Below are 115343 nucleotides of genomic sequence, written 5' to 3' on the forward strand. Positions count from 1 at the left end.
GCGGAGGTGGTCGTGAGCGGTGATGGCGACGAGTCGGGGCTGGATGCCGGGTCGGTGGCGGGGAGTGACGGTGCAGTGGGGGAGACTGAGCCCGTGTCAGTCCAGAACGAAGTTGACGATGTTTCACGTGAAACACAGCCGAGTGAGTCGGAGAAGGCAGCCGATGCGCTGGCCCGGGTCTCGCGTGAGTCGAACGGCGACGTGGCTGACATTCCCGAGGCTGGCGCGGACACCCCGTTGGCACAGGCGGTGGCTGCGGACACTCGCAAGCGGATCACCTTGGTGGGTCGCGACCTACCTCGTCCGGCACAGACCCGCGTACTCACCGTGGCAAACCAGAAGGGTGGCGTCGGTAAGACGACGACGACCGTGAACGTGGCGGCTGCGTTGGCCCAGGCGGGCGCGAAGGTCCTCGTCATCGACCTCGACCCGCAGGGGAACGCCAGCACGGCGCTCGGGATCGACCACCACGCCGAGGTGCCGAGCATCTACGACGTCCTCGTGGATGGGGACCCACTGAGCAAGGTCGTGCAGGTCTGCCCCGACGTGCCCGGCTTGTTCTGCGCGCCGGCCACGATCGACCTTGCCGGCGCAGAGATCGAGCTCGTCTCGCTGGTGGCGCGCGAGACACGCCTTCAGAAGGCCGTCTCGAAGTATGTCGCCGAACTCACCGAGCAGGGCGAGACGCTGGACTACGTGTTCATCGACTGCCCGCCGAGCCTAGGGCTGCTGACCGTGAACGCCTTCGTTGCGGGGAGTGAGGTGTTCATCCCGATCCAGTGCGAGTACTACGCCCTTGAGGGTCTGTCGCAGCTGCTCAAGAACATCGAGCTCATCCGTGATCACCTCAACCCGAACCTTCACGTGTCGACCATCCTGCTCACCATGTTCGACGGCCGGACCCGCCTCTCGGCCCAGGTCGCCGACGAGGTCCGCAGCCACTTCCCGGACCAGACACTCAAGGCCTCCGTACCGCGCTCGGTCCGCATCTCCGAGGCCCCCAGCCACGGCCAGACCGTCATGACGTATGACCCCAACAGCAGCGGCGCCCTCTCCTATCTCGAGGCCGCCTCCGAGATGGCAGCGCAGAACGCCGCCGAGAACAGTGAGGATCGCCCATGAGCGACAAGCGACGTGCCCTGGGCCGCGGACTCGGTGCCCTCATTCCGCCGGGAGCGGGTGGCACCGGTGCCACCCGCCCAACCGACGTGTTCTTCAAGGAGCGACCGGCGGAGCAGGCGAACTCCGGCTCGGTAGACACCGCGGAGCGACCCACCTCGGAAGGCGCTGGATCGACCACGCAGGCTCCTGCCAATGGAGCCCAGAACGGGGCATCGCCGCAGGTCAGCGACCAGAACGGCTCGGAGGACCAGCCGACGAACGGCGCATCGAAAGCGGCGTCCGACGGACCCGAGCTCGTCGCCGTTCCGGGTGCGCAGTTCGCTGACCTTCCGCTCGACTCGATCCGTCCCAACCCCCGGCAGCCGCGCACCGTCTTCGATGAGGACGACCTTGCTGAGCTCGTGCACAGCATCCGCGAGATCGGCGTCCTCCAGCCGATCGTCGTGCGCCCCATCCCCGCCGACGCCACGGACGTCCCCGAGGGCGTCCAGTACGAACTCATCATGGGCGAGCGCCGCTGGCGCGCCAGCCGCGAGGCCGGCAACGACAGCGTCCCGGCCATCATCAAGGCCACCGAGGACGACGACCTCCTGCGCGACGCCCTCCTCGAGAACCTTCACCGCAGCAACCTCAACGCCCTTGAGGAAGCCGCGGCCTACCAGCAGCTCCTCGACGACTTCGCCTGCACCCAGGAGGAGCTCGCCACCCGCATCGGTCGCTCGCGCCCTCAGATCAGCAACACCCTGCGCCTGCTGAAGCTCCCGCCCATCGTGGCCCGCCGCGTCGCCGCCGGAGTCCTCTCCGCCGGACATGCCCGTGCCCTCCTGGGCGTTTCCGACAACGCCGCCATGGAACGCCTCGCCCAGCGCATCGTCGCCGAGGGCCTCTCGGTCCGCTCGGTCGAGGAGATCGTCTCCCTCGGCGTCGAGGACGAGAAGCCCGCCAAGCGTCGCCCGCGCGCCGGCGGCCGCCACCCCCAGCTCGACGACCTCGCGGCGTCCCTCTCGGATCGCCTCGAGACGCGCGTCGGCATCGCGCTCGGCAAGTCCAAGGGCAAGGTCACCATCGACTTCGCCTCGGTCGAGGACCTCAACCGCATCTTGGATGCGATGCACCTGAGGGGTCAGGCCTGACTGAGTGAATTCCGTTGGGACACAGCGGAACTCACGACAACGACGAAGCCCCCGGTCACTGACCGGGGGCTTCGTCGATGGGCTGCTGGACGTCAGGCGAGGAACGGCTCGAGCTCGCGAAGGAGCTTGGGCTTGGGCAGCGCGCCGACGATGGTCTTGACGATCTCGCCGTCCTTGTAGACGTGCAGCGTCGGGATCGAGGTGATGCCGAGCTTGCCGGTGACGGCGGGGTTCTCGTCGGTGTTGAGCTTCACGACGTCGAGGACGTCGGCGTGGTCACGCGCGATCTCCTCGAGGACGGGGGCGATGGCCTTGCACGGGCCGCACCAGGGCGCCCAGAAGTCGACGAGGGTGATCTTGCTGTTCTTGAGGACGTCAGCGTCGAACGAAACGTCGTCGGTGGTGCGGGTGAACGTGGTGGTGTCCATGGTGGGTCCTTCCGGGGTGGGGCTGGGGGCGGTCAGTGGGCGATGAGAGCGGCGTCGGGGGCCGGGGCTCCTGCGTGCTCGGAGGCAGCGAGGAACTTCTCGGCGTCGAGGGCAGCAGCGCACCCGGAGCCGGCAGCCGTGATGGCCTGACGGTAGGTGTGGTCAACGAGGTCGCCACAGGCGAAGACGCCGGGCAGGTTGGTCAGCGTGGAACGGCCCTCGACGAGGACATAGCCCTCAGCGTCCAGGTCGATGACGCCCTTGATGAGCTCGTTGCGGGGGTCGTGTCCGATGGCGATGAACAGGCCCGTGACGGCGAGGTCGCTCGTCTGGCCGGTGACGGTGTCGCGCAGGGTCACACCGGACAGCTTGTCGCCACCGTTGACCGCAGCGACCTCGCTGTTCCAGGCGAACCTGATCTTGTCGTTGGTGAGGGCGCGCTCGGCCATGATCTTGGAGGCGCGCAGCTCTTCGCGTCGGTGGATGAGGGTCACCGACCTGGCGAACTTCGTGAGGAACGTGGCCTCCTCGATCGCGGAGTCGCCGCCACCGACGACGGCGATGTCCTGGTCGCGGAAGAAGAACCCGTCGCAGGTCGCACACCACGAGACACCGTGGCCCGAGAGACGCTTCTCGTCGGGCAGACCGAGCTCGCGGTAGGCCGAACCCATGGCCAGGATGATCGAGCGAGCACGCCAGGTGCGGCCCTCACCGTCGACGACGGACTTGATCTCGCCGTCGAGGGAGACGGACTCGATGTCATCGGTGACGAGCTCAGCACCAAAACGCTCGGCCTGGGCGCGCATCTCGTCCATGAGGTCTGGACCCATGATGCCGTCGCGGAAGCCGGGGAAGTTCTCGACCTCGGTCGTGTTCATCAGGGCACCGCCGGCGGTGACGGCCCCTTCGAACAGGACGGGCTGGAGGTTGGCGCGGGCGGCATACACGGCAGCGGTGTAGCCGGCTGGGCCGGACCCGATGATGATGACGTTTCGCAGGGCACTGGCGTCCTGGCCATTGATTGCGTTGGCGGAGGAGCTCACGAACACCGTCCCTTGTGGCAGTGATGGGGAACCACCGCTACATACGGTGGTCACGATGCAACTGATCCTAGGCGCTCAGTGTTCCCGACACGCGCCCCGACCCGCGGTCAGGGGAGGGGCACCGGTCCGCTGAGCACCGAGGGGTTGCCGGTGGTGCAGTCACGACCGACGGCGTATGCCGTCCGCTCGCCTGCCACGGTCACGATCAGGACCGCTGCGGGTGTGGTGTCGAGGGTGGAGAGGTCCACATCCGCTGCACTGGCGCGGGGCAGTCCCAGCGCCTCGAGGCACGAACGGACGCCGTTCTCGGTGCCGATCGGCCCGATCCCGGGCGCCTCGGCGGCCAAGGGACTCACAGTCGGCAGGCTGTGGGCGCCCGCCAGCTGAGTCGCGAGACTCGCGGCGGAGTAGTCACGACCGGACTGACGAAGGACGATCTCCCCGAGCGTGACCTCGGCGCCGCTGCTGCCTTCCGCCGAGAACTCCTTGGACGTGTCGGAGTCGGGAGTTGTCCTCGCCAGAGTGTCCGACTGGTCGCCCCCAGCGGAGCCTGCGGAGGAGGCGTTGCTGGAATCGTCGCCGGACCCGAGCGAGCCGAGCTGACCCGTGGCCATGGCGCCGCCACCGACGAGCACCACGGCGGCGATGGCGGCCTTGCCCGCGTGTCGGATCCACCAGGCCGGGCGGGTCGCGCTGGTGGTTCCACGTGAAACATCGGCAGTGGCGGCATCACCGCGATCCGTCGTGGCCTCGAACGGTGGTAGGTCGGCGAGCGAGGCGTGGATCCGGTGGACGAGGTCGTCGGGCATGGGCCCCGGCTCCGGGAGCCCGCGCAGCAGCGCCCGCATCCCGGTCGGGTCCGTGTCGTCGTCGTGCGTGTTCACCACCAGCTCCTCAGACCATGTGTCGTGTTCCTGCCCGCGCGTTCGCAGTGCGCGCGCGGGGAGGTGTGGCCCTGTGGGTAGGACGTCATGAGGTCGCCCCAGGTTCCCGTTCGACCCCATCGCGCGCCTGACTGAGCATCTGCGCCTGTCCGAGAATCTCCGCGAGGGCGGCGCGGCCCCGCGCGCAGCGCGATTTCACAGTGCCGACAGCGACACCGAGCGTTGCCGCTGCCTCGGCGACCGGCATACCGTGCATGTCCACGAGAACGAGGACAACGCGCTGGTGCTCGGGAAGTCGAGCGAGGGCCGCGCGCACGTCGAGCCCGGTCTCGGACTCACCGTGCCGGTCGTGGCTGTCGATGATGTCGATGTCGGCCGCGTCGCCAGCGCGACGCAGGACGTCGCGCTCGCGTCGCATCCGGTCCAGGCAGGCGTTGACGACGATGCGGTGCAGCCACGTGGAGACCGCGGCGTCACCGCGATAGGAGCTGGCGCCCCGGAAGGCCTTGATGAAGCCCTCCTGGACGCAGTCGGCCGCGAGCTCGCGATCGCCGATGGTGCGCACCGCGACCGCCCACAGCCGGTCACGGTGGCGTCGGAAGATCTCTCCGAACGCGTCCGGGTCGCCTGCGACGTGTCGGGCCATGAGGGCGCGATCGTCGGCGCCCTCAAGGTCGGCCATGTCAGTTCTTGACCTCGACCTCGCCGAGGATGGCGCGGTAGCGGCCGTTGTCGTCGGTGGTGAGGCGCGTGAACCAGACGATGACGTACTGGCCCATCGTTCCGGCCTTGACCGGGAAGGTCACGGTGCCGTTGGCGTCCGCCTTCTCACCCACCTTGGTGGCTCCCGAGAGGGTGCGGTCGCCGTTGATGTAGACCGAGACGTCGGCGGCGTTGCCCAGCGTGAGGCTGATCTGGCGGGCGGCGACGTTGGGACCGAGGTCGACACTGACGCCGACGCCCTTCTTGAGTCCGCCGAAGGCCGCGGACGAGTAGCCCTCGGACTGCCACGCCGTGGACGTCTTGCCGTCGAAGACTCGAGGTGCACGGGTGCCGTTCTCGCGACCATCACCCTGGGGGTCGAACCCGTCGGCGCCCAGGATCTGCAGGGCTTCACCGGTCGTCGCACTGGCGCTGGGCTCAACTCCGGTCGCCGAACTGCTGGGGGCTGCACTGGCCGAGCGGGTCGGGAGACCACCGAAGTCGATGTTGGTGTTGGAGCCGATCTGCATCACTCCGCGGATGCCGAGGGCGAGAGCGAGCACGAGGAAGGCGGCAACGATTCCGAGGGCGAGTTTGGACTCGCGCCTGTTGAGTGGCTGGGCCGGGACGAGTGGGGCCGGAGCCTCGAGGAACGCGTCGGTCCCCGTGCCCGGGCGCAGGTATTCACCGTCGGGCGTGAGGCCGGGCGCGTTGGGCGCTGTGATCCGCTCGTGGAAGCCGCGACGCTCTGCGGCCTTCTCGGACGCGCGGTCACCCACCTGCCGACCGAACGTGCCGACGCGCGAACCCACTCGGCCCATGGCACCGGCGACAGCCGATCCGGCACCGGCCATGGCAGCACCGGCGGCCGATGCTGCTGCTGCGGCGCTCGCCGCCGCGTTGGCTGCTGCAGTGGCTGTCGCGGTGGCCGCGGCGCCGGAACCGGCTTCGGGAGCTGTGGCCGCGTGAGCGGGGGTGCGGGCGGCCCGGCCGTGGCCATCGCCGTCTTCGTGATCGCTGTCGTCGTGGTCGAAGTCGTCGTGGTCGCTCTCGACGCCGCCGCTGTCGGTGACGTCATCGTTGATGACACCGAACTCCGCGGTGCTCTCGAGCTGGCGACGCGGGGTCGTGCTCTCCGGGGCGTCGAGGACAGGGATGGCCTCGGTGACGGGGCTGCCCGCGGACGCCACTGGCGCGTCGGACACCTCGGGCTCGGGGCGTTCGATGACGTGCGTCGGAACGTCGTCCTCATCGCGACGGGCGAGGGCAGCCGGCGTGAGCGCAACGGGCGGCGTGGCGCTCGGCGCGGGCTGTGCCGAAGGGGACGGGACAGGAGGCGTGACGGGAGCCGGTGCAGCAGCCGGCGCCGGCACCGGCATGACCCGTGTCGTCGGCTCGGTGGAGGTGGACAAGGCGGCCGGGACGCGGGGGTCGACAGCACCAGTCGTCGCGATCGTCGATCGTCCGGCCACCTGACGCGAGGGCCACGGCGCGATCTGGCGCGCGAAGTCGCCCGGGGACGTCGGCCCCTGGTCCTCACCCAGGGTCAGACGGCACAGGGCGTCGAGGTCGCGCGGCACACCGGCAGCGATCTCGGACGGAGCGGCCACGCCCCCGAGCACGCGCGGAGCGGACCCGAGCGACGTCTGGCCGGGACCGGGCCACAGACCGGTGAGACCGGCATACGCCAAGGAAACGACGCCGATGGCGTCGCGACGAGAGGCATCGTCGGACTCGAGATCATCGAGTTCGACGAGCGCCGCGCCGGTGGCAACGCCACGCAGGCGAACCTCGCCGTCGAGGGTGCGCAGGACGTCCTCGGGTCGCAGGTCGAGGTGGTGCAGGCCGCGCTGGCGGGCGGACTCGAGGGCGGTCGCGACCTCACCGACGATGCGACGGACCTCGTCGGCGGGGAGCCCGCCCTCGTGGACCAGTTGGGCCAACGATCGGGCACCGGCGTTGTCGGGCTCGACAACCCAGGCGACGCCGTTCTCGCGGCCGACGTCGAGGACCCGGTGGAGCGTGGATGCCTCGAGACCTGCGGCGCGGCGGGCGGCGTCGAGCAGGGCGCTGGAGCGCTGGTCGCTCTCGGGAAAGCAGAGCACGACGACGGAGCGCCCGAGGGTCGTGTCGTCAGCGGTCCAGCGTTCGCCCCCGTGGCGCCGCTCGATCCTGCGCTGCGTGGTGTACCGCCCATCGAGGGTGGTTCCCGGTCCGACGCCCTCCAACGGGTGCCCCTTCCGCTCAGTGTCGCGCCCATCCTAAGTGGTGCAGGGGCGGAGGACGTGGGGTCAGTCTCCGGCGAGCCGCTGCCAGGCGATGCGGGCGATACGGCGTTCGTTGGGGAAGGTCAGGTGGCGGTGGGCGTCGCGCAGGGCGAACCAGGCCACGTCGATCGCCTCGTGGTCGGGGTCGTTCTCGATGGTGAGCACGCCACCGACGGCCTCGAGGAGGTAGTGGTGGACGTACTTGTGGATCCGCCGGTCACCGACCGCGAACCAGTAGTCGATCGTGCCCAGCTCGATGAGGACCTTGCCCTGTATGCCGGTCTCTTCCGCGACCTCGCGGGCGGCGGTCTGCGGGAGGGTCTCGGCACCTTCGATGTGCCCCTTGGGCAGGCACCACTCGACCCGACCGGCGCGGTTGCGTCGTGCGATGACGGCGATCCGGGCCTCACCCTCGTGCACGTCGACGACCACGCCACCCGCGGATCGTTCCTCGACCGCAGGGAGCCGCCGGGTGACCCGGGGTGGTTCCGCTGCGGCATGGCTCATCCAGTCACTCTAACCACGCCGGCTGATGCACCTAGTCTTGTCACTCGTGTCGCCCACCCCGCCCCCCGCTGCGCTCATGAAGCAGGCCGTCGCCCGTCTCGCACCGGTGCTGCCGCTGCTCACCGAGCTGGGTGCCCTGTTCACGCAGGCGGGCCATGAGCTCGCTCTGGTGGGTGGTCCCGTGCGCGATGCGTTCCTCGACCGCACGCCACCGGACCTCGATTTCGCGACCAGCGCGTCGCCGGACGAGACCGAGGCGATCCTGCGCGCGTGGGGTACGGCGACGTGGGACATGGGCCGCGAGTTCGGGACGATCGGTGCCCGTCGGCGTGTCGGCGGGGTCGAGACCATCGTCGAGATCACGACCTATCGCGCGGACGCCTATGACGGTGTGACCCGAAAGCCGGTCGTGGCGTTCGGCGAGTCGCTCGAGGAGGACCTCGTCCGGCGCGACTTCACCGTCAACGCGATGGCGCTGCGGTTGCCGTCACTCGAGTTCGTCGACCCGCATGGCGGGCTCGCCGACCTCGAGGCCGGATGGCTGCGCACACCCGCCGCCCCTGAGGTCAGCTTCGGGGACGACCCCTTGCGGATGCTGCGGGCCGTGCGCTTCGTCGCGCAGCTCGGTCTCGACCCGGCTCCCGAGGTGTATGCCGCGATGCAGGCCATGGCGGCCAGTCTCGAGATCGTCTCGGCCGAGCGCATTCGCGACGAACTCGTGAAGCTGTTGCTCGCCCCCCGGCCCCGTGCGGGACTGGAGCTGCTCACGATCAGTGGGCTCGCGGCATACGTGCTGCCCGAACTTCCGGCGCTGCAGCTCGAGGTGGACGAACACCACCGGCACAAGGACGTCTACGACCACTCGCTCATCGTCCTCGAGCAGGCGATCAACCTCGAGGGTCCGGCAGACGGACCCGCCGAGTCGGTGCCGGGCCCAGACCTCGTCCTGCGGCTTGCGGCCCTGCTCCACGACATCGGCAAGCCGGCGACGCGTCGCTTCGAGCCGGCCGGTGGCGTGAGCTTCCACCACCACGAGGTGGTCGGCGCGAAGCTGACGGCGAAGCGACTCAAGGCATTGCGCTTCGACAAGGAGACGATCAAGGCGGTCTCGCGGCTCGTCGAGCTCCATCTGCGCTTCCACGGCTACGGCGACGGGGCGTGGACCGACTCGGCGGTGCGGCGCTACATCACCGACGCCGGACCGCTGCTCCCGCGACTGCACCGACTCACCCGCGCGGACTGCACGACGCGCAACGTCCGCAAGGCGCAACGGTTGTCGCGCACCTATGACGAGCTCGAACGCCGCATCGGCCTGCTCCTCGAACAGGAGGAGCTGGCGGCGGTGCGTCCCGAGCTCGACGGCAACGAGATCGCCGACGTGCTGGGCATCAAGCCCGGGCCGGTGCTCGGTCGCGCCTACAAGTACCTGCTGTCGGTACGCCTCGACGAGGGCCCCATCGGTCCCGAGGCCGCGGCTGACCGACTCCGCACCTGGTGGGCAGACCAACCCGAATCCGCTCAGCTCTGACTGCTCAGGCACGGTGTGCGCAGCACTCAGGGGCTGGGCGACACCAGCGTGAGGCTGAACTGCTGATCGGCACCCAACGTCGATCGCCAGATCTGCATCGGGCTCCCCTGGGTGCCGGCGACCGCCGCGTCCAGCACGTAGCCGTCTTCGGGACCACCGGTGTCGGCCACGACTGGGGTTCCCAGCGCGGAAGCGATCGTGTAGGTGCGGCCGTCCAGGGTGCTCACTCGCCACTTCTGCGCGTTCGAGCCGTTGGGTGCGTACTGCCAGACGCTGGTGCCGTCGGCCGCCGCGCCGCCCTTGACGTCAAGAGCCAGCCCCGAGTTGACGTTCGTGATCGTGTAGTAGGAGTCCGCCCTGCGCTGCAGCCGGAAACGTTGTGCAGCGGTTCCGTTCGGTGTCCACAACTGGAGCGTGGCGCCGGGAGCGAGCGAGGCAGACCTGATGTCCAGGGCGACGCCCCCATTGCCGATCGTGTAGACGCCATCGGCGGGCAAGGTCCCTGACGCGTAGGTGCCCTGGAACACGCCGGTCATCCAGGCGTGGCGGCGGGTCACGTAGGAGCGGAGGCGGGAAATGTCCCTGCTCGGAGTGCTGAAGGTCACGCTCTGAAGGCTCGGCTGCCAACGCAGCTTGTTGAGCGCGGCGGACCGGGCCACCTCTGCGGCATCGCGCATGACGAGACCGCTCGGACCCACGAGTGCCCCGGCCGCGGGACCGACCACGGCCTTGTACTGCGCCTGCGCTGCCTCGCGGAAAGTGGGCTGGGCCAGTAGCTGGGGGATCCACCGCGGCTTCAGACGCGCCGGATCACCGACGTGTGCGCGGCCCACGTCCGGTGCCGTGCGGAGCGCTCCCAAGGTTCTGTCGGCGTCCCACACGGGGCCGGGGCGCAGCAGCCCTCCGTTGTCCAGGTAGAGGTAGGTGCTCGACTTGAAGGCGTCGTCGTTGGCGGTCATCTCCTGGACCAGGTAGTAGCGGGCCCACGCTGCCACGTCCATCAGTTGGGAGAAGTGCACCCCGCTTGAGTTGCGGCCGCTCGGTGAATAGATCGCGTCCTCGAGCTGTTGCAGCCGGTTGCCGATGAAGGCGACCTCCTGGGCGTTCGCGTCCTCCGGCCCCTTGAGGGCGAAGGGCGTTCCATACCGGGTGATCACATAGGAACGCTCACCTCGGGCTCCGGAGGCGAAGTCCATCTCGAGCAGGTACCCGCTGGTCTCGAAGCCAGCCGGAGTCTGCGCGAAGGGCACGTAGCGGGCCTCCCTGATTCCGGGCGCTCCGGTGAGGGACGTCGTCGTGACCGGGGTTGCGGACACCCCCGAGGGGTTGGCCGCCTCGTTGGCCTTCTGGAGGTCGGGGATCGCGATCCGCGTCGGTCCCACCTGAACCTTCTCGGTCAGGTAGTACGAACCACGAAAACCCCCGTCGATGAACAGGTCGATCATCCGGCCCTTGATCGAGTGGTCGGTGGCGCCCGCACGGGCCAGCACCGATCCGTCGAGGTCGAAGGCGAGCTTGTTGCGGATCAAGGACTGGTCGAGGTAGTTGGCCAGGAGGATCCAGGTCTTGTGGGTACCCGCCCCGGGCACCAGCTCCGTGCTGCTCGCGAGCTTGATCTGGTAGGGCTTCTTGGGATAGGCCCAGGTGGAGTTTCCGCGGCCCTTCATCTCCGAGAGCGCACCGTTGTAGGCAGCCGCCGTCCCTGCGTCGACCAGGGCCATCGACGCGCCGGTGTCCTCGAACTCCTTGTCCGCCTCGATCGCGGCCAGCCCCGAACCGGTGGTGATGTACATCGAGGGCACCGTGGCGGACTGGTGGACCGGAATGGGAGTGCCGGCGTTGGGCCCTGTGAAGGTGAGCATCCACTCACCGTTCGTGCTGCCGGGCGTCAGGTCGTAGTCCGCCGAGTCGAACGGCGTCCGGGTCCCGTCGTCCAGGACGACCCAGCCGCCCAGACTGGACGCGGTGGCGGAGGATGGCAGGTAGAGGTCTCCGCCGCTCCCGACGCTGACGTCGTCGGACTCGTCCGACGACGTCGGGTCCGTGTTGAGCGCCGGTGAGCCACTGATGTTGTTGAACACCACGCTGCTGATGGCAGCCGCTTGGGCGGGGGGAAGGGGCAGGCCGACCCATGCGGTGGCGAAGACCAGCAGGGGCAGGAGGGGGCGAGACAAGATCGAGGCGGCTCTGGACATGGTCATTCCCTTGGCTGAGAGTCGAGACGCCCCTGCTCGCGCTCATCGATGCGTCGCAGGTTCGGCGCCCCGGCCGTGGTGGTGACGCGTGCCTCACTGTATTTCTCCGCGATGCCCGCCAGTGGCCGTTTGGGGATTCTCGGGACCCGCGCTGACGATGGGGAGTTCTCCCCATCGTGCGCATCCCGCGTGCACGGCTAGGCTGGTTCGGATCATGCACGGCGCCCGATCAGGGCGCTGCCCTCGACCGCCCCTGGAGGTGGCCCCGATGCCCACGGTGGGCCACCCGAGCGCGCTCAGTCCGCAGCTCCCGACGATCGAGCTGACCCTGCCCGAGGGCTGGGTCGCCGAACCCGGGGGCGACGCACTCTTCCGCGTCAGCCACGGCAGGGGAGGGGACCTCGCACCCCAGCTGGCGGCATACATCCACACGTCGCACGAGGCGAGCACCGCGGATCTGGTCGACGACCTCGTCGTCGAGGCGGAGTCCCACGACGAGGGTGAGTCGGACCCGACGTTCGCCGTCGACCTCGACGGCCGCGAGTGGACCGGTCTCAACGTCTCCTGGATCGAGGACGGCGAACCCGTCTACCTCGTCCACCTCCTCACGGCCGTTGCCGTCGGTGAGGTCACCCAACTCGTCCGCCTCACGGGTCGCATCGCCGGCCCCGACTCCGAGCGCGACTACGACGAGGTCCAGGACGTCCTGGAGACCGCGCGGGTGACCCCTGCGCGTGGAGACGGCGCGTGAGTGCCGGCCACTACGCCGCGCTCACCGGGCCTGACGTGCGCATCCGCTCCGGCGCAGCAACCCACGTGGGCCGGGTTCGCGACCACAACGAGGACAACCTCATCGCCGAGGGACGCGTCTACGCGATCGCCGACGGCATGGGCGGCCACGCGGCCGGTGAGGTCGCGAGCAAGATCGCGGTCCAGTGCCTCGGTGAGTTGAACACCCGCGAGCACGTGCGCTCCGAGGACGTCGTCGCCCTGCTCCGTCGCACCAACCGCGAGATCCTCGAGTCGGCCGCGCGTCATCCCGAACAGACCGGCATGGGCACCACCGTCGCCGGTCTCACCGTCGTCGACGCTGGCGGCGCCGACCACTGGATCGTCTTCAACGTCGGTGACTCGCGCGTCTACCGCTTCCTCGGCAACCGGATGAGCATGGTCACGCAGGACCACTCCGAGGTCCGCGAGATGGTCGACGCCGGACTCATCACCGCCGCAGAGGCGCAGCGGCACCCGCTCCGCAACATCATCACCCGCTCGCTCGGCACCGAACCGGGGCCCAACGCCGACGTCTGGGTCTTCCCGCCCCACCCCGGCGAACGCTTCGTCCTGTGCAGCGACGGACTCTCCAACGAGATCGACGACCGCACGATCATGGTGACCCTCCAGAAGTACGACGACCCCCAGGCTGCTGCCGATGCCCTGTGCATCGCCGCCGTCGAGGCAGGTGGTCGTGACAACATCAGTGTTGTCGTCGTCGCCTTCGACGCTGACGAAGATGACAATGACGAGGCCGACACGGCTCCCCGTCACACCCTGATGCCGACCTGAGGACCACCACCGTGAGCAGCACCGAGGTCTCGACCCAGCCCTCCGCGGGGTGGGTTGCGCTGTCCGCCGCCGACCGACACCTGATCGTCCAGGGGCCCGCGAGCCTCGCCGACGAGTTGCAGGGTGCGCTCGCTGCGGGCGTCGTTGACGTGCTTGCCGCCCTGGCCCGCGAGGGACTGGGTGCGCTGCCGGACTTCGCGTTGGTCGACACTTCCGGTGAGGTCGCGCGGGTTGTCGTGCGTGGCGAGGCTGTCGTGCGCGCCGACGGTTCCCCGGTCAGCTCACACGGGCGTATGCCGTGGAGCGACGTTGATCTCGACGCTGCGGTCATCGAGCTGGGTGACGGTTCCAAGGGCGGCTGGCGCCGCCCAGCCCGACTTGGCCGTCCCGCTGTCGTGGTGGTGCCGGTGCCAGTTGCTGGGCCGGAGGCAGAGCCGGAGCGGGAAGCCGAAGCAGAGCTGGAGGCAGTGGCCGAGGTCGAGCCCGAAGAAGACATCGAGCCCGAGGTCGCACCCGAACCGGAGGTTCAGCCGGAACCTGTCCCCGAGCCGGAACCCGTGCCCGAGCTGGAACCCGTGCCCGTGCCCGAGCTGGAACCCGAGCCAGAGCCAGAGCCAGAGGTTGAGCAGGAAGCGGAAGCCGAGCCCGTCGTGGACGACGTGCCCGAGATCTCCCCGGCCGCGCTTGCGCCCCCGGTTCCCCCGGCCGACATGACGCTGCCGCCCTCGGAGGAGTACGCCGGGGCGGCGCCTTCCGAGCGCATCCCCCCGGTCAAGGCACCCGTGGAGGACAAGAAGGTCCTCATCGACAGCGTTCCCTGGCGCACCCTCCCCGACGCCGGGGGTGCCGCCGCACAGCAGGCAGAACCCCGAAGTGCCCCCGAACCCGTCGCCCCTCCCGTGCTCGCGCCTCCCGTGCCGATGCCGGACGCAGCGGCCGCGCCGAGCCCGGAGCCCGTCGCCGCCGACGGCCCCACCGGCCCGGACAACTGGGGCATGACCGGTCCCTCGCCCATGCAGCAGTCGCCGAGCGAGGAACCCGCACCGGCGGCGGTGGCCGACCCCGCCGCGCCCGGCCCACCGCCCGTGCCGGACGTGACCATGGATCGCAGCGCCCTGACCCCGGGCACCGAAGGCCCCGCTGACAGCCCCGTCGTGCTCGCCGTCATCTGCCCGGCCGGCCACCACTCGTCGCCCCACGCGAGCAACTGCCGCGTCTGTGGTCGCGACATCCCCACCCAGCAGCCGTTCCAGACCCCGCGCCCTCAGCTCGGGACCCTCGTCGTCTCCACCGGTGGCCTCGTTCCACTCGACCGCGGGATCCTCCTGGGCCGGGCGCCCAAGGTCAACGCCGACCTGCCGCCGAGCAGCCGGCCCCACCTCGTGCGGCTCGCCTCTCGCGACAACGACATCTCGCGCAACCACGCCGAGGTCATCCTCGAGGGGTGGCACGTCCTCGTGCGCGACCTCGGCTCGACCAACGGCACGACGGTGACCCTGCCCGGCCAGGAACCCGTCCGGCTTCGCCCGACCGAGGACTTCGGCATCGAACCCGGCGCCATCCTCACGCTCGCGGACGAGGTCTCGCTCACCTACGAGGTCTCCGAGTGACCAAAGCAGCACCCGGTTCCGCCCCGGAGATCCCCGGACTCGTCTACCGCCAACCGCTGGGTTCCGGCGGCTATGCCGACGTCTTCCTCTACGAGCAGCAGCAGCCGCGCATGCCCGTGGCCGTCAAGGTCCTCAAGCGCGAAGGCCTGACCCCGACGATCCTGCGGCAGTTCGTCGACGAGGCCAACACCATGGCCCAGCTCGCCGACCACCCCTACATCGTCCAGGTCTTCCGCAGCGAGACGCTTCCCGACGGCGGGGCCTACCTCGTCATGAAGTACTACCCGCCGCCCAACCTCGCGACCCGGGCCAAGCGCGAGAGGCTCACTGTCGAAGAGGTGCTGCGGACCGGCATACAGCTGGCCTCTGCGGTCGAGACCGCGCACCGCGCGGGCATCATCCACCGCGACATCAAGCCGGCCAACGTCCTCATCAGCCAGTACGGCGCACCCGGCCTCACCGACTTCGGCATCGCCGGGCGTGGTGGCCAGGAGGAACACGACGAGGACGTGGGCGTCTCCGTGCCGTGGTCCCCGCCCGAGGTGCTCTACGGCCAGAGCAACGGTGACGCCCGCAGTGACGTCTACTCGCTGGCCGCGACGCTGTGGCATCTCCTCGTGGGGCGCTCGCCGTTCGAGCAGCCCGGCGGCGACAACTCGGCCTACTCGCTCATGCCGCGCATCCGCGCGACGCCCGTCCCCCAGACCGGCCGTGCCGACGTCCCCGTCAGCCTCGAACGACTCCTCGGCCACGCCATGGCCAAGAAGCCGGACGCCCGCCCGCAGAGCGCCATCGACCTCGCTCGCGCCCTCCAGGCCATCGAGCAGGAGCAGCGGTTCGCCCGCACCCCCATCGTCGTCCTCGACGAGTCGGGTCACACGACCGTCGCCGACAGCCGGGGCCAGGCCGCGCCCGAGCACACCGACCCCGACCGCACGAGCGTGCGCGCCCCCCTGGTCTCGTCGCCGCAGGCCTACACGCCGACGCCCTCGGCCCGGCCGGCCACGACCGACGCCACGACCGACGACGGCCCGCAGGCCACGACGATCAGCGGCGGTGCACTGCTCGCCGGAGTCGGGGTCCTGCTGCTCGTGCTCGTCGGCGCCCTCGTCTGGGCCGTCGGTTTCCGCGGCGACAAGCCGACCGACGCCACCGATGCCCCCACGGCGTCCGTGACCACCGGGCCCGGCGGGCCGGTCGTCGACATCCCCGACCAGCCGGGCCTGGACGGCCGCGGCGTCACGGGGGGAGTGGCCTTCACCTGGGAGTACGCCGGCGTCCGCAAGGGCGACTTCTATCCGATGAAGATCGCGGCCAGCGAGGCCGAGGTCCCCAAGGCCCAGGTGCAGACCGTGCGCAAGATGCCCTACACGGTTCCTGCCAAGCCGGGCCAGACCGTCTGTGCCCAGGTGGCTGTGTCTCGTGCCACCGGCAACTCCTCGCCCTTCTCGCCCGTCAAATGCGTGACCGGAGGCTGACCCGATGGCAGTGATCGTGGAGTTCTGCGGCGAGGAGTTCCGGGCTCCGGACGACGCCCCCCTGACGATCGGGCGCGTCGCCGACGTCGAGATCGACGACAACCCCTACCTGCACCGCGTCTTCCTGCAGGTCCACCGCGAACACGACCTGTGGTGGCTCTCCAACGTCGGCTCGACCCTCACCGCGACCGTCGGCGATCGCCAGGGCCTCTTCCAGGCGTGGCTCTCACCCGGCGCCCGCATCCCCCTCGCCCTCGAGGCGTTCACCGTCTGGTTCACCGCTGGCCCGACGACCTATGACTTCGACATCACAGTCGACGATGCGACGTTCACCTCGATCGTCACCGAGCCCGAGCTCGAACCCGAGGACTCCCCGGGCGAGACGACCGTCGGCCGCGTGTCGATGACCCCCGACCAGAAGCTCCTCATCGTCGCGCTCTGCGAGAGCTTCGTGCGCACCACGTATGCCGGCCAGGGCCAGATCCCGTCCTCCGCCAAGGCCGCTGCCCGCCTGGGCTGGACCACGACGAAGTTCAACCGCAAGCTCGACAACGTGTGTCAGAAGCTCGCCGACGCCGGGACGCGTGGACTCCACGGAGGACCCGGCAAGCTCGCCAGCAACCGCAAGTCGCGCCTCGTCGAGCACGCGTTGTCGACGCGCATGGTCACGGAAGCGGATCTCGCCCTGCTCGACTGAGGTCTGCGCAGCGCGTTCAATCGCGTATGCCGTTGGGTTCCCGTGCGCGTATGCCGGTTCGCCGCCATCCCATCCGCGCTGCGCGCGTAGACCGCACTTCGCGCTCCCGCCAGACCCAGCCAGCGGCGAACCGGCATACGCGCTGGTCGCTGGGCACCCACGTGCCCCGCAGGACAAAGCCGAGCACATCGGGATGCCGGCTGGGCGCGAAGGCTTAGGTGCCTCAAGTCCGGGGTGGGCACGCGGCATACGGGCGGGGTGTTGACGGGGCCACGATGGCACTCGAGGTGATGGGTTTGGGTCGGCGGGCGGCATACGGGATCGGTGGTGAAATTTGCGCGATGGGGGACCGTTCACCGCGAAAGGCTTCCGCGAGCGGCGCGGGAACGGCAGGATGCACAGAAGTCCGTGCAATGGAGTGCGGGCACCCGGGCTGAGGTCCGGTTCTTGGAGGAGAGACATGACAGCTCGCAGATCCACGCGCGCGCGGTGGCGTTACCTCGCAATCGCGCCCGCAGTTGCACTGGCCGCGACTGGACTGACCCTGGGGTCGGGCTCGGTGGCGGCAGCACCCAATACAGGTCCGGTCGGTTCCGGCGTCGATGCAGCCGTGGGAGAGGGCTACATCAACTACGTCGCACCCCGGATGGAAAGTGCGTTCTCGACCGACAAGGCCGTGAAGCTCAGGGGCAAGACGGTCAGCAAGCAGGCCGGTCAGGCCCAGCAGGATGCGCTCGCCAAGGCCAAGGTCGTGGACCGCAAGCACAGCCAGGGGAACCCGGTCGCGGCACGACAGCTCGCCAAGCTCGAGGCCAAGGCGATCAAGACGGGGCAGAGCCCCAAGGCGCTCAAGGCGCAGACGGCCGCGAAGTTCAACAAGTACAAGCAGGCACCCGCGACGCAGCAGGCCAAGTTGCTGACGATCCTCGTGGAGTTCAACGAGAGCGCCAACGACGACTTCAGTGGCGCAATGGTCCCCGACGGCTTCGGTGCCCAGGGCTGTGTGGCCGGCAACACCCAGAACGGGCCGACGCACAACCAGATCCCCGACCCGGCGACCAGCGCACTCAAGGACAACAACTCCATGTGGGTCTCGGACTTCTCGTCCGAGCACTACAACAAGATGCTCTACACCAAGACGGGCATCACCGAGCGCGTCCGCCCCGACCTCACGGGTCCTGACGGCAAGCCCGGCATCAACATCTCCGGCTACACCATGAAGAACATGTACGAAGAGATGTCCAAGGGTGCCTACACCGTGGGTGGCGCGGCCACCCCGTGGATCACCGTCCCGCACTCGGAGGCCTACTACGGCGCCACCGTGTGCCACAAGGACGACAAGGGCGTCTGGGTCCCCGGCGCCCTGCAGGACATGCAGGGTCACCCGGACAACCCGCTCGGACCCGGCCAGCTCCCCATCGACGCCGTGGCCTCGCTCGCGCAGGCACAGCCCAACTTCCCTTGGGCCGACTACGACCTCGAGGACCAGGGCGACCGCGACGGTGACGGCAACGTCCTCGAGCCCGACGGTGTCATCGACCACGTCGTGCTCGTCCACGCCGGTGAGGACAAGTCCGGTGGTGGCGGCGCCGAAGGCCCCTACGCCATCTGGGCGCACTCCTCGGCCGTGGCCGGTGGCGCTCCGGTGCCCGGCACGAACCTGACCCTGTCCAACTACATCGTCCAGCCCGAGGACTCGGGTGTCGGCGTGTTCGCTCACGAGTACGGCCACGACCTCGGTCTGCCGGACCTCTACGACACCGCCTCCGGTGGCGACTCCGACGTCGACTTCTGGGACCTCATGAGCTCCGGCTCGCACTCGGGCCCGATCTTCCAGTCGATGCCGACGCACATGGGCATCTGGGACAAGTGGGTGCTCGGTTGGGTCGACCCGCTTCAGGTCAACCCCGGCGACAAGGGCAGGACGGTCAAGGTCGGACAGGCCAGCCGCACCCCCAAGGGTTCGGCAGACGGGGTCAAGATCAACCTGCCCCCGAAGCACGTCGCCCTGGCCGTGCCGCACAGCGGCGCCAACATGTGGTTCTCCAGTGGTGACCAGTCGTGGGCCAAGAACACGCTGACGCGTGACGTCTCGGTTCCGGCCGGCTCCACCGATGCCAAGTTCTGGTCCTGGAACACCGGCTCCATCGAAGAGGACTGGGACTACGGCTTCTTCGAGGTCTCGACCGACGGTGGTACGACGTGGAGCGAGCAGAAGCTCTACGACTCCGCCGGTGCCGAGGCCACGACGCCCGATGGTTACGCCGACCCGAACGGTCGCATGGCTGACTACGGCAACAAGAAGTACGGCCTGACCGGCACCATGGCGAACTGGGAGCACCTCTACGCCAACCTCACGCCCTTCGCGGGTCAGAACATCAAGGTGCGTTTCCTCTACGTCACCGATGCAGGCTTCGAGGACAAGGGTTGGTTCCTGGACGACCTGTCCCTGACCAACGGTCCTTCGACCGTCTGGACCGACGACGCCGAGGCCAACCACGGCTGGACCGCAGTGGTGGGCACGTACACCGACACCACGGGTGCCGGCTGGGTCATCGACCCGGGTTCGAGCGACTACGCCCAGTACTACCTGGTCGAGTGGCGCAACCTGGACGGCTTCGACAAGGGCCTGCAGTACGCGTACGACACCACCTACCAGAAGCTCGGTGCCGAAGGCGCGTGGAAGGTGGAGAAGATCAAGTACAACGCTCCCGGTGCCCTCGTCTGGTACCGCGACACGTCGTACGGCAACGCCAACCACGTGCTCAACAACCTCACGTCACTTCCGAGTGAGGGCGCCAAGGGCGGGCTGCTCATCGTCGACAGCCACTTCGACCCGCTGCGCCGGACGGGCGCGAATGCAGCGCTCGACCCGTCGACACTGAAGAACCTTGCCTCTCGTCCGCAGTCGTCCAACGCCGCGTTCAACACGTTCGGGACCTACCCGTTCAAGGAGTGCTCGACGAAGGCCGACTTCACCGGCGAGGTCTGCAACACGTTCGGCGTCCTGCCGAAGGTGACCTCGTTCACGGACAACAAGGGCTGGTACCCGGGTTTCGAGCTTCGGCCCGGCCCGGAAGGGATGGACGTCTGGTACCGCGACGCCGACGCCTCGACCGTGGTGCCCTCCGTGGGCAACAAGGTCTACAGCGTTCGAGTCGTGGATGCTGCGGGCAAGCCGCTGCCGGAGTACTACGGCGAGGACGTCGGGGCCATCTCCCCACTCGGCACGGGTAACCCGTCCGACGCGGGAGTGGGCTACGGAACCGGCGTATCCGTCACCAAGACGTACCGCGGGAACCAGTCCGCCAACCTCTACATCACTCCGCCGAAGGCCAACTAGCCAGAAGCGGACCAACCAGCGGGCCCGCATCCCCCTTCGTGGGGGTGCGGGCCCGCTGCCATTTTCGGGTATGCCGTGTACTGCTCCCTCGACTTCGTGCCCCGCACGGACACGGCCGAACCCGACTTCGTGCCCCGCACGGACACGGCCGAACCCGACTTCGTGCCCCGCACGGACACGGCCGAACCCGACTTCGTGCCCCGTACGGACACAGCCGAACCCGACTTCGTGCCCCGCACGGACACGGCCGAACCCGACTTCGTGCCCCGCACGGACACGGCCGAACCCGACTTCGTGCCCCGTACGGACACAGTCCGGCGTTGTCCACAGGCCCCTCTGCGGTCGAAGTTTGTCCACAGGCGACTGTTTGGGGCTGCCGCTCGCCAGCCCGTCCATGAAGTGTTGGTGCATGAATGCCTTCGCCTCTTTGCCCCAGCCCTTTGCTCATCCCGATGTCGTCGCGGCTGACCTGTCTCCGCGCCAGGTCCTTCGTGCCGCCGCTGCCGGCAGCGTCACCGTGGTGGGAAGTCGCCTGTATGCCGATCGCTCGCTTTGGGAGGCAGCGCCGGCTTGGAAGCAGCATCGGCTACTTACCGAGGCGGCCGTGCGACTGACGAAGGACGCAATCGTCAGTCATGCGAGCGACGCCGCGCTGCTGGGCCTCCCCCATCCGACCCACCCCCCGGCCAGGGTGTCGATGACGCTCATGGACGACTCCCGGACGTTGCGTGCCGACAGTTGGCGTCGCTTCCTGCGGGGTGCCATTCCTTACGAGCACGTGGAGATCCGCGATGGAAGTCCGCGCCTGGTCCGTGCCCGTACCGTCATCGACTGCGCGCGTCAGCTCCACCCGCGAGATGCGCTCGCCATTGCCGACGGAGCCCTGCGCGCCGGGATGGTCACGCACACGAGCCTGCTTGAGATGCGACGGTTTCAGCGCGGCTGGCCGGGGGTGACCCAGTCGAACGACATCTTGATGCTCGCCGACGGGCGTCGCGAGAACTGGCTCGAGTCGGCGTCCGCATGGTCGGCCCATCGGTGGGGCCTGCCGATCGCGATTCCACAGGTCAACATTGTGGATCCCGACGGGTGCCTGGTCGGGCGGTGCGATGCGCTGTGGCCCGATGAGGGTGTCGTGGGGGAGGCCGACGGGGTGGAGAAGTACCTCATCGACGGCGCGACGTCCGAGGCGGTAAAGCGTCGCCTCGACGACGAGCAGGTGCGCGAGGAGGGCTTCGTCGGGCTCGGACTCGGTGTCGTGCGCTGGACACCCCGCCAGGCGATGGACGGGGCGGAGGTCCACGGGCGCTTCCGCGCAGCGGCGCGGGCCGACGGACTCGCGGGCGTCAGGGCCGAGTTCGCCTGCAGCTGTTGCGATCGGCCACTGTCCGAGTGCGCTGTGGAGGAGGACCTTCGGCAGTGGCGTCGGTTGCTGACGGCGGAGTTCGCGCCCAAGGTGTGGTGAGCGCCGTCGCCGATGTCCGTGCGGGGCACGAAGTCGGAAGGTGAGCCGTGCAGATCGGCGGGTGGACGGCATACCCCAATGTCCGTGCGGGGCACGAAGACGTGACGCGAGGCGGCACAACCTGGAGCGGACGGCATACCCCGATGTCCGTGCGGGGCACGAAGATGGGGTGGACGTGTCCGTGCGGGGCACGAAGTCCGCGTGGACGTGTCCGTGCGGGGCACGAAGTCCGCGTGGACGTGTCCGTGCGGGGCACGAAGTGGGTATGGACACCCATACAAAACGGTGCCCGTCAGCCGGTAGCATTCGTCACGGCATACGTGTGACTTCTTGACGCATCGAGGGGTCCGCAGGTGTGTGAGCACCCACGGGGGGTGGCACAGCGGGTTGCGGGGGTCAGCACACGGGCTCCCTCATTCGACAGTGTCGCCCCACCACTGCGATGAGAGGACCCTGACCCATGACGGTCACCCATGACCAGGCCGCGTGGTTCACCAAGACCTTCGAGGCAATGGTGAGCAACGTCGACAAGGCCGTGCTCGGCAAGGAGCACGTCATTCGACTGGCGCTCACGTGCATGCTCTCCGAGGGGCACCTCCTCCTCGAGGACTTCCCCGGGACCGGCAAGACGCAGCTCGCGCGGGCGCTGTCGAGCACGGTGCACGGCACCAACAGCCGCATCCAGTTCACGCCGGACCTGCTGCCGAGCGACGTGACCGGTGTGACGATCTATGACCCCAACACCAAGGTCTTCGAGTTCCACAAGGGACCGATCTTCGCGACGATCGTCCTCGCCGACGAGATCAACCGCGCGTCACCCAAGACGCAGTCGGCGCTCCTCGAGGTCATGGAGGAGGGCAAGGTCACCGTTGACGGCACGCGCCACGAGGTCGGCGAGCCGTTCATGGTCGTCGCCACCCAGAACCCCATCGAGCAGGCCGGTACCTATCGTCTGCCCGAGGCCCAGCTCGACCGCTTCCTCATGAAGACGACCCTCGGCTACCCCGACCACGACGCGACCGTGCGCGTGCTGCGCGACGCCAAGACGCGTGACCGCACCAAGGCCCTCGAGCCCGTGGTCACCTCGCAGGTCATCCTCGACATGGCCGAGCTCGCCGACGAGGTCCACGTCGACGACGCGATCCTCGACTACGTGTCGCGCCTCGCCGAGGAGACCCGTCGCCACGTCAGCGTGCGTCTCGGCCTGTCCGTGCGTGGGTGCCTCGCCTTCGTCCGCTGCGCCAAGACCTGGGCCATCGGCCAGGGTCGCACCCACGTCATCCCCGACGACATCAAGATGCTGGCCCACCCGGTCCTCAACCACCGTCTGCTCGTGACGGCCGAAGCCCAGTTCGCTGGCATCACCGTCGACCAGGTCATCAACCAGATCCTGGGCGAGGTCGCGCCTCCGACTGAGCGAGTCGCCTGACGATGTCCGATCCGGTGGGGCCCGACGAGGAGTCGGCCACGATTCGACGTTCCGACCTGCGGGCCGGGAGGTCGGACTCCGACGCGACCGCGACCGCGGCGCGCAGCAAACGGTCACGGACGCCTGCTCCGGCGTCGGCGCCCGTCGACGGTGAAGAGTCGACCGTCTCCCGCTCCTCGCTCAAGGTCCGCCCGGCCCAGAAGCAACCGAGTCGCCAGCGCTCGTCCGGGGCCACGGCCACCGGTGGCTCGCGGTGGCGCTCGATCCTCGGCCTGCGTCAGCCCGAGGTCGACACCCAGGCCGTGCACCGCAACGACGCCCCCATCGGCGGCGGCGCAGCACCCCCCAGCCGCTCCACGCGTCGACGCCCCGAGCTGCCGACCATCACGCTGCCCCGGGTGCAGATCCCTTCGGCCATCACCCAGACCGGCGCTCGCATCCTCGACCTCACCGGCGACCGCATCAAGCCACTGGCGGAGAAGACGGCGCCGGTGTGGCGACCGGTCTCCAAGACCCTGGCCTGGGTGTCACCGCTCGGATGGACCGTCTTCGGTCTCGGCATCGTCGCCTGGTTCCTTGCCAGCCGCTACGAGTGGACCGAGCTCGCCATGATCGCTGTCGCCTGCCTCGTGCTCTTCCTGGCCTGCGTCGCGCTGGCCATCGGTCGCGCCAAGGTCGAGATCCGCACCGACGTCGATCCGACTCGCGTCACCGTCGGGGAACCCGCCACCGGCCGCATCGAGGTGCGCAACCTCTCCGGCCGCGGCATGCTCCCGTTGCTCGTCGAGCTGCCCGTCGGCCGATCGGCCGCCCGCTTCACCCTGCCCTCGCTCGGGTCCGGCAAGTCCCACGAAGAACTGTTCGTCGTCCCCACCGAGCGCCGCGGCGTCATCCAGGTCGGCCCGGCGACGACCGTGCACGGTGACCCGCTCGGCCTCGTCCGCCGCACCATGGAGTGGACCGAGCAGAGCGAGCTCTTCGTCCACCCCCTCACCACCTCGCTCGAGTCCCTCGGTGCAGGTCTGTTGCGCGACCTCGAGGGTGAGGTCACCCCCGACCTCTCGATGTCGGACCTCGCCTTCCACGCGCTGCGCGAGTACCAGCCAGGTGACGACCGCCGCTACATCCACTGGCGCTCGAGTGCCAAGCACGGCCGACTCCTCGTCCGCCAGTTCCTCGACACCCGCCGTTCGCACCTCGCCGTCGTCGTCGACACGTCCCCGGACGTCTACACCGGTGAGGACGCGGCCGTTGAGCTCGCCATCTCCTGCGCCGCCTCGCTCGCCGTCCGCTCGATCATGGACGAGCAGGACACGACGATCGTCTGCAACGACCAGCGCATCTCCCGCTCCACCGCGCCGCTGACCCTGGACACGTTCGCGCGCGCCAGCGTCGGCCCGATGGACGTCTTCGCCTCGACCGGTGACGCCGCCGCCCTGGCCCCCGATGCCAGCATCGCGATCCTCGTCACGGGTTCCCACCGCCCCTTCATCCAGGTCCAGCGGGCGCTCGCCCAGTTCGAGGTCGAGGTCATCAAGGTCGCGCTCGTCATCGACCCCGACGCGCAGGTCGGTGTCCGCCGTGGCGCCGGTCTGACGATCCTCACCGTGCGTGAGCTGAGCGATGTCCGCCGCGTCCTCTTCAGTGGAGTCCTTGCATGAGTGTCGACGCCACCGCCAGTCGCCGGTCCCTCGCCAGGGAGCGCCGCTCCCGTCCGTCGGCCGACCGGCCCTCGATCCTGGGTATGCCGTCCCGCGACGCGCTCGCCGATCTCGCCTTTGCGCTCGTGCTCGTCACGATCGCGCTGGTCGGCTTCCGCACCGGCTTCATCGGCTGGGAGTGGATGGTCGCCGCAGCGGTGGGTGTCGTCCTTGGCACGCTCGTCGCGCACGTCGCCCTCATCCGGTCCTGGCCCCTGGTCATCACGGCCCTCGTCCTGGTCGCGATCCACTTCGTCCTCGGTGGGCCGGTGGCCGTGCGCGGTGACCTGCTCGGGGGAGTGGTGCCGACGTTCCAGACCTTGCGCGACCTCGCGGTGGCACCGGTGACCGGATGGAAGGAGTGGCTCACCCTGCTCCCGCCGGTCGACGCGCGCGGTCCCCTCGTGGCGTTGCCGTGGCTCACGGGTCTGCTCGGATCGGCCATCACCTACGGGGTTGCCCGACGGTTCGCGAGCGTGGGCGCTGCTGCACTGGCTCCGGTCGTCCTACTCATCGGCAGCATCGCTCTCGGCACGCAGCAACCCGCAGCCAAGCTCGTCCAGGGCGTGCTCTTCGCGCTCGTCCTCATCCTCTGGCTCGTCGCCCGGGCCGCGCGCACCCGCGCGGCCATGCAGAACGGCGCCGGTCGCCAGGCCCGCACCATCACCGGTGTCGTGCTCCTCACCGTCGCGGCTCTCGCGGGTTCGCTCCTTGGACAGTTCCTTCCCGGCACCGACGAGGGAACCGCGCGCGCCGTCGTGCGCAACGAGCTGACCCCGCCCTACGACGTCGCGCAGTTCACGAGCCCCCTGTCCGGCTTCCGTCAGTACACCGAGCCCAACTCCTCCAAGCTCTTCGACGCCGAGATCCTCAAGGTCACCGGCCTCCCGGCTGGGACGCCCGTGCGGTTCGCCACCCTCGACAACTACGACGGCCTCGTCTGGGGTGCGGCCGACCGCGCGCTCGACGGCACGCCGTTCCAGCAGGTCGGATCCCGCATCGCCCCCCGATCCACGGGTGACAAGGTCACGGCGACCGTCACCGTCCCGGACGGCGGGTATGCCGGTGCGTGGCTTCCCGTGGCCGGCTCCACCACCGGTGTCCAGTTCACCGGCGCCCGCAGCAACGACCTCGCCGACGCCCTCTGGCTCAACACCGCCACCGAGACGGCGGTCGTCCCGGCGCTCGTGCAGCCCGGCGACACCTACACCTTCGACGCGATCCTCGACGCCAAGGACTGGTCGGCCAAGCTCCCCGCCGAGCTCGACGTCGCGAGTGGTGGTCAGGTCAATGAGGACACGACCTTCCTCGACGCCAAGCTCGACGCCTGGACCGGTCAGGCCAGCGGGTCCTGGGAGAAGTTCGTGGCGGTCGCCAAGACGATGACGCAGGACGGCGCCTACACCGACGGTGGCACGCCCAACTCCTACGAGAAGGTCTACCTCCCCGGCCACGGCCTCGGTCGCCTCAGCCGCTTCGTCGGCTCGACCCAGCTCGCCGGCAACGACGAGCAGTACGCCTCGACCCTCGCCCTCGTCGGCAACCGCCTCGGCATCCCGAGCCGTGTCGTCATGGGCGCCATCCCCGAGGCCGGAGGCACGATCAAGGGCAAGGACGTCCACGCCTGGGTCGAGGTGCAGGAGAGCAACGGCACGTGGCACGCGCTCCTGCCGACGACCTTCCTCCCCGACCGCAACAAGAAGCCCAACGAGCAGCAGCTCAAGTCCGAGGAGCAGAAGGTCGGCGCCCAGGTGCCCCCTCCGGCAGGCGTGAACCCGCCCTCCGTGCTCCAGGGTCCGGACCAGGCCCAGAACGCCACGGACATCAAGAAGAAGAAGCGCAACCCGCTCGACTTCGGGGCCTGGCCGCTCTGGCTCAAGATCCTCGTGCTCGCACTGGTGCTGCCGATCCTCCTGGCGCTCGCGGCATACGCCGTCATTCGCTGGCTCAAGGCTCGCCGCCGGCGCAAGCACGCGAGCACCGGTCCCACTCCGTCGCGGGTGGCATGGGTGTGGCGTGACCTTGTCACCGATGCCCGCAGTCTGGGCATCGCCGTGCCCAAGGGCGCGACGCGGCTCGAGCAGGCGACCACCTTCCCGCAGACCGTCGCTGCCGAACCCATCGCGACCGGGGCCAACCTCGCGGTCTTCGGCCCCGGGGACCCTGAGCCCGAGATGGCGACGTCCCTCCTCGCCGACGCCGACGCCGTCCGCAAGGAGCTGCGCGGATCGGTGTCGACATGGCGCGCCCTGCGTTCCGACATCAGCATCCGGCCGCTCCTCGAGCGCGACGGCTCGCCCCGCACGAAGCGCAGTCTCCCCAGCCTGCCGTCCCTGCGCCGCACGAGCAGCGCCGAAGGGTCGTTGTGAGTCTGTTCGGCCGCTCCAACCGCAACACCCCGGCGACACGATCCACACGCCGGGAGCGCAGCCGGGCGCGCATCGCGTCGACCGCGGTGGTCGTCATCGCCGCGTCGACGATGGGCTACGCCGCCGTGACGTCGCAGGGGGCGACGGTCCACGAGGCCGACGTCGGTGATGGCGGGGTGTGGATCACCTCGGATGTGCAGGCCAAGTTCGGTCGACTCAACAAGGCCGCGTCCCAGCTCGACGCGGGGGTGGCGGCGGATGTCGCGCCGGGGTCGGGTCTCGACGTGCTCCAGGACGGGTCGGCCGTCATCGCGTGGTCCAAGGCGACGGCTCAGCTGCAGCCGATCGACGTGCGGACGGCGCAGTTCCGCGAAGAGACGGCGACCGCTCCGGCGGTCCCGTCACGCGAACCCGGGCGCATCTCGCCCACCCTCGTCGACCTGCGCGGCGGCACGATTGCGGCCGTCGATCCCAAGTCCGGCAAGGTCTGGGCGCAGCGGGTCGATGCACGCAAGGGCATCGAGAACCTCTCTGGCCTGGGCACGGGTGCCAAGCCGCTGGCCACGGTCGGCGGGGACGCGGTCCTGGCTGTGGGTCAGGACGGTGCGATCCATGTCGCGTCGGGCGCGAAGGGCAGTGTCACGACGATCCGCCCCGGCGGCCGGGCCTTCACCAAGCCGGTCACCGAACCGAGCGGCGCCAAGGGCAACCGGCTCCAGGTCACCGCTCTCGGGTCCGCCTGGGCGGTCTACGACCCGGCACGCGACGCCGTCCACAGCAGTGGTCACACCGACGGTGTTGCCGCAGGGATCGCCTCTGCCGAGGGCGAATCCGCGTATGCCGCGGTGCAGCTTCCCGGGCCGAAGGCCGATTCCGTCGCGGTCGCCGGTGGGAGCACCCTGCGTATGGTCCGGCTCTCTGGAGGGACCGCCAGCGGCGGCGTCGAGGTCTCCGAGCAGATGAACCGCAGCGGCACCGTTCCCCTCCCGGCGCACCCGGTGGCGCTGGCTGGGTGTGTCCACGGTGCCTGGTCCGAGCCGGGCAAGGTCTTCTACGGCGTCAACTGTGGCCGCGAGCAGCCCGTGCCCACCGGCACCATCGACAACGTCAGCGAGACGCCTCTTCGCGACGGCGTCGCCTTCCGCGTCAACCGTGGTCTGATCGTCCTCAACGACCTCGACAACGGCTCCGCGTGGGACGTCCAGAGCGACAAGCAGAAGATCGACAACTGGGATGCGCTCATCCCACCGCCGCAGCGTGACGAGGACAACAAGAAGAAGGACAAGAACCTCGTCGACGACGCCGTGGCCCAACAGCCACCAACGGCAAAGCCGGACAACCTCACGGTCCGGGCAGGTCGCACGAGCAAGCTCCACGTCCTCGACAACGACACCGACGCCGCCGGGTCCGTGCTCGCGATCGACCCCCGCGACGTCAGCGCGACCTCCGATCCTGACATCCGCCCTTCCGTGTCGGCCGACGGCCAGAGCATCGATGTCACGGTGCCGGCCGGCACGGATGCGCCGTTCCAGTTCACCTATCTCGTGGGCAACGGCAAGGTCAAGGCCAAGGCACGCGCGACCGTCAAGGTGAGCATCGCCTCCGAGACGTCGAACAACGCCCCGTTCCTGCGCGAGGGTCAGGCCAAGCTGGCCAAGACGGCATACCCCGTTCTTGCCGGAAAGCGCCTCGCGGTCCCCGTCGTCGCCGACTGGCGTGACCCCGAGTCCGACCCGGTCATCGCCACCGTTGACGGTGAGTCGCTGAGCATCGATGGTCAGGGCCGCCTCGCCTACCTCGCGCCGCCCACCCCCGGCAAGGGCAAGATCGACTACGTCGTCGAGGACGGCCGCGGTGGTCGCACCAAGGGCACCGTGCCTGTCGACGTCATCGCCCTCACGGAGACGCGGGCCCGACCGCCGGTGACCCAGCCCGACGTCATCCGTGGCGTCGTGGGCAAGTCGCTGCAGATCGAACCGCTCGGCAACGACATTGCCGGCGCCGACCCGGGCGATCCCGACGACACGATGCACCTTGCTGGCGAGGTCCGGGCGGCCGGCGCGCTGACCGTCGACACCAACCTCGACACCAACGTCGTCACCGTGAGCCCATCCGGAGCGGGGACCTTCGAACTTTCGTATGCCGCCCAGGTCGGTGGTGGGGTCACTCCCGGTCGCATCCGCGTGGACGTCATTGAGGCGGCCGACCCTGAGGCGCCACCGGTTGCGGTGGGGGACACGGCGACGCTGCGCGACCAGTCCCCGACTCTGGTCGACCCGCTGGCCAATGACTACAGCCCTCGAGCGGACGTCCTCGTCACGCAGGGGGCGACGGCCGCGACGGGTGAGGACTCGTGGCTGCAGGCCTCGATCTATCAGGGGCGGTGGATCCGGGTGGTGGCGCTCGAACCCGCTGGCTCGGCTGCCGACGCCACCCGTCGGGGAACGATCCGCTACACCGTGAGCGACGGGTCCAAGACGGCGACCGGTGAGCTCACGGTGACCCAGAAGCCTTCTCTCGACCTCAATCCCGTGGTCGAGGACGACACGGCCGTCGTGCGCGAGGGCGACACTGTCGCGGTCCCCGTCCTCGACAACGACACCATGGCTGACGGCATCCCCCTGAAGATCGATCCCAACAGCGTCAAGGTGCTCGGCAAGGGCGTGCAGCAGACGGCGTTCGCGTCGGGCAACGTCGTCCGCTTCGTGCCGTGGGCCACCAAGCTCACTGCCGAACAGCCGGTCACGGTCGAATATGCGGCCTATCCCGAGGGTATGCCGGAGCGCGCACAGACCGGTCGCGTCGCCATCCGCGTCAGACCGCTTCCGACGAAGGCCAACCCCAACCAGGTGCCGGTGGCGCGCAGCTTCTCGTCCTCGGTCACGGCGGGGGACCCGCTGACGATCACCGTTCCGACGACCGGTGTCGACCCCGACGGTGACACCGTCGGGGTGACCGGTGTCGTCGGCACGAATGGTGGCCCGGTGGCCGTCACCCTGGGACGCATCGTGTCGACCGGCCCGGCGACGATCCGCTACGAGTCCTTCCCCACGGCTTCGGGTACCGAGGTCATCAACTACGAGGTCGTCGACCGCTTCGGCGGGGTGAGCCGGGCGTTCGTGCGTGTCGGTGTCGTTGCCCCCGGCGATGCCCAGCCACCCGTGGCCATCGACGACTCGGTGACGGCTGCTCCCGGCAAGACCGTGACGGTCCCGATCACTGCCAACGACCTCATCGCCCGCGGTGACTCCGTCGACCTCGAGTACGAGAAGCTCAACCCCGGCTCCGAGATGTCGCAGTGGAAGGTCGATGGCGAGGACCAGACCGTGTCGACCAAGGTCCCGGAGGAAGGGGCTCCGGTCCACGACTTCGTCTATGGGATCACCAACGGCCTCTTCGACCCGTCGCGGGCCAGCCTTCTGGTGCGCGGGCAGAAGGACTACCTCAACCCACCCACGGCCATCGATGATGTCGCGAAGCCCAAGGGCGGCGAGGCCGTGACCGTGGTCGATGTGTTGGCCAACGACACCGACGTCGACTCCGACCCGGCGACCCTCAAGGTCGTGGAGGTCCTCTCACCGAACGCCAAGATGGTGGGTTCCAAGGTCCAGGTGAGCATCCTCGACCACCCGTACACCGCGGCCTACGTCATCGAGGACGAGGACGGCGCCAAGGCGATGGCCGTCATCCACGTTCCACGTGGAACAGGCGGCACGCCCTTCGTCGTCGAAGGCGCCGTCATCGAGATGGACAAGGACGCGACCAAGACCGTCCGCTTGGGTGACTACGTGAAGTCACCGCAGTCGCGCACGCTGGGGATCACCTCCGCGAGCACCATCTCTGCTGCTCCCGCAAAGAACCTCCGGTTGACCGCTGACTCCGACGGCACCTTGAACCTCACGTCGTCCGGCGGGTACGTCGGTCCGGCCTCGGTGATGTTCGAGGTCACCGACCAGATGAGCGATGACCAGAAGGACGTCCACACGGCCTACGTGTCGGTTCCCGTCCAGATCGGACCCAAGGTTCCGCTCCTGCGTTGCCCGACCACGGCCGTGACGGTTCTGGCCGGCGGCCTTCCACGCGCCATCGACATCCCCACGCTGTGCCGCGCCTGGCTCCCCGTCGGCATGTCGATGGATGAGGTTGCCTTCACCTCCGACTGGGAGCGCGAAGCCGCCGACGTCGAGCTCAAGCGTGACGGGACGGGTGAGCGGGTCGTGACCCTGAGCGCGGGGTCGGGTGCGCGTTCCGGCAAGGGCGTCCTGCGTGTCGGTGTCGCAGGATCAGACGTGACTGCTGCCGTGAACGTGACGGTCCTCGGTAACAGCCAGCAGGCCAGCGCCACTGATCCGCTGGCCAACATGCCGCCACCACGGTTGCGCCCGATCACGATCAACGGGCTCCAGGAGGGCGAGAGCCAGCAGGTCGACCTCCGGTCCTACCTCGACTCGCCACTCAAGGACGCCAAGTGCTCGGTGGACGCGGCCTCCGTGACGAGCGGCCGCAGCCTCACCGTCTCCCGCAGCGGATGTTCGATCACCGTGTCGGCCGGGCCCAAGCCGAGTCCCACGGGCCGCATCGCGCTCTCCGTGTCGGACGCCCCCGGTCGCGTCGCCAGCGGCGCAGTGAGTGTGACGATGCTCGGTCGCCCCGATCCTCCGACTACCGTTGCCGCGCAGGCCGATCGCGATGCTGGCGGTCGGGCGCGGGTCAGCTGGTCGGCCCCCGCCTACGACGGTGGCGCACCCATCCGCACCTATACCGCGAAGTGGACCGGCGGGTCCACCGGAACCCGCGACTGCACCGCGTCGCCGTGCACGATCGATGGGCTGACCAACGGCAAGGACTACTTCTTCACCGTCACCGCAACGAACATCGTTGGCGAGGGCGATCCCGGTGGTCCGAGCACCGCGGCCCGCCCGGACACCAAGCCGGGGCCGGTCAACGGCGTGACGATGGTCAGTCGCGGCGACGGGTCGTTGACGATCAACTGGACCCCTCCCGAGAACAAGGGCTCGGCCGTGTCCAAGTACGTCCTGCGGCTCGTGCCCACCGGCGGCGGCACACCCCGGACGGCTGAGGTCGCAGCGCCCGCGACGTCAACGACGGTGACCGGCCTCAACAACATGAGTGAGTACTCGGTTGCGGCCCAGGCCTACAACGAGGCCGGCCCGGGACCCTTCGGCACTGCGACGACGATGCAGTCGGCGGGCACCCCGCCTGCGCCGGCGGGATTCAAGGCGACGCCCGACGGACCCGGTGCCAACAAGGACCTGGCCGCGATCTCGTTGACCTGGAACACAACCAGCCCCAACGGTCCGCCACTGAAGAACTACACGGTCAAACGCCGCGTCAACGGTGGCGCGTGGGTCCTGCTCAAGACGGTGCCCGCCTCGTCGACCCAGGCGACCGACCAGGTCCAGTACGACGGCCGGGTCTACGACTACGTCGTCACCGCCACCAACGGCGCCGACCTCGAGTCGCCCAACAGCGCGGTGCAGTCGTTCACCTCGATCGGCATCCCTTCAGACCCTTCGGTGACGGCATCCACCCCGTCCAACAACGAGAAGGTCCGTCTCGTCGTCAACCTCGGCCAGCCCCGCGCGGGGGGCTTCACGGCAGTGCGGTGGCAGTCCTCGGACGGCCCCTCGGGCACGTTCACCTGCGGCAGCTGCCCAGCCGGGGGCCAGATCACGATCACCACCAGTGTGCTGCGGACCGTGAACCAGTCGTTCACCGTGACGACCGACAACGGCACGCACTCGTCCAATCCGGCGCGCAGCAACCCGGTCCAGCCCTACGGCCCGACGCCGCAACCCACCCCGAATGGCGGATCGACGTCGGGACAGAGCGTGACCTACAACTGGAACCTGCCGACCAACGGTCGCCCCATCAACCGGGTCCGGGTCACCGGCGCCGCCAACTACGACGGCGGGCCCATCAACTCGATCTCGGCCAGCGGCGGCTACTCGCAGAACCTCACCATCCACATCACCGCCTGGTCGGCGGGTGGCCAGTCACCGACGCTCGACATGACGAGGACCACCGACCCTCCGCCGCAGCCCCAGGTGACGAACCTTCGTCCTGGCGTGAACTATGTCGATGCCGATGGTGTGGGTTCGTGCCGCTACGCCCCGGGTTGTCCGCGGGTCAGATTCGACTACTCCGAGTTCCCGTCGGGCTCTGGCTCCTACACCTGTGAGGACCAACAGGGTTCCATCGGCCCGTATTCGTTCACGAGCACCGGCAGCGGGACGGTCGAAGGATGGTGCATCTACGCCAGGAACAGCAACAACCGAATCCGGATCGTCGCGACCGTGAATGGCCAGACCGGCGCGTCAGACTGGGTGAACTGGTAGCCATGGCTCGATTCGCGGGAATTCTCCCCATCGCCACATCTCTCGGCTCATGGCCGCTGCACATTGATCAGAAGGGGATGCTCGCCCACACGGGTGAGTGAGGTCAGCCGATGAAACGCACTTCACGCCGGGTGTCGGGGTCGTCCAGAGGCCGCCGGGGCATCGCCTCCGTCGGCGCCGTCGCCATCGCTGCCTCGATGCTCACGTATGCCGCCGTGACCAGCCAGGGGTCGACCGTCCACGAGGCCGATGTCGGTGACGGTGGCGTGTGGATCACCTCGGACGTGCAGGCCAAGTTCGGCCGGCTCAACAAGGCCGCGTCCCAGCTCGACGCCGGTGTCGCCGCCGACGTGGCGCCGGGTTCGGGTCTCGACGTGCTGCAGGACGGATCGGCGGTCATCGCGTGGTCCAAGTCCACCGCCCAGCTCCAGCCGATCGACGTGCGGACGGCGCAGTTCCGCGAGGAGACCGCGACTGCTCCAGCGGTCCCGGCACGTGAACCCGGACGCATCTCGCCCTCCCTCGTTGACCTGCGCGGCGGCACGATCGCGGCCCTCGACCCCAAGACCGGCAAGATCTGGGCGCAGCGGGTCGACGCCCGCAAGGGCGTCGAGAATCTCTCTGGCCTGGGGACCGGTGCCAAGCCGTTGGCCACCGTCGGCGGCGATGCCGTCCTCGCTGTTGGGCAGGACGGCGCGATCCATGTCGCGTCCGGCGCCAAGGGGACGGTCACGACGATCCGCCCTGGCGGCCGGGCCTTCACCAAACCCGTTACCGAGCCCAGCGGCGCCAAGGGAAACCGGCTCCAGATCACCGCCCTGGGATCTGACTGGGCGATCTATGACTCAGGGCACGACGCTGTCCACAGCAGCGGTCACACCGATGGTGTCGCCGCAGGCATCGCCTCTGCCGAGGGCGAATCCGCGTATGCCGCGGTGCAGCTTCCCGGGCCGAAGGCCGATTCCGTGGCGGTCGCCGGTGGCAACGGCTTGCGGATGGTTCCTCTGGGCGGCGGCAACGGCACCGGGGGCATCGAGGTCTCCGAACGGATGAACCGCAGCGGCACGGTGCCACTCCCGGCGCACCCCGTGGTGCTGGCTGGATGTGTCCACGGTGCCTGGTCCGAGCCGGGCAAGGTCTTCTACGGCGTGAACTGTGGTCGGGAGCAGCCCGTGCCCACCGGCACCATCGACAACGTCAGTGAGACGCCCCTTCGCGACGGTGTTGCCTTCCGCGTCAACCGCGGTGTGATCGTCCTCAACGACCTCGACAACGGCTCCGCGTGGGACGTCCAGAGCGACAAGCAGAAGATCGACAACTGGGACGCCCTCATCCCGCCACCGCAGCGCGACGAGGACAACAAGAAGAAGGACAAGAACCTCGTCGACGACGCCGTGGCCCAACAACCGCCAACGGCAAAACCCGACAACCTCATCGTGCGCCCCGGACGCACGAGCAAGCTGCACGTCCTCGACAACGACACCGACGCGGCAGGTTCGGTCCTCGCGATCGACCCCCGCGATGTCAGCGCGACCTCGAACCCCGACATCCGCGCGTCGGTCTCTGCCGACGGGCAGAGCATCGATGTGGTTGTCCCCCCCGGTACGTCCGCCCCCTTCCAGTTCACCTATCTCGTGGGCAACGGCAAGGTCAAGGCCAAGGCGCGCGCGGCCGTCAAGGTCAACATTGCTGCTGAGGCCACCAACAACGCCCCGTTCGTGCGCGAGGGCCAGGCCAAGCTGGCCAAGACGGCATACCCCGTCCTGGCCGGAAAGCGCCTCGCGGTTCCGGTGATCGCCGACTGGCGCGACCCCGAGTCCGACCCGGTCATCGCGACCGTCGAGGGTGACTCGTTGAGCATCGACGGTCAGGGCCGCCTCGCCTACCTCGCTCCGCCGACGGCGGGCAAGGGCAAGATCGACTATCTCGCCGAGGACGGTCGTGGCGGCCGGACCAAGGGCGCCGTGCCTGTCGACGTCATCGCCCTCACCGAGACCCGGGCCCGACCGCCGGTGACCCAGCCCGACGTCATCCGCGGAGTGGTCGGCAAGTCGCTGCAGATCGAACCGCTCGGCAACGACATCGCCGGCGTGGACCCGAGCGATCCCGACGACACGATGCATCTCGCCGGCGAGGTCCGTGCCACAGGCGCGCTCACCGTCGACACGAACCTCGACACCAACGTCGTCACGGTCACCCCATCCGGAGCGGGGACCTTCGAACTCTCGTATGCCGCTCAGGTCGGTGGGGGTGTGGCTCCCGGTCGCATCCGGGTGGACGTCATCGATGCCGCCGATCCCGACGCGCCGCCCGTGGCCGTCGGTGACACGGCGACGCTGCGCGACCAGTCGCCGACGCTCGTCGACCCGCTCGCCAATGACTACAGCCCACGCGCCGACGTCCTCGTCACGCAAGGTGCAATTGGTGCCACGAGTGAGGACTCGTGGCTGCAGGCCTCGATCTACCAGGGGCGCTGGATCCGGGTGGTGGCCCTCGAAACCGCTGGTGCCGCCGCCGACTCGACCCGCCGAGGGACGATCCGCTACACCGTGAGCGACGGGTCCAAGAGAGCGACCGGTGAGATCTCGGTGACCCAGAAACCGGCGGTCGCCCTCAACCCCGTCGTCGAGGACGACAAAGCCGTGGTGCGCGAAGGTGACACGGTGGCTGCGTCGGTCCTCGACAACGACACCATGGCTGACGGCATCCCCCTGAAGATCGATCCCAACAGCGTCAAGGTGCTCGGCAAGGGTGTGCAGCAGACGGCGTTCGCTTCGGGCAACGTCGTGCGGTTCGTGCCCTGGCAGCAGAAGCTGACGGTCGAGCAGCAGGTGACAGTCGAGTACGCCGCCTATCCCGAGGGTATGCCGGAGCGCGCGCAGACCGGTCGTGTCGCCATCCGCGTCAGACCGCTTCCGACGAAGGCCAACCCCAACCAGGTGCCGGTGGCGCGCAGCTTCTCGAGCTCGGTGACGGCCGGGGACCCGCTGACGATCACCGTGCCGACGACCGGAGTCGACGCCGACGGTGACACGGTCGGCGTGACCGGTGTCGTCGGCACGAACGGCGGCCCGGTCGACCTCACGCTCGGTCGAGTGGTCTCCACGGGCCCGTCGACGATCCGGTACGAGTCCTTCCCGACGGCTTCGGGCACCGAGGTCATCAACTACGAGGTCATCGACCGGTTCGGCGGCGTGAGCCGCGCGTTCGTCCGGGTCGGAGTCGTGGCCCCCGCCGATGCCCAGCCGCCCGTGGCCATCGACGACACGGTGACGGCCGCGCCCGGCAAGACCGTGACGGTCCCGATCACCGCCAACGACCTCATCGCCCGCGGCGACTCCGTCGACCTCGAGTACGACAAGCTCAACCCCGGCTCCGAGAAGGGGCAATGGAAGGTCGACGCCGAGGACCAGACTGTCTCCACCAAGGTCCCGAAGGAAGGTGCCCCGGTCCACGACTTCATCTACGGCATCACCAACGGTCTCTTCGACCCCTCTCGCGCCAGCCTGCTCGTGCGCGGTCAGAAGAAGTACCTCAACCCCCCGACCGCCACTGACGACGTCGCCAAGCCCAAGGGCGGGGAGGCGTCGACGGTCGTGGACGTCCTCGTCAACGACACCGACATCGACTCCGACCCGGCAACCCTCAAGGTCGTCGAGGTCCTCTCACCGAACGCCAAGATCGTCGGTTCCAAGGTCCAGGTGAGCATCCTGGACCACCCCTACACCGCGGCCTACGTCATCGAGGACGAGGACGGCGCCAAGGCGATGGCCGTCATCCATGTTCCACGTGGAACGGGTGGCACGCCGTTCGTCGTCGAGGGCGCCGTCATCGAGATGGACAAGGACGCGACCAAGACCGTCCGCCTCGCTGACTACGTGAAGTCGCCGCAGTCGCGGACCCTGGGCATCACCTCGGCGAGCACCATTTCCGCTGCTCCCTCCGGCAACCTGCGGCTGACTGCCGATGGTGGTTCGCTCAACCTCACCTCGTCGGGTGGCTACGTCGGTCCGGCCTCGGTGATGTTCGAGGTCACCGACCAGATGAGCGATGACCAGAAGGATGTCCACACGGCATACGTCTCGGTTCCCGTGCAGATCGGACCCAAGGTTCCGCTCCTGCGGTGCCCGACCACCGCGGTGACCGTGCTCGCTGGCGGCCTGCCTCGCGCCGTGGACATTCCTGCCCTGTGTCGCGTCTGGCTGCCCGTGGGGATGTCGATGGAGGAGGTTGCCTTCACCTCGGACTGGGAGCGAGAGGCCGCCGACGTCGAGCTCAAACGTGGCGGGACGGGTGAGCGGGTCGTGACGCTGAGCGCGGGCTCGGGCGCGCGATCGGGCAAGGGCACGCTCAAGGTCGGCGTCAAGGGTTCCGACCTCACGGGCATCGTCAATGTCACCGTCCTGGGTGATCCCTCGGGGCAGGTTGCCTCGACCGATCCGTTCGCCAACATGCCGCCGCCTCGACTGCGACCCATCACGATCAACGGGCTCCAGGAGGGCGACAGCCAGCAGGTCGACATCCGGTCCTATCTCGACTCACCGCTCAAGGATGCGCAGTGCTCCGTGGACGCGGCCTCGGTGACGAGCGGCCAGAGTCTCACGGTCACGCGCAGCGGTTGTTCGATCACTGTCTCGGCCGGGCCCAAGCCGAGTCCGACCGGGCGCATCGCGCTCTCCGTGTCGGACGCCCCCGGTCGCGTCGCCAGTGGCGCGGTCAGTGTGACGATGCTGGGTCGTCCCGGTGCGCCGACTTCTGTTGCGGCACAGGCAGATCGCGATGCCGGTGGCCGGGCGCGGGTCAGCTGGTCTGCGCCGGCCTACGACGGTGGCGCCCCGATTCGCACCTATACGGCGAAGTGGACCGGCGGGTCCACCGGAACTCTCGACTGCACCGCGTCGCCGTGCACGATCGACGGGTTGACCAATGGCAAGGACTACTTCTTCACCGTCACGGCGACCAACGTCGTCGGTGAGGGCGACCCGGGCGGTCCGAGCACCGCCGCGCGTCCCGACACCAAGCCGGGACCGGTCAACGGCGTGACGATGGTCAGTCGCGGCGACGGGTCGTTGACGATCAACTGGAGTGCGCCCGAGAACAAGGGCTCGCCCGTGTCGAAGTACGTCCTGCGCCTGGTGCCCACGGGCGGTGGCACACCTCGCATGGCAGAAGTTGCGGCGCCAGGGACGTCGACCACGGTGACCGGCCTCAACAACATGAATGAGTACTCCGTCGCGGCCCAGGCCTACAACGAGGCCGGGCCGGGCCCCTTCGGCACAGCGACGACGATGCAGTCGGCGGGCACCCCACCGGCACCGGCGGGATTCAAGGCGACACCCGACGGTCCCGGCGCCAACAAGGACCTGGCCGCGATCTCGTTGACCTGGAACACGACCAGCCCCAACGGTCCGCCACTGAAGAACTACACGGTCAAGCGCCGCGTCAACGGTGGCGTGTGGGCGCCTCTCAAGACGGTGCCGGCGTCGTCGACGCAAGCCACCGACCAGGTCCAGTACGACGGCCGCGTGTACGACTACGTCGTCACCGCCACCAATGGCGCCGACCTCGAGTCGCCCAACAGTGCGGTGCAGTCGTTCACCTCGATCGGCATTCCGTCGACCCCGACGGTCGAGGCCCAGAACCCGACGACCAACGACGAGAAGGTCCGCCTCACGGTCAACCTCGGCCAGCCGCGAGCGGGGGGCTTCACGGCAGTCCGCTGGCAGTCCTCGGACGGCCCCTCGGGCACGTTCTCCTGCGGCAGCTGCCCGCCTGGCGGCCAGATCACCATCACGACCAGTGTTCTGCGGACCGTGAACCAGTCGTTCACCGTGACAACGGACAACGGCACGCACTCGTCGAACCCAGCGCGCAGCAACTCGGTCCAGCCCTATGGCCCCACGCCCAAGCCCGTGGCCAATGGTGGGTCCACATCAGGCCAGAACGTGACCTTCAACTGGACCCTGCCGACCAACGGCCGACCCATCACCCGGGTCAGGGTCACCGGCGCCGCATCACACGACGGCGGCCCGATCACCTCCATCTCCGCGAGCGGTGGCTTCTCGCAGGACCTGACCATCCACATCACGGCCTACTCCGCCGGTGGCACCTCGCCCGTCCTCGACATGACGAGGCGGACGGACAACCCGCCGCCGCCGGTGGTCAAGGTCGAGCACGGACCCAAGGTCACGGGCCGGAGCTCCTGCACCGATGCCCTCCCCTGCTATCAAGTGAGGAACACCGTGTCCGGCTTCCAGGGAGGCACGGTTTCGTGCACGGCGTACTCGAAGTCCACGACCCCCGCGTACTTCGGGGATTACAACGACTCCTGGACCCAAGGGGACGGAACGACCAGGGACGACTCCAACTTCCTGGGTTGGGGGAGCTACGACGTGGTCACCGTGACCTGCACCAAGGGGGCGTTGACGCAAACCGACTCAGTGAACTGGAGGTACTGATGCGGGGAGTTCTCCCCATGCCCAAAGGGCTCGGGTCATGGCATGCTTCACAGGATCGGAAGGGGAGCTCACCAACACGGGTGAGTGAGGTCGGCACATGAGACGCACTACACGTCGGGTGGCGGGGTCGCCGCGGGGACGCCGGGGAGTCGCTTCCATCGGTGTCGTCGCCGTGGCAGCCTCGATGCTGACGTATGCCGCCGTGACCAGCCAGGGTTCGACCGTCCACGAGGCCGACATCGGCGACGGTGGGGTCTGGGTCTCGTCCTCGGCGCAGGCGAAGTTCGCCCGACTCAACACGGGCGCCCGGCAGCTCGACGCCGGTGTCTCGACCGCCCTCGCAGACGGCTCCAAGGTCGACATCCTCCAGGACGGTGCCGCAGTCGTCGGCGTCGCGACCGGCAACACGTTGCTGCCGATCGACGTGCGGACTGCGACCTCCGAGGAGTCCGGTGCGTCCGCCCCCGTGCGCCCCTCCAGCGACAAGGGGACCTTCTCCCCGCCGACCGTTGACCTGCGCGGCGGCACCATCGCCACGATCGACCCCAGGACCGGCAAGGTCTGGGCCCAGCGCGTCGACACCAGGGGCGGCATCGAGTCGCTGCAGGACATCACCTCCACCTCCAAACCCCTGGCCACCATCGGCGGGAACGCCTCTCTCGCCGTCGACCTGTCCGGCAACGTCATCGCCGCCTCGGGTGCGACCGGTCGGGTCGTGACGATCGCACCGAGTGGCAAGGCCATGGCCAAGCCGGTCACCGTGACCACGAGCGTGCGGGCCCCCCTCCTTGATGTCACCGCCGTCGGCGACACCTGGGTCCTCTACGACCCCACCAAGGACGAGCTCCACGTCGAGGGACGTGACGAGCCGATCAGTGCCGGTGCAGCGCTCGGTGACGGTCCGGCATACGCCGCACTCCAGCAGCCCGGCCCGGAGGCCGACTCGGTGATCATCGCCAACGTCGCCGCTGCCCGACCCGTCAAGCTCAGCGGCGGCGACGGAGTGGGTGGCGTCGAGATCCAGGAGCAGGGCAACCGCTCGGTCGAGCCGCCGCTCGTGACCCGACCCGTGGTCCTGCGAGGGTGCCTGCACGCGGCATGGGCCGAGACCGGCAACGTGTTCTACGGCGCGAACTGCGGCCGAAGCGCACCCGTCGCGGCCGGCACGCTCGCCGGTGGCGGCAAGGGGGTCGTGCGTGATGGTGTCGCCCTGCGCGTCAACCGCGGCAACATCGTCCTCAACCACCTCGACACCGGCGACGTCTGGGACATCGACTCGACAAAGCAGAAGATCGACAACTGGGACGCGCTGATCCCGCCGACCAAGAAGGACGACGACAACGACAAGAAGGACGAGAACGTCGTCGACGACCAGCAGGTCACTCAGCCGCCGAAGGCGAAGGACGACCCGCTGCGAGTGCGCCCCGGCCGCACGAGCAAGATCCACCCGCTCGACAACGACACCGACGCCAAGGGATCCATCCTGGCGATCGACCCCAAGGACCTCACCGCTCCGAGCGCCACCGACGTCACGGCCACGGTGTCGAGCGACGGCCAGACCGTCGACGTCAACGTCCCGCCCAACCCGTCGTCATCGACGATCACGTTCTCCTACAAGGTGAGCAACGGCAAGGCCAAGGAGAAGGCCGGCGCCAAGATCGTCCTCACCGTCGTGGGTGACGACATCAACACCCCGCCGAAGCTGCGTGAGGGTCAGGCCGAACTCGCGAAGACGACCTACCCCGTGGTCTCGGGTGGGCGCGTCGCTGCGTCCGTCCTGGGTGACTGGCGCGACGGTGAGAACGACCCGCTGACCGTCGACGGCATCGACCCGAAGACCGTCATCGACGGGCAGAACCGCGTCGGCGTCACCGCACCCAACGAGGCGGGACCGGCGACCGTCGACTACGCCATCAACGACGGCCGACAGAGCACCAAGGGCAAGATCAGCCTCACCGTGCTCGACCTCCTGGAGACCAAGGGAGTTCCGCCCAAGACCCAGCCCGACGTCGTGCGCGCGGTCCTCGGCAAGCCGGTCCAGCTCGAGCCGCTCGGCAACGACATCCCGGGAGCCGACCCCGGCGACCCCGACGCACGCCTCCGGCTCGCCGGTGAGGTCGCCCCGTCCGGCCCGCTCGACGTCGACACCAACCTCACCACCGGGGTCGTCACGATCACCCCGAACGGTCTCGGGACAACCGAACTGGCGTATGCCGCGCAGTCCGGTGGGACTGTGTCTCCCGGTCGCATTCGTATCGACACCGTCGAGCCCGCTGACCCCGAGGCCCCGCCCGTCGCCGTCCCCGACGGCGCCACCCTGCGTGACCAGTCGCCGACGATGGTTGACGTCCTGGCCAACGACTACAGCCCGCGCGCGGACGTCGTCGTCACGCAGAGCGCCACGGTCACTGGCGACAACACCTGGCTGCGACCGACGATCTACCAGGGTCGGTGGGTGCGCATCGAGGCGCTAGAGCCGTCGCCGATCAGCGGCGAGGGCAGTCGTCAGGGCACGGTCGAGTACACGATCAGCGACGGCGCCAAGCGCACGACCGGCCGCATCAACGTCGTCCAGCGTCCGCCGCTCCCCGGCGCCTCCCCGACCGTCGAGGACGACCGGGCCACCGTGCGAGAGGCCGATGCCGTCTCGGTCGGTGTGCTCGACAACGACACCATGGCCGACGGCATCCCCCTGGTCCTGGACCCGGGCAGCGTCAAGGTCATCAGTGCTGGCGCCGAGCAGCGAGCGTTCGCCTCGGGCAACCTCATTCGCTACGTGCCGGAGTTCAAGGCCCTCGCGGCGCCCAAGGACGTCGTCATCGAATACGCGGCGTATGCGGAGGGCTCACCCGAGCGTGCCAAGACCGGTCGGCTGACGGTCACCGTCAACGCCCTGCCGACCAGGACGACACCCAACCAGGCGCCGATCGCCCGCAGCTTCTCGGGCTCCGTGACCGCCGGGGAATCCGTCACCCTGACCATCCCGTCCACGGGGGTCGACCCCGACGGTGACACGGTGACGATGCGCGGCATCGTGGGCAAGGACGCCGACGCTCTCGACCTGACGTTCGGTCGCGTGGTCTCCGTCGGTCCGTCGACGATCCGCTACGAGGGCTATCCCAACGCTGCCGGGACCGAGCTCATCCGCTACGAGGTGCAGGACCGCTTCGGTGCCACGAGTCAGGCGTTCGTGCGCGTGGGCGTGGTGCGCCCCGGCGACCCGCAGCCGCCGGTCGCCGTCGAGGACGAGGTCGTTGCGGCACCGGGCAAGCGCGTCACCGCCCACGTCCTGCGCAACGACCTCATCGCCCGCGGCGACGCGGTGCGCCTGGAATACAAGGACCTCAACCCCGGCGGCGTCCAGAAGCAGTGGAAGGTCGACGAGGACGAGAACACGATCTCGACGGTCACCCCCGCGCCGGACGCGCCGACCCATGAGTACGTCTATGGCATCGACAACGGCATCTTCGACCCGTCGCGCACGACGGTGCTGGTCCGTGGCGTCCCCAACTACATCAACCCGCCGATCGCTCAGGACGACGTCGCCAAGGCGACGCCGGGCGTGACGACGTCGCTCGTCGACGTCCTTGCCAACGACACCGACATCGACTCCGACCCCGCCACCCTCAAGATCGTCGACGTCCTCTCGCCGCAGGGCAAGATCGAGAACGGCAAGGTGCGGGTCACCCTGCTCGACCACCCGCAGACGGTGCCCTACGTCATCGAGGACGAGGACGAAGCCACCGCGCTGGCCCTGATCTTCGTGCCAGCTGGCGACAAGGGTGTCCCGTTCGTCGTCGAGGGAACCCTCATCGAGATGGACAAGGACTCGAGCGAGACGGTCAAGCTCGGGGACCACGTGAAGTCGCCGCGCGGCAAGGCCATCAGCATCACCGCGGCAGCAACCGTCTCGGCCTCGCCCGGTCAGTCCCTTTCCGCCCAGGCCAACGGCCGCGACCAGGTCACCCTCACCTCGCGTGGCGGATACGTCGGCCCGGGCGCGTTGATGCTCGAGGTGAGCGATGCGGAGGGCGCCGCCGACAAGGACGCCCGGACGGCATACGTCTCGATCCCGGTCCAGGTCGGACCCAAGGTGCCGCTCCTGCGGTGCCCCGACGCGCCTCTCGTCCTCGCCGCCGGTGGCCGGGCGCGCGAAGTCGACATCCCCACCTACTGCCGTGCCTGGTTGCCCGTGGGGATGAACCTCGACGAGGTGAAGTTCGAGGCCAAGTGGGACCCGCCGGCCAAGGGTGCCGAGCTCGAACAGGCGCAGACCGGTGGTCGCCTCGTCAGCCTGCGCGCCGGCGAACGCGCTCCCAGCGGCACCGGATCGGTCACGGTGACCTCGAAGGACATGCCGTCCGTCAAGTTCCCGGTGCGTGTCCTGGGACGCACTGGTGAAGGCGACGCTGCCGCAGCCGCGGCCGCGGCCGCTGCCGGCAAGGACGCAGCCGCTGCTCTGGGCCCGCCACGCCTGCGGCCGATCAAGATCGATGGCCTCAATGAGGGCGAGTCCGAATCGGTCGACGTGAGTCGCTATCTCGACTCCCCGCTCGAGAAGCCGTCCTGCTCGATCGCGGCTGCAGCGCTGGAGAGCGGGAGCGGCATCGAGGTCTCGCGCAGCGGGTGCACCCTGACCCTGAGCGCGACGAAGCAGCCGAGCCCCACCGCCACCATCTCGCTCCTCGTCTCCGACGGCCCGGGCCGCCAGGCCGCCGGTCGCGTCACGGTCACCCTGCGGGGCAAGCCGACCGCACCCACCAATGTGAGTGCCGTGGCCGACCGCATCGCCGGTGGTCAGGCTCGGGTCTCGTGGGTGGCGCCGAACTACGACGGTGGCGTCACCATCTCGAACTACAAGGTCAGGTGGACCGGTGGCAGTTCGGGCTCGCTCGACTGCTCCGCGTCGCCGTGCACCGTGACGGGCCTCAAGAACGGCTTGGACTATTCGTTCACCGTCATCGCGACCAACGCGGTGGGCGACAGCCCCCCGAGCACGGGGAGCAACACCGTCCGACCCGACACCAAGCCCGAAGCCACCTCCGGTGTGCGGATGGTCTCGCGCGGGGACGGCACTCTCGACATCGCGTGGGCACCCGCCCCCAACAAGGGCTCGCCGATCACGAAGTACGTCGTGCGACTCATCCCGACGAGCTCGGGTTCTGCGCCGCGCACGGTCGAGGCGGGTGGTGGCGCGACGAGCACGACGGCGGCTGGCCTCACCAACAACACGCCCTACTCCGTCGCGGTCCAGGCCTGGAACGGCGCGGGCGCCGGGCCGTTCGGGCCCTCAGTCGAGATGCAGTCTGCGGGCATCCCGCCGGCCGTGACCGGCGTCAACGGGGCCACGCGTGGGCCGGGAGCGGGTTACGACTCCGAGTCGGTCACCGTGTCCTGGAACCAGCAGACCGACCCCAACGGTCCGCCGCTCAAGAGCTACACGATCTATCGCAACGGGGCCCAGATCGGCACCGTCGGTGCGCAGACGCGCACGTTCGCCGACACCATTCCCTATGACGGCAACCGATACAGCTACACCGTGACGACCACCAATGGTGCCGACCTCGAGTCGCCCCAGGGCACCCCGTGGACCTACACGTCCGTCGGAGTCCCCAGCAACCCGACGGTGAGTGCGTCGACACCGAACGCCGACAAGACGATCGTCGTTGACGTCAATGTCGGGTCCCCACGGGCGGGCGGCTTCGCCTCCATCAGGTGGTCGACGTCTGAGGGCAAGTCGGGCACTCACGCCTGTGGCTGCTCTGCAGGGTCGAGCGTGCGCTTCTCGATCCCCAACGCCGGAATCAACCCGCAGAGGGTCACCGTGCGCACCGTCAACACGGGGGGCACACAGTCCGCGGACGCCACCAGTGGTGGCGTCCAGCCCTACGGCCCGAGCCTGACGCCGACCGGTCTCAGCGCCTCGCACAACAAGCAGACCGTCACCTGGCGCTGGAACCTCCAGAACAACGGGCGCGCCATCGACGGCGTCCAGGTGAGCATCAACGGGGGCGGCTGGCAGGCGGCCGACAACCGCGAGTCGCACTCGATCAACGGAGACTTCAAGACGCAGTACACCTTGAGGGTGCGTTCGCACGCCACACCGACAGGCTGGAGCGACCCCAGCGGAGGCGTGTCCGAGACGACCGACGACCGAGACCGGCAGATCACCAACGCGTACAACAAACCGGGGTGCTCGGGTCCGAGTGGCCAGCCCTGCGTGGCGTTCTCCGTGGCCGGATTCCAACAGGGCTCCTACACCGTGACCTTCAACCACAGCTCGGTCGGGGGCAACTTCACGTCGTCGACGCCGCTCAACGTGGGCGGCGGCGGAAACGGCACTTGGGCTGGCGAGTACTGGGTCGACCACTACGGCACGGACCTCGCCATCACCTTCAACGGTCCCGGCGCGGCGTTCACACTCCACACCAGATGGTGAACCAGGTGGTGGGCCCGGCCCATGGGCTCGCTACTCGATGATCGCGAGGATGTCGCCCTCCTGGACGACATCACCGACCTCGACCTTGACCTCCGAGACGGTTCCGGCCTGTTCGGTGAGGACAGGAATCTCCATCTTCATCGACTCGAGGAGCGCGATCTCGGCGCCCACCTCGACGGTGTCGCCCGCGTGCACGGCGATGGAGAGGACATTGGCGACGAGGTCTGAGACGACGTGGTGCGGCATACCCGCGACGGTATCCATTACGCACCAGTAACCCCGCCTTGGCGCATCCCAGCCCCCGAGCGACCCTCGTCGCGGTGTTGGCCGCCCGTTACTGTTGAAGGCTGGAGCGCTCCGACAAGTTCATCGACCCCCCATCACCTCGAGACTTTCCGGGCACTCGCTGAACGGGCACCGCAAGGTGCCGCCCCTGCCTGAAGGACCTGCCATGCCCTGCCGCTCGTGCGGAGTCGACCTGCCTCGCGACGCCGTCTACTGCCTGCGGTGTGGCGCGCGCGTGGAGCTCGGATCCGTCCTCGGCGTCGGCACTGACCTGCCTCCCTTCCCCCCGCGCAACCAGCCCGCGCCCGCCCCGGAGCCGGTTCCTGTGACAGAGCCAGCGCCCCACGAGGACCTCACGAAGACCTCAGTGTTGCCGCGGCTCCAGGTACCCGCGGCCGCAGGTCCCCGTCAACAGCCCACTCCAGCCACACCAGCCGCGCCGATTCCGCCGACTCCACCGGTGGGCGGCGACACCAGTGGCGGATCCGGACACTCACGGGGCAGCGTCATCGCCATGGTGGCGACCTTCGTCCTACTGACGATCATCGGGACCTTCGCCCTGACGCGCATCCTGGGATCCGACGATCCCGCGCCGACGGCGGTGGCCCCGTCGGTCACCAGCGAGGAGGGCGAGCCCTCGCCGTCGGACTCTGCCGCGGCACCCAGCACCAGCCCGTCAGCCACGCCCGAGACCTCGCCGAGCCCGTCGACGAGCGCCGCCTTCGTCCCGGCTGGCGCACGTCCGTGCTCCACGAGTGGAAGCGACTCCGTCGCCACGGCGTATGCCGCCACCGACCGGACGTCCTGCGAGTTCGCCGCCGCTGTCCAGGAGGCCTACCGCAAGGCAGGTGCCCCCGACGGAGCGACGACGTTGCGCGCGTTCAGCCCAGTGACCAAGAAGTGGTACTCGCTGTCCTGCGACGGCGGCGCCCCCGTGCGCTGCACCTCGACGACGAACGCCGTCGTCCTCCTCGGCCCCTGACCTCAGGTGGACCACGACATGCACTGCAATACATGTGGGGCCGAGCTCATCCCGGACGCGCGCTTCTGCACGAGGTGCGGCGCCAAGGTCGAACTCGCTGCGCTCCTGGGTGTCGGCACCGACCTGCCAGTCGTACCAGCCCTGCCTGCTGTGCCTGCCGTGCCTGCTGTGCCTGCCGAACCCCCCGCGATGCGCGAGCCCCAGCGGTCCGAAGGACACCACAGGTCCAGCGGAAACTTCACGCCCGGTCGCATCGCCGCCATGGTCGCGACGTTCGTCGTGCTCACCATCCTCGGGACCTTTGCCCTGAGTCAGCTCTTCGGCTCGGACGTCCCGGACCCGGTGGCCACCTCCGCGAGCACGGACCCGGGCCAGGCCACAGCGAGCCCATCAGACGAGTCGTCGCCCGAGCCCCCCCTCCTGAGTCGAGCACTCCGGAGCCGAGCACCCCCGGTCCGAGCGCGTCGCCCACCCCGACGACCGCGCTGCCCGACGGCGCCCGGCGGTGTTCAAACAGCGGCAGTGACGCCGTCGCGACGGCATACTCCGGCAACCGCGACACGTCCTGCGCGTTCACCAACGCAGTCCGCGAGGCCCACCGCGAGGCGGGCACGGCCGCAGACCCCAAGCCGTTCCGGACCTACAGCACCGTGACGAAGCGGTGGTACGACGTCACCTGCGACACCGCCAGCCCGGTGCGGTGCCAGAGCGCCGATGGTGCCGCCGTGGTCTTTCTTGGTCCGTAGTTCACGACAAGACCAATGAAGAGGCCCACGGAAACGTTGCTTTCCGTGGGCCTCTTCATTGGTTCAAAGCACAGCGCGCTGTATCTAATTTGAGCGCTTCCTCGCTTCGCTCGTCACCGCTCCTCGGTACCAGCGATGAACGCCTCGAGCTTCTCGCGACCGAGGTCATCGGGACGCTGCTCCGGCGGGGACTTCATCAGGTAGGACGAGGCGGACAGCAGGGCGCCACCGACGCCACGGTCCTTGGCGATCTTCGCCGCGCGGATGGCGTCGATGATGATGCCGGCCGAGTTGGGGGAGTCCCAGACCTCGAGCTTGTACTCCAGGTTCAACGGCACGTCACCGAAGGCGCGACCCTCGAGGCGGACGTAAGCCCACTTGCGGTCATCGAGCCACGCGACGTAGTCCGACGGGCCGATGTGCACGTTGCGGCTGTCGGTCAGACCCGCGAGCGAACCGGTGAGGTTCGACGTGACGGCCTGCGTCTTGGAGACCTTCTTGGACTCGAGGCGCTCGCGCTCGAGCATGTTCTTGAAGTCCATGTTGCCGCCGACGTTGAGCTGGTACGTGCGGTCGAGCGTGACACCACGGTCTTCGAACAGCTTGGCCATGACGCGGTGCGTGATGGTCGCGCCGACCTGGCTCTTGATGTCGTCGCCGATGACGGGGACGCCGGCGTCCTCGAACTTCTTGGCCCACACGGGGTCGGAGGCGATGAAGACGGGCAGGGCGTTGACGAACGCAACCTTGGCGTCGATGGCGCACTGGGCGTAGAACTTGTCGGCCTGCTCCGAACCCACCGGGAGGTAGGAGACGAGAACGTCGACCCTGGCGTCCTTGAGGGCCTGGGCGATGTCGACCGGGTCGGCAGCGGACAGCTCGATGGTCTGGGCGTAGTACTTGCCGATGCCGTCGAGGGTGTGACCGCGCTGGACCTCGACACCCGTGGTGGGGACGTCCGCGATCTTGATGGTGTTGTTCTCGGAGGCGTTGATGGCCTCGGACAGGTCCTTGCCGACCTTCTTGTCGTCGACGTCGAACGCCGCGACGAACTCGACGTCGTTGACGTGGTAGTCGCCGAACGTGACGTGCATGAGGCCAGGCACGGACGCGGTGGCGTCAGCGTCCTTGTAGTACTCGACTCCCTGCACGAGCGAGCTCGCACAGTTGCCGACGCCAACGATGGCGACGCGAATCGAACCCATGATGGTGTTCTCCTTCATTCTCGGTGGTTGCCGTCAATCGGCGTATGCCGTGTGGCTCGGTGGGTGTTGTGGGGCAGGTTGTGCCCCGGCTGAGTCAGGGCTGGGGCCCTGGGTCCGTGGGGTGGCGACGCTCGGCGTCGATGAGCTCCGTGAGCCACCGGACCTCGCGCTCGGTGCTCTCCTCGCCGTGGCGCTGAAGGGCAGTGGTCCAGGAGTCAAGGCGCTCGCGACTGCGGCTGGAGTTGGCGCGCACGATCTCGAGCTGCTCCTCGACGCGCGAGCGCCGGCCCTCGAGGATGCGGAGCCGGACGTCGGCCTCGGTGCGGCCGAAGAAGGCCAGCCGCACGCCGAACCCGTCGTCCTCGTAGGCCGCGGTGTCGATCCGGCGGGCGGCGTCCTCGAAGGTCTCCTTGCCGGCGGCGGTGATCTCGTAGACGATCCGGTTGCGTCCGGCTGACTTGGCGGCCGTCACGGGCTTGCCGGTCGCGGTCGACTGGGCGATGAGGCCGCGGTCAAGGAGGCCGGAGAGCGCGGGGTAGAGCGTCCCGTAGGACAGTGCCCGGAAGGCGCCGAGGGCTTCGTTGAGGCGGCTTCGCAGCTGGTAGCCGTGTGCCGGACCCTCGTGGAGCAGCCCGAGGAGAGCGAAGTCGAGCAGGTCGGATCGCTTGCTCATGGCTTCACCTCCTGCTCGCGCCGCGTCACCTGGAGGTGACAAAGTCGGACCTTGTCAGCAGGACTGTACCTGACAGTTATATCGGCGCGATACATCAAACCCGACGCAGAGCCGACTTCGTGCCCGAAACGGACACGCTCTGTCGGCCGAAGGCCTCCGTCTGTGTGTCCGTTTCGGGCACGAAGTCGGGGGGTCAGCCGGTGGGAGCGGCGTTGGCCAAGAGCTGGGCGAACGTGGCGGGCTGGGTGAACATCGGCCAGTGGCCGGAGTCGATGTCCACGAGCTCCAACGTCTCGACCTTCGCGAGCTCCGGGGTGTCACCGCCGTCGATCCACTCCTTCGCCTGCGCCGGCGAGAACTCGGGACAGATGAGCACCGAGGGGATGGTGAAGCGGCGCTCGTCGCGGAGGTGCACCACACCGCGGGTCACGCCCACCGGCACGGGCACCATGTCCCCGGCGATGGAGGCCTTGAGCTCGTCGCCGATGTCATCGGAGTCCGGCCCCTCGAACTTCTCCCACCCCGGGAAGCCCATGAGGCCGTCGACCGGCTCGAAGAAGTCGGCGTACGTCGCGCCGTCCTCCTCGGGGAACCCACCGACGAACACGACCGACGCGACCTTCTCGGGCCGGGCGTCGGCAGCAAGCCACGCGAGGCTGCACGCCGCGGAGTGACCCACGACCACGGCGGGCTCCGGTGCGGCGTCAATCACTGCGAGCACTGCCGCCACCTGGTCATCCAGCGTGGCCGACGCGTCGCCATCGCCCTGACCGGGGAGCGCCACGGGCACCGGGGTGTGGCCCAGCGCGGTGAGTTCCGGGACCACGGCGTCCCACGCCGATGCGGTGAGCCAGAGTCCGCTGATGAGGACGATGTGCATGGTCAGGTCTCCTTGGATGGGGGAACGTGTCGTGCTCGGTCCGACCACCGTAGGACGTGTTGCGGACGAAACGCTTCCGGTATGCCGTCCGGCGTGCCATCGTTTTCGTCGTGCCCTTCGAGTCCCCTGTGTCCGCTCAGTCCTCAGAGATGAGCCCGACCGCCCGCGCCCTGCTCACTCTCGAGGTGCTGCAGAACCGGCCCGGCGTGACGGCTGGTGAGCTGGCTCGCCGGCTGGGGGTGACCGAGCGCGCAACTCGCCGCCACATCGCGATCCTGCGGGAGGCCGGCATACCCGTCGTGTCGACGCGCGGACCGCACGGCGGCTACACGTTGGGTCGCGGCGCGGCCCTCGCCCCCGTCGTCTTCACCGAGACCGAGGCGCTCAGCCTCGTCATGGCCGTCATCGACAGCCACCCCAGCGCCGCGAGCGCGACCGGCGTCGACGGCGAGGCCGACGCCGTCGGTTCCGCGCTCGACAAGGTGGTTCGCGCCCTGCCCCGGGCCGCCGGGAGAGAGGCCGCCGCATTGCGTGAACACGCCTGCGCCACACCGGATCGCTACCCGAGCCGTCCGGATCCCGCGACGACAAGTGCCCTCGTGGCGGCGAGCGCCGGCGGCCGCCAGGTGCGGATCACCTACGCGAGCGAGTCGGGGTCGACGTGGGAGGACGTCACCGACCCGTGGGCGGTCGTCGTCCGGCACACCCGTTGGTATCTCCTGTGTCGATCGCATCGGGCCGACGCGGTCCGCACCTATCGAATCGACCGGATCCGGGACGTCGTCGACCTCGAGGAGACCTTCACTCCGCCGGCCGACCTCGACCCCGTCGCCTCCCTGGAGGAGCACCTCGGGATCGGCTGGGAGTTCGAGACGCGGGTCGTGTTCGAGGTGCCGCTCAAGGAAGCACAGCGGTGGGTGCACCCGGCCATGGGAGCCCTCGAACGGCATACCGACGGCTGTGTTCTAGTGGGCAGCACGAGCAACCCGACGATGTACGCCAGGGAGTGGCTCGCGCGCATCCCCCTGCCCCTGCGGGTCGAGGGCGGGGTCGAACTGGTCGACACGATGAGGTCGGTTGCCGCGCAGCTGCAGGCCGCTGTGGGACCCACCACGTGAGCATGGGGGCGCGACTTCCTGAACGTCGCACTCAGGTTCAGGGCGTCATACTGGATCAGGCGCCCCTGCCCCGTGGGTGGTCTGCGCCCCTGTCCGCATCGTCTGCCCCGAAAGTTCTCCATGAGCAACGCACCCCGCTCGCGCGCCGAGGCCCGCCGTCTCAATGAGGCCACCCCACGCCGGCCGAGCAAGGGCGCCCGCAGGTCGTGGCCGCGCCGGATCCTCTTCACGCTGATCGGCCTGTTCTTGCTCGGTGTCGCTGGCGTCGGCGTCGCCTATCACCTGACCGACGTGCCCAAGCCCAACGACCTCGCGGTGGCGCAGACCAACGTCTTCTACTTCGCCGACGGCAAGACCGAGATCGGTCGGATCTCCGAGCAGAACCGAGAAGACGTCGAGCTCAAGCAGATCCCGCTTCCGGTGCAGCGCGCGATGCTCGCCGCCGAGGACCGCAACTTCTACGAGAACAACGGCATCTCACCGACGGGCATCGCTCGCGCGGTCTGGGTCGCGGTCAAGGGTGGCGCGGCGACGCAGGGTGGCTCGACGATCACCCAGCAGTATGTCAAGAACTACTTCCTCAGCCAGGACCGCACGCTGTCGCGCAAGGCCCGCGAGATCCTCATCTCGGTCAAGATCGACGGGCAGCAGTCCAAGGACGAGATCCTCCAGAACTACTTCAACACCATCTACTACGGGCGCGGCGCCTATGGCATCCAGACCGCATCCAAGGCCTACTTCAACAAGGACGTCTCCAAGCTGACCCCGGCCGAGGGCGCCTTCCTCGCCGCCGCGATCCGGGGCCCGTCGTTCTACGACCCGCGCCTGGGCGCGTCGCAGAAGAAGAAGGCGCAGACGAGGTCGGCCTACATCCTCGACAACATGGTGACGCAGGGCTGGTTGACGCCCGAGCAGCGCGCCGCCGCGACCTTCCCCACGGACAAGGAGTTCGTCAAGTACACGCCGCCCTCGGCCAAGGGCACCAACGGCTACGTCATGGAGCTGGTCAAGGCCGAGCTGGCCAAGAAGCTCAAGCTCACCGAGGCCGACATCTCCCGCGGCGGGTTGCGGGTCATCACGACCATCGACGCGAAGAAGCAGAAGGCGGCCGGGAAAGCCGTTGCTGATCGCATACCCAAGGAGTCCAAGGACCTCCACGTGGGCCTCGCCTCGATCAAACCCGGCGACGGTGCCGTGGAGGCGCTCTACGGTGGCGCGGACTACGCCAAGAACCAGTTCAACACCGCGACCGACGCCACGATGCAGGCCGGGTCGACGTTCAAGGTCTTCGCGCTCATCGCCGCTCTCCAGAGCGAGAAGCTCAGCATTCGCAACTCCTTCGACGGCGAGAGCCCGCAGTACTTCGACGAGTTCGAGAACCCTGCTGGGAAGACCGATTTCGCCCGCCGCGGCGGCGTGAAGAATTTCAACAACTCGGACTGGGGCCGGATCAACGTCGCCACCGCCACGGCCAACTCGGTCAACACGGTCTACGCCCAACTCAACGTCATCGCAGGCCCCAAGAACACGGCGGCCGCCGCGACCAAGGCGGGGGTCACGGCCAAGCTCGATGTCAACTACGCCAACGTGCTCGGCACCGACAACGTCAAGGTCATCGACATGGCCAACGCCTACGCAACCCTCGCGGCCAACGGCAAGAAGGCGACTCCGTACTACGTGAAGTCGGTGACGTCCACCAACGGCTCGTTCGACTACAAGGCCAAGCCGGTCACGAGCCAGGCGTTCGACGCCAAGCTCGTGTCGGACGTCGTCTACTGCATGCAGCAGGTCATCGAGCGTGGCAGCGGCGAGTACGCCGGGGAGCGCCTCAACCGTGAGGCGGCCGGCAAGACGGGCACCTCGAGCGACAACTACTCCGCGTGGTTCGACGGCTTCACGCCGCAGCTCGCGACCGCCGTCGGAATGTACAAGGGTGACGGCAAGCAGGTCGAGAAGAACCAGATGAATGACGTTCCCGGATATGGCGCCATCACCGGCGCCACGATCCCCGTGCGCATCTGGACCGACTACATGCGCGCGGCGACCGAGGGCATGGAGAAGCTGAAGTTCCCCGAGCCCTCCTACATCAACAAGAACGCGGCGCCGAAGCAGACGCAGCGACCGGAGACCACCACCGGTGGCAACACCGGCGGCACGACCCAGCCCCCGACGACGCAGCCTCCGTCGACGACCCCTCCGACTACCTCGACGCCCACGCCGACGACTGAGCCGACGCCCACGGACAAACCGAAGCCGACGAAGAGTCCGGGCAAGCCAACGATCCCCCTGCCGACGATCACTCCATCACCGGCCAACACCGAGCAAACCGGCTGACCCGTGGCCGTTCCCGGTGCACTTCTCCAACGGGATCGGCCGCGGTTGTCGGACGCGAGCCTCGCCCCGATCGCGCTGCTCGCGGCGCTGCCGGTCCTCGTCGCCCTGTGGAAGCAGGGGCCGTGCCTCCAACAGGGCTGGGGTGGAACGGAACCGTTCTGGCGGTTCTGCTACTCCGACCTGGCCGTCGGGGTCCAGACGGCCGACGCGGAACGCGGGATCACGGCATACCTGTCCGGTGACGTTCCACTGGACCAACCGCCGCTGACGGGTTCTGTCGTGTCGCTCATCGCCGGCCTCGCGCCGGGCGAGGGCCCACTCGCGACCCAACGCTGGGTGCTCGGCGTGTGGGCCGTTCTCGCGGTCGCGGCTCTGGTCCTCCTGGCCTGGTGGGTCCGGACGATGCCCGGACATCGTGGTGATGCCCTCCAGGTCGCCGTCGCTCCGGTGGCCGGGCTGACGATCCTGCTGTCACCCGACCTGCTCGGGGTGGTCCTCGCCACCGGGGGGTTGTGGGCGTGGAGTCGGCGACATCCTGCCCTGGCCGGTGCCCTGCTCGGAGCCGGGCTGATGGCGCGGACCTATCCCGCCTTGCTGCTTCTCGTCGTCGCCGCCCATGCCTGGCGCACCGGACGGGAGCGCGAGCTGCCCCGGTTCGGTGGTGCGGCGCTCGCGACCGTCGCGGTGATCGCGCTGCCTTTCCTGATCCTGTCGCCGGGGACGCTCACCCGCTCCTGGTCCGCCTGGTTCGACGCTCCTGCTGGTCTGGGGTCGGTCTGGTACCTCCCGACGCTTGCCGGCAGCCCGTGGCCCGCGTCCGTCCTCACCACCCTGGCGGTGCTCGGCATCCTCGTCGCCGTGGTGCTCGCCGGCCTGCTCGTGCTCGGTACCCCGTGGGCGCCGCGCATCGCAGCCGTGGCGCTCGTCGCGGTCGCCGTCGTCCTGGTCAGCGGCAAGTCGTTCCCGGTCCAGACCTCCCTGTGGCTCGTGCCGCTCGTGGCACTGGCCGGGCTCAGGTGGCGCGACCACCTGGTGTGGGCCCTCGCGGAGGCGGTGCACTTCATGGCCGTCTGGCTCTACCTGAGCGGACTGCAGAACCCCGACAAGTCGCTGCCACCGGGTTGGTATGCCGTGGCGCTCCTCCTGCGGGTCGGTGCCGTCGGCTACCTGGGCGTGCGTGCGGGGCAGACCGCCACCGCCTTTCCGGAGACTGGCGACGAGGCGCATGACGACCTGGCAGACGACCTGAGGTCGTCGATCTAGGCTGATTTAGTCGTATGCCGTCCAGCCCGGTACCCTTGCCCAGTTACCAGTGCCCTGTGGACAACTCCACAGCCGTGTCGGTAGCGATGCATACCCTCCTGTCACGGAGAGACCGTGACCGTTCAGACCGAAGGAGGCGGGTTAACGCATGCGTCAGTACGAACTCATGGTCATTCTCGACCCGGAACTCGACGACCGCACGGTTCAGCCGTCGCTCGACAAGTTCCTCACCGTCATCACCAAGGACGGTGGCACCGTCGACAACGTCGACATCTGGGGCCGCCGTCGCCTGGCCTACGAGATCAAGAAGAAGGCCGAGGGCATCTACGCCATCGTCAACTTCACCTCGGAGCCGGCAACCGCCAAGGAGCTGGACCGTCAGCTCGGGCTCAACGAGTCGATCATGCGGACCAAGCTCCTGCGCCCCGGCGCCTGAGCTTCGTCCTCACCGACTCACCAGCTCAACCCAGCGCTACGCGCTGACCCAGCTTTACGGCATACCTGAAACCGCGTCACTGCACCCAGACCAAAGGGGATCTGATCCATGGCAGGCGAGACCGTCATCACGATTGTCGGGAACCTCACCGGTGACCCCGAGCTCCGCTTCACTCCGTCCGGCGCTGCCGTTGCGAACTTCACCGTGGCTTCCACGCCGCGCACGTTCGACCGGCAGTCCAACGAGTGGAAGGACGGCGAAACGCTGTTCATGCGTTGCTCGGTCTGGCGTGACGCGGCGGAGAACGTCGCCGAGTCCCTTGCCCGGGGCACGCGCGTCATCGTCACCGGCCGCCTGAAGTCTCGGTCCTACGACACCAAGGAAGGCGAGAAGCGCACAGTCATCGAACTGGACGTCGACGAAGTCGGCCCCTCGATGAAGTACGCGACTGCCAAGGTCAACAAAACCACTCGCGGCGGAAGCGGCGGTTTTGGTGGCGGCGACGGTGGTTCAGGCGGTCAGGACCCGTGGGCAACCGGTGGCACCGCACCCCAGGGTGGGGCGTCGTCCGGCGGCCAGTCACAGGGTCAGGGCGGTTGGAGCCAGCCCGGTGGCGGTCAGCCCGCAGCCGGTCAGCCCGCACCGCAGGGTCAGCCGGGTCAGCAGGGCGGAGCTCAGGGAGGGTGGGGCAACGCCCCGTCCTACGACGAGCCCCCGTTCTGAGCCTTCCCGTTTCGGCTCCTGAGCAGACCTCACCCAGGCGTGCAGGTCTCGGTCGTCGCCGAAACGTCACGTTGGGTCCCTGACCCAGCACGTCAACACACCATCCCTGGGAGACCAGGGCTCATCCGCTGAGTCACTCGGCAGAAGGAGAGCACCACGATGGCTAAGCCAGTTGTGCGCAAGCCCAAGAAGAAGGCCAACCCGCTCAAGGCGGCGAAGGTCGAGAACATTGACTACAAGGACACTGCGCTGCTGCGCAAGTTCATCTCCGACCGCGGCAAGATCCGTGCTCGTCGGGTGACCGGCGTGTCCGTCCAGGAGCAGCGTCTGATCGCCAACGCGGTCAAGAACGCCCGTGAGATGGCGCTCCTTCCCTACTCCAGCTCGTCCCGCTGACGCGCGACTCAAGCCAGAAGGAGAGCTGAACAATGAAGGTGATTCTCACGCACGAGGTCTCGAGCCTCGGCACCGCCGGTGACATCGTCGACGTCAAGGACGGCTACGCCCGCAACTTCCTCTTCCGTCGCGGTCTCGCGACGCAGTGGACCAAGGGTGGACAGAAGCAGGTTGACTCGATCGCCAAGGGCCGTGAGGTCCGCGAGGTCAAGTCGCTCGAGGAGGCCCAGTCGATCAAGGGCAACCTGGAGTCCAAGCCCGTGACCGTCCCCGCGCACGCCGGCAAGGAGGGACGTCTCTTCGGTGCCGTCTCGTCCGCCGACATCGCCGCCGCGGTCAAGGCAGCCATTGGCACCGACCTCGACAAGCGCAAGATCGAGGTTCCGACCCCGATCAAGTCCACGGGTACCCACGAGGCCCTCGTGCGTCTGCACCCCGAGGTGCAGGCCAAGGTCTCGCTCAACGTCGTCGCGGGCTGACCCAGCCTGACGCTCGCAGAGCAATCACAGCGCCCGATCCCGTCAAGGGGTCGGGCGCTGTGGCGTGCGCGGCACGGGTCGGGACCTGGGTGACGGGTCGCCACTCCACGGCACCCCGACCCGTCACAGAGCCCCCGACCGGTGACCGATGGTGTCGGGCCGCGCGCTGCAGCCACGCTGGTCATGACCACGATTCACGGAGGACACGGCCGCGCCCCTACGCTTTCGCCCATGAACTGGGACGACTACGCGGCTGCGCTCTTTGACCTCGACGGGGTCGTCACTCCGACGGCGGAGGTCCACATGCGGGCCTGGTCGGTGATGTTCAACGACTTCCTCACGACCCGGGGTGTGACACAGCCCTACACGGACGAGGACTACTTTGCCCACGTCGACGGCAAGCCGCGCTACGAAGGTGTCGCTGCGTTCCTCGCCTCGCGCAACATCGAGCTCCCGCAGGGTGACCCGTCCGACCCCACCTCGGCCGACACCATCTGCGGTCTCGGCAACCGCAAGAACGATGCCTTCAACGTGGTGCTCGAGTCCGACGGTGTGGAGGCCTACCCCGGCTCGGTGCGTCTGCTCGAGGCCCTCGCCGCCCGCAACTACCCGATGGCCATCGTGTCGTCATCCAAGAACGCCCCGGCTGTCCTCAAGGCCGCTGGCGTGGACCACTTCTTCCCGTTCGTCATGCACGGTGGCCTCGCGGCCGAGCTGGGCATCGCGGGCAAGCCGGCCCCCGACACCTTCGTGGCGGCAGCCGAGGCCCTTGGCGTCACGCCCGAGCAGTCGGTCGTCCTCGAGGACGCCCTGAGCGGCGTGCAGGCAGGCGCAACCGGAGGCTTCGGCCTCGTCATCGGTGTCGACCGCGGTGCAGGCACCGAGGCCCTCACCGACGCCGGCGCCACCCTCGTCGTCAAGGACCTCGAGGAGCTGCTGTGAACGCGATGCCGCTCGACATCAGCGACGACCCGCTGGACCGCAGCCGTTTCCCTCTCGACGAGTGGGCGCTGACCGAGACCCGTTTCAGCGCCGACGACCTCGGCGTCACCGAGTCGCTGTTCAGTGTCGGCAACGGCTACCTCGGGATGCGCGGCAACTACGAGGAGAGCCGCGACGCCCATGTCGACGGTTCCTACATCAACGGCTTCCACGAGACGTGGCCGATCACCCACGCCGAGGAGGCCTACGGCTTCGCCCGCGTCGGGCAGACGATCGTCAACATCCCTGACGCCAAGGTCATCCGCCTCTACGTCGACGACGAGCCGCTCCAGCTCTCGACCGCGGACCTCCTCGACTACAAGCGCACCCTCGACTTCCGCACTGGCGTCCTGTCGCGCACCCTGCTGTGGCGCACGCCGAGCGGCACGCGCGTCGAGGTCAAGAGCACCCGCATGGTTTCGCTCAGCCAGCGCCACCTTGCGGCGATGACGTTCGAGGTCACCCTGCTCGACGGCAACGGACCGGTGCAGATCTCCTCGCAGGTCCTCAACCGCCAGGACCTTCCCAAGGAGGGCCCCGAGGCCCACAAGGGTGGCATCGCCGACCCGCGCAAGGCCGAAGCCTTCCGGGAGCGTGTCCTCCTGCCCGAGGTCAGCGAGGGCGACCTCGAGACGGGTCGGTTGTGGCTGGGCTACCAGTGCGCCGACAGCGGCATGACGCTCGGACTCGTCGCCGACCACACCCTCGAGACCGCAAATCCGTACCGCGCCACCGTCCACACCGACGACGACAGCGCCAAGATGATCTATCGCATCCAGGCGCAGCAGGGCACCCCGATCAGGCTGACCAAGCTCGTCTCGGCGCACACGGCCAACAGCGTCCCGCCCCGTGAGCTCCTCGACCGGTGCGAGCGCACCCTCGACCGGGTCGCCGAGGAGGGTCTGCAGCACCAGTACGACGAGCAGCGTGCGTGGCTCGACTCCTTCTGGCAGCGCGCCGACATCGAGATCCCGGGCCACCCCCAGATCCAGCAGGCCACCCGCTGGAACCTCTTCGCGCTCGCCCAGGCGTCGGCGCGTGCCGAGACCTACGGCATCCCCGCCAAGGGGGTGACCGGGTCCGGCTACGGCGGTCACTACTTCTGGGACACCGAGATCTACGTGATGCCGTTCCTGACCTACACGATGCCGTATGCCGCCCGCAACGCCATGCGCTTTCGTCTCTCGTTGCTCGACTCGGCCAGGATCCGTGCCGGTGAGCTCTCGCAGAAGGGTGCGCTCTTCCCGTGGCGGACCATCAACGGACACGAGGCGTCGGCCTACTACGCGGCCGGCACCGCGCAGTACCACATCGACGCCGACATCGCGTATGCCCTGAGCCAGTACGTCGGGGCGACCGGGGACGTCGAGTTCCTCGACCGCGAGGCCGTCGACATCTTCGTGGAGACCGCGCGGTTGTGGGCCGACCTCGGGTTCTGGCGCATGCACCCGAACAAGGAGCGGACCTTCCACATCCATGGCGTGACCGGTCCGGATGAGTACACCGCCGTCGTCAACGACAACCTCTACACGAATGTTCTCGCGCGCTTCAACCTGCGGCGCGCGGTCGAGGCGGTGGAGTCGATCGCGGAGGGTGACCCTGCGGCATACGCCCAGATGGTCCGAAGGACCGAGCTGGAACCGGGCGAGGTCGCCGAGTGGCGCGACTGTGCCGCAGGAATGTTCATCCCGTTCGATGAGCACCTGGGCATCCACCCGCAGGACGACCACTTCCTCGAGCGGGAGATGTGGGACCTGGCCAAGACCCCGGCGTCGGTGCGGCCGCTGCTGCTGCACCACCACCCGCTGGTGATCTATCGCTTCCAGGTGCTCAAGCAGGCCGACGTCGTCCTGGCGCTGTTCCTGCAGGGGGAGGACTTCACGCCGGAGGAGAAGCTCGCGGACTTCGAGTACTACGACCCGATCACCACCGGCGACTCGACGCTGTCGGCGGTCGTGCAGTCGATCATCGCGGCGGAGGTCGGCTACCAGGACCTGGCCTATCGCTACTTCCTGTCGGCGCTCTTCGTCGACCTCGCCGACCGACACGCCAACACCGCGGACGGCGTGCACGTCGCCTCGACCGGTGGCGTGTGGAGCGCGTTGGTGTCGGGGTTCGGTGGGTTCCGCGACCTCGGCAGCGACGAGCACGAGGGTCAGTTCGCGATCGACCCGCGCCTGCCCGTCGGGTGGGAGTCATTGACCTATCGGCTCTGTCTGCGAGGGACTCGAGTTCGGATCGCCGTGCGGGCGCAGGAGCTCGAGCTGGTCATCGAGGACGGCGACGGACCACTGACGTTCTCGGTGCGCGGCGAGTCGATCACCGTGACCGCGGCGGAGCCGGTGACGGTCGCGCTGGCCGATCAGGGGCCGCGCATCGCCGGGTCCCCGAAGGCTCCGAGCGAGATCGTGCGCGAGGACGGCACGGTGATCTCGAGCGTCGTTCCCACTGGAGACACGAGGCGCATGGCGGTTCCCACCGGGTACTGACTCTCCTCTCGCTCGACTTCGTGCCCCGTACGGACACGCTGAGGGAGGCCTTCGGCCGGGGGACCGCGTCCGTAAGGGGCACGAAGTCGAGGTGTGTCAGGGGGGTCGTTTAGGTTGGCGCGCATGGCAGCGAAGACGACCCGACCGGCATACCGCTGCACTGAATGCGGTTGGACGACGGCCAAGTGGGTCGGGCGGTGCGGTGAGTGCCAGGCCTGGGGCTCAGTGACCGAAGTCGGCGCCGTCTCGGCTCGGACGACTGCGGCGAAGTCGGTCGAGCGTCCGGCCCTGCCCATCGGCGAGGTCGACGTGAGTAGGGCGCAGGCCCGGGGGACCGGTGTGCCCGAGTTCGACCGGGTGCTCGGTGGTGGGCTCGTGCCCGGTGCCGTCGTGCTCGTCGCGGGTGAGCCCGGCATCGGCAAGTCCACGTTGCTCCTGGATGTGGCCGGGCGGGCGGCGCGAGGTGGTGAGCCGGGCGCGGAGCGTCGGGTCCTCTATGTCAGTGGTGAGGAGTCGGCGGCGCAGGTGCGCAGTCGCGCCGAACGCATCGAGGCCATGGCGCGCACGCTCTTCCTCGCATCCGAGACGGACCTCGCGACGGTGCTCGGCCAGATCGACCAGGTTGAACCAGAACTCGTCGTCATCGACTCCGTCCAGACCATCAGCAGCGGCGAGGTGGAGGGGGCAGCAGGCAACGTCTCGCAGGTGCGCGAAGTTGCTGCGAGCCTGATCGCGGTGGCCAAGGCGCGCGGGATCGCCGTGCTGCTCGTCGGACACGTCACCAAGGACGGTTCCATCGCGGGGCCGCGGGTGCTCGAGCACCTCGTCGACGTCGTGGTGCAGTTCGAGGGTGACCGGCACAGTCGGCTCCGGCTGGTGCGAGCCGTCAAGAACCGCTACGGCCCGACGGACGAGGTGGGCTGCTTCGACCTGTCCGACGTCGGCATCACGGGGCTCGCTGATCCCAGCGGCTTGTTCCTGTCCAACCGCACCGCCGCCGTTCCCGGCACCTGCGTCACGGTGACGTTGGAGGGCCGCAGACCCCTCGTCACCGAGGTCCAGGCCCTCGTTGACCAGACCGAGATGCCCAACCCGCGTCGCGCCACGAGCGGGCTCGACTCCTCGCGCGTCGGGATGATCCTGGCCGTGCTGGGGACCCGGGCCAAGGCGCCCATCGGTCGCAAGGACGTGTTCGTCTCGACCGTCGGGGGCGTGCGCATCACCGAGCCCGCTGCCGACCTCGCCCTCACGCTGGCGCTCGCGAGTGCGATCAACGACCAACCGCTCCCGGTGGGCACAGTGGCGTTCGGTGAGGTGGGTCTGGCTGGCGAGCTGCGACCCGTGACAGGGGCGCACCGACGCCTGGCCGAGGCGTCGCGACTCGGCTTCACCACGGCGATCGTGCCGCCCGGGGTTCTGGGCGGTGGTCCTGTGCCCGATGGTCTGCGCGTCATCGAGGTCGCGACCGTCCTCGAGGCCGTGACCATGACTGTCGTACCCGTCGTCGCCCGCTGACCCCATGCCCGGGCGGGACCCGGCCCACAAGGTGACCGGGCCGTGACTCGGTCACGGGACCGGGCGGCATACCGCGCCGTTAGACTCGCCGAGAGGCACCGGTGCACCTGACCGCGCGCCAAGCAGACAGACCGAAGGGGACACGTGGCCACGCCGCTGGTGGATGACGAGCTGATGCGGACGACGCTCGCTGCCGTCGCGCCCGGGACCGAGCTGCGTGACGGACTCGAACGCATCCTGCGCGGCCGCACCGGAGCCCTCATCGTGCTCGGCACCGACAAGGTCATCGACGAGATCGCCACAGGTGGCTTCCCGCTCGACGTCGAGTTCTCCGCGACCCGCCTGCGTGAGCTGGCCAAGATGGACGGCGCGATCGTCTGCGACCGCGATGTCACCAGGATCCTGCGGGCCGCGACCCAGCTCGTGCCCGACGCGTCGATCGAGACGAGCGAGTCCGGCACTCGTCACCGCACCGCCGAGCGTGTCGCCAAGCAGACTGGTTTCCCCGTCGTCTCGGTGAGCCAGTCGATGCGCATCGTCGCCCTCTATGTCGGCGGCAACCGGTTCGTCGTCGAGGACTCCAGCGCCATCCTGTCCCGCGGCAACCAGGCCCTGCAGACCCTCGAGCGCTACAAGCAGCGCCTCGACGAGGTCACCGGAACCCTGTCGGCGCTCGAGATCGAGGACCTCGTCACCGTGCGCGACGTCGCCAACGTCCTCCAGCGCCTCGAGATGGTGCGCCGGATCAAGGACGAGATCGGCGACTACGTCCTCCAGCTCGGCACCGACGGCCGCCTCCTCAGCCTCCAGCTCGAGGAGCTCACCGGTGGCCTGTCCGACGACCTCGGCCTCGTCATCCGCGACTACCTCCACGAGTCGCGCGGCGAGCACGACCTCGACCGGGCCATCGCCAACCTCACCGACATCGACGCCACCGAGCTCCTCGACCCGGCAGCTGGTGCCAAGGCACTGGGCTTCACGGTTGTCGGGGACGCTCTCGACTCGTCGGTGAGCCCGCTCGGCTACCGCATGCTGAGCAAGGTGCCGCGTCTGCCCGGTGCCATCGTCGACCGTCTCGTCGAACACTTCGGCAGCCTCCAGAAGCTCTTGGCCGCCGGCGTCGACGACCTCATGGGCGTCGAGGGTGTCGGCGAAGGCCGCGCCCGACTCGTGCGTGAGGGCCTGTCGCGCCTGGCCGAGAGCAGCATCCTCGAGCGCTACGTCTGACCCTGGCGTTGACCATCGTGAGCATCGCGCTCCCGCCCACGGCTGACGTGGAGTTCCTGCACCGGTCGATCCTTGACTGGTATGCCGTGCACTCCCGACCGCTTCCCTGGCGCGACCCGTCGTGCTCGCCGTGGGGTGTGCTCCTGTCCGAGGTGATGGCGCAGCAGACGCCGCTGGCCCGGGTCGAACCCGCTTGGCGCGAATGGATGTCGCGTTGGCCGACACCGGCCGACCTGGCGGTCGAGTCGCCGGGCGAGGTCGTGCGGGCGTGGGGCCGACTGGGTTATCCGCGTCGGGCGCTGCGGCTGCGCGAGGCTGCCGTCGCCATCGTCGAGCGACACGGTGGCGAGGTGCCTCGTGACCAGGCCGACCTGCTCGCCCTGGCCGGTATCGGTGACTACACGGCGGCAGCGGTCGCGGCATTCGCGTTCGGCGACCGATCGGTCGTCGTCGACACCAACGTGCGCCGGGTCGAGGCGCGCATCGTGTCCGGTGCGGCGCAGGCTGCCCCGTCGCTGACCCGTGCCGAGGTCGACTTGGCTCGCGACCTGCTGCCGGTCGTTGATCAGGACGCGGCGGTGTGGAACGTTGCAGTCATGGAGCTCGGTGCCCTCGTCTGCACGGCTCGGGCCCCTCGGTGTGAGGACTGCCCGGTCCGCGCACGGTGCGCGTGGCAGGTGGCCGGCCGACCGGCATACGACGGTCCTGTCCGGCGGGGGCAGAAGTGGCACGGCACCGACCGACAGGTCCGCGGCATCATCGTGCAGGCGCTGCGGGAAGTCCCACATGCGTTGGGGCGCAGCGAACTTGCCCCCGGCCAGGACGAGCAGCAGGTCGACCGCTGCCTCGGCGGCCTCATCGAGGACGGTCTCGTCGAGCCGGTGGGCGAGGACCACTTCGCCCTTCCGGGTCACGCGGAGGTGGCGCGATGAGTGCTCACGACGAGCCGAAGGAGCCGACCGAGCCGCTGCGCAGGGCCGAGCCGACCGAGCCCATTCCCCAGCCGCCGGACGCCAATGATGCGGGTCGCCGAACGCCTCCTGACCCCTATGGCGTGAGGGCCGGTGCCACGAAGGCCTTCAAGGTGCTCGGCCGCGGCACCGTCGGCGGTGCCCGCGTCGCCGGTCGAGGGAGTCGCGCCGGGACCCAGAAGGCTCGCGCCTACGTCCAGTCCGCGGGCGCCGGCGAGAGCGGTCTGGCTCGCCTCGTCGAGCTGCACTTCGTCAACATCTGCGGCGACGCGGCCCTCACCGTCAGTCTGGCCGGCACGATCTTTGCCATCCCCACCGATGAGGCCCGAGCACAGGTGGCGCAGTTCCTCCTGCTGACCATGGCACCGTTCGCCCTGCTCGCACCCTTCCTCGGGCCGCTGCTCGATCGCTTCAGCCACGGTCGCCGCTGGGCCATCGGCACGACCCTGGCTCTGCGGGCCTTCCTCTGCTGGGTGCTCGCCGGTGCGGTGGCGACCGGCTCGGTGTGGCTCTTCCCCGCGGCGCTGGGGTGCCTGGTGGCGTCCAAGGCCTACGGCGTCACGCGATCGGCCGCGATCCCACGCCTGCTGCCACCGGGTTTCACGCTCGTCAGCGCCAACTCCCGCATGGCTCTGGCCGGTGTCGCCGCCATGGCGGTCGGTGGCGGGCTCGCCGGAGCGGTGTCCCGCATCGGCCCGGACTGGTCGCTGCGGCTGGCGTTCGCCATCTATGTCGTGGGGACGGTTCTCGCGATCCGTCTGCCGGGTCGCGTGGACTCCTCGGTCGGCGAGTTCGACATCGAGGACACCGTCAACCCCGCTCCTACCTCCGACTTCGTGCCCCGGACGGACACCCGCGAGCGGCCTTCGGCGCAGAGCGCGCGTCCGTCCGGGGCACGAAGTCGCAATGGGATCGGGGCACGACTGCGGGCGCTGCCGGTGGCGGTGCGGGCCACCCTCGTGAGCGCCATGGGTGCCCGCCTGCTGACCGGGTTCCTCACCCTCTTCATGGCCTTCCTCATGCGCGAGCACCCCATCCCGGGCTACAGCGGCACGCTGGTCCTGGCACTGGTGGTCGGGGCAGCCGGTGCCGGCAATGCCCTCGGCACGGTCGTCGGCAATGCGGCCAGGAAGTTGCGACCCGACCGACTCGTCGCCACTGCGCTCGTCGTCATTGTCGCGACGTCACTCGCCACGGCGCTCGCCTATTCGCTCGTGACCTTGCTGATCCTCGGCCTGTCGGCGGGACTGTGCGCCCAGGTCATCAAGCTCAGCACCGACGCGATCATCCAGCGCGACGTCGCGGAGAACGTCCGCACCCAGATGTTCGGCTGGTCCGAGACGGTGCTGCAGATCGCCTGGGTGCTCGGAGGTGGGCTCGGCATCGCGTTGCCCCTCATCCCGCAGCTCGGGTTCGGCGCCATCAGCGGCCTGCTCGTCCTGGTGCTACTCGCCTCGATCCAGATCCGCCGCACCGGAACTCACGCCGCTTGAGAATGATTCAGAGAACTCGGAGCATCCTGGTGTTGCCCAGGGTGTTGGGCTTGACCCGCTCGAGGTCGAGGAACTCTGCAACACCTTCGTCATAGGAGCGCAGGAGCTCGGCATAGACCTCGGGCTCGACGGCCTGCCCCTCGATCGGAGCGAACCCGTGCCGCTCGAAGAACGCGGTCTCGAAGGTCAGGCAGAACAGCCGCTCCACACCGAGTTCCCTTGCTCGCGACACGAGCCGCGTGAGGATCTGCGTTCCGACCCCGAGTCCCAGCGCCGACGACGACACCGCGAGGGTGCGGATCTCGGCGAGGTCCTCCCAGAGGACGTGCACCGCGCCGCAGCCGATGACCTCACCGTCACGCTCGGCAACGACGAAGTCGCCGATGGCCTCGTAGTACGCCACCGACTCCTTCTGCAGGAGGACGCGCTGCTCGGCGAGCGGTGCGACGAGGGCGCGCATCGGGCGCACGTCCGCGGTGCGTGCAGAGCGGATGAGTATGCCGTCGGACTCGGCCGGGCGCTCAGGTGCGGGGGACATGCGACCCAGTATTCCGGCATACGCAAGAACCGGCCGCCCGTGCACGAGGCACGGACGGCCGGTCCTTGGTGAGCGTCCCGACTGACGCTCTGGTCCGTGAGTCAGCGGGTCTGGTAGACCGGCTGACTCTGCGGGTTGAGCTCGTTCATCTTCACGCCGGCCGCCTTCTTGAGGCTGGGGTCGGTGATCTTGAGGACGTCGAAGCCCTTGCCCAGGTCGGACGAGTAGACGTGGCCGTTGTAGTAGTACGACGACCAGGTGCCACCGCCGCCACCACCGACGCCACCGTTGGGTCCGCGCTCGAAGTAGCCGATCTCACGGGGGTTCTCGGAGTCGGTGAAGTCCCAGAAGGACGTGCCACCCATGTACCAGGACTGGACCATGACGTCGCGTCCGTTGACAGGGATGAGGGAACCGTTGTGGGCGACGCAGTTCTCGCTGTCGAACTGGTGGCGCGGGATCTTGTAGTACGACTTGAAGGTCAGCTGGTTGTCGGCCGACAGGTCGTAGATACCGTTGGCGCCACGGGTCGAACCGACCGTCGCGTTGCAGGTGGCCCGGCCACCGCCACCGAGCTCATCGGTGAAGATGACCTTCGTGCCCTTGTTGTTGAAGGTTGCCGAGTGCCAGAACGCGAAGTTCGTCGTGTCCTGGACGGTCTCGATGACCTTGGGGGCTTCGGGGTTCGCGATGTCGAAGATGACACCGTCACCCATGCAGGCGCCGGCCGCGATCTTCTTGGACGGGTATGCCGTGATGTCGTGGCAGCCGGTCGTCGCGGAGTACCTGTCACCCGAGGGCTGGGTGCCACCGGGGTTGCCGCCGTCCGGGAACATGTTGGGGGCCGCGATCACGGCGGCGGCCGTCGGGTTGGCCTTGGGGACCTTGACGATGCTGATGGCGTCGTGCGGCGGCTGGCAGTCAGGGAAGGTCGCGTTCGGGGAGTAGCTCGAGACGTAGATGTAGTCGTAGTTCGCGCTGGGAACGAGCGTGTTGGTGTGCGAGCCGCAGTTGGTCTCGACGGCCTTGAGGTAGCGGGGGTTCGTCGGGTCGGACACGTCGAAGATCTTGATGCCCTCCCACGATTCCTTGATCGTCGCCGACTGCGCGACCGATGCGCAGGAGTCGTCATTGCGCGACGAGTCGGTCGACAGGTAGAGCAGGTTGCCCGAGATGGAGATGTCGTTCTGCGACCCGGGGCAGCTCACTGTCGCGAGCTTGGTGGGCGAGGCGGGGGTGGAGACGTCGTAGATGACGAAGCCGTTGTAGTTGCCGACGAACGCCTTGTTGCCCGAGAAGGCGATGTCGGAGCCGGTGGCGCCCGCGAGGGGTCCGGCGTGGGGAGTGTTGAACAGGTGCTGCACGTTGGCGCTGCGGCCGATCTGGTCGGCGGCCAGTTGAGTGCCGGACAGACCGACACCGTCTCCGGGCGCGGCTGCGGCCACCACGGCACCTGTGCCTGTCGCGGTGAGGGTGGCGATGGCGGCCACCCCGATGGAGCGCAGGATTCTCATGTTTCCTCCTCCGGTGGGCGCAACCCCCGCGAGTGCGCCCAAGTGATGTGCGGGTGCCGTTCAGCCTCGCGCATAAGTTCCGACAGTGGGGTAAAGGTTTGGTAAGAAGTAACTACTCGCGAGTTCTGTCCGGTCTTGTCCGGTTCGCCCGGTTCGCCCGGCTCCGGTGGGTGGAGGCGCCACAACGCGAACCGGCCGCCCGCGCATGGGACGCGGACGGCCGGCAGGACAGGGTGACGCTCAGGGGGTCGCGTAGACCGGCTGGCTCTGCGGGTTGAGCTCACCCATCTGCACGAGCGCGGCTCCCTGCAGGTCGGGGTCGGTGATCTTCAGGACGTCGAAGCCCTTGCCGAGGTCGGAGGAGTAGACGTGGCCGTTGTAGTAGTACGACGACCAGGTGCCACCGCCGCCCCCACCGACGCCGCCGTCGGGTCCGCGCTCGAAGTAGCCGATCTCTCGGGGTGCCGCACTGTTGGTGAAGTCCCAGAACGACGTTCCGCCCATGTACCAGGACTGGACCATGACGTCACGACCGGCGACCGGGATGATCGACCCGTTGTGGGCGACACAGTTCTCGGACTTGCCCTGATGACGTGCGATCTTGAAGTACGACTTGAAGGTCAGCTGCTTGGTGGCGGACACGTCGTAGATCGCGTCGGCACCCCGCTTGTTGTAGTTCTTCGCGTCGCACGTGGCCGCCCCGCCGCCGCCGAGCTCGTCGGTGAAGACGACCTTGGTGGCGTCCTGGTTGAAGGTCGCCGAATGCCAGAACGCGAAGTTGCGATCGGAGACCCGGGACAGAACCGTTGGCGCGACCGGGTTGGAGATGTCCATGATGATCCCGTCACCCATGCAGGCCCCGGCCGCGATCCCCTTGGCGGGGAAGGCCGTGATGTCGTGGCAGCCGCTGGTGCCGCCGGCGAGCAGCTTGCTGTTCTGGGTGCCACCGTCCGGGAAGAGATTAGGCGTCGCAACGACTTTGGCCGCAGTGGGGTTGGCCTTGGGAACCTCGACGATCGAGATGAGGTCGTGCGGCGGGAGACAGTCCGGAGTCTGGGTGCTGGGGCTGTAGGACGACACGTAGATGTAGTCGTTCGCGCCGCCGGGCACGAGGGTGTTGGTGTGCGAGCCGCACTTGGTCTCGACTGCCGCGAGGTACGTCGGGTTGGTCGGGACGGACACGTCGAAGATCTTGATGCCCTCCCACGCCGCCTTGATCGTGGCCGACTGTGAGACCGAGGAGCAGCTCGAGTCGTTGCGCGAGGAGTCGGTCGACAGATAGAGCAGGTTGCCCGAGATCGACACGTCGTTCTGGGAACCGGGGCAGCTCACCGTGGCCAGCTTGGTGGGCGATGCGGGGTTCGAGATGTCGTAGATGACGAACCCGTTGTAGTTGCCGACGAACGCCTTGTTGCCCGAGAACGCGATGTCGGTGCCGGTCCCTGAGGCCAACGGCCCGGCGTGCGGAGTGTTGAAGAGGTGCTCCACATTGGCGCTGCGGCCGATCTGGTCAGGCGCGAGCTGGGTCCCCCACAGCCCGATGCCGTCGGCCGCCGAGGCCACGGTCGCGCCGGTGAGCGCGGTCAGGGCCGCGACGGCCGCCACCCCCAGAGAACGCACGATTCTCATGATTCCTCCTACCCTGGGGCCCGGCCTTCGTTGAGGGCTGCGCCCGGTGACGACTGCAATTGGCCCCAGCCTCCCGCAGAATCTGCGCGAACGGCGTAAATATTCGGTAAGAACTGTCTACCCGCCAGTTCGGCCAGTTCGGCCAGTTCGGCCAGTTCGGCCCGTTCGGGCGAGCGGACGTGGAGGCTGGCCAACTACAGTGCGCCCCATGGTTTCTCGTGTTCATCAACCGCGCAGCGCAGTCCTCGCCCTCCTCGTCGCGACCACCCTGATCGGGCTCACCGGCTGCACGGGCGATGGGGAGCCCCTGCCGTCCTCCACGGCCGTGACTCCCAGCGGGCCGGTGCTCCAGCCGGGCCTGCCGGGCGAACCCAATGCCACCCTCACGGGCACTGCCGCGGCCCCTGTCCCCACCACCACGGTGCGACCGGGCGACGTCACCTTCTATCAGGACATGATCGTCCACCACGCCCAGGCCATCGTCATGGTCGAGACGGCAACGCCACGCCTCGCCGACACCCAGGTCAAGGCGCTCGCCTCCCGGATCGCCGACGAGCAGCAGCCCGAGATCCTGACCATGAAGACCTGGCTCGAGGAACGCAAGCAGACCGTCCCCCCGCAGGCGACGAACCCGCGCCTCGGCGACCATGACCACGCCGGCATGCCGGGCATGGCCACGGCCGCTCAGCTCGCCGCCCTGGGCAAGACGTCCGGAGTGGAAGCCGACCGGCTGTTCCTCACCCTCATGACCGCTCACCACCAGGGCGCGCTCGCGATGGTCGGTGAGCACGCCAAGGGTGCCTCGGACGAGAAGGTCGGCGAGATGGCCGCCGACATCAACGTGACGCAGACCAAGCAGATCCAACAGATGCAGACCATGCTCGCCCGCCTCTCCTGAGCTTGAAACTTCGTGCCCCGCACGGACACGTTCCGTTGGCTGAACGCCCCACATCGTGTCCGTGCGGGGCACGAAGTCGCCTGGGGGACAACGCAAAGGCGGGGTATGCCGGGAACTCTCGTTCCGGCATACCCCGCCTTTGTTGTCTGGCTGGGTGAGGCTGTTGGCTACTCGCCGGCCGCAGCGGCCGGCTCACTGCCGACGGCGCCGCCCGTGGCAGCAGCGACGATCGGGACCTCGACGATCTCGGCCTTGCGGGCACCCGCGAAGGTGAACGTGTCGTCCTTGCCCTCACCGGTCGCATCGACCGCGACGATCTCGCCGGCCTTGAGCTCACCGAACAGGATCTTCTCGGACAGCACGTCCTCGATCTCGCGCTGGATGGTGCGACGCAACGGTCGCGCACCGAGCACGGGGTCGTAGCCGCGCTTGGCAAGCAGCGTCTTGGCCATGGGCGTGAGCTCCATGCCCATGTCCTTGTCCTTGAGGCGCTTGTCGAGCTTGGCGATCTCGAGGTCGACGATCTGGATGATCTCGTCCTGCGACAGCTGCGGGAAGACGATCGTGTCGTCGACGCGGTTGAGGAACTCGGGGCGGAAGTGCTGCTTGAGCTCGTCCACCACCTTGGCCTTCATCCGGTCGTAGCTGCTCTGGGTCTCGGGACCGGCCGAGAAGCCGAGCGAGCCCTTCGAGATGTCACGCGTACCGAGGTTGGTCGTCATGATGATGACGGTGTTCTTGAAGTCGACGACGCGACCCTGGGAGTCGGTGAGGCGACCGTCCTCGAGGACCTGCAACAGGGAGTTGAAGATCTCGGGGTGGGCCTTCTCGACCTCGTCGAACAGGACGACCGAGAACGGCTTGCGCCGGACCTTCTCGGTGAGCTGCCCACCCTCTTCGTAGCCGACGTAGCCGGGGGGCGAGCCGAAAAGCCTTGAGACAGTGTGCTTTTCGGAGTACTCCGACATGTCGAGCTGGATGAGGCTGTCCTCGTCACCGAAGAGGAAGGCCGCGAGCGTCTTGGCGAGCTCGGTCTTGCCCACACCGGTCGGACCGGCGAAGATGAACGAGCCACCGGGGCGACGCGGGTCCTTCAGACCAGCGCGCGTGCGACGGATCGCCTGCGACAGAGCCTTGATGGCGTCGTCCATGCCGACGACGCGCTTGTGCAGCTCGTCCTCCATGTGGAGCAGTCGGCTCGACTCCTCCTCGGTCAGCTTGAACACAGGGATCCCGGTCGAGGCCGCCAGGACCTCGGCGATGAGCTCCTCGTCGACCTCGGCGACGACGTCGAGGTCACCCGACTTCCACTCGGTCTCCCGCTGCGACTTCTCGTTGCGCAGGTTCTTCTCGTCGTCGCGCAGACGCGCCGCCTTCTCGAAGTCCTGCCCGTCGATCGCCGACTCCTTCTCGCGCACGACGGCCTGGATCTTCTCGTCGAACTCGCGCAGGTCCGGCGGTGCGGTCATGCGGCGGATGCGCAGTCGGGCGCCGGCCTCGTCGATGAGGTCGATGGCCTTGTCGGGCAGGAAGCGGTCGTTGATGTAGCGGTCGGCCATGTTGGCGGCCGCGACGAGCGCGGCGTCGGTGATCGAGACGCGGTGGTGCGCCTCGTAGCGGTCGCGCAGACCCTTGAGGATCTCGATGGTGTGAGCCAACGTCGGCTCGGCCACCTGGATCGGCTGGAAGCGGCGCTCGAGCGCGGCGTCCTTCTCGATGTGCTTGCGGTACTCGTCCAGGGTCGTCGCACCGACGACCTGGAGCTCACCGCGGGCCAGCATCGGCTTGAGGATGGACGCAGCGTCGATGGCGCCTTCAGCCGCACCGGCACCGACGAGGGTGTGGATCTCGTCGATGAACAGCACGATGTCGCCGCGGGTGCGGATCTCCTTGAGGACCTTCTTGAGGCGCTCCTCGAAGTCACCGCGGTAGCGGCTGCCAGCGACGAGCGCGCCGAGGTCAAGCGTGTAGAGCTGCTTGTCCTTGAGCGTCTCGGGAACCTCACCGCGCACGATGTCCTGGGCAAGACCCTCGACGACGGCCGTCTTGCCGACGCCGGGCTCACCGATGAGCACCGGGTTGTTCTTGGTGCGGCGGGACAGCACCTGCATGACCCGCTCGATCTCCTTCTCACGCCCGATGACCGGGTCGAGCTTGCCCTCGCGAGCAGCCACGGTGAGGTTGCGACCGAACTGGTCGAGCACGAGCGAACCGGCGGGGGTGCCCTCGGCGGGGCCGCCCTGACCGACGCCGGCCGTCGTGCCCTCCTTGCCACCCTGGTAGCCCGAGATGAGCTGGATGACCTGCTGGCGGACGCGACCGAGGTCGGCGCCGAGCTTGACGAGGACCTGGGCGGCAACTCCCTCACCCTCGCGGATCAGGCCAAGCAGGATGTGCTCGGTGCCGATGTAGTTGTGGCCGAGCTGAAGGGCCTCGCGCAGCGAGAGCTCGAGGACCTTCTTGGCGCGGGGCGTGAACGGGATGTGACCGGTCGGGGCCTGCTGGCCCTGGCCGATGATCTCCTGCACCTGCTCGCGCACGGCATCGAGAGAGATCCCCAGGCTCTCGAGGGCCTTGCTGGCAACACCTTCACCCTCGTGGATGAGGCCGAGCAGGATGTGCTCGGTGCCGATGTAGTTGTGGTTGAGGAGGCGCGCCTCTTCCTGGGCGAGGACGACCACCCGGCGGGCGCGGTCTGTGAACCGTTCGAACATGGTGCTGGCTCCTGACTATTCGAGTCACCTCGATGCTATCCCCGCTCCCTGTATGCCGTGGTGGCCTGTTCACATGGACCGTCACGAAATGAGGAGGGGCGAGGTGTGTCAAGGCGTCCAACGCGGCATACGCGCGCGGTGTTCCGCAGGATGAGCGCAGCCGACTCATGTTCGCTCTGGGCGGACTTCCGGGCGCCGCTTCGGCGGCCGTCAGGAGGGAGATCCGCCGGTATGCCGTGGTGCTCAGCTGCCGGCGCCGGTCCGCCCGGTCCGGAGGATCCTCAGGGTCTCCTTGCTGTCCTTGGCCGCCATCACGGTGACCACATCACCCTTGGCCAGGGTCGACACCTTGTTCTTGAGGCGATCGCGGCTGTCGGCGCCGATCGTGTAGGTGGCGGTGAACCCGTCCGTGCTCTTGACGGTGAGCCTGTCCGCCGTCACGTTCGTGACTTCTCCTGTCTGGAAGATGATCGTCCTCGTGGCCGTGCCATTGCCGGGGACCACGGCCTCACCGTGCAGCGAGCCGCCCACCCCCGGGAGCCCCAGGTTGGGGAGGTCGCCCGCGCCCGGAGGGGCCTGGCGTGGTGCCTGGTCCCGCGGGAGCTCCTGGGGTCCGCGCTGTCCGGGTCCCATCTGGTCAGGCATGGGCATCTGACGGGAGTCCCCGGCCCATGGCCCACGGTGGTCGGCACCAAGGTGGCGCGCGAAGGCGCCGACCACGAGGCCCACTGTCAGCAGGGCGACCAGGCCCAGGCTCGCACCCGCAACGATGACGGCGAGCTTGCCGCCGGTGGTCGACATGGCCTCGCCCCAGATGGACCGTCGCGCCGCCGGTGGAACCGGGGCTGCCCACTGCTGCGTTGGCGTGACTGGCGGGGTCTTCGGGCTCTCTGGGGTGCCCGGTTCGTCAGGGGTGTCGCTCATGGAGGGGTCCTTCCGCTCAAGGTCAGGATGGACCTGCAACCTGTGACCACGCCGAAAGGCCCCTCCGAAGGAGATGCGCGAGACCTCGGTGCTCAATCTTCAGGGCTGCGCGGTCGAGGGGACGCACGCGAGTAGCCTTGCCGCCAACGATGACCCAGGTGCGTGCAAGGTCATGTGCCCGCGACAACAGTTTGGTGGACCACTCTGATGGAGGCGTTCGACACATGGTGAGTGAGCAAGGCTCTGCTCCCACCGGTGCCACCCGGCGCGAACGCCAGCGACTCCAGGTCCTCGAGGAGATCAAGGAAGCCGCCCTCGGTGAACTGCGCGAGCGCGGGACTGCGGGTGTCACCATGCGGGCGGTGGCTCGGGCCATCCACATCACTCCCTCCGGGCTCTACCGCTACGTCGATGGCCATGAAGCCCTGTTGGACCTGTTGGCCATGGACTCCCTGAGCGATGTGGCCGACCGGATCGTCGCCGCTCAGGCCCTCGCCGATGACGGCACGCATGCCACCCAGTGGTTCGCCGGGTGCCTCGCGATGCGCTACTGGTCCCTCGAGCACCCCGCGGAGTACGGCCTGATCTTCGACACCCAACCCGCGCGCGACCAACCCCGAGTCGCCGTCGGGAACGACAACCCGGCGTTTGCGGCCTTCAGTCGCGTCTGTGCAGGCGCGCTCGCGGACGGCGAGATCCGCCCCGATCGCACGATGCTCGGGTCCTTGGGCCGATCGGGGCAGGACAACCCTGCGGAGGTGGCCGACCTGCTGGCCGCCACCGGACTGGCCTGTCTCATCGGGCGACTCTCGATCGAGATCAGTGGACGGATCACGACCCCCCTGACGAGAGAGGACCGCTATCCACTCTTCGTGCAGGCCGTGATGCGGATGTTGGGCTTCCCGGAGGTCTCGCCCGGCCTGGCCCCGGGCGCTCCCACTCCTTGACGGCACATTCGCTCCGAGCATCTTCTCCAAAGGGCAACGCACCGGGTTCTCCTTGGGTAGCGTCGATGTCGAGATGTGGGACAGAAACGAGCGCAGCGCCACGCCCGACGTGGGCAGAGCTGGCGACGCAGGGCCGCAGGTCCGTCTGGTGCACACAGTCCTCAACACGCTTGACACCCTTCTTGATGCACCGATCGAGGAGCGCCTGGCCGTCGTGGCCGTCAACGCCGCCACGTGTTTGAGCGCCGCCGCCTGGCGCGTCAGCCGCGTCGACGGTGAGACCGTCCGCTCGCAACGCCCCGAGATCATTCGTTCCCCAGAGGTGAGCGACGGGCCAGCACTTCCGGAGGCCTGGGGTGCCGACTACCCTCTTTCCGCACGGCCAGCCCTCGCGGAGGCCGCAGAGGGGTCGGCATTCAGCGTGACACTGGCCACGGACGATCCGGTCGAGGAGCGTGCGCTGGCCGGCACCGGATTCGCGAGCGCGGTCGTGGCTGGCGGCTACGACCCGGATGCCCACGGATGGCTTCTTGAGCTCTTTGGCGACGAGCACACGCACGAACCCCACGCTTTCGCGGCCGTTCTCCTGGCTCTCGTGCAGGCCGCGCTCGGTTTCCCGAGGGCTGCAGCGCCGTCACGCGCGACTGGTTGAGACGCCTGTCCGGTGTGACGAGGGCTGCCCCAGACCCACCATTGCGTGTCGCTGAGCCATCAATTTGACTCTGCTGTACTCGTGTGGGAACACTGTTCTCTTATGAGACACCTCATCACGGATGAGGGTCGCGAAGCGGTTCCGGGGATTGACATCGTGCGACAGGGGAGTCGCTCGGACGATGGGCATGTCGTCGTCGCATTCGTGCCAGCACACAACGAGGCAGATCAAATCCAGAGCACCATCGCCTCCCTCCAGTCCCAGACCAGACCGCCAGAGCTCATCGTTGTTGCTGCCGACAACTGCACCGACGAGACCGTCACCATTGCCCAGGAGCAGGGCGTTGTCGTCTTCCAGACCGTCGACAATGCAGCGCGCAAGGCGGGGGCACTCAACCAGGCCTGGCAGCGCTACGCCGTCGGGTCCACCCACATCCTCACGATGGACGCCGACACCGCACTGACGCCCAGCGCCATCGAGAACATGCTGCACGCCTTCGCGTTCCGCACTCGTCGTGCGCGCCGCGGCCGCCCGCTCGGTGCTGCCTGCGCGCGCTACTGGGCCAAGGACGGCACCGGTCTGGCCTGGCGGCTGCAGCGGCTCGAGTACGCCCGCTACGACGACTCCCGCGAGATGCGCGGCTGGGTCGTTCAGGTCGCGTCAGGCGCCGCGACGCTCTATCGGTCCGACGCCCTCGATGACGTCGTGCGCGCCAGCGATCGCGACGTCCCGTGGGATGCCGCGAGCCTCATCGAGGACTACGGACTCACGCTCGACCTCAAGACCTCCGGGTATGCCGTGAGCGCGGCACCGGGTGCCCAGGTCCTCACGGACACACCGGCCACCTTCGGTGCCCTCTGGCAGCAGCGTCTTCGATGGGGCAGGGGCGGCATCGACGAGTGCCGCAAACGAGGCTGGATCCCGGCAACGCGACGGGACATCGCGGCATACGCCCTCTTTGGTTTTTCGTCGTTCATGCGGCTGCTCTGGGTCTTCTATGTCATCGCGCTGTTCCAGCTCGGCATGGGACTCACCTATTCGCTCATCGGAATGATCCCGCTCCTGCTCATGTGGGTCGACCGGGTCACTTCTGCCTGGCGGGTGCCCGGACGCACCTGGCAGGACATCACCCTCAGCGCGACCATGCTGGTCGAGGACGTCTACGGACTGTTCCTCGAGGCCTGCACGGCGACCGCGCTGGTCCACAGCATTCGACGCACATCACAGGCCTGGTAGGGGAAACAGCATGTATTTCAACAGTTCCGGCAGTCACACGATGCAGGCGGCGACGCTGACGTCGGGGACGCTCGCCATGAGCGCCTTCGCGTTCGCGCACACTGCACTGCTCGTCTTCGCGCTGGTCTTCGCCGGCTTCGTGGTCTTCCGTCTGGTCCGTCGCTCGCAGGTCGTCGGCACTCGACGGCTCGCGGCCCGAGGATCGCTCGGCCGAGTTCTGGAGGACGCCCGATGACCGGCAAGCGCGTGCTCGGTGCGCTGGCCGCGGGAAGTGCCATCGTGGTGGCGTTCGGCCTCGGTGGCGGATTCTCGGCGGCGTCGTCGTGGGCCCGTGGACAGCACAAGCCGGCTGCGGCCGTGGCGAGCCAGGCCCAGCCCCGCCCCCAAGCGACCCCGGCCGCCACGGTGGCACCGGGATCGATGGGCCTCATCGCGCTCACCTTCGACGACGGCCCGTCCGAGATCACCCCCCAGCTCCTCGACATGCTCAAGCAGAAGAAGGTCAAGGCGACGTTCTTCCTCCAGGGCGACCACGTCGTGGCGCACCCCGACCTGGTGCGCCGGATCCACGACGAGGGTCACGTGATCGGCAACCACAGCTGGTCGCACCGGCCCTTCGACGGCCTGAGCGACGCCGAGGCCCTCAGCGAGATCACCCGCACCAACGAGGCGATCCGCAAGATCACCGGCGTCACCCCCGAGCTCTTCCGCTACCCCAAGGGGGTCGAGAGCGAGTCGGGCAACAGGGCCATTCGCTCGCTCGGCATGTGGGGCGGCGTGTTGTGGCACTGGGAGACCGACGCCGGTGACTACACGTGCCCCGGGGCCGACGGGGTGGAGCGCTACCTCAACGACAACGCCACCGACCAGGCGCTCCTCCTCCTCCACGACGGCAACGAGGTCGCGACCTGCTCGCAGAACCAGCCGAAGTACCTGCCGAGGGCGATCGACTCCCTCCGGGCACGCGGCTTCGAGTTCGGTGTCGTCGCAAGTGCTGGTGGGCCGAGCTGGGTCAACCAATACTCGTGGGTGCGAGTCATTCCCGCTGACTCGACGACACCGACCCGCCGCTGACCTTGGCCAGTCCCTGACGTCCGCAGCTCTGGCGAGAAGAGCGACCAGAGGTGCGGACGCAGGGGCTCAGGCGTCGTTTGCCGCCTCGTCGCCCAGCTTGATGACGAGCTGCGTGCCGAACGGCGCCGACTGCACGAGTCGCATCCGGGCCAGTGCCGGATGGTCGTCGAGCAGCTTGGCCCCGTTGGCGAGGGAGCGCAGCGCGGCCGTCTCGGCGCGGGCCGACTCGAGCTGCGCGGCACCCCGCGCCCGCGCCGTCGCGAGTTCGAGCGTCGCGGCCCGAACCTCGGTCGGCAGGATGACGTCCTTGACGACGACCTCAAGGACCGAGATCCCCAGCGGTCGCGCTGTCGCGTCGACTGCTGCCGTGAGGGTCGCGGCGTCCAGACCGGCACCACGCTGGCTCACCGAATCCAGGGTGAGGCCAGCGACGGCATCGCGCAGGGCGACCTGGGTCGCGAGGTAGACCAGTCCGAGCGGATCGGCCGCGCGCTCGAGCCACGCGATCGGATCCGCGACGGTCCACCGCACAGCCGCCGAGACGCGCACCTGCACGCCGTCGACGGTGAGGATCTCCTGCGGGGAGACCGAGAGCAGCTGCTCGCGCAGGTCCACCTCGCGGTAGGTCGCCCGGCGGGCCCGACGGTGACGGCCCGACTCGAGCACCCGAACAGGGGTGCCGTCGACGAACTCGACCGCGGCGGTGTGGGCCGGGACGGTGACATGGATGAACAGCATGGGCAGCCTCCTTCAGGGTGCGCCGGTGGAGTGACACTGGGCGGTCGGACGTGATGGCCGGTGATGGTGCCGGTCGGCGGAGCGTCGCGCGGGGCGTCGGGCGTCGTCCTGACCGCCCGGGCCGCAGAGCACGGCGTTCCGTGAACCCGACCGGCACCACCTGTTGCATGACGGGAGTTGAACCCGAGCCTTGACAGGGCATACCAGTGGATCCATCGACGAGAGGCAATGTGCAGGACCGGTTGGCGGCACGCCGCTCCGACTGCTTCCTCTCGCTTGTCCGTGGACCAGTGTGACGACGTGGGTATGCCGTCCGCCACCGAATTACCCTGCCCTCACGTCCCGCTCGCGGTCACGGTTCGACGCGAGAGTCAGCCGCGGCGTTGGCAGTTGCCGCACCAGAAGAGGTTGCGACCGGCCACGATCCGCGTCCTGATCTTCGAGCCGCACACGTGGCACGCCTCGCCCTGCCGCTTGTAGACGTAGGAGTCGCGAGTCGTCATCCGCACATCCGCACCGGCCTCGAGCGCTTGTGCCACCGCGTCGACCTGCTCGTGGATCGTGACGATCTTGCTCGTCGCGACACCGATGGGGAGGAGGGCGACGAGGTCCTCCCAGATGGCGCGCCAGGTCTTGCGTTGCAACTTGTTTCCGGGTCGAAAAGGGTTGACCCGCAAGCGAAACAGCACTTCGGAGCGATAGACGTTGCCCACACCGGCGAGGACCGCCTGGTCCATCAGGAGCTCGGCGATCGGTTTGCTCGACCGTTGGATCCGCTTCCACGCCAAGTCGGGATCGGAGCGAACATCATTGGGGCGCAATGGATCTGGTCCGAGGCGCGCCAGAATCTCGTCCACCTTCTCCGGAGTCACGACGTCACACACCATGGGCCCGCGAAGATCAGCGACATGGTCGGAGGTCGCGAAGCGGCACCGCACCTGACCGACAACCGGCAGCTCACCGGCATACGACGTCGTGTCGATCGTGAAGGTGCCGATGAGACCAAGGTGCACCCACAGGATCCGTTCGCCGGCGAACTCGACGAACAGGTGCTTCCCCCACGAGGACGCCTCGAGCACCTCGTGTCCGGAGATCAACGCGGCGCCCCCACCGAATTTGCCCTGCGGGCTCGTCACCGTCGGGGACGTGCCGCGGAAGGCGATGTCGAGGTCGCGGGCGAGCGCGTAGAGAGTGTGGCCTTCGGGCATTGCCCCATCATCGGTCACCCCTAGACTGCGCCGCATGGCAGCCACCGAGACCAGACTGCTGCTGCTCGGCACCGTGATGCTCTTCGAGCCGGTGAACGGGTACCAGCTGAGGCGCGAGCTCGTCTCGTGGCAGGTCGAGGACTGGGCGCACGTCAACCCTGGGTCGATCTATTCGGGGCTGACGACGCTGACCAAGCAGGGCAACCTCGAGCGTCACGACCTCGTCGATGGCACGCGCGACGTCGCGGTCTACACGAGCACCACGGAGGGGCGGCTCGAGTTCGCCCGGCTGTGGCGTTCGGCCGTCGAGACCGTCGATGTCCTGTCCCCGCTGCCGTTCCACACGGCGATGGCCCTCATGCCACTCGTCGGCCGCGAGTCGGTCCGCGACGCGTTGCAGGCCAGGCTCGCGGCGACGGATGCCAAGGCGCGCGACCAGCTGAGTCAGCAGCCCCCCGCCGAGGCCGTGCCCCCGCACGTCCGGGCGCTCGCGGACCTGTGGATGGGTTTGGGGCAGACCGAACGCGAATGGCTCGTCACTCTCATCGGTCGGGTGGACCGCGGCGAGCTGGAGCTGCAGGGCGAGGAGTCGTCCTGGATGCCGCCGTCGGACGACCCGGGCTGGCAGATGGCGAACGACCGCGAACGCTACCTGCGGCTCATCGGCGGCCGCTGACCCACGCGTTGGGTATGCCGTCCGCCCCGTTCCGAAAACCGGTGGCCGCTGTCGGTGCTCGGTCATAGCGTGATCGGGTCGCTCGGATCCGCGGGTTGCCACGGGTTTTCGATTGACAGGAGGTTGTTCAATGTTGAACACTGCTGATGTTCAAGTTTGAACACTCGCGTCGAAGTCCTGAGGAGAACGCCATGATCCATGCACGAGGGCTCGTGCAGACCTTCCACACGAGGGAAGGAAAGAAGAAGACCGAGGTGCGCGCCGTCGACGGTGTCGACCTTGACGTCGCCGAGGGTGAGGTCGTCGGCTTCCTCGGCCCCAACGGTGCCGGCAAGACCACGACCCTGCGCATGCTGACGACCCTGCTCCGCCCGACCGAGGGCACGGCGAGGGTGGCCGGCCATGACGTCGTCAGGGAGTCCGAGCAGGTGCGGCGCAGCATCGGCTACGTGTCCCAGGCCGGGGGCGCGTTCAGTGGCGCCCGCGCCGGTGATGAGGTCGTCGACCACGGAATGCTCTATGGCATGAAGGGCGCAGCGGCCAAGGCCCGTGGCCAGGAGCTCTTCGGCCAGCTGGACCTTGAGGGCCTCTGGACGCGCATGCCCAAGAACATGTCGGGTGGCCAGCGTCGCCGCCTCGACATCGTCATGGGGCTCATCCATGACCCGACGCTCGTCTTCCTCGACGAGCCGACGACCGGGCTCGACCCGCAGGCGCGCGCCAACCTCTGGGAGCACATCGCCAACCTGCGCAAGAAGAATGGCGCAACCGTCTTCCTGACGACGCACTACCTCGACGAGGCCGACCACCTGAGCGACCGGATCGTCATCATCGACAACGGCAGGATCGTCGCGTCGGACACTGCCGACAACCTCAAGGCGCAGGTCTCCGGTGACCTCGTCGACCTCGAGCTGGCCGACGCGGCCGACCTCCAGAGTGCGGCGACACGGCTGGGCTCGATCGCCGGACCTGCCCGCGACGGTGGCGAGTCGGTCGAGGTCGAGGGAAACCACGTGCGCGCCCGCGTCACCCGGGCCGGTCGTGCCGTCCCGGGGCTGCTGGCCGACCTGTCGGCTGCTGGCATCTCGCTCGAGTCGATCGAGGTCCACCGGCCCACGCTCGACGACGTGTTCCTCACCCTCACCGGGCGCTCGCTGCGTGACGCCCAGGACACCAACCCGGACAAGACCCCGGACAAGACCCCGGACAAGACCCCCGACAAGACCGAGACGAAGGCCGCGGCCGAGTCCGCGCTCGTCGGACAGGAGAAGTGATGACCTTCCTTCGTGAGTGCTTCATCGTCTTCCGCCGTCAGCTGCGGATGAACCTGCGCAACCCGGCCTGGGTCATCATCGGCCTGCTCCAGCCGATCATGTACCTGTTCCTCTTCGGCCCACTCCTCAAGCCACTCGTCAAGCAGCTGGGGGTCGCGAACGAGTACACCTTCTTCGTGCCCGGCATGCTCGTCCAGCTCGGCATCTTCGGTGCATTCTTCGCCGGCTTCGGCCTCATCGGTGAGTGGCGCGAGGGCGTCATCGAGGCCGAGCGGGTCACCCCGGCCAGCCGCACCGCGCTGCTCGTCGGCCGCCTCATCCGCGACATGATCCAGCTGCTCGTGCAGGCCGTCATCCTCGTCGGACTCGGCTACGCCCTCGGCATGGCCGGCTCGGCCAAGGGCATCATCTTCGGGGTGGTGCTCACCCTGCTCGTGGGTGGCGCCTGTGCCGCGGCCTCCAACGCCCTGGCCCTCACCGTGAAGTCAGAGGACGTCATGGCCCCGATCATGAACATGCTGATGATGCCGGTGCTGCTCCTGTCGGGCATTCTGCTCCCGATGACCCTCGGACCGAAGTGGCTGCAGAACGTGTCCGACTGGATGCCGTTCAAGTGGGTCACCGACGGTGTCCGCACGGCCTTCTCCGGTGAGTTCGCGCGTGACCCGATGCTCTACGGGACGCTCTGGGCGGCGGCCCTCTTCGTCGCCGCGCTGTGGTGGGGAACGTCGACCTTCCGCAAGGAGAACGCCTGACCACCCAGCCACGCTGGAACGCACGAACGCCGGGTATGCCGTGACACGGCATACCCGGCGTTCTTTGCGTTTCGCTCCAACGCGCGACCTACTGCACGGGAAGGGGCGCGATCACCCCACCTACGGTGCAGTAGGTCGCGTGGAAGTCGTGGTCAGGAGGCCTTCTTGGTGGCCTTCTTCGCCGCGGTCTTCTTTGCTGCGGCCTTCTTGGCGGGCTTGGCCTCAGTCTTGGCCGACGACTTCGACGGGGCCTCGCCGCGGGAGGCCTTGGCCTTCTCCACGGACTTGGCCAGGGCGGCCAACAGGTCGACGACCTCGCCGGACTCCTCGGCCTCGGCGGCCGGAGCCTGGATCTCGCCACCCTCGACCTTGGCCTTGACGAGCGACTGCAGCGCGATGGCGTAGTCGTCCTCGTAGTCGTCGGCCTCGAAGTCACCGGCGAGCTGCTCGATGAGGAGCTTGGCCATGGCCATCTCCTTGTCGGTCGCGTCATCGGCCTGCTCGACACTCGCGAAGTCGGGCTTGCGGATCTCGTCGGGCCACAACATCGTCTGCATGACGATGACGCCCTCGCGCACCCGGAGCACCGCCATCGTCATCCGGGTGCGGATCGACACCGTGACGACGGCCATGCGGCCCTCGGACTCGAGCGCCTCGCGCAGCAGGATGTAGGGCTTGGTCGCCGTCTTGTCGGGTTCGAGGTAGTAGCTCTTGTCGAGCAGCATCGGGTCGATCTGGTCCGAGGGCACGAACTTCTCGACGTTGATCTCCTTGGAGGACTTGCTCGGCAGGTCCTTGAAGTCCTCATCGGTGAGGACGACCATGTCGCCGTCCTCGGTCTCGTAGCCCTTGGCGATGTCGTCGAACGCGACCTCTTCGCCGTCGATGGAGCAGGTCCGCTTGTACTTGATCCGGCCGCCGTCCTCGCGGTGCACCTGCCGGAACTGCACGTCATGGTTCTCGGTCGCCGAATAGAGCCGCACGGGGACGTTGACCAGCCCGAACGACACCGCACCCTTCCAGATCGCACGCATGAATCCATCGTATGCCGCTCGCTGCCCACGTGGTCAGGGTCGGCTGACCTCCTTCACGAAGCGAGGGGGCCCGGCTGGCGCCGGACCCCCTCGTCCTTCTCAGGACCGAAATCCCTACTTGGGCTTGCCGTTGACCACCGTCACCGACGTGGTGAAGGTGTCAGACGCAACGTGCGCGTCGCCGGCGTAGGTGAGCAGGATCGACTTGGTTCCAATCGAACTGAACGGTCCGAGGACGATCGTGGCCGTCCCGTTGGCGTTCAGGATGGCGTTCCTCGACGCGCCATCGACCAGGACGTTGACCGTGCCGGTCGGCGTCACGTTCGTGGCCGCCACCGTGATGGTGAGGGTCGTCGTGTCCTTGTTCTTCTGCAGGGTGGTCTTGCTGGCTGTTGCCGTGACCGTCGAGACCGCCTTGACGACCGTGACACTGACCGTCGTGCTCGACCCCTCGTGCGACACGTCACCCGAGTAGGCGACGGTCAACACGTGGGTGCCGGGCTCGAGGGACTTCGCCGCCAGGGCGACGTTCGCCGTCCCACCCGACAGAGCAGCCGAGCCGATCACGTTCGCGCCGAGCGAGACCGTCACCGTTCCGGTGGCGTCCGACGGAGTCACGTTGGCCACGACCGAACCGGCTGCACCGTAGGTGATCTGGGCGGCGGTCGCGCTCACGCTCGAGCCTGCCTGAATCACCGTGATGGGCACCGAGGTCTGCGTGCCGGTCTGCACGCCGACGATCTGGAGTCGTTGGACGCCAGGGCTCGCGGACGCCGGGAGGACCACGTCGACCGAGGCGGTTCCGTACTCGTCGAAGACAGCCGTGCCGATGGTGTTGTTGACCGGGAACGTCCCGAGAGGCGTCCCGTTCAGCGACACCGCGACCTGCGTGTCCTTGAGATCCGGCGCGGTGGAGAACGCCAGCGACGACAGGTTGAACAGCACGTGGTCACCCGGGGCGTACGTGCTCGCGGTCCCGGTCATCGTCACACCGACCGAGCGCTGGGTGTAGTCCGGCTGCAGCGGCGGGTCGTCGTCACCGGCAAACTCCGCCATGTAGTCGACCATGGCCTGCAGGTCGGTCACGCCCGTGTCCTGCTTGTTGGTGCCCTGGGCGAAGGCGTTGAAGTTGTCGCCGCCCGCAGCGAGGAAGGAGTTCGCGGTCACGGCGTACGTCGTGGTCGGAACGATTGCCTGCCCGTTGAGCCACATCTCCTTGATCCGGGAGCCTTGGGCGGCGCCCGATTCGTAGGTGTAGGTGAAGCCCTTGGAGAGGCCGAGCCGCAGGAACGGCCTGGACGCGCTGGCCGGCTGCCACTGCTGCTCGAGCACCGCCTTGATCTGCGCGCCGGTGAGGTCCACGTTCACCAACGTGTTGGCGAACGGCTGCACATCAGCGGCCTGTCGGTAGGTCACCACCCGCGGGTAGCCGGTGCCGCTGCCGACCATGTCCTGCCGGAGCCCACCGGGGTTCATGAACCCGATCTGCGAGCCGCCCACGGTCTCGGGGGTCGCCCAGCGCTGGACCTCGGCGACCAGGTTGCCCAGGGTGGACTCCTGACCGCGGTTCTCGGTTGTTCCGTTGGCCAGCTTGCCCCGGTTGAACGGAGCTGCGATCTCACCCAGCGGCACCGCACCGAGCGGACCAGCTGTGGCGATGGCGTCGTCGACGATCGCCTTGGTGGCCGCGTCGACGGGGTACATGGCTGCACCGGTTGAGCTCTCGAGGGAGAGCAGCGACTGCGTCTTGGCCCGGACCTGACCCGTGCCGTTGTCCACGGTGAACACCAGCTTGTTGAGGTTCATGCCGTACTGGCCCGCAGAGACGACGGGACGCTCGGTGACCGGTCGGCCAGCCCAGCCGGCAACCGGGAACGAGCAGTCGTAGGCGAGGTGCGTGTGACCGGAGACGATCGCATCCACCTTGTCGTTGACTCCCGTGATGATCGAACCGAAGTCCGAGGCCGGGTCGTCGTCCATGGTCGCGCAGGTGGTGGTCGGTGCGCCCTCGTGGACGAGGAGCACGATCACGTCGACGCCGGCCGCCTTGAGGGCGTCGGCCTCCGCGTTGGTTGCCGCGACGACGTCGCTGACCTCCACACCCTCCATGCCGGCCGGGGAGACCAACTCTTCGAGGTGCTCGGTGACCGCGCCGATGAAGCCGACCTGGACTCCGTTCATCTCCTTGACCCAGCTGGGCTCGAGGAGCTCACTCGCCGGAGCACCGCCCCTGTGGACGTTGGCGCCGAGGTACTTCCACTCGGCACCGCCGAAGGGGTTGGTCGAGGCGTTGTAGGGCGCCATGACCCGCTTGAGCAGGTCGTCGTAGCCCTGGTCGAACTCGTGGTTGCCCACGGCCGAGACCTCGAGGCCTGCTTCGTTGAGGGCGTCGATGGTCGGCTTGTCCTTCTGGATGAAGGACTCGAACGTCGATGCGCCGATGAGGTCACCCGCGGCGGCGAACACCGTGTTGGCGTTCTCGCCACGCAGTTGCTTGACCGCACCCGCGAGGACGGCGGCACCGGCCTCGTTCGGGAACGGTGCAGAGGCGTTGTTGAGCAGGCGACCGTGGAAGTCGTTGGTGCCCAGGATCTGGATGTCCACCGGACCCGTGGTCGGCGCGACGTTGATCCCGATGACCTCGGGGTTGTGGTCGGAGGACCGGTACTGGTTGGGGGCGTACAGGTCGGTGACGTTGGTGTTGAACCGGCTGTACTCGTAGTAGACGGACTCGTAGGAGTTGATGTTCCAGATGTCGACCGCGTTCACGTCCGCCTCGGCGGCCGCGTTGACGAGCACGTGGTCGAGCGAGCCGATCTGGCCGTCGAAGTTGTAGCTCTCCTCCGCGGGGTTGCTCGTCGACTCCAGGTTGTTGTAGCCCGCTGCCTTGAGGACCTGGATCGGGTCCTCCTCGGTGTAGGCGTTGAAGTCGCCGGCGAGGAACATCCGGCTGATGCCACGCGTCGTTTTGAAGTCATTGGCGAAGGCCACCAGCGCGTGGGCCTGGAGGACCCGCCTGTCGTTGGCGTTGCCCTGACCGTTGGGGTCCGGGGTGCCGGAGCCCTTGGACTTGAAGTGGTTGACGATCACGCCGAACGCGTTGGCGTCCGGGGATCCGACCATCTTGAACGCCTGGGCGACGGGCTCGCGAGCGTCCGCGAAGGCCTCGGTGCCTGATGACTGGTCGGCGAGCACGACCGACTCTCCGACGAGAGCGACCTTGGCCGGCTTGTAGATGAAGCCGTTGCGGATGACGTCCTGCTCGGCGAGCGGCGGCAGGCTGCTGGCTGCGGGCGAGGGCACGAAGGCCCAGGTGCCCGCACCTGCATCGGCGTTGAGCGCGTTGACGAGCTGACCGACGGCGAAGTCACGATCCTTGCCGAACTGCACCGAGTTCTCGAGCTCCTCCAGGGAGACGATGTCGGCGCCGACCGTGTTGATGGCCGCCACGATCTTGTCCCGCTGACGGGTCAGGTTGGCCTCGTTGGCCGCTCCGCGAGGACCATTGGGGTTGCACTGGTTGTTCGTCGTCCTGGCGCCGGCCCGGTCGGTGAAGAAGGTGCACGTGCCGAGCCCGGACGAGACGAACTCCTCGCCGGTCGTCGGGAAGAAGTTCAGCACGTTGAACGTCGCCAGCTTGAGGTCGCCACCGACGTTCTCGGGCGCCGCCGGGCGGGTCTGCTCGATCGCCAGGGCGCCGGTGGGTGCGCCGACGACCTGGGCCTGCGGCAGGATCCGCCAGGCGTTGAAGCCGAACGTGAAGACCACGGGCTTGGTGAACGTGATGCCCGCACCCACCCGCATCGTGTGGGTCGGCGTCAGCCACGGGAACGGCAGGTTGTTGTTCTGGGTGGTCGAGTAGGTCAGGCTGGAGGCGTCGTCGAGGATGATCCGGTGCGCGTCGTTGTAGCTCTTGCGCGCGGCGATCTCAGCGGTCGCCTGGGCGTCGATGACCTCGGTCGGTGACACCAGCGGCACGGCGCTGTTCGCGGCCACGCCCATCTCGCCGCGGTTGGCGGAGGAGTTGGTGCCGTCGCTGTAGTACGGACCCCCGTCGTAGACGTCGGTCAGGGTCCACGGCGCGGTCGGCTGGAAGAGCTCGCTCTCCACGACCTCGCGAGCGGTGTTGAGCGCCGCCCCGGTGAGGCAGTCGGTGCCGGGCAGCGCGCACTCGGTGCCGGGCACCGCCGTCTTCGGGGTCACCGTGCCGAGGGAGGCAACGTTGGCCACCGACGAGGCGATGATCTGGGTGGCGCCGGAGAACTCGGCGGCCTGGCCCGAGACCTCGACCGAGTCACCGACGGCCGGGTAGGCGGCGAAGCCGCTGGTCCCGCCGTAGACGAAGATCGCGTCCGAGGCGTCCGGGGTGTCCGCGCCGGGGGTCTGCAGGTAGAAGCCGTTGAGGCCGCCGGTCGGGTAGCTCGCAGTCACGACACCCGAGGTCTTCACGTTCTGGCCGGAGAAGGGGCTGACGTCGCCGGTCCCCTGGATCTCGGCGATCGGGCGGGAGGCCGCGGCCGCGGTGATCGTGTAGGTGAAGGTGACATCGTCGGTGGCCGGAGTCGCAGCCGAGTCGGTCACGGTGGCAGTCACGGCGTAGGTATTGGCCGTGGTCGGCGTGCCGGAGACGGCGCCGTTCGCAGCGACAGTGACACCCGGGGGCAGCCCGGTGGCCGACCAGGAGTACGGCGCGGTGCCGCCCGTTGCGGCCAGCGTGAAGCCGGCGACGGGCGAACCCACCTGCCCGGACTTGTTGCCCGGTGCGGTCGCCTCAAGGGCCACAGGGGCGACGGGGCCGGCGTTCTCCGGCGACGGGGTCGCGGTGCCGAACTCGGTCGAGTTGTTGTCCGCGTCGGCTGCGGTGCGGTTGACCGAAAGGGCGGTCGTGCCCCCGACAGTCGCAGCCGCCGTCTCAAAACTGGTGGAGCCGGTCACGCCGACCATGTCGATGATCCCGGCGACACCCGCCTGGTTGCCGGTGGTCGTGATCGCTGTCGAGCTGCTCAGCAGGTAGACCTGCCCGCCCGCCGCGGCCATGGCGAGGTTCCCGGGAGCCGCATCGGGCGTCGGGAGGGCTGCGCCGTTGGCTCCGGTCGCGCTCATCCGGATCAGGTACTTGCCGTTCGCCGGGATGGAGCCGCTCAGCGCGAACGGCGTCCCACCCGAGCCACCCGTACCCGCGCGGTAGTGGATGTACTTGCCAGTGAGGCTCACCGGGTTGGCCGTGGGGTTGGAGAGCTCGACGAAGTCGGCGTTGTACACCGCTCCGGCGTTGCCACCCGCGCCGTACACCTCGGAGATGACGACGTTGGGGCTGACGGCGTTCGCCGCCGGCATGGGGGCGAGTGGAGCAATGAACAGGCCGAGCAGGGCCGCAGCGATGCCGGTACGACGGCCACGACCTCCTCTCGAAACCAGCGCAGAGGGACGAAGCACAGGGGTTACCTTTCGACAGGGCGCGGGAAACACGGGGTCACTGTGTTCCACAGCGATTCAGGGGTCACCCTAGAGGTCTTGTCCCCCCCGCGGATGAGCCGGAAAATCAAAGTAGACGCAAACATCTGCGGAACGTAAGGGCGAGAGTTGCCAAGAGCGGCGGGTGGCCCTCCGCGGAAGAATCGGCGTTTCTCGTCGCCGAGGATCTTCACGCCTGCGCCCCACGCATTTACGGCATACCTGCAGGTCAGGCGGCGAGGTGCTCCTCGATCTTGCGGGCACCAACGGTCTCGTAGCCGACGACGGTGATCCACGGCACGAACATGAGCACGACGAGGGACACACCGAGACTCGCACCGACCTCGGGCAGGAGGACGCTCACCACGAGGACGACGAGGGTGGCCGCAAGAAGGAACCAGTGGAACGCATCGCGACCGGGCAAAAGGTAGTGGAACAGGGCATAGACCAGCACGAGGAAAACCCCCAGGGGCACGGCGATCATCAACATCACCCCGGTCTCGCTGACCTTGGCCTTGCCCTCGATGAAGTAGGCGGCGACGTGCAGGCCAGCCCCGACGGCGGCGATCGCGGCATAGAGGAGGACGTGGCTGTAGCCCCAGCCGAACGACTTCTCCGGCTTGCGCTCGATGATCTCGGCGAACGGGTTGCTGAAGTAGGTCCACCACATGCCCACCGCCAGCGACACCCCCGCGATGCCGATGAGCGCCGCCTCGACCGTCCAGCCCTGCGCCGCGACGACGGCCTCGATGGCTGTCGTCGTGCCGAGGATGACCTCGCCGAGGCTGATGATCGCGAGCAGGCTGTAGCGCTCGGCGATGTGGTGCGGGTGCCAAGGTGTCCCGTTGCGGCGCTCCGCGGCATACACCGACCAGAACTCGAACGCGAAGACGACCACTCCGAGCGGCACCGCCACCGCGGTCGGCAGGTGGCCGAAGGCCACGACGACCCAGAGCACCTGAGCGCTCGTGATGCAGAGGGCATACCGGCGCAGGGTGCTCGAATGTGCAGGATCCTCGTGGGCGGCGCGCAGCCACAGGGACACCTGCGAGACGCGCAGGATGACGTAGCCGACGACCATGATCTGGTTGTCCAGGTGTCCATGGTGAGCGGCCTCGAACATCTGGGGGAGCCCCAGCCCGAAGACGAGGACACCGATCATCTGCACCAATGTCGCGAGCCGCATCGCCCAGTCATCGGTGTCATAGGCAGACGCGAACCACGAGAAGTTGATCCACGCCCACACCATGGCTGCCATCGCGAAGGTGAACGCGATGACCCCCGTGACGGCGTGCCCCTCGGTCAGGGCATGGGCCAACTGGCTGCCCGCGATCGAGAACGCCACGACGAACGTGAGGTCATAGAGCAGCTCGAGCGGTGTGGCGGCCCGATGCGACTCGTTTCGGTCGCGGCCGGTCATCGGGATGAGTCCGTGAGTGCGAGTCAAGGGCGTCGTCACGTCCACAGAGTAGGTCAGGATGGGCGCATGCAGCCCATGCTCGCCGCCGTCGCCGATGGCATCCCGCGCGGCCCCGAATGGGTGCACGAGGTGAAGTGGGACGGCATGCGCGTCCTCGCCGACGTGCGCGACGGTCGACTCGTGCTGTCGAGCCGCACCGGCCGCGACGTCTCGGTGAGCTTCCCCGAGCTGGTGGGCCTCGCCGACACCTATGACGACCTCCTCCTGGATGGCGAGGTCGTGGCGCTCGACGGCGGGCTGCCGTCGTTCTCGGCGCTCGCGGAACGCATGCACGTCACCTCGGCGCGCAAGGCAGCCCAGCTCGCGGCGACGCGGCCGGTGACGTTCATGGCGTTCGACCTGTTGCGGCTCTTCGGTTCTGACCTGTCGAAGCAACCGTGGTCGGCCCGTCGCGAACTGTTGGAACGCCTCGAGCTGAGCAGCTCCGCCTGGCAGGTGCCGCCCACCTATGACGATGGCGAAGAGCTGTTCGAGGCCACTCGCGACCAGGGGCTTGAGGGCGTCGTGAGCAAACGACGAAGCTCCTTGTATGCCGCTGGCCGCCGGTCCCCGGACTGGCGCAAGTCCCCGCACCGCGCCACCCTCTCGGTCGTCATCGGGGGTTGGCGTCCCGAGGTGGGCACGACGAACCGGTTGGGTGCCGTCCTCGTCGGGACGCCCGACGGCAAAGGCGGTTGGGAGTATGCCGGCCGGGTCGGTGCCGGACTTGCCGGCACGGCGGGTGCCCGGGTCGGAAGACTGCTGGATCCGTTGCAGCGCAACGCATCTCCGTTCTCCAATGACGTGCCGCGAGAGGACGCGGTCGGTGCCACGTGGGTCGAGCCGACGGTCGTCGTGGAGGTGCAGTCGCTGGGACGCGGGTCGACCGGCAAACTGCGGCAACCGGCATACCTTGGTGTTCGCACTGACCTCACTCCTGCCGATCTGCATGAGGTGAGCGATGCCTGAGAAATACGTCCCCGAGATCACGCGGGTCGAGGTCGAGGGCCGCACGCTCAAGCTGTCGAGCCTGGGCAAGATCATGTTCCCGGCAACCGAGACGACCAAGGGCGAGGTGCTCAACTACTTCGCCACGGTTGGGCCAATCCTGTTGCAGCACATTGCTGCTCGTCCGGTAACGAGGGTGCGCTGGCCACACGGCGTCTCGGACCAGAGCTTCTTCGAGAAGAACCTGCCGAGCGGTGCGCCGAACTGGCTGCCACGCGTCAAGGTCGACGACGTCACCTATCCGTTGGTCGAGGACCTGGCTCAGCTCACCTACCTGATCAACCTCAACTCACTCGAGGTCCACGTCCCGCAGTGGACCGTCACCGACGAGGGCGAACGCGAGAACCCCAACCGGCTCGTCATCGACCTCGACCCCGGCAGCCCGGCAGGTCTCAAGGAGTGCGCCCAGGTCGCGCTGCTGCTCCGGGAGCGACTGGAGGCGCTCGGGCTCGAGCTCTATCCGGTGACGTCCGGCAGCAAGGGGATGCAGCTCTATGCCTCACTCGGCGGAGACCTCACGAGCGATCAAGTGCGCGACCTCGCCCAGCAGCTCGCGCAGGAGATGACGAAGAAGCATCCCGAACTCGTGCTGTGGAAGATGACCAAGTCCCTGCGGCCCGGCAAGATCTTCCTCGACTGGAGCCAGAACGTCGCGGCCAAGACGACGATCAGCCCCTACTCACTTCGCGGGAAGGAACTGCCCTGCGTCGCGGCCCCGAGAACCTGGGACGAGGTCGAGCAGGGCGCCGCCGGCAAGCGGTTCGAGCAGGTCATGTTCGACGACATGCTCGAGCGCCTGGAGACCCACGGCGACCTCATCGAGGACCTCCTCTAGCGTCCGATCGGTTCATCGTGCTCGCACACGCGCCTCACAGCCAGTGCATGGGAGCGGCCAGCAGGGTTCAGGTCATGGAGACGAACCAGCCCCGCATCCCCGCCCGCGCCCTCCGCATCGTCGGAGCCCTCACCTCGGCCGCCGCCGTGGCGGTCATCGGCACCGGAGCCATGACCCCGGCCGTCGCGCAGGCCGCCGGCGTCGCCACGGGACACCGCATCCCCGCACCGGCAGGGACGCCGCTCGCCAACCCGGCCGCCATCACCACGACCTCGCCGACCGGTGAGGTCGTGACCTATCGGATCCGGGGCGGTCAGCTCGAACGCGCCTGATCGGACCCGGGCACTGCGGCGCTGCGGGCGGAGTAGCCGATGAGGGCTCCGACCATGGCCGGTCCGAGAACGAGGAGCCAGAGGAGGACCGCCGACGACGCATCGAGGTCGAGACGCTCAGCCCCGTAGCGCGCCACCAGAGCCGCCACGACGATCGCGACCGCCAGAACAGAGACGATCACCCAGCGCACCAGGACTTCGCCGAGCCCGACGCGGACAGCGCGCGAACCACGCCGGTCCATCCCGTCGAACAGGGCCCACGTGAAACCACCGAGGGCGAGCACGGCAAAGACAGCGAGGCCGGCGCCGATGTTGGCGTCGCCCTGCGTCCCACCGATGGTCAGCAACAGATAGGCGGCCGTGGCCGCGAGCCCGATCCCGAGCGCTCTCACGATGACTGACATGACTCCACGGTCCCGCTTTCGGGGCTGGACGGCCATGAGTGGAACTACTCAGCCCTGCGGCGAGAGCCGTGGGCAGCCGGCGCACTCGTGGCAGCCGGGCAGGGCGTAGATGAAGCAGCACGACTGCCGCTCGACCGCCGCGCCCAAGCCCTGACCCACGGCGCCGCGCGCCTCCCGCACCGCCATCTCCCACAGGTCCTCGACCATCCCCAGTCGCTGACGACTCGACACCTTCACGCCGCCGTCGTAGCGGTCGGCGATCTCCAGACCGACATCGCGGTATGCCGCCCGCGCGGCGCCGATGCGTTCCTCCAGATCCGCGGTTGCCCGGTTCACCCGCAAGAAGCCGAGGCGCTGCGGATAAAGCCCCGGCGCGAGGTCGCACGAGATGCCCGAGTCATCGAGTGTGCCGAGATCCACGAGCCATGGGCCGGTCACTGCTGCGAATGCGGACACCTGCGCAGGAATGCTCAGGAGGTGTTGAAGGACAAAAGCCGAAGCGACCTGGGGAGGTGAGGGATCGGCATACAGGCGGGTGTTCAACTGCGTGAGTTTTGCGCGCCACTCGCCCGCGAATGCAAAAGCGCTGGTCAGGGGCCTACTGAGGTGTTCTCCGCCGACAAAGGCGAGATATCCGTGGTGTCGTGACATGAGTGAGGCGACGGCACCCGGATCGGGGGCCGTCGCCTCGGTGAGATCTCTCGAGCTCAGCTGTTGGCCTTGTCGTAGGCCTCTTGGATCGTCGCCGGAATGCGGCCACGTTCGCTCACGTCGTGGCCATTCTTGCGAGCCCACTCGCGCACGGCGGAGACGTCCTTGCGACGTGCACCCGCGCTGCGGCCCGTGGCCTTGCGGCCTCCCGAGCGACGTGCGTGGCCGACCCACGGGGCAAACGCGTCACGCAGCTTGCTGGCGTTGGCGTCATTGAGGTCGATCTCGTACGTGACGCCGTCGAGCGCGAACGTCACGGTCTCGTCAGCGTCGCTGTTGTCGAGGTCGTCGACGAGCAACACCTGCACACGCTGTGCCATCTGGATTCCCTTCACATGTCGAATATGACGTGGGAAGGATAACAGTGCTAATTGTCCTCAGCAGCCTTGTGTTCTTCTTTTTCCCACTGGCTCTGTGCGAGGCGTTCGCGACGGTCGCCCTCGAGGATGCTCTTCATCAGGAAATAGAACAAAATGGCCACGATGATCGTAGGCAGGATGGCCGCAAGATATGGCCAGATTGCGTCCCACATGATCATGCCTCCGGCTTGAGGTGGGGAAAGAGAATGGTCTCGCGAATGTTGACGTCCGTGAAGAGCATCACGAGTCGGTCGACGCCGAAGCCGATGCCACCCATGGGCGGTGCACCATATTCGAGAGCGCGCAGGAAGTCCTCGTCGAGCTGCATCGCCTCGGGGTCACCGCCGGCGGCCCTGAGGGACTGGTCCTCCAGGACCTTGCGCTGGACCACCGGGTCGATGAGTTCGGAGAATCCGGTTCCGCGCTCGACCCCGCCGATGATGAGGTCCCACGCCTCGATGAGCCCGGGCTCACTGCGGTGCGGACGGGCCAGCGGCTGGGCTATGGCGGGGTAGTCACACAGGAAGGTCGGCTGGAGCAGGCCCGGCTCGACGAGCTCGCCGAGCAGCTCGAGGAAGACCTTGTCCTTGTCCCAGGCCCGGTCGATCGTGACGTCGTGCTTGGCGGCGTGCGCTCGCAGAGTGTCGAGGTCGGTGTCGATGGTGACCGTCTCGCCGACGGCCTCGCTCACGGCGTCGTAGACCGGCAGCCAGCGCCATGCACCGTCCAGGTCGATCGTGCCCTTGTCGGTCTCGATCTGACGCGCGCCGATGGCGTCGGCAGCCGCGAGGTAGACGTCCTTGAGGAGCTGGGCGATCGTCGTCTGGTCGCCCCACGCCTGGTAGGCCTCGAGCATCGTGAACTCGGGCGAGTGGGTCGCGTCGACACCCTCGTTGCGGAAGATGCGCCCCATTTCGTAGACGCGGTCCACGCCACCGACGACGGCCTTCTTGAGGTTGAGCTCGAGGGCAATGCGGAGCGTCATCTCCTGGTCGAACGCGTTGAGGTGCGTCCTGAACGGTCGTGCCGCAGCGCCACCGTGGATGAGCTGGAGGATCGGGGTCTCGACCTCCAGGTAGCCCTGGCGCTCCAGCTCGTGGCGCATGGCGCTGTAGATCCGGGCCTTGGTGCGGACCATGTCGCGCGCCTCCTGGCGCACGATGAGGTCGGCGTAGCGCTGGCGCACGCGGCTCTCCTCGGAGAGTTCCTTGTGCAGCACGGGCATCGGGCGCAGGGCCTTGGACGCCATGGTCCAGGTCGTCGCCATGACGGAGAGCTCGCCGCGGCGGCTGCTGATGACGCGACCGGTGACGGACACGTGGTCGCCGAGGTCGACATCGGACTTCCAGGCAGCGAGGGCGTCCTCGCCCACCTCCGCGAGGCTGAGCATGATCTGGAGGCGGATGCCCTCGCCCTCCTGGAGGGTGGCGAACGCGAGCTTGCCGGTGTTGCGGATGAAGACGACGCGGCCGGCGACCGAGACGACGTCGTCGGTCTCCTGCCCGGTTTCGAGGTGGCCCCATTGCGAACGTACCTCGGCCAGGCTGTGGGTCCGGTCGACCGACACGGGGTATGCCGGTGTGCCGGCTTCCAGCAGACGCTCGCGCTTCTCGCGGCGGATGCGCTGCTGCTCGGACAGGTCGACGTCGGGCGCGCTGGTGCCGGTGGGGGTCTCGCTCACACGGTCAAGGGTACGAGGGTCGCCTGAGTGCTCCGGACGTGCGTCAGCGGGCAGATCGTCGAGCCGTCACGGTGGGTGGGACGGCGAGGCTCTGCCCGACGACGCAGTAGCGCTCGGTGGACCTCGCGAGTCGGGTGAGCTCCTCATCCGTGGCGTCGGTGTCGAGGGTGGCGTTGATGGTGATGCCGGTGACCCCGACGGGCACCTCGCGGTCGATGCCGAGCGTTCCCCGGGCATCGAACTCGGCCTCGGCATCCAGTTCGGCGTGGTGGATCGTCAGGCCCATCGAGGTGGCCACGGAACGCATCGTCACCCCTGCGCAGGCGAGGACTGCTTCGAGCAGCATGTCGCCCGAGCAGGCATCGGAACCGTCACCGCCGGTCGCGCGGTGGAGTCCGGCGCGAACTCGGCCGGACCAGGCGTCGACGCTGGCAGTGACACCGGGATCGCGCCAGTCGGCCCGGGCGGAGAGGGGGACGGCGGCCTCGTCGGGATCCTCGCGGTAGAGCTCCTTGAGTGGTGCTTGCAGGGCGCGCAGGGCAGCGGCGTCGATGGGTGCGTGCATGAGCTGAGTGTCCTCCTCCCAACGTCGACTTCGTGCCCCATACGGACACGATCCATCGGCCGAAGGCCTCCGTCTGCGGTGTCCGTATGGGGCACGAAGTCGGGGGTAGTTTGCTGGGCGTGCGCGCGACCCGGTGTTCCATGCACGCTATTTGGCAATCCGCCCGCGTGCTTCGGCCGCCCGAGCCGTTCAGGCGGGCAAGGGGAGGCGGTGCAGTCGGTGGGCCAGGGCGGCGACTGTGGCGCAGAGCGCCGCGACCACGCCGAGCACCACGAGCATGGGCAACACCCCACCGTCGGGCCCCCCGATCTCGAGGAAGAGCGTCCCGACAACGGCTGAACCGAGGCCAAGGGCCATCTGCATCGTGGTGATCATGAGGCCCCCGCCCATGCCGGCCTGATGCGACGGGACCCCGGCGAGGACCGTGCTGAAGAGCGGCACGACGAGCCAGCCCTGGCCGAGTCCGACGACGGCCAATGGCACAGCCAACCCGACCGCACTGAAGTCTGGCCACGTCAGGGCCATCACGCCGGCGGTGAGGGTGAAGCCGACGGTGGCCATGATCGCTCCACGTCGCATGAGGCCCGCCGGGGCATCCGTCATGGTCCGGGCGCCGACGAGGGAGGACACGAGGAAGGCGATCGCGAACGGTAGGAGCGCGACCCCGATGCCGAGGGGTCCCATGTCGGCTGCGGCTTGGGCGGCGACGGCAAAGACGAACATGAAGCCGCCGAACCCGGTGAAGAACAGGGCGGTGATCCCCAGTCCGAGGCGCATGGTGGTGCGGGCCACGATGCTGGGTGGGACGACGGCGTGCCCACCGCGACGCTCGACCTGCTTCTCCCGTTGCGCAAAAGCCAGTGCGGTGGGGACGCTGGCTGCGAGCATCAGCCAGGTCCAGAGGGGCCAGCCGGCCGTGCGTCCCTCGGTGAGGGGAAGGACGACGAGGGTGACCGTCACACCGAGCAGGGCCACCCCGGTGCCGTCGAGACCGAGCCGCCCGTCGGCGCCGGACTCGGGGATCGCTCTGCTCGCCAGCAGGGCGAGGGCCGCAACGAGGACCTCGAACCAGAACACGAGTCGCCACCCGAGGCCGCCGAGGTCCGACGCGACGAGGAGTCCACCGGCAACGAAGGCGAGGCAGGTGGCGAGGCCCGCCATGGCACCGAACCAGGCCAGTGCCTTCGCCCGACCCTCGCCGCGAGTGCTCGCCTGGATGATCGACAGCCCCTGAGGTGCGACGAGGGCAGCCCCGAAGCCCTGGAGCACGCGCCCCACGATGAGGATCGTTGGGTTGGGCGCCAGCGCGCAGACCACCGTGGCGACCGCCATCGCGACGAGTCCCACCCTGAGCACCCGACGGCGCCCGTGGTTGTCGCCGAGCCGTCCGCCCAGGACGACCGTGCTCGCATAGGCGACGCCGAAGGCCGCGACGACGAGCTGTAGCACGGCCGGGCCGGCGCCCAGGTCCGCTCGCAGGGAGCCGAGCGCGACCGTGACGACGAAGAAGTTGAACACCGGGAGCCCGTAGGCCATGAGCACGGCGACGAGCCCGGCCGTCCCGAGAGTGGTGGGAGGTGCAGTGGTACCCAGACGTTCTGGAGTCACGCGGATCGTGGTCATGCGACCACTCTCACGCCTCGTCATCCGGGTATCCAGAGCGGCCTTGTCCCGGTACTGACACACCCTGTCTCCCTGCCTCCGATCGTCCTACGCTGGGCTCATGGCCCCCACATCACTGGACCGGCGACGCGAACTCGGTGCCTTCCTGCGCGCTCGCCGGGAGCGCCTGACCCCCGCGGACGTGGGCCTGCCCGGCGGTGGCAGGCGTCGCACTCCTGGGCTGCGGCGCGAGGAGGTCGCGCAGGTCGCTGGGGTGGGAGTCACCTGGTACACGTGGCTCGAGCAGGCTCGGGACATCAATGTCTCGGCACCCGTCCTCGATGCGATCTGCCGGGCGCTGCACCTGGATGCACGAGAGCGTTCCCACGCGTTCACTCTGGCGAGTGCCGTGGACACTTCGGATGATCAGTCGCAGTGCATGGGCCTCGCCGAGGGGTTCGACGTGGTCCTCCACCAGCTGGACCCGTTCCCTGCCGTGACGATGACCTGGCGCTACGACATCCTCGGCTACAACACGGCATACCGGTTCCTCATCGACGACCTCGACGCTGTCCCGCCGGAGGAGCGCAACCTGCTGTGGTTGTTCTTCACCCGCGAGACCTGGCACCACTTCAGCGACGATCCGCCGGCCGTGGGCGCTCATCTCATCGCCAAGTTCCGGGCGGGTCTGGCCCACCACCTCGACGACCCTCTCGGTGCCGAGCTGGTCGGCCGGTTGCGCTGCGAGTCCGAAGAGTTCTCCCGTCTGTGGGAGCAGCATGACGTCCGCGAGATCGAGTGGCCGTTCAAGAAATTCAACTCGCCGATCGGCCCGCTGCGGTTCAACCCGCACCGGCTCAGCCACCGCGAGGGGCAGGGTGGGGGATGGACGACGATCTACACCCCGCACGACGAGGCGACGGCCGCTCGCCTCCCGCTGCTCGTGGCGCTCGCTGCTGACGTCGCCTCCTGACCGCCCCTCCAACTTCGTGCCCCGTACGGACACGATCCGTCGGCCGAAGGCCTCCGCTTCGTGTCCGTACGGGGCACGAAGTTGGTCGTTCAGCGTTCGTCGACCATGAGGTCGATCGTGTAGTCCTCGGCGCGATAGCTGTGGTCGCCGTACTCCACGGCCGTGCCGGCACCGTCGAAGGCCATGCGGGTCATCGTGAGCACGGGTTGTGCACCGCGGATCCTGAGGTGCTTGCGCTCTGCTGGCGTGGGCATCCGGGCGGCGATCGACTGGTGGGCCACGACCGCATGAACACCTCGGGCCCGCAACGCGGCGTACAGGCCGGTCGCCTCGAGTTCGTCGCGCGAGACGTCTCCGTATGCCGGGGGTAGCCAGTTGCGCATCACCGCGAGCGGAGCGTCTCCCGCCAGTCGAAGGCGGACAATGGCGAGCAGGGGTGTCTCAACGGGAAGATCAAGCGCGCTCGCAGCGCTCTGGTCGGTCACTGTCTCGTGCTCGAGCAGGATCGTGCGCGGTACCCGACCCTCGCGTTGGAGGTCATCGAAGAGGCTGCTCAGTGCCACGCGTCGATGCACCTTGCGGTTGGCGACGGTCGTGCCGAGGCCGCGTCGCCGCACGAGCAGACCCTGGTCGACCATCTCCTGGATGGCCCGTCTCACGGTGGGCCGCGAGAGCGAAAGACGTTGTGCGAGAGCCACTTCGTTCTCGAACGGGTCCCCCGGTTGGAGGCGCCCGTCGTTCACCGCAGCGCACAACTGCTCGGAGAGCTGGTGATAGAGCGGGACCGGTGAGGTCCGGTCGATGCTCACGTCCACGAGCTGTGCGGTCATGTCGGGCACAGTAGCGAAACCGGGCGCAAATGACCATATGTCCTAACAAAGGTTGACACGAGTGACCTCGGGGCGGAACAGTTCTCGGCATGAGGATCGGACTGGCCGGCGTGGGCCGCATCGGCGCCTTCCACGCGAGCACTCTCGCGGGGTTGGACGCCGTCGACGAAGTCGTTGTCGCCGACCTCGATGCAGGTCTCGCCGCGAGGGTTGCTGCTGAACAGGGACTGACGGCGGCACCCGACATCGAGGCGCTCCTGACCTCAGGCGTCGACGCATTCGTCATCACCACCGCAACCACAGCGCACGCCGCGCTGCTCCGCCAAGCGCTCGGGGCCGGCATACCCACGTTCTGCGAAAAGCCCGTCGCCGCAACGCTCGACGAGACGATCTCGCTGACAGAGCTCGCCGAAAGCGGCGACACGCCCGTGCACATCGGCTTCCAGCGCCGTTTCGACCTGGGCTACCGACGGGCCAGGGCCGCGGTCGACGCCGGTGAACTCGGCACGATCCACGCCATCCGTGCCCTCACCCACGACCAGGAACCGCCGCACGCGGCCTACATCCCGACGAGTGGCGGCATCTTCCGCGACTGCTCGGTCCACGACTTCGACATCGTCCGCTTCGTCACGGGCGCAGAGGTCGACACGGTCTACGCCACGGGTGAGAACAAGGGGGCCGACTTCTTCGCGGCGGCCGGCGACGTCGACACCGGCGCCGCGATCCTCACCCTCGACGACGGCACGCTCGTCACGGCGACGTCCACGCGCTACTCCGGTGGCGGGCACGACGTGCGCATGGAGGTCATGGGTTCGGACGGCAGCATCGCGGTCGGCCTCGACGACTCGCTCGCTCTGCGTTCGGCCGAGGAGGGTGTCGCGTTCCCGGCCGGACCCGCGCACCAGTCGTTCATGCAGCGTTTCCTCGCGGCGTACCGCGCCGAGCTCACTGCCTTCTGTGACGTGGCCGCTGGCCGCATCGCCAGCCCGTGCACCATTCGCGACGCCCTCCAGGCGTTCCGGGTCGCGGAGGCGTGCGAGCTGTCCCGCGCCCAGCGCCGACTCGTGTCGATGTTCGAGATCCCCGACGCACCCCCACTCACCACCACGAAGGCCACCGCATGACGACGCCCGTCCGCCCGCCCCTGACCGAGCGCATCGCCGGCGCCCCCATCTCGTGGGGGGTGTGTGAGGTCCCCGGCTGGGGCCACCAGCTCGACGTCGACACCGTGCTGCGCCAGATGCGGGAGGTCGGCATCGTCGCCACCGAGTTCGGGCCCGACGGCTTCCTGCCCGACGCACCCGCAGACAAGGCGGCGACCCTGTCCGACGCCGGCCTGCGCGCGGTCGGCCAGTTCGTCCCCGCGGTGCTCCATGACGCCGAACACGACCCGCTGCCCGAGGTCGAGATCGCGATGGAAGGGCTCGTCGCGGCCGGTGCCTCCACCGTCGTCATCGCCGCTGCCACGGGCGTCGAGGGGTACGACGCGCGCCCCGAGCTCAGCGATGCGCAATGGGCCAGCCTTCTCGCCAACCTCGACCGCATCACCGACGCCGCCGAGGGTCACGGACTGATTGCCACCCTCCACCCTCATGTCGGCACCCTCGTGGAGTCCGGGGTGGAGGCCGAGCGGGTCCTCGGCGGATCGCGCATCGGACTCTGTCTGGACACCGGGCACCTGCTCATCGGCGGCGGCGACCCGGTCGAACTGGCTCGCCTTCGCCCGGACCGCATCGCCCACGTGCACCTCAAGGACGTGCGGCTCGACCTCGCCAAGGGCGTCCAGGAGGGTCGCCAGAGCTACACCGGCGCCGTCGCGGACGGGATGTACGTCCCCCTCGGCGCCGGCGACGTCGACATCGCCGCGATCGTCGGCTCGCTCGAAGACGCCGGGTATGCCGGGTGGTACGTCCTCGAGCAGGACACCATCCTGACGGGGTCACCTTCACAGACGGGGGTCGACCCGACCGCCGACGTGCGGGCCTCGATCGCCCACATCACCGCCATCGCGGAGCGAGTCGAGAGGCGCGGGGACACTCATGGGTGAGCGCGGGTCCCACGCTCTGCGTGGGCCGGGATTCGACCTCGTCGCCATCGGGCGCACGGGCGTCGACATCTATCCCCTGCAGCACGGCGTGGGCCTCGAAGACGTGAGCACGTTCCAGAAGTTCCTCGGTGGCAGCGCCACCAACGTCGCCGTCGCTGCGGCGCAGTACGGTCACCGGGTCAGCCTGGTGACGAAGGTCGGCCCGGACGCGTTCGGACGCTACGTGCAGCGAGAGGCCGAGCGCCTCGGGATCGACCCGGTCCACATCAGCGCGCTCGAGGGTGAGTCGGGGCGCGTGCCGCCCACCCCGGTGACGCTCTGCGAGGTGCATCCCCCGGACGACTTCCCGTTGACGTTCTATCGCTACCCCATTGCGCCCGACCTCATGGTGGAGCCGACCGACGAGATCCTCGCCGATGTCCAGGATGCGCGCATCTTCTGGGCAACCGTGACCGGACTGTCCCAGGAGCCCTCTCGCGCAACGCATTTCACGCTGTGGGAGGGTCGGGCCAAAGCGGAGCACACGATTCTCGACCTCGACTACCGGCCGATGTTCTGGTCCTCTGCTGACGAGGCGAGCGAGCAGGTCGGGCGGGCGCTCGACCACGTGACGATCGCCGTAGGCAACCGCGAGGAGTGTGAGGTCGCCGTCGGCGAGACCGACCCGCAGAGAGCTGCCGATGCCCTGCTGGATCGCGGACTGGAACTCGCGGTCGTCAAGCAGGGACCGCGGGGGGTGCTGGCTGCGACGCGTGACGAGCGAGTCGAGGTGGCGCCGTTCCCGATGGAGGTCGTCAACGGGCTCGGCGCCGGAGACGCGTTCGGTGGTGCTCTTGTCCACGGGTTGCTCGCGGGTTGGGACCTGCGTCGCACCATCGAGTTCGCCAACGTCGCCGGGGCCATCGTCGCCGGGCGACTCGAATGTTCGACCGCGATGCCGACGACCGCCGAGGTCGAATCGGCGCTGGCTGCGGCAGGGAGGCTGTGATGGAACTCGGCGAACTCACCAGGACCAGGGTCACCGATCCCGGCCGCATTGCCACCACGTGGGTCGCGCGCCGTCGTCGTCCCCTCGTGGGTGACGACGGCCGAATGCTCCTCATCGCGGCCGATCACCCCGCGCGTGGCGCCCTCGGAGTCCGCGGCGATGCGACGGCCATGGCCAGCCGGCGCGACCTGCTCGACCGGCTCGTCACGGCCCTGGCTCGGCCGGGTGTGGACGGAGTGCTCGCCACCCCCGACGTCCTCGACGACCTCGTCCTGCTGGGCGCGCTCGACGACAAGGTCGCCATCGGGTCGATGAACCGCGGCGGCCTCCAGGGCGCAATCTTTGAGCTCGACGACCGCTTCACGGCCTACACCGCTGACGAGATCGCGGCGCGGGGACTCGACGGCGGCAAGATGCTCACCCGCATCTGTCTCGGCGACCCCGGCACGGTGTCGACCCTCGAGGCCAGCGCCCACGCCGTCACCGGGCTCGCCCAGCACGGGCTCATGGCGATGGTCGAACCCTTCCTCTCGGTCGTCGAGGACGGCCGCGTCCGCAACCTCCTCGACCCGGACTCGACGATCGCGTCGATCGGCATCGCGAGCGGGCTCGGTGCGAGCAGCGCGCACACCTGGCTCAAGCTCCCCGTTGTCGACGACCTCCCTCGCGTCATGGAGGCGACGACGTTGCCAACCCTCCTGCTCGGGGGAGACCCGCAAGGAGACCCACAGGACACGTATGCCGCCTGGGCCGACGCGCTCACCCTTCCGGCCGTGGCCGGTCTCGTCGTGGGGCGGGCCCTGCTCTACCCGCCCGACGGTGACGTGGCAGCTGCCGTCGACATCGCCTCGGGGCTCGTCCATGGGAGCGCCTCGTGAGCCCCTCTGGGTACGGCGCAGACAACGCGCGATGGTTTCGACCCATGGGCACGCTCGATGACGGCGAGTTCCGGGTCGCGGTCACGCCGACCGCGACCAACCCTCCAGAGGGATGGCAGCACACGACGCTCAGAGTTGCCTGGCTGGGTGATGGCGGCTACGTCGAGCACGACACCGCCGAGGAGGAGATGGTCGTCGTGCCGCTGGCCGGCTCGGTGACGATCGACATCGACGGTGCGGAATCGATCTCCCTCGACGGACGGGCGAGCGTGTTCGACGGACCGAGCGACACGGCATACCTCCCGCGTCAGCGTCGGATCACGGTGCGCAACAGCGGAACTGGCATGGCACGGGTGGCGCTGTGCGGTGCGCGCGCGACCACCGATCGCGAACCGTGTCGGATCTCGGCGCAGGAAGCCAAGCCGGAACTGCGTGGCGCCGGGAACGCGAGTCGTGAGGTGCGCGCCTTCGGGCTGCCGCCGGTCCTCGACGCGGACGCGATCCTCGTCTGCGAAGTCATCACGCCGGCCGGCAACTGGAGCTCGTGGCCTCCGCACAAGCACGACGAGGACCACCCGGGCGTCGAGTCCGAGCTCGAGGAGATCTACTACTTCGAGACGCGCTCCACGGACCCGCGAGGGACGGATCCGGTTGGCTATCAGCGGGTCTACGGCACGGGTGACCGGCCGATCGACGTGCTCGCCGAGGTCCGCACGGGTGATGTCGTCCTGGTACCCCACGGCTGGCACGGGCCTGCGATGGCCGCACCAGACGCCGACCTCTACTACCTCAACGTCATGGCCGGGCCGGGCACCGAGCGTGCCTGGCTCATCAACGACGATCCCGCGCACGCCTGGGTCCGCGAGGGCTGGACGGACGCGGTCGTGGACCCGAGACTTCCTTTCAGCAGCGATGGAGGTGCGAGCCATGAGTGAGACAGTGCGGCTCACAGTGGCGCAGGCGACGATCCGCTTCCTCGGCCAGCAGTGGTCCGAGCGTGACGGTGAGCGCCAGCGGCTCTTCGCTGGCTGCCTCGGCATCTTCGGCCACGGCAACGTCGCGGGCATAGGTCAGGCCCTGCTGCAGGAGGAGCTGCGCGCCGCTGAGCGCGATGCCGTCGCCGACCTCCCCTATGTCCTTGCACGCAACGAGCAGGCGATGGTCCACACCGCCGTCGGCTACGCGAAGCACAAGGACCGGCTCCAGACCTGGGTCTGCACGGCCTCGGTCGGACCCGGCTCGACGAACATGCTCACCGGCGCCGCGCTCGCGACGATCAACCGGATTCCGGTGCTGCTACTGCCCTCTGGCACGTTCGCGACGCGCGTCTCGTCCCCGGTTCTCCAGGAGCTCGAGACGTCGTATGCCGGTGACCTGACTGTCAATGACGCCTTCCGTCCGCTGTCCCGCTTCTTCGACGAGGTCATGCGGCCCGAACAGCTGCCGTCCGCCCTGCTGTCGGCGATGCGCGTCCTCACCGACCCCGTGGAGACGGGTGCGGTCACGATCTCCTTGCCTCAGGACGTGCAGGCCGAGGCGTTCGACTGGCCGGTCGAGCTCTTCGACGAGCGGGTGTGGCACGTGGCCCGTCCCGTGCCCGAGGCGTCGCGGATCGCAGCTGCTGCCGACCTCATTCGCTGCGCCAAGAAGCCACTCATCATCGCTGGCGGCGGCGTGCACTACTCGGGCGCCGAAGACGCATTGGCAGCCTTCGCGTCGGCAACCGGGGTGCCCGTGGCCGAAACCCAAGCGGGCAAGGGGTCGTTGCTCCACGGCCACCCGCACCTGGTGGGTGCAATCGGATCGACCGGAACGACCGCAGCCAACGCGCTCGCCGCCGAGGCCGACGTCGTCATCGGCATTGGGACGCGCTGGGGCGACTTCACCACGGCTTCGCGAACGGCCTTCGCCCGCAACGGTGTTCGCTTCGTCAACATCAACATCGCGTCGTTCGACGCGGGCAAGCAGGCTGGGCTCTCCGTCGTGGGTGACGCTCGAGAGGCGCTCGCCGCGCTCACTGTTGCCATCGATGGCTGGTCCGTGTCGGCCGCCTATCGCAAGCGGCAGGGCACCCTGTGGCGCCGATGGGACAAGGCGGTCGATGCGGCATACGCTCCGCCTCTGTCCGTGACCGACAAGCTTGCCGACGGACTTCTGACCCAGGCTTTTGTCATCGGTGCGGTCAATGAGCTGAGCGACCCGCGGGACGTCGTGCTGTGCGCCGCCGGCTCGATGCCCGGTGACTTGCACAAGCTGTGGCGGGTGCGTGACCGCAAGGGCTATCACGTCGAATACGGCTACTCGTGCATGGGCTACGAGGTGCCCGCATCGATCGGGATCCGGCTCGCCGACCCGACCCGCGACGTCTTCGCGATGGTCGGTGATGGTGGCTACCTGATGATGCCGACCGAGCTCGTCACCGCCGTGCAGGAGCGGGTCAAGGTCATCGTCGTCCTCGTGCAGAACCACGGGTTCCACTCCATCGGATCGCTCTCCGAGGGGCTGGGCTCGCAACGCTTCGGGACGGCCTACCGGCGTCGTGGTGACGCATCGCACCGGCTCGACGGCGACGTCCTGCCAGTCGACCTCGCCGCCAACGCCCGCAGCCTGGGGGCCCACGTCATCGAGGTGCACTCACGCGAGGAGCTCACCACCGCGATCGTCGCGGCCAAGGCCTGGCGCAGTGATGGTGGACCGGTGGTCATCCACGTCGAGACCGACCCACGGGTCTTCTCGCCCGACAGTGAGAGCTGGTGGGACGTGCCGGTCGCGCAGGTCAGCGAGCTCGACTCGACCCAGGGCGCCTTCGACGCCTATGTCGAGCACAAGCAGGACCAGCGCCCGCTCGTCGGCCCCGGGGAGAAGTCATGAGCGACGTGCTGCGCGTTGGCGTCGTCGGCGTCGGGATCATGGGCGCCGACCATGCCGAGAGGGTCGTCCGGCGGACCGCTCACGCCCGCCTCGTCGCCGTTGCCGATCCCGATGAGGTGCGCGCCAAAGAGCTCGCGGGGCGCTTCGACGGGGTGCGGGCAGGCGCGGATGCGCTCGAACTCATCGCATCCGAGGACGTCGAGGCCGTGATCCTGGCTTCGCCAGGGTTCGTCCACGAGGAGCAGGTGCTCGCCTGCCTCGCGGTCGGCAAGCCGGTGCTCTGCGAGAAGCCGCTGACGATGGACTCGGACTCCTCCCTGCGGCTGGTCCAGGCCGAACGGGACCTTGGGCGGCGACTCATCCAGGTCGGGTTCATGCGCCGATTCGACCCGGAGTACACCCAGCTCAAGTCGGTGCTCTCCGGCGGGACTCTTGGCCGAACCCTCCTGCTCCACAACGTCCACCGCAATGCCTCGGTCCCCAACGCCGACTTCCGCTCCGAGATGATCGTGCGTGACAGCCTCGTCCACGAGGTCGACGTCGCCCGCTTCCTCTTCGGTGAGGAGGTTGTGGCGATCCAGGTGCTGTCGCCCGCGCCGACCTCCCACGCGTCGGCCGGCGTGATCGACCCACAGGTCGCGATTTTCACCATGGCCGGCGGTGGCCTCGTCACGAACGAGGTGTTCGTCAACAGCCAGATCGGCTACGAAGTCCGGTGCGAGGCCGTCGCAGAACGCGGCTCCGTCGTCATCGGGCGCGCATCGTCAGGTCTCTACTCCACCTCCCTCGCGGTCGACGGCCTCGGCCGCTGGGGTGGCTCCATACCGGCGGACTACCGCACGAGGTTCGCCACGGCATACGACCTCGAAGTCCAGGCGTGGGTCGACTCGGCCCTGCGGGGCGAGTCCGTCGGCCCCTCCGTCTGGGACGGGTATGCCGCGACGGCAGTTTCGAGCGCCGGCATGGCTTCGCTCGCGTCCGGTGAGCGCGTCACCGTCGATCTCGTCGACAGACATCGACCCACAAACTCTGCCTCCAGAACCCCCACGAAGGAACAGTCATGAGCGCACCCACCCGCATCACCCACCTCATCGCCGGCCAGTCCTGGGACGGCACCGCGGAGCGCACCAGCGCCGTCTACAACCCCGCCACGGGGGAGGAGACCGGTGCCCTCGATCTGGCGTCGTCCGAGCTCGTCGGTGAGGTCGTCGCGAGGGCCAAGGAGGCGTGGGCCACGGAGTGGGGCAGCTCCTCGCTGGCCAAGCGGACCCAGGTGCTCTTCCGCTTCCGCGAACTCCTCAATGAGAAGAAGGAGGACATCGCCGCCCTCATCACGGCAGAGCACGGCAAGGTCCTCTCGGATGCCCTGGGCGAAGTGACTCGCGGTCTCGAGGTCGCTGAGTTCGCCTGCGGCATACCGCATCTGCTCAAGGGTGGCTACACCGAGAACGCCTCGACCAAGGTCGACGTCTACTCGATCCGGCAGTCGCTGGGCGTCGTTGCGGTCATCTCGCCCTTCAACTTCCCCGCGATGGTGCCGCTGTGGTTCGTGCCGGTGGCAATCGCCTGCGGGAACGCCGTCGTCCTCAAGCCCAGTGAGAAGGACCCGTCGGCGGTGGTCGCCGTCGCCGAGCTCTGGCGCGAGGCCGGACTGCCGGACGGGGTGATGAACGTCGTCCACGGCGACAAGGAAGCCGTCGACGCGCTGCTCACCCACCCCGACGTGCGCGCGGTGTCCTTTGTGGGCTCGACGCCCATCGCGCGCTACGTCTACGAGACCGGCACCGCCCACGGCAAACGTGTCCAGGCGCTCGGCGGGGCAAAGAACCACATGCTCGTCCTGCCTGACGCCGACCTCGACCTGGCTGCCGACGCGGCCGTCAACGCCGGCTTCGGGTCAGCCGGTGAGCGGTGCATGGCGATCTCGGCGCTGGTGGCCGTGGAGCCGATCGCCGATGAGCTCATCGAGAAGATCAAGGACCGCGTCGGCAAGCTCGTCACCGGCGACGGCACCCGTGGCGCCGACATGGGACCGCTGGTCACCAAGCAGCACCGCGACAAGGTGGCGTCCTACCTCGACGCCGGGGTCGAGTCGGGGGCCGACCTCGTGGTGGACGGTCGCGACCTCGACATCGATGCCGACGGGGAGGGCTTCTTCCTGGCGCCCACCCTCTTCGACAAGGTCTCTCGTGACATGACGATCTACACGGACGAGATCTTCGGTCCCGTGCTCTCCGTCCTGCGGGTCCAGTCCTACGACGAGGGGCTCGAGCTCATCAACGCCAACCCCTACGGCAACGGCACGGCGATCTTCACCAACGACGGTGGGGCCGCGCGACGCTTCCAGAACGAGGTCGAGGTCGGCATGGTCGGCATCAACGTCCCCATCCCGGTGCCGATGGCCTACTACTCCTTCGGTGGCTGGAAGAACTCGCTCTTCGGCGACAGTCACGCCCACGGGATGGAGGGCGTCAACTTCTTCACCCGCGGCAAGGTGGTGACGTCGCGATGGCTGGACCCGTCGCACGGTGGCCTCAACCTGGGCTTCCCCCAGAACACCTGAGGTTCGCCCCACGCCCGGGTTCACCAGAAGCGCGAGCCCGGCCCGCCCTTGAACGGCCCGACCACTCGGCTCGTGATCCATCCGCCATAGAACCCGCCCTCCTGGGGGCGGACCACCTCGTCGTCGACGCGGCACTCGTCCATCGCCGCGGGCATGACGGCCACGTGGTCAATGATGGCCTCGAACCCGGGGGACGGGTCCGGGTAGGTCCAGGCGGCGCTCGGTGCCGTGATCGCACCACCGACGACGTCGAAATAGGCTGCGGCGCCCTTGAACTCGCACCAGCTCGAGCCGGGCGCTCGCCTCAGCGCGCCATCGGCAAAGTCGCCGAGCGGCACATAGTAGGTCGGCGGGTGACTGGTCTCCAGGACGCGGAGGGTCGCGGTGGAGCTGGCGACCATCACACCACCCAGCCGGATCTGCACCAGCTCGCCGGTGGGTTCGACCCGCGGTGGTCGGGGGTAGCTCCACACCGACTCCTGGCCGGGTGCTGCAACGTCCGGCTCGGGCCACGACGAACTCATGAAGGGTCCTCGAACGCCGCCATCATCGTGCCCTCCGGTCGCCGGGCGCCAGTGCTTCTCGGGCCATCTCAGGATAGGTGGCAGCGACCCGATCAACCGTCTCCGGTCGGCGACAGCCAAGAGTTGATGTCTTGGCGAGAACTCGCCAATCACCTCCATCCGGCGGAGTCCGGCCGTGCTGATTCGTTAGCCTTGGGGCACTCATTCGCATTACCAGGGGGACTTCGTGACACCACGTGCATGCCGCGTGCTCACCATCGGTGCCATCATCGGCGCTCTCGCACTCACCGGCTGCTCTGGCAGCGACGGCGACGGCAACGCCAAGCCCGAAACCTCCAGCTCCGACCAGGGCGCCAGCGGCGGGGTCACCAAGGACCCCGGGGCGGACGCTCGGGCCAACGGGGCGAAGGCAACCGGGATCGACCTCAAGAACCCGCCCAAGGCGATCGCGTCGATCACCGTTCCCGGGGCTCCGAAGGGTGAAGTGACCGACACCTTGGTCGAGCTCGTGAAGTTCGAAGAGCGCGGCAAGGTCCTTCTGGCGGTCTATCGCGTCACGCCGCACGGCACCAAGGAGGAGACGTCACTGCAGCGCGCCCTGACCTGGCGTCCGAACCTCATCGACCCGGTCAACCTCAAGCTCTACGAGGCTGTCGCCGAGCTCACCACCGGCTTCCTGGGGGACCTGGTGATGAATGAGCCCAACTACGTCATGGCTGGCTTCGCCGTCCCGCAGAACACGGACACCATCGACGTGGGTGTGAGCCACGACGGCGTGCGCATGGAAGGCGTCAAACTTCCGTGACGGCCAGGGCAGTGGTCGCAACCGTCGTCGGCCTCGTCGCCGCGGTGACGTTCTCCGGTCCGGTGCAGGCCGCGGATCTCGACATCAACAACTTGCCCGAGGTCTCCGACTCCAAGCTCGCCGCCAGCGTCAAGGACCTTCGGGTCACCGTGAAGGACATCCGAGTCCCGCAACCCACCGACGTCAGGACTGAGAGCACCGACGGTCCCGAGAAGGTCGTCACGCTCAACTCGGACATCCTCTTCACCTTTGACAAGGCGACCATCAAACCGGCTGCCGTCGGCAAGATCGGTGAGCTCGTCACAGGCCTCCCCCAGAAGGCCAAGGTCTCCGTCGGAGGGCACACCGACTCGCTCGGCACGGACGCCCGCAACCTCGCGCTGTCCCGGGAACGGGCCACCACGGTGGCTGCGGCCATCAAGGCGGCGCGTCCCGACCTCATCCTCACCGTCAAAGGCTTCGGCAAGTCCCAACCCGTGGCGTCCAACGGCTCTGCCGCGAAGGACGACCCGGAGGGCCGTGCCAAGAACCGCAGGGTCGAGATCCGCTACGCCAGCTGAACGGCATACCCGGCGACGACGACATCCCCGCCTGCCAGTTCGCGGGTGAGCAGATCGATGTGGCTCAGCCACGGTGGACCGCCGCATCCTCTCGAGCCGGCTGACCGGCGTCGAAGTGGGCGACGACCTCGGCCGGCAGCTCCGGCACGGCCAGTGCGGAGCCGTCAGTGCGCAGAGATTGCGTGGCGATGACACCGGCCGCCACGGCCTCGCGCGCGGCCACGGGGCTCGTGTCCGTGGTGCCGCCCTCGATCGCGAAGCGCAGGAACTCGGCGATGAGCTTGGGGTCCGCGCCGCCGTGACCGCCCTCGCCGTCAAGGATCGTGATGACCTGGTCGGGCTCGGCGCGCCCCTCCGAGCGGTGGGTCCACACGTGGATCTCCTCACCGGGTCCGTCGCCGAGGTTTTCGATCCGACCGGCCGTCCCGATGACGGTGTAGTTGCGCCAGTAGTCGGGCGTGAAGTGGCACTGCTGGTAGGACGCGAGCACGCCGTTGTCGAGGCGCATCTGCATCATCGAGATGTCCTCGACGTCGATGATGGGGTTGAGTGCGTGCTGCTCCAGTGGCGGCCAGTTGTCGAGCGAATACCAGTCACCCATGCGCTGATCGGAGTTGTCGCGCCGATCGGTCACCTGGCCATAGACGGCGAGATCGCCGATGGCGGACACCGTGCGCGTGTAGCCACCGGCAAGCCAGTGCATGACGTCGATGTCGTGAGCACCCTTCTGCAGCAACAGACTTGTCGTGTTGGCGCGTTCGGCGTGCCAGTCCTTGAAGTAGTAGTCGCCACCGTGCCCGACGAAGTGACGGCACCACACCGCCTTGACCTCGCCGATGGTGCCGGCCTCGATGAGTTCACGCATCTGGCGGATGACGGGCATGTGCCGCATGTTGTGTCCGACATAGAGCCGGGTCCCGGTCTCGTATGCCGTGGTCAACAGTGCGTCGGTCGCCTCCAGCGTGACGTCGAGCGGCTTCTCGCAAAACGTGGGTATGCCGGCCTTCAGCGTTTCGATACCGACGCTCGCGTGCTGGTTGTCCGGGGTGAGGACGAGGACCCCGTCGGGTCGGCTCGCGATGAGTTCGGCGAGGCTGCTGGTGACGACGGCGTCGGGCAGGCGCTCGGCCGCGTCGGCCCGGCCCTTCTCGCTGGTGTCGCACACGATGCTGATGCGGGCACCGGTGCTGTTCTCGACGTGGCGGTAGAGCCCCGCCCGGAGTCCGAAGCCGACGATTCCGACGTTGAGCTGCTGCATGGTGTGCCCTCTCGTGAGCGTGTTAATCGATTCAGGTCGTGGGGGTGCTGAGGCGTTGGGAGTCATGCGGCGGCCTCAGATTCCGAGCGTCGTCTCGCGGTCGAAGACCTGCCACGCGAAGGCGTGGGCACGCCGCGGCGAGGTGTCCGCACCGGTGGCGCGGCCGACGAGGAGGTCGGCGACGGCGTCGAAGAACCCTTCCGGCCCGACACTGGTCAGGCCCACTCCACCACTGCGGTCATCGAAGGCATTGCCGACACCGGCAATCCCGATGTCGGTGCCGGGGCGCAACCCGAGCACCGCCGCGGCGCCCAGGGCAGCCTGAGCAATGTATTCGGATGTGGCCATGAGGGCACGTGGACGATCAGGGCTGCGGAGCACGGTGAGGGCCGCGCGGAAGGCCGAGGTCTCGTCGTCGCCGGCGGGCGGGCACCACTGCGGACGCACGTCCATCCCGCGCGCTTCCAGTGCCTCCACATAGGCCATGGCCCGGTGGCTGACGGATGCCGGTTCAAGGCCCTTCGGGGTGAGAAGACCGACGGTCTCGAACTGGTCGATCAGGCGATCAGCGAGCAGCCGACAGCCGGCGGGCTCTTCACTGCGAACGACGTCGAAGCCATCAGGCTTGAGATCCGAGTGCAACACGACGAGGTTGTGTCCGCGAGCAGCCAATGAGGAGAACAGGTCCTGATCCTTGGGTGTGGCGGAGTCGATGAAGATCGCGTCGCTCTGGACCGAGTTCACCAGGGGCAGCCAGTCGGTGTCGGCGGCGATGAGCGGAGTGAGCCCCGCTGCGGCCGCAGACCGTGAGACCGCTCGCACGATCGACAGGCTCCACGGGTCCGACAGCATCGTCAGCGACAACAGGATCGTCCCGGTGCGACCGGTCCGGACCGCGCGGGCCGAGGAGTTGGGGACATAGCCCAGATCCTCGGCAGCCGACCGGACGCGGACCGCGGTGTCCTCACGGACTCCCGTGGCCTGGGCACCCGGACGGCCGGAGAGGACGTAGGACACGGTGGCGACGGAGACACCGGCACGCTCGGCGACCATGCGAATGGTCGGCCGTCGTGTCGTGGAACCCTGTGCCACTGCGTCCTCCTCGTCGTTGTGTGCCCAGTGTGGCTTGTCGGTCATGCTGCCGTGCGCCCGAGGTGGGGTGTGCCGGAACGGAAGGACCCGGCATACCCCACCGAAGGGTTGGGTCAGATCGTGAAGATCTTGACGTCGTCCGGGAGGACGGCTTCGTACTCCTTGCGGATGGTGTCGCCAGCGTCCTTGCGCCAGCGGGCCACGGCGGCGTCGAGCTCGGTGATCGGAGCCCGACCGGTGACGATGTCGATGACCTTGTCGTCGAGCGCAGTCCTGGCCGGCGGGCCGAGCTTGGTGTTGGCGTCGGAGTACGTCCCGGCCGTCGCGTTGCGCCAACCCATCGCGAGCAGCTTCTCCTCCTGCTGGTGGACGTAGTCGATCGAGTCGGCGTGGCCCGGGAAGAACAGGACGTTCTCCGGCGAGGTCATGATGTTGAGAGCACCACGGACGCCCGGGATGTTCTTGAGCCCAGCGGCGTTGAGGACGGGGTTGCCGTCCGTGTCGGGGGCAAAGTCCTGACCGACCGCGCCGAAGTTCTTCTGGAGGTACTCGGTCGTCCCGAACGGTGCCGAGAGCCAGTTCATGAGCGCCAGAAGTTCACGGATCTTGGCCTCGTTGGTCGTCTTGAAGGCGGTGAACCCCACCGTGCCGTAGCCCATGTTGTGGATCGGCGTCATCCCGGACTCGAAGGCGAAGGGGATGAGGAGTTCGGTCTGAGCGTCCGCCTTGGCGTCCCAGAACTTGCTGGCGGCGTGCGGGCCGACCTCGACGAGGGTGGCCAAACTGCCGGTGGCGACGCGCGGCACAGCGTCAGTGAT

88 protein-coding genes (2 of these 88 running past the window's edge) are annotated in these 115343 nt (G+C 68.4%); 54 read left to right on the plus strand and 34 right to left on the minus strand.

Annotated elements, in window-relative coordinates:
• Positions 1-1122: the 3' portion of a ParA family protein gene (locus ACFQRE_RS02140; RefSeq protein ID WP_380118364.1), read on the plus strand. 18 nt of this gene lie to the left of the window's left edge; only the last 1122 of its 1140 coding nucleotides appear in the window; the start codon falls outside the window, past its left edge; it ends in the stop codon at positions 1120-1122.
• Complete coding sequence (locus ACFQRE_RS02145; protein WP_380118366.1) at positions 1119-2255, plus strand: ParB/RepB/Spo0J family partition protein; 1137 nt, start codon at positions 1119-1121, stop codon at positions 2253-2255. The genes ACFQRE_RS02140 and ACFQRE_RS02145 overlap by 4 nt, the downstream gene beginning before the upstream one ends.
• 92 nt (positions 2256-2347) lie before the next feature.
• On the opposite strand, the gene trxA is transcribed toward ACFQRE_RS02145, so the two are convergent.
• The 6 genes from trxA to ACFQRE_RS02175 all read right to left on the minus strand — a co-directional run bounded on the left by trxA (position 2348) and on the right by ACFQRE_RS02175 (position 8086).
• On the minus strand, positions 2348-2683 hold the full coding sequence (gene trxA, locus ACFQRE_RS02150; RefSeq protein ID WP_380118368.1) for a thioredoxin: 336 nt from the start codon (positions 2681-2683) through the stop codon (positions 2348-2350).
• 32 nt (positions 2684-2715) lie between these two features.
• Entirely contained in the window at positions 2716-3732 is a 1017-nt protein-coding gene (trxB, locus tag ACFQRE_RS02155) for a thioredoxin-disulfide reductase (protein ID WP_380118370.1), read from the minus strand.
• A 101-nt stretch (positions 3733-3833) separates the two neighbouring features.
• The gene (locus tag ACFQRE_RS02160; protein WP_380118372.1) at positions 3834-4610 is read right to left on the minus strand and encodes a hypothetical protein; all 777 of its coding nucleotides are present in this window, start codon (positions 4608-4610) and stop codon (positions 3834-3836) included.
• A gap of 85 nt (positions 4611-4695) precedes the next feature.
• A complete protein-coding gene (gene sigM / locus ACFQRE_RS02165) occupies positions 4696-5292 on the minus strand; it encodes an RNA polymerase sigma factor SigM (RefSeq protein WP_380118374.1) in 597 nt (198 codons plus the stop codon).
• 1 nt (position 5293) lies between these two features.
• Positions 5294-7540 (minus strand): hypothetical protein, encoded by a 2247-nt coding sequence (locus ACFQRE_RS02170; RefSeq protein WP_380118376.1) that lies wholly within the window; start codon positions 7538-7540, stop codon positions 5294-5296.
• 63 nt (positions 7541-7603) lie between these two features.
• The gene (locus tag ACFQRE_RS02175) at positions 7604-8086 is read right to left on the minus strand and encodes an NUDIX hydrolase (protein ID WP_380118378.1); all 483 of its coding nucleotides are present in this window, start codon (positions 8084-8086) and stop codon (positions 7604-7606) included.
• 76 nt (positions 8087-8162) lie between these two features.
• On the opposite strand from ACFQRE_RS02175, the gene ACFQRE_RS02180 reads away from it, so the two are divergent.
• A complete protein-coding gene (locus ACFQRE_RS02180) occupies positions 8163-9614 on the plus strand; it encodes a CCA tRNA nucleotidyltransferase (protein ID WP_380118380.1) in 1452 nt (483 codons plus the stop codon).
• Between the two features lie 26 nt (positions 9615-9640).
• Here ACFQRE_RS02180 and ACFQRE_RS02185 read toward each other — a convergent pair whose 3' ends face one another.
• Positions 9641-11809 (minus strand): RICIN domain-containing protein, encoded by a 2169-nt coding sequence (locus tag ACFQRE_RS02185; RefSeq protein ID WP_380118382.1) that lies wholly within the window; start codon positions 11807-11809, stop codon positions 9641-9643.
• A gap of 268 nt (positions 11810-12077) precedes the next feature.
• Here ACFQRE_RS02185 and ACFQRE_RS02190 point away from each other — a divergent pair, with 268 nt between their 5' ends.
• The 13 genes from ACFQRE_RS02190 (at position 12078) to ACFQRE_RS02250 (ending at position 46719) form a co-directional block, all read left to right on the plus strand.
• Positions 12078-12560: a hypothetical protein gene (locus ACFQRE_RS02190; RefSeq protein WP_380118384.1), complete on the plus strand. Its 483-nt coding sequence runs from the start codon at positions 12078-12080 to the stop codon at positions 12558-12560.
• A complete protein-coding gene (locus tag ACFQRE_RS02195; RefSeq protein ID WP_380118386.1) occupies positions 12557-13372 on the plus strand; it encodes a PP2C family protein-serine/threonine phosphatase in 816 nt (271 codons plus the stop codon). The genes ACFQRE_RS02190 and ACFQRE_RS02195 overlap by 4 nt, the downstream gene beginning before the upstream one ends.
• A gap of 11 nt (positions 13373-13383) precedes the next feature.
• Entirely contained in the window at positions 13384-14982 is a 1599-nt protein-coding gene (locus ACFQRE_RS02200) for an FHA domain-containing protein (RefSeq protein WP_380118388.1), read from the plus strand.
• Positions 14979-16460, plus strand: a complete 1482-nt coding sequence (locus tag ACFQRE_RS02205) for a serine/threonine-protein kinase (protein ID WP_380118390.1) — start codon at positions 14979-14981, stop codon at positions 16458-16460. The genes ACFQRE_RS02200 and ACFQRE_RS02205 overlap by 4 nt, the downstream gene beginning before the upstream one ends.
• Positions 16461-16464: 4 nt before the next feature.
• The gene (locus tag ACFQRE_RS02210; RefSeq protein WP_380118392.1) at positions 16465-17157 is read left to right on the plus strand and encodes a hypothetical protein; all 693 of its coding nucleotides are present in this window, start codon (positions 16465-16467) and stop codon (positions 17155-17157) included.
• 460 nt (positions 17158-17617) lie between these two features.
• Complete coding sequence (locus tag ACFQRE_RS02215) at positions 17618-20500, plus strand: immune inhibitor A domain-containing protein (RefSeq protein ID WP_380118395.1); 2883 nt, start codon at positions 17618-17620, stop codon at positions 20498-20500.
• Positions 20501-20909: 409 nt separating this feature from the next.
• On the plus strand, positions 20910-21965 hold the full coding sequence (locus ACFQRE_RS02220; RefSeq protein ID WP_380118398.1) for a hypothetical protein: 1056 nt from the start codon (positions 20910-20912) through the stop codon (positions 21963-21965).
• Between the two features lie 460 nt (positions 21966-22425).
• Complete coding sequence (locus tag ACFQRE_RS02225; RefSeq protein ID WP_380118400.1) at positions 22426-23394, plus strand: AAA family ATPase; 969 nt, start codon at positions 22426-22428, stop codon at positions 23392-23394.
• Between the two features lie 2 nt (positions 23395-23396).
• Complete coding sequence (locus tag ACFQRE_RS02230) at positions 23397-25055, plus strand: DUF58 domain-containing protein (protein WP_380118402.1); 1659 nt, start codon at positions 23397-23399, stop codon at positions 25053-25055.
• On the plus strand, positions 25052-27463 hold the full coding sequence (locus ACFQRE_RS02235) for a transglutaminaseTgpA domain-containing protein (protein WP_380118405.1): 2412 nt from the start codon (positions 25052-25054) through the stop codon (positions 27461-27463). Before ACFQRE_RS02230 ends, ACFQRE_RS02235 begins: the two co-directional genes overlap by 4 nt.
• Positions 27460-33822 carry a fibronectin type III domain-containing protein gene (locus ACFQRE_RS02240; protein WP_380118408.1) on the plus strand — a complete coding sequence of 2121 codons (6363 nt, stop codon included), beginning with the start codon at positions 27460-27462 and terminating at the stop codon, positions 33820-33822. Before ACFQRE_RS02235 ends, ACFQRE_RS02240 begins: the two co-directional genes overlap by 4 nt.
• A gap of 110 nt (positions 33823-33932) precedes the next feature.
• On the plus strand, positions 33933-40280 hold the full coding sequence (locus tag ACFQRE_RS02245) for a fibronectin type III domain-containing protein (RefSeq protein WP_380118410.1): 6348 nt from the start codon (positions 33933-33935) through the stop codon (positions 40278-40280).
• A gap of 97 nt (positions 40281-40377) precedes the next feature.
• Positions 40378-46719: an Ig-like domain-containing protein gene (locus ACFQRE_RS02250; protein WP_380118413.1), complete on the plus strand. Its 6342-nt coding sequence runs from the start codon at positions 40378-40380 to the stop codon at positions 46717-46719.
• Positions 46720-46749: 30 nt separating this feature from the next.
• Here ACFQRE_RS02250 and ACFQRE_RS02255 read toward each other — a convergent pair whose 3' ends face one another.
• Entirely contained in the window at positions 46750-46983 is a 234-nt protein-coding gene (locus ACFQRE_RS02255) for a biotin/lipoyl-binding carrier protein (RefSeq protein ID WP_380118416.1), read from the minus strand.
• Positions 46984-47170: 187 nt separating this feature from the next.
• On the opposite strand from ACFQRE_RS02255, the gene ACFQRE_RS02260 reads away from it, so the two are divergent.
• Complete coding sequence (locus ACFQRE_RS02260; RefSeq protein WP_380118418.1) at positions 47171-47986, plus strand: hypothetical protein; 816 nt, start codon at positions 47171-47173, stop codon at positions 47984-47986.
• Positions 47987-48004: 18 nt separating this feature from the next.
• Positions 48005-48640, plus strand: a complete 636-nt coding sequence (locus ACFQRE_RS02265; RefSeq protein WP_380118420.1) for a zinc ribbon domain-containing protein — start codon at positions 48005-48007, stop codon at positions 48638-48640.
• On the opposite strand, the gene ACFQRE_RS02270 is transcribed toward ACFQRE_RS02265, so the two are convergent.
• From ACFQRE_RS02270 to ACFQRE_RS02285, 4 genes are all read right to left on the minus strand, one after another.
• Positions 48627-48761 carry a hypothetical protein gene (locus tag ACFQRE_RS02270; protein ID WP_380118422.1) on the minus strand — a complete coding sequence of 45 codons (135 nt, stop codon included), beginning with the start codon at positions 48759-48761 and terminating at the stop codon, positions 48627-48629. The two genes, ACFQRE_RS02265 and ACFQRE_RS02270, sit on opposite strands and share 14 nt — an antisense overlap.
• Positions 48762-48845: 84 nt before the next feature.
• Positions 48846-49937, minus strand: coding sequence for an inositol-3-phosphate synthase (locus ACFQRE_RS02275; RefSeq protein WP_380118424.1), 1092 nt, complete (start codon positions 49935-49937; stop codon positions 48846-48848).
• A 94-nt stretch (positions 49938-50031) separates the two neighbouring features.
• Positions 50032-50610: a PadR family transcriptional regulator gene (locus ACFQRE_RS02280; RefSeq protein WP_380118427.1), complete on the minus strand. Its 579-nt coding sequence runs from the start codon at positions 50608-50610 to the stop codon at positions 50032-50034.
• A 193-nt stretch (positions 50611-50803) separates the two neighbouring features.
• The gene (locus ACFQRE_RS02285) at positions 50804-51490 is read right to left on the minus strand and encodes an alpha/beta fold hydrolase (RefSeq protein ID WP_380118430.1); all 687 of its coding nucleotides are present in this window, start codon (positions 51488-51490) and stop codon (positions 50804-50806) included.
• Between the two features lie 149 nt (positions 51491-51639).
• Here ACFQRE_RS02285 and ACFQRE_RS02290 point away from each other — a divergent pair, with 149 nt between their 5' ends.
• The 13 genes from ACFQRE_RS02290 to ACFQRE_RS02350 all read left to right on the plus strand — a co-directional run bounded on the left by ACFQRE_RS02290 (position 51640) and on the right by ACFQRE_RS02350 (position 66915).
• Positions 51640-52608: a helix-turn-helix transcriptional regulator gene (locus ACFQRE_RS02290; RefSeq protein ID WP_380118433.1), complete on the plus strand. Its 969-nt coding sequence runs from the start codon at positions 51640-51642 to the stop codon at positions 52606-52608.
• Positions 52609-52728: 120 nt separating this feature from the next.
• On the plus strand, positions 52729-54942 hold the full coding sequence (locus tag ACFQRE_RS02295) for a transglycosylase domain-containing protein (protein WP_380118436.1): 2214 nt from the start codon (positions 52729-52731) through the stop codon (positions 54940-54942).
• A gap of 3 nt (positions 54943-54945) precedes the next feature.
• Positions 54946-56205 carry a hypothetical protein gene (locus ACFQRE_RS02300; RefSeq protein WP_380118438.1) on the plus strand — a complete coding sequence of 420 codons (1260 nt, stop codon included), beginning with the start codon at positions 54946-54948 and terminating at the stop codon, positions 56203-56205.
• A 148-nt stretch (positions 56206-56353) separates the two neighbouring features.
• Positions 56354-56641, plus strand: a complete 288-nt coding sequence (gene rpsF, locus ACFQRE_RS02305; protein ID WP_353951808.1) for a 30S ribosomal protein S6 — start codon at positions 56354-56356, stop codon at positions 56639-56641.
• Positions 56642-56749: 108 nt separating this feature from the next.
• The gene (locus tag ACFQRE_RS02310) at positions 56750-57364 is read left to right on the plus strand and encodes a single-stranded DNA-binding protein (RefSeq protein WP_380118441.1); all 615 of its coding nucleotides are present in this window, start codon (positions 56750-56752) and stop codon (positions 57362-57364) included.
• A 159-nt stretch (positions 57365-57523) separates the two neighbouring features.
• The gene (gene rpsR, locus ACFQRE_RS02315) at positions 57524-57760 is read left to right on the plus strand and encodes a 30S ribosomal protein S18 (RefSeq protein WP_035904052.1); all 237 of its coding nucleotides are present in this window, start codon (positions 57524-57526) and stop codon (positions 57758-57760) included.
• Positions 57761-57792: 32 nt separating this feature from the next.
• Positions 57793-58239, plus strand: coding sequence for a 50S ribosomal protein L9 (gene rplI / locus ACFQRE_RS02320; RefSeq protein ID WP_380118444.1), 447 nt, complete (start codon positions 57793-57795; stop codon positions 58237-58239).
• Positions 58240-58470: 231 nt separating this feature from the next.
• The gene (locus tag ACFQRE_RS02325) at positions 58471-59181 is read left to right on the plus strand and encodes an HAD family hydrolase (protein ID WP_380118446.1); all 711 of its coding nucleotides are present in this window, start codon (positions 58471-58473) and stop codon (positions 59179-59181) included.
• Between the two features lie 5 nt (positions 59182-59186).
• Positions 59187-61709 (plus strand): glycoside hydrolase family 65 protein, encoded by a 2523-nt coding sequence (locus ACFQRE_RS02330; protein ID WP_380120387.1) that lies wholly within the window; start codon positions 59187-59189, stop codon positions 61707-61709.
• 123 nt (positions 61710-61832) lie between these two features.
• Entirely contained in the window at positions 61833-63224 is a 1392-nt protein-coding gene (radA, locus tag ACFQRE_RS02335; RefSeq protein ID WP_380118449.1) for a DNA repair protein RadA, read from the plus strand.
• 174 nt (positions 63225-63398) lie between these two features.
• A complete protein-coding gene (gene disA / locus ACFQRE_RS02340; protein WP_380120389.1) occupies positions 63399-64451 on the plus strand; it encodes a DNA integrity scanning diadenylate cyclase DisA in 1053 nt (350 codons plus the stop codon).
• 17 nt (positions 64452-64468) lie between these two features.
• Complete coding sequence (locus ACFQRE_RS02345; protein ID WP_380118452.1) at positions 64469-65383, plus strand: A/G-specific adenine glycosylase; 915 nt, start codon at positions 64469-64471, stop codon at positions 65381-65383.
• Positions 65380-66915: an MFS transporter gene (locus ACFQRE_RS02350; protein ID WP_380118454.1), complete on the plus strand. Its 1536-nt coding sequence runs from the start codon at positions 65380-65382 to the stop codon at positions 66913-66915. Before ACFQRE_RS02345 ends, ACFQRE_RS02350 begins: the two co-directional genes overlap by 4 nt.
• Before the next feature lie 7 nt (positions 66916-66922).
• Here the strand turns inward: ACFQRE_RS02350 and ACFQRE_RS02355 are convergent, their stop codons facing one another.
• The 3 genes from ACFQRE_RS02355 to ACFQRE_RS02365 form a co-directional block, all read right to left on the minus strand.
• Positions 66923-67453, minus strand: a complete 531-nt coding sequence (locus ACFQRE_RS02355) for an amino-acid N-acetyltransferase (RefSeq protein ID WP_380118456.1) — start codon at positions 67451-67453, stop codon at positions 66923-66925.
• Between the two features lie 101 nt (positions 67454-67554).
• Positions 67555-68967 carry an LVIVD repeat-containing protein gene (locus tag ACFQRE_RS02360; RefSeq protein WP_380118458.1) on the minus strand — a complete coding sequence of 471 codons (1413 nt, stop codon included), beginning with the start codon at positions 68965-68967 and terminating at the stop codon, positions 67555-67557.
• Between the two features lie 240 nt (positions 68968-69207).
• Complete coding sequence (locus ACFQRE_RS02365) at positions 69208-70596, minus strand: LVIVD repeat-containing protein (protein ID WP_380118460.1); 1389 nt, start codon at positions 70594-70596, stop codon at positions 69208-69210.
• Between the two features lie 208 nt (positions 70597-70804).
• Here ACFQRE_RS02365 and ACFQRE_RS02370 point away from each other — a divergent pair, with 208 nt between their 5' ends.
• On the plus strand, positions 70805-71494 hold the full coding sequence (locus tag ACFQRE_RS02370) for a DUF305 domain-containing protein (RefSeq protein ID WP_380118462.1): 690 nt from the start codon (positions 70805-70807) through the stop codon (positions 71492-71494).
• 167 nt (positions 71495-71661) lie between these two features.
• Here the strand turns inward: ACFQRE_RS02370 and ACFQRE_RS02375 are convergent, their stop codons facing one another.
• Positions 71662-74208 carry an ATP-dependent Clp protease ATP-binding subunit gene (locus ACFQRE_RS02375; protein ID WP_380118464.1) on the minus strand — a complete coding sequence of 849 codons (2547 nt, stop codon included), beginning with the start codon at positions 74206-74208 and terminating at the stop codon, positions 71662-71664.
• Between the two features lie 243 nt (positions 74209-74451).
• A complete protein-coding gene (locus ACFQRE_RS02380) occupies positions 74452-75132 on the minus strand; it encodes a hypothetical protein (protein WP_380118466.1) in 681 nt (226 codons plus the stop codon).
• A gap of 224 nt (positions 75133-75356) precedes the next feature.
• Here ACFQRE_RS02380 and ACFQRE_RS02385 point away from each other — a divergent pair, with 224 nt between their 5' ends.
• The 5 genes from ACFQRE_RS02385 to ACFQRE_RS02405 all read left to right on the plus strand — a co-directional run bounded on the left by ACFQRE_RS02385 (position 75357) and on the right by ACFQRE_RS02405 (position 79041).
• Positions 75357-76079: a TetR/AcrR family transcriptional regulator gene (locus ACFQRE_RS02385; protein WP_380118468.1), complete on the plus strand. Its 723-nt coding sequence runs from the start codon at positions 75357-75359 to the stop codon at positions 76077-76079.
• Between the two features lie 148 nt (positions 76080-76227).
• On the plus strand, positions 76228-76731 hold the full coding sequence (locus ACFQRE_RS02390; RefSeq protein ID WP_380118470.1) for a hypothetical protein: 504 nt from the start codon (positions 76228-76230) through the stop codon (positions 76729-76731).
• 102 nt (positions 76732-76833) lie between these two features.
• The gene (locus tag ACFQRE_RS02395; protein WP_380118472.1) at positions 76834-77967 is read left to right on the plus strand and encodes a glycosyltransferase; all 1134 of its coding nucleotides are present in this window, start codon (positions 76834-76836) and stop codon (positions 77965-77967) included.
• A 10-nt stretch (positions 77968-77977) separates the two neighbouring features.
• A complete protein-coding gene (locus ACFQRE_RS02400; RefSeq protein WP_380118474.1) occupies positions 77978-78202 on the plus strand; it encodes a hypothetical protein in 225 nt (74 codons plus the stop codon).
• Positions 78199-79041, plus strand: a complete 843-nt coding sequence (locus ACFQRE_RS02405) for a polysaccharide deacetylase family protein (RefSeq protein ID WP_380118476.1) — start codon at positions 78199-78201, stop codon at positions 79039-79041. Before ACFQRE_RS02400 ends, ACFQRE_RS02405 begins: the two co-directional genes overlap by 4 nt.
• Before the next feature lie 66 nt (positions 79042-79107).
• Here ACFQRE_RS02405 and ACFQRE_RS02410 read toward each other — a convergent pair whose 3' ends face one another.
• Both ACFQRE_RS02410 and ACFQRE_RS02415 read right to left on the minus strand, forming a co-directional pair.
• The gene (locus ACFQRE_RS02410) at positions 79108-79779 is read right to left on the minus strand and encodes a slipin family protein (protein ID WP_380118479.1); all 672 of its coding nucleotides are present in this window, start codon (positions 79777-79779) and stop codon (positions 79108-79110) included.
• A gap of 371 nt (positions 79780-80150) precedes the next feature.
• On the minus strand, positions 80151-80987 hold the full coding sequence (locus ACFQRE_RS02415; RefSeq protein WP_380118481.1) for an Fpg/Nei family DNA glycosylase: 837 nt from the start codon (positions 80985-80987) through the stop codon (positions 80151-80153).
• 34 nt (positions 80988-81021) lie between these two features.
• On the opposite strand from ACFQRE_RS02415, the gene ACFQRE_RS02420 reads away from it, so the two are divergent.
• The 3 genes from ACFQRE_RS02420 to ACFQRE_RS02430 all read left to right on the plus strand — a co-directional run bounded on the left by ACFQRE_RS02420 (position 81022) and on the right by ACFQRE_RS02430 (position 83692).
• Positions 81022-81663 (plus strand): PadR family transcriptional regulator, encoded by a 642-nt coding sequence (locus tag ACFQRE_RS02420; protein ID WP_380118483.1) that lies wholly within the window; start codon positions 81022-81024, stop codon positions 81661-81663.
• A 191-nt stretch (positions 81664-81854) separates the two neighbouring features.
• Positions 81855-82937 carry an ATP-binding cassette domain-containing protein gene (locus ACFQRE_RS02425; RefSeq protein ID WP_380118485.1) on the plus strand — a complete coding sequence of 361 codons (1083 nt, stop codon included), beginning with the start codon at positions 81855-81857 and terminating at the stop codon, positions 82935-82937.
• Positions 82937-83692 carry an ABC transporter permease gene (locus ACFQRE_RS02430; protein ID WP_380118487.1) on the plus strand — a complete coding sequence of 252 codons (756 nt, stop codon included), beginning with the start codon at positions 82937-82939 and terminating at the stop codon, positions 83690-83692. Before ACFQRE_RS02425 ends, ACFQRE_RS02430 begins: the two co-directional genes overlap by 1 nt.
• Before the next feature lie 152 nt (positions 83693-83844).
• Here ACFQRE_RS02430 and ku read toward each other — a convergent pair whose 3' ends face one another.
• The 3 genes from ku to ACFQRE_RS02445 all read right to left on the minus strand — a co-directional run bounded on the left by ku (position 83845) and on the right by ACFQRE_RS02445 (position 91639).
• Positions 83845-84726, minus strand: a complete 882-nt coding sequence (gene ku / locus ACFQRE_RS02435; protein ID WP_380118489.1) for a non-homologous end joining protein Ku — start codon at positions 84724-84726, stop codon at positions 83845-83847.
• A gap of 114 nt (positions 84727-84840) precedes the next feature.
• Positions 84841-90063, minus strand: a complete 5223-nt coding sequence (locus tag ACFQRE_RS02440; RefSeq protein WP_380118491.1) for an ExeM/NucH family extracellular endonuclease — start codon at positions 90061-90063, stop codon at positions 84841-84843.
• A 346-nt stretch (positions 90064-90409) separates the two neighbouring features.
• Positions 90410-91639 (minus strand): low temperature requirement protein A, encoded by a 1230-nt coding sequence (locus ACFQRE_RS02445; RefSeq protein ID WP_380118493.1) that lies wholly within the window; start codon positions 91637-91639, stop codon positions 90410-90412.
• 27 nt (positions 91640-91666) lie between these two features.
• Here ACFQRE_RS02445 and ligD (ACFQRE_RS02450) point away from each other — a divergent pair, with 27 nt between their 5' ends.
• The 3 genes from ligD (ACFQRE_RS02450) to ACFQRE_RS02460 all read left to right on the plus strand — a co-directional run bounded on the left by ligD (ACFQRE_RS02450) (position 91667) and on the right by ACFQRE_RS02460 (position 93814).
• Positions 91667-92608: a non-homologous end-joining DNA ligase gene (gene ligD, locus ACFQRE_RS02450; RefSeq protein WP_380118495.1), complete on the plus strand. Its 942-nt coding sequence runs from the start codon at positions 91667-91669 to the stop codon at positions 92606-92608.
• Positions 92601-93482 carry a non-homologous end-joining DNA ligase gene (gene ligD / locus ACFQRE_RS02455; RefSeq protein WP_380118497.1) on the plus strand — a complete coding sequence of 294 codons (882 nt, stop codon included), beginning with the start codon at positions 92601-92603 and terminating at the stop codon, positions 93480-93482. The genes ligD (ACFQRE_RS02450) and ligD (ACFQRE_RS02455) overlap by 8 nt, the downstream gene beginning before the upstream one ends.
• A 74-nt stretch (positions 93483-93556) precedes the next feature.
• Positions 93557-93814, plus strand: a complete 258-nt coding sequence (locus tag ACFQRE_RS02460; RefSeq protein WP_380118499.1) for a hypothetical protein — start codon at positions 93557-93559, stop codon at positions 93812-93814.
• Here the strand turns inward: ACFQRE_RS02460 and ACFQRE_RS02465 are convergent.
• The 7 genes from ACFQRE_RS02465 to ACFQRE_RS02495 all read right to left on the minus strand — a co-directional run bounded on the left by ACFQRE_RS02465 (position 93796) and on the right by ACFQRE_RS02495 (position 99157).
• Complete coding sequence (locus ACFQRE_RS02465; protein ID WP_380118501.1) at positions 93796-94218, minus strand: hypothetical protein; 423 nt, start codon at positions 94216-94218, stop codon at positions 93796-93798. The genes ACFQRE_RS02460 and ACFQRE_RS02465 overlap by 19 nt on opposite strands.
• Before the next feature lie 48 nt (positions 94219-94266).
• On the minus strand, positions 94267-94761 hold the full coding sequence (locus tag ACFQRE_RS02470; protein ID WP_380118503.1) for a (2Fe-2S)-binding protein: 495 nt from the start codon (positions 94759-94761) through the stop codon (positions 94267-94269).
• A 164-nt stretch (positions 94762-94925) separates the two neighbouring features.
• Entirely contained in the window at positions 94926-95249 is a 324-nt protein-coding gene (locus ACFQRE_RS02475; protein ID WP_380118506.1) for a histone-like nucleoid-structuring protein Lsr2, read from the minus strand.
• A 47-nt stretch (positions 95250-95296) separates the two neighbouring features.
• Positions 95297-95467 (minus strand): lysyl-tRNA synthetase, encoded by a 171-nt coding sequence (locus tag ACFQRE_RS02480; RefSeq protein ID WP_380118508.1) that lies wholly within the window; start codon positions 95465-95467, stop codon positions 95297-95299.
• Entirely contained in the window at positions 95464-96969 is a 1506-nt protein-coding gene (gene lysS / locus ACFQRE_RS02485) for a lysine--tRNA ligase (RefSeq protein ID WP_380118511.1), read from the minus strand. The genes ACFQRE_RS02480 and lysS overlap by 4 nt, the downstream gene beginning before the upstream one ends.
• Before the next feature lie 43 nt (positions 96970-97012).
• Positions 97013-97534 carry an OsmC family protein gene (locus ACFQRE_RS02490; RefSeq protein WP_380118513.1) on the minus strand — a complete coding sequence of 174 codons (522 nt, stop codon included), beginning with the start codon at positions 97532-97534 and terminating at the stop codon, positions 97013-97015.
• A gap of 189 nt (positions 97535-97723) precedes the next feature.
• Positions 97724-99157, minus strand: a complete 1434-nt coding sequence (locus ACFQRE_RS02495) for an MFS transporter (protein WP_380118515.1) — start codon at positions 99155-99157, stop codon at positions 97724-97726.
• Positions 99158-99257: 100 nt separating this feature from the next.
• On the opposite strand from ACFQRE_RS02495, the gene ACFQRE_RS02500 reads away from it, so the two are divergent.
• The gene (locus ACFQRE_RS02500; protein WP_380118517.1) at positions 99258-100109 is read left to right on the plus strand and encodes a helix-turn-helix transcriptional regulator; all 852 of its coding nucleotides are present in this window, start codon (positions 99258-99260) and stop codon (positions 100107-100109) included.
• An 89-nt stretch (positions 100110-100198) separates the two neighbouring features.
• Here ACFQRE_RS02500 and ACFQRE_RS02505 read toward each other — a convergent pair whose 3' ends face one another.
• On the minus strand, positions 100199-100939 hold the full coding sequence (locus ACFQRE_RS02505; RefSeq protein WP_380118520.1) for a GntR family transcriptional regulator: 741 nt from the start codon (positions 100937-100939) through the stop codon (positions 100199-100201).
• Between the two features lie 89 nt (positions 100940-101028).
• Between ACFQRE_RS02505 and ACFQRE_RS02510 the strand changes: the two genes are divergently transcribed.
• From ACFQRE_RS02510 to ACFQRE_RS02545, 8 genes are read left to right on the plus strand one after another with little or no spacing between them, the layout of a single operon-like run.
• Positions 101029-102063 carry a Gfo/Idh/MocA family protein gene (locus ACFQRE_RS02510; protein ID WP_380118522.1) on the plus strand — a complete coding sequence of 345 codons (1035 nt, stop codon included), beginning with the start codon at positions 101029-101031 and terminating at the stop codon, positions 102061-102063.
• On the plus strand, positions 102060-102986 hold the full coding sequence (locus tag ACFQRE_RS02515; RefSeq protein WP_380118525.1) for a TIM barrel protein: 927 nt from the start codon (positions 102060-102062) through the stop codon (positions 102984-102986). The genes ACFQRE_RS02510 and ACFQRE_RS02515 overlap by 4 nt, the downstream gene beginning before the upstream one ends.
• Positions 102979-103974: a 5-dehydro-2-deoxygluconokinase gene (iolC, locus tag ACFQRE_RS02520; protein ID WP_380118528.1), complete on the plus strand. Its 996-nt coding sequence runs from the start codon at positions 102979-102981 to the stop codon at positions 103972-103974. The genes ACFQRE_RS02515 and iolC overlap by 8 nt, the downstream gene beginning before the upstream one ends.
• On the plus strand, positions 103974-104852 hold the full coding sequence (locus ACFQRE_RS02525) for a class I fructose-bisphosphate aldolase (protein ID WP_380118530.1): 879 nt from the start codon (positions 103974-103976) through the stop codon (positions 104850-104852). The genes iolC and ACFQRE_RS02525 overlap by 1 nt, the downstream gene beginning before the upstream one ends.
• A gap of 44 nt (positions 104853-104896) precedes the next feature.
• Entirely contained in the window at positions 104897-105787 is an 891-nt protein-coding gene (iolB, locus tag ACFQRE_RS02530; RefSeq protein ID WP_380118532.1) for a 5-deoxy-glucuronate isomerase, read from the plus strand.
• Positions 105780-107723, plus strand: coding sequence for a 3D-(3,5/4)-trihydroxycyclohexane-1,2-dione acylhydrolase (decyclizing) (iolD, locus tag ACFQRE_RS02535; protein WP_380118535.1), 1944 nt, complete (start codon positions 105780-105782; stop codon positions 107721-107723). The genes iolB and iolD overlap by 8 nt, the downstream gene beginning before the upstream one ends.
• A complete protein-coding gene (locus tag ACFQRE_RS02540; protein WP_380118538.1) occupies positions 107720-108787 on the plus strand; it encodes a Gfo/Idh/MocA family protein in 1068 nt (355 codons plus the stop codon). The genes iolD and ACFQRE_RS02540 overlap by 4 nt, the downstream gene beginning before the upstream one ends.
• Entirely contained in the window at positions 108784-110286 is a 1503-nt protein-coding gene (locus ACFQRE_RS02545) for a CoA-acylating methylmalonate-semialdehyde dehydrogenase (RefSeq protein WP_380118541.1), read from the plus strand. Before ACFQRE_RS02540 ends, ACFQRE_RS02545 begins: the two co-directional genes overlap by 4 nt.
• 20 nt (positions 110287-110306) lie before the next feature.
• On the opposite strand, the gene ACFQRE_RS02550 is transcribed toward ACFQRE_RS02545, so the two are convergent.
• Positions 110307-110810 carry a DUF427 domain-containing protein gene (locus tag ACFQRE_RS02550; RefSeq protein WP_380118544.1) on the minus strand — a complete coding sequence of 168 codons (504 nt, stop codon included), beginning with the start codon at positions 110808-110810 and terminating at the stop codon, positions 110307-110309.
• 226 nt (positions 110811-111036) lie between these two features.
• Between ACFQRE_RS02550 and ACFQRE_RS02555 the strand changes: the two genes are divergently transcribed.
• Positions 111037-111615 carry a hypothetical protein gene (locus tag ACFQRE_RS02555; RefSeq protein WP_380118547.1) on the plus strand — a complete coding sequence of 193 codons (579 nt, stop codon included), beginning with the start codon at positions 111037-111039 and terminating at the stop codon, positions 111613-111615.
• Complete coding sequence (locus tag ACFQRE_RS02560; protein WP_380118550.1) at positions 111612-112175, plus strand: OmpA family protein; 564 nt, start codon at positions 111612-111614, stop codon at positions 112173-112175. Before ACFQRE_RS02555 ends, ACFQRE_RS02560 begins: the two co-directional genes overlap by 4 nt.
• A gap of 64 nt (positions 112176-112239) precedes the next feature.
• On the opposite strand, the gene ACFQRE_RS02565 is transcribed toward ACFQRE_RS02560, so the two are convergent.
• From ACFQRE_RS02565 to ACFQRE_RS02575, 3 genes are all read right to left on the minus strand, one after another.
• Positions 112240-113433: a Gfo/Idh/MocA family protein gene (locus ACFQRE_RS02565; protein ID WP_380118553.1), complete on the minus strand. Its 1194-nt coding sequence runs from the start codon at positions 113431-113433 to the stop codon at positions 112240-112242.
• A 75-nt stretch (positions 113434-113508) separates the two neighbouring features.
• Complete coding sequence (locus tag ACFQRE_RS02570; RefSeq protein ID WP_380118556.1) at positions 113509-114570, minus strand: LacI family DNA-binding transcriptional regulator; 1062 nt, start codon at positions 114568-114570, stop codon at positions 113509-113511.
• Between the two features lie 68 nt (positions 114571-114638).
• Positions 114639-115343, minus strand: partial view of a sugar ABC transporter substrate-binding protein gene (locus tag ACFQRE_RS02575; protein WP_380118558.1) — the end only. Its footprint extends 951 nt past the window's final position; only the last 705 of its 1656 coding nucleotides appear in the window; its start codon lies off the right edge, out of view; it ends in the stop codon at positions 114639-114641.

The organism is Knoellia pratensis, from assembly GCF_042666395.1.
In the GTDB taxonomy this organism is placed as follows: Bacteria; Actinomycetota; Actinomycetes; order Actinomycetales; family Dermatophilaceae; genus Knoellia; species Knoellia pratensis.

What these genes read in the sequence shown, in the direction of transcription:
- ACFQRE_RS02145 (WP_380118366.1), top strand. Translation starts at nt 1,119, where the DNA reads ATGAGCGACAAGCGACGTGCCCTGGGCCGCGGACTCGGTGCCCTCATT.
- trxA (WP_380118368.1), bottom strand. Translation starts at nt 2,683, where the DNA reads ATGGACACCACCACGTTCACCCGCACCACCGACGACGTTTCGTTCGAC.
- sigM (WP_380118374.1), bottom strand. Translation starts at nt 5,292, where the DNA reads ATGGCCGACCTTGAGGGCGCCGACGATCGCGCCCTCATGGCCCGACAC.
- ACFQRE_RS02175 (WP_380118378.1), bottom strand. Translation starts at nt 8,086, where the DNA reads ATGAGCCATGCCGCAGCGGAACCACCCCGGGTCACCCGGCGGCTCCCT.
- ACFQRE_RS02180 (WP_380118380.1), top strand. Translation starts at nt 8,163, where the DNA reads ATGAAGCAGGCCGTCGCCCGTCTCGCACCGGTGCTGCCGCTGCTCACC.
- ACFQRE_RS02185 (WP_380118382.1), bottom strand. Translation starts at nt 11,809, where the DNA reads ATGTCCAGAGCCGCCTCGATCTTGTCTCGCCCCCTCCTGCCCCTGCTG.
- ACFQRE_RS02190 (WP_380118384.1), top strand. Translation starts at nt 12,078, where the DNA reads ATGCCCACGGTGGGCCACCCGAGCGCGCTCAGTCCGCAGCTCCCGACG.
- ACFQRE_RS02210 (WP_380118392.1), top strand. Translation starts at nt 16,465, where the DNA reads ATGGCAGTGATCGTGGAGTTCTGCGGCGAGGAGTTCCGGGCTCCGGAC.
- ACFQRE_RS02215 (WP_380118395.1), top strand. Translation starts at nt 17,618, where the DNA reads ATGACAGCTCGCAGATCCACGCGCGCGCGGTGGCGTTACCTCGCAATC.
- ACFQRE_RS02220 (WP_380118398.1), top strand. Translation starts at nt 20,910, where the DNA reads ATGAATGCCTTCGCCTCTTTGCCCCAGCCCTTTGCTCATCCCGATGTC.
- ACFQRE_RS02225 (WP_380118400.1), top strand. Translation starts at nt 22,426, where the DNA reads ATGACGGTCACCCATGACCAGGCCGCGTGGTTCACCAAGACCTTCGAG.
- ACFQRE_RS02230 (WP_380118402.1), top strand. Translation starts at nt 23,397, where the DNA reads ATGTCCGATCCGGTGGGGCCCGACGAGGAGTCGGCCACGATTCGACGT.
- ACFQRE_RS02235 (WP_380118405.1), top strand. Translation starts at nt 25,052, where the DNA reads ATGAGTGTCGACGCCACCGCCAGTCGCCGGTCCCTCGCCAGGGAGCGC.
- ACFQRE_RS02245 (WP_380118410.1), top strand. Translation starts at nt 33,933, where the DNA reads ATGAAACGCACTTCACGCCGGGTGTCGGGGTCGTCCAGAGGCCGCCGG.
- ACFQRE_RS02250 (WP_380118413.1), top strand. Translation starts at nt 40,378, where the DNA reads ATGAGACGCACTACACGTCGGGTGGCGGGGTCGCCGCGGGGACGCCGG.
- ACFQRE_RS02255 (WP_380118416.1), bottom strand. Translation starts at nt 46,983, where the DNA reads ATGGATACCGTCGCGGGTATGCCGCACCACGTCGTCTCAGACCTCGTC.
- ACFQRE_RS02260 (WP_380118418.1), top strand. Translation starts at nt 47,171, where the DNA reads ATGCCCTGCCGCTCGTGCGGAGTCGACCTGCCTCGCGACGCCGTCTAC.
- ACFQRE_RS02265 (WP_380118420.1), top strand. Translation starts at nt 48,005, where the DNA reads ATGCACTGCAATACATGTGGGGCCGAGCTCATCCCGGACGCGCGCTTC.
- ACFQRE_RS02275 (WP_380118424.1), bottom strand. Translation starts at nt 49,937, where the DNA reads ATGGGTTCGATTCGCGTCGCCATCGTTGGCGTCGGCAACTGTGCGAGC.
- ACFQRE_RS02280 (WP_380118427.1), bottom strand. Translation starts at nt 50,610, where the DNA reads ATGAGCAAGCGATCCGACCTGCTCGACTTCGCTCTCCTCGGGCTGCTC.
- ACFQRE_RS02285 (WP_380118430.1), bottom strand. Translation starts at nt 51,490, where the DNA reads ATGCACATCGTCCTCATCAGCGGACTCTGGCTCACCGCATCGGCGTGG.
- ACFQRE_RS02290 (WP_380118433.1), top strand. Translation starts at nt 51,640, where the DNA reads ATGAGCCCGACCGCCCGCGCCCTGCTCACTCTCGAGGTGCTGCAGAAC.
- ACFQRE_RS02295 (WP_380118436.1), top strand. Translation starts at nt 52,729, where the DNA reads ATGAGCAACGCACCCCGCTCGCGCGCCGAGGCCCGCCGTCTCAATGAG.
- rpsF (WP_353951808.1), top strand. Translation starts at nt 56,354, where the DNA reads ATGCGTCAGTACGAACTCATGGTCATTCTCGACCCGGAACTCGACGAC.
- ACFQRE_RS02310 (WP_380118441.1), top strand. Translation starts at nt 56,750, where the DNA reads ATGGCAGGCGAGACCGTCATCACGATTGTCGGGAACCTCACCGGTGAC.
- rpsR (WP_035904052.1), top strand. Translation starts at nt 57,524, where the DNA reads ATGGCTAAGCCAGTTGTGCGCAAGCCCAAGAAGAAGGCCAACCCGCTC.
- rplI (WP_380118444.1), top strand. Translation starts at nt 57,793, where the DNA reads ATGAAGGTGATTCTCACGCACGAGGTCTCGAGCCTCGGCACCGCCGGT.
- ACFQRE_RS02325 (WP_380118446.1), top strand. Translation starts at nt 58,471, where the DNA reads ATGAACTGGGACGACTACGCGGCTGCGCTCTTTGACCTCGACGGGGTC.
- ACFQRE_RS02330 (WP_380120387.1), top strand. Translation starts at nt 59,187, where the DNA reads ATGCCGCTCGACATCAGCGACGACCCGCTGGACCGCAGCCGTTTCCCT.
- radA (WP_380118449.1), top strand. Translation starts at nt 61,833, where the DNA reads ATGGCAGCGAAGACGACCCGACCGGCATACCGCTGCACTGAATGCGGT.
- disA (WP_380120389.1), top strand. Translation starts at nt 63,399, where the DNA reads ATGCGGACGACGCTCGCTGCCGTCGCGCCCGGGACCGAGCTGCGTGAC.
- ACFQRE_RS02350 (WP_380118454.1), top strand. Translation starts at nt 65,380, where the DNA reads ATGAGTGCTCACGACGAGCCGAAGGAGCCGACCGAGCCGCTGCGCAGG.
- ACFQRE_RS02355 (WP_380118456.1), bottom strand. Translation starts at nt 67,453, where the DNA reads ATGTCCCCCGCACCTGAGCGCCCGGCCGAGTCCGACGGCATACTCATC.
- ACFQRE_RS02360 (WP_380118458.1), bottom strand. Translation starts at nt 68,967, where the DNA reads ATGAGAATCCTGCGCTCCATCGGGGTGGCCGCCATCGCCACCCTCACC.
- ACFQRE_RS02365 (WP_380118460.1), bottom strand. Translation starts at nt 70,596, where the DNA reads ATGAGAATCGTGCGTTCTCTGGGGGTGGCGGCCGTCGCGGCCCTGACC.
- ACFQRE_RS02370 (WP_380118462.1), top strand. Translation starts at nt 70,805, where the DNA reads ATGGTTTCTCGTGTTCATCAACCGCGCAGCGCAGTCCTCGCCCTCCTC.
- ACFQRE_RS02375 (WP_380118464.1), bottom strand. Translation starts at nt 74,208, where the DNA reads ATGTTCGAACGGTTCACAGACCGCGCCCGCCGGGTGGTCGTCCTCGCC.
- ACFQRE_RS02380 (WP_380118466.1), bottom strand. Translation starts at nt 75,132, where the DNA reads ATGAGCGACACCCCTGACGAACCGGGCACCCCAGAGAGCCCGAAGACC.
- ACFQRE_RS02385 (WP_380118468.1), top strand. Translation starts at nt 75,357, where the DNA reads ATGGTGAGTGAGCAAGGCTCTGCTCCCACCGGTGCCACCCGGCGCGAA.
- ACFQRE_RS02395 (WP_380118472.1), top strand. Translation starts at nt 76,834, where the DNA reads ATGAGACACCTCATCACGGATGAGGGTCGCGAAGCGGTTCCGGGGATT.
- ACFQRE_RS02400 (WP_380118474.1), top strand. Translation starts at nt 77,978, where the DNA reads ATGTATTTCAACAGTTCCGGCAGTCACACGATGCAGGCGGCGACGCTG.
- ACFQRE_RS02405 (WP_380118476.1), top strand. Translation starts at nt 78,199, where the DNA reads ATGACCGGCAAGCGCGTGCTCGGTGCGCTGGCCGCGGGAAGTGCCATC.
- ACFQRE_RS02410 (WP_380118479.1), bottom strand. Translation starts at nt 79,779, where the DNA reads ATGCTGTTCATCCATGTCACCGTCCCGGCCCACACCGCCGCGGTCGAG.
- ACFQRE_RS02415 (WP_380118481.1), bottom strand. Translation starts at nt 80,987, where the DNA reads ATGCCCGAAGGCCACACTCTCTACGCGCTCGCCCGCGACCTCGACATC.
- ACFQRE_RS02420 (WP_380118483.1), top strand. Translation starts at nt 81,022, where the DNA reads ATGGCAGCCACCGAGACCAGACTGCTGCTGCTCGGCACCGTGATGCTC.
- ACFQRE_RS02425 (WP_380118485.1), top strand. Translation starts at nt 81,855, where the DNA reads ATGATCCATGCACGAGGGCTCGTGCAGACCTTCCACACGAGGGAAGGA.
- ACFQRE_RS02430 (WP_380118487.1), top strand. Translation starts at nt 82,937, where the DNA reads ATGACCTTCCTTCGTGAGTGCTTCATCGTCTTCCGCCGTCAGCTGCGG.
- ku (WP_380118489.1), bottom strand. Translation starts at nt 84,726, where the DNA reads ATGCGTGCGATCTGGAAGGGTGCGGTGTCGTTCGGGCTGGTCAACGTC.
- ACFQRE_RS02440 (WP_380118491.1), bottom strand. Translation starts at nt 90,063, where the DNA reads ATGCCGGCGGCGAACGCCGTCAGCCCCAACGTCGTCATCTCCGAGGTG.
- ligD (WP_380118495.1), top strand. Translation starts at nt 91,667, where the DNA reads ATGCAGCCCATGCTCGCCGCCGTCGCCGATGGCATCCCGCGCGGCCCC.
- ligD (WP_380118497.1), top strand. Translation starts at nt 92,601, where the DNA reads ATGCCTGAGAAATACGTCCCCGAGATCACGCGGGTCGAGGTCGAGGGC.
- ACFQRE_RS02460 (WP_380118499.1), top strand. Translation starts at nt 93,557, where the DNA reads ATGGAGACGAACCAGCCCCGCATCCCCGCCCGCGCCCTCCGCATCGTC.
- ACFQRE_RS02465 (WP_380118501.1), bottom strand. Translation starts at nt 94,218, where the DNA reads ATGTCAGTCATCGTGAGAGCGCTCGGGATCGGGCTCGCGGCCACGGCC.
- ACFQRE_RS02475 (WP_380118506.1), bottom strand. Translation starts at nt 95,249, where the DNA reads ATGGCACAGCGTGTGCAGGTGTTGCTCGTCGACGACCTCGACAACAGC.
- ACFQRE_RS02480 (WP_380118508.1), bottom strand. Translation starts at nt 95,467, where the DNA reads ATGATCATGTGGGACGCAATCTGGCCATATCTTGCGGCCATCCTGCCT.
- ACFQRE_RS02490 (WP_380118513.1), bottom strand. Translation starts at nt 97,534, where the DNA reads ATGCACGCACCCATCGACGCCGCTGCCCTGCGCGCCCTGCAAGCACCA.
- ACFQRE_RS02495 (WP_380118515.1), bottom strand. Translation starts at nt 99,157, where the DNA reads ATGACCACGATCCGCGTGACTCCAGAACGTCTGGGTACCACTGCACCT.
- ACFQRE_RS02500 (WP_380118517.1), top strand. Translation starts at nt 99,258, where the DNA reads ATGGCCCCCACATCACTGGACCGGCGACGCGAACTCGGTGCCTTCCTG.
- ACFQRE_RS02505 (WP_380118520.1), bottom strand. Translation starts at nt 100,939, where the DNA reads ATGACCGCACAGCTCGTGGACGTGAGCATCGACCGGACCTCACCGGTC.
- ACFQRE_RS02510 (WP_380118522.1), top strand. Translation starts at nt 101,029, where the DNA reads ATGAGGATCGGACTGGCCGGCGTGGGCCGCATCGGCGCCTTCCACGCG.
- ACFQRE_RS02515 (WP_380118525.1), top strand. Translation starts at nt 102,060, where the DNA reads ATGACGACGCCCGTCCGCCCGCCCCTGACCGAGCGCATCGCCGGCGCC.
- iolC (WP_380118528.1), top strand. Translation starts at nt 102,979, where the DNA reads ATGGGTGAGCGCGGGTCCCACGCTCTGCGTGGGCCGGGATTCGACCTC.
- ACFQRE_RS02525 (WP_380118530.1), top strand. Translation starts at nt 103,974, where the DNA reads ATGGAACTCGGCGAACTCACCAGGACCAGGGTCACCGATCCCGGCCGC.
- iolB (WP_380118532.1), top strand. Translation starts at nt 104,897, where the DNA reads ATGGGCACGCTCGATGACGGCGAGTTCCGGGTCGCGGTCACGCCGACC.
- iolD (WP_380118535.1), top strand. Translation starts at nt 105,780, where the DNA reads ATGAGTGAGACAGTGCGGCTCACAGTGGCGCAGGCGACGATCCGCTTC.
- ACFQRE_RS02540 (WP_380118538.1), top strand. Translation starts at nt 107,720, where the DNA reads ATGAGCGACGTGCTGCGCGTTGGCGTCGTCGGCGTCGGGATCATGGGC.
- ACFQRE_RS02545 (WP_380118541.1), top strand. Translation starts at nt 108,784, where the DNA reads ATGAGCGCACCCACCCGCATCACCCACCTCATCGCCGGCCAGTCCTGG.
- ACFQRE_RS02550 (WP_380118544.1), bottom strand. Translation starts at nt 110,810, where the DNA reads ATGAGTTCGTCGTGGCCCGAGCCGGACGTTGCAGCACCCGGCCAGGAG.
- ACFQRE_RS02565 (WP_380118553.1), bottom strand. Translation starts at nt 113,433, where the DNA reads ATGCAGCAGCTCAACGTCGGAATCGTCGGCTTCGGACTCCGGGCGGGG.
- ACFQRE_RS02570 (WP_380118556.1), bottom strand. Translation starts at nt 114,570, where the DNA reads ATGACCGACAAGCCACACTGGGCACACAACGACGAGGAGGACGCAGTG.